At 67.1% G+C, this 109,931-nt stretch carries 108 protein-coding genes, 1 tRNA gene and 1 riboswitch (2 of these 110 cut by a window edge); of the genes, 71 read left to right on the forward strand and 38 right to left on the reverse strand.

Features of this window, described 5'->3' with window-relative positions:
- From ACSQ86_RS04670 to ACSQ86_RS04735, 14 genes are all read left to right on the forward strand, one after another.
- On the forward strand, nt 1-740 hold the 3' portion of the coding sequence (locus ACSQ86_RS04670; RefSeq protein ID WP_436302849.1) for an isovaleryl-CoA dehydrogenase. The gene continues 433 nt to the left of window position 1, outside the view; 740 of the gene's 1,173 nt are visible here — the last part of the coding sequence; its start codon lies off the left edge, out of view; its stop codon occupies nt 738-740.
- 11 nt (nt 741-751) lie between these two features.
- Nucleotides 752-2,419, forward strand: a complete 1,668-nt coding sequence (locus tag ACSQ86_RS04675) for an AMP-binding protein (RefSeq protein ID WP_436302850.1) — start codon at nt 752-754, stop codon at nt 2,417-2,419.
- Nucleotides 2,416-4,101: a carboxyl transferase domain-containing protein gene (locus tag ACSQ86_RS04680; RefSeq protein WP_436302851.1), complete on the forward strand. Its 1,686-nt coding sequence runs from the start codon at nt 2,416-2,418 to the stop codon at nt 4,099-4,101. The genes ACSQ86_RS04675 and ACSQ86_RS04680 overlap by 4 nt, the downstream gene beginning before the upstream one ends.
- Before the next feature lie 13 nt (nt 4,102-4,114).
- Nucleotides 4,115-4,624: a DinB family protein gene (locus tag ACSQ86_RS04685; RefSeq protein ID WP_436302852.1), complete on the forward strand. Its 510-nt coding sequence runs from the start codon at nt 4,115-4,117 to the stop codon at nt 4,622-4,624.
- Nucleotides 4,625-4,764: 140 nt separating this feature from the next.
- The gene (locus ACSQ86_RS04690) at nt 4,765-5,556 is read left to right on the forward strand and encodes an enoyl-CoA hydratase/isomerase family protein (protein WP_436302853.1); all 792 of its coding nucleotides are present in this window, start codon (nt 4,765-4,767) and stop codon (nt 5,554-5,556) included.
- Nucleotides 5,557-5,558: 2 nt separating this feature from the next.
- Nucleotides 5,559-6,230 carry a DUF4126 domain-containing protein gene (locus ACSQ86_RS04695; RefSeq protein ID WP_093109498.1) on the forward strand — a complete coding sequence of 224 codons (672 nt, stop codon included), beginning with the start codon at nt 5,559-5,561 and terminating at the stop codon, nt 6,228-6,230.
- Between the two features lie 110 nt (nt 6,231-6,340).
- Nucleotides 6,341-8,335 carry an acetyl/propionyl/methylcrotonyl-CoA carboxylase subunit alpha gene (locus tag ACSQ86_RS04700; RefSeq protein WP_436302854.1) on the forward strand — a complete coding sequence of 665 codons (1,995 nt, stop codon included), beginning with the start codon at nt 6,341-6,343 and terminating at the stop codon, nt 8,333-8,335.
- A 128-nt stretch (nt 8,336-8,463) separates the two neighbouring features.
- Nucleotides 8,464-9,393 carry a 2-hydroxyacid dehydrogenase gene (locus tag ACSQ86_RS04705; protein WP_436308547.1) on the forward strand — a complete coding sequence of 310 codons (930 nt, stop codon included), beginning with the start codon at nt 8,464-8,466 and terminating at the stop codon, nt 9,391-9,393.
- A 21-nt stretch (nt 9,394-9,414) separates the two neighbouring features.
- Complete coding sequence (locus tag ACSQ86_RS04710) at nt 9,415-10,335, forward strand: hydroxymethylglutaryl-CoA lyase (RefSeq protein WP_436308548.1); 921 nt, start codon at nt 9,415-9,417, stop codon at nt 10,333-10,335.
- Complete coding sequence (locus ACSQ86_RS04715; protein WP_093109502.1) at nt 10,335-10,823, forward strand: YbaK/EbsC family protein; 489 nt, start codon at nt 10,335-10,337, stop codon at nt 10,821-10,823. The genes ACSQ86_RS04710 and ACSQ86_RS04715 overlap by 1 nt, the downstream gene beginning before the upstream one ends.
- Nucleotides 10,824-10,828: 5 nt before the next feature.
- Nucleotides 10,829-11,026 carry a DUF1289 domain-containing protein gene (locus ACSQ86_RS04720; protein WP_436302855.1) on the forward strand — a complete coding sequence of 66 codons (198 nt, stop codon included), beginning with the start codon at nt 10,829-10,831 and terminating at the stop codon, nt 11,024-11,026.
- Nucleotides 11,023-11,664 carry a 2-hydroxychromene-2-carboxylate isomerase gene (locus ACSQ86_RS04725; protein WP_436302856.1) on the forward strand — a complete coding sequence of 214 codons (642 nt, stop codon included), beginning with the start codon at nt 11,023-11,025 and terminating at the stop codon, nt 11,662-11,664. Before ACSQ86_RS04720 ends, ACSQ86_RS04725 begins: the two co-directional genes overlap by 4 nt.
- Before the next feature lie 145 nt (nt 11,665-11,809).
- On the forward strand, nt 11,810-13,504 hold the full coding sequence (locus tag ACSQ86_RS04730) for an MFS transporter (RefSeq protein WP_093109503.1): 1,695 nt from the start codon (nt 11,810-11,812) through the stop codon (nt 13,502-13,504).
- A 91-nt stretch (nt 13,505-13,595) separates the two neighbouring features.
- Nucleotides 13,596-13,754, forward strand: a complete 159-nt coding sequence (locus tag ACSQ86_RS04735) for a hypothetical protein (RefSeq protein ID WP_170855687.1) — start codon at nt 13,596-13,598, stop codon at nt 13,752-13,754.
- 6 nt (nt 13,755-13,760) lie between these two features.
- Here the strand turns inward: ACSQ86_RS04735 and ACSQ86_RS04740 are convergent, their stop codons facing one another.
- Nucleotides 13,761-14,873, reverse strand: coding sequence for an ABC transporter substrate-binding protein (locus tag ACSQ86_RS04740; RefSeq protein ID WP_436302857.1), 1,113 nt, complete (start codon nt 14,871-14,873; stop codon nt 13,761-13,763).
- Nucleotides 14,874-15,043: 170 nt separating this feature from the next.
- On the opposite strand from ACSQ86_RS04740, the gene uvrA reads away from it, so the two are divergent.
- From uvrA to trxC, 4 genes are all read left to right on the forward strand, one after another.
- Complete coding sequence (uvrA, locus tag ACSQ86_RS04745; protein ID WP_436308549.1) at nt 15,044-20,950, forward strand: excinuclease ABC subunit UvrA; 5,907 nt, start codon at nt 15,044-15,046, stop codon at nt 20,948-20,950.
- A complete protein-coding gene (locus ACSQ86_RS04750; protein WP_436293787.1) occupies nt 20,950-21,996 on the forward strand; it encodes a histone deacetylase family protein in 1,047 nt (348 codons plus the stop codon). Before uvrA ends, ACSQ86_RS04750 begins: the two co-directional genes overlap by 1 nt.
- Nucleotides 21,997-22,100: 104 nt before the next feature.
- Entirely contained in the window at nt 22,101-23,057 is a 957-nt protein-coding gene (locus tag ACSQ86_RS04755; protein WP_436302859.1) for a tripartite tricarboxylate transporter substrate binding protein, read from the forward strand.
- Between the two features lie 7 nt (nt 23,058-23,064).
- A complete protein-coding gene (gene trxC, locus ACSQ86_RS04760; RefSeq protein ID WP_436302860.1) occupies nt 23,065-23,502 on the forward strand; it encodes a thioredoxin TrxC in 438 nt (145 codons plus the stop codon).
- Between the two features lie 6 nt (nt 23,503-23,508).
- Here trxC and ACSQ86_RS04765 read toward each other — a convergent pair whose 3' ends face one another.
- From ACSQ86_RS04765 to ACSQ86_RS04775, 3 genes are all read right to left on the reverse strand, one after another.
- A complete protein-coding gene (locus tag ACSQ86_RS04765; RefSeq protein ID WP_436293785.1) occupies nt 23,509-24,297 on the reverse strand; it encodes an HAD-IIB family hydrolase in 789 nt (262 codons plus the stop codon).
- Complete coding sequence (locus tag ACSQ86_RS04770) at nt 24,297-25,925, reverse strand: peptide chain release factor 3 (RefSeq protein WP_436302861.1); 1,629 nt, start codon at nt 25,923-25,925, stop codon at nt 24,297-24,299. The genes ACSQ86_RS04765 and ACSQ86_RS04770 overlap by 1 nt, the downstream gene beginning before the upstream one ends.
- Nucleotides 25,926-25,994: 69 nt before the next feature.
- Nucleotides 25,995-26,612, reverse strand: a complete 618-nt coding sequence (locus ACSQ86_RS04775) for a hypothetical protein (RefSeq protein WP_093109510.1) — start codon at nt 26,610-26,612, stop codon at nt 25,995-25,997.
- A gap of 100 nt (nt 26,613-26,712) precedes the next feature.
- Nucleotides 26,713-26,780, forward strand: a riboswitch (S-adenosyl-L-homocysteine riboswitch).
- A gap of 64 nt (nt 26,781-26,844) precedes the next feature.
- On the opposite strand from ACSQ86_RS04775, the gene ahcY reads away from it, so the two are divergent.
- The 4 genes from ahcY to ACSQ86_RS04795 are packed head-to-tail and all read left to right on the forward strand — an operon-like array spanning nt 26,845 to nt 30,564.
- A complete protein-coding gene (gene ahcY, locus ACSQ86_RS04780; protein ID WP_093109511.1) occupies nt 26,845-28,272 on the forward strand; it encodes an adenosylhomocysteinase in 1,428 nt (475 codons plus the stop codon).
- Between the two features lie 9 nt (nt 28,273-28,281).
- Nucleotides 28,282-29,079: a TlyA family RNA methyltransferase gene (locus tag ACSQ86_RS04785; protein WP_436302862.1), complete on the forward strand. Its 798-nt coding sequence runs from the start codon at nt 28,282-28,284 to the stop codon at nt 29,077-29,079.
- Nucleotides 29,057-29,890, forward strand: a complete 834-nt coding sequence (gene metF / locus ACSQ86_RS04790) for a methylenetetrahydrofolate reductase [NAD(P)H] (RefSeq protein WP_093109604.1) — start codon at nt 29,057-29,059, stop codon at nt 29,888-29,890. The genes ACSQ86_RS04785 and metF overlap by 23 nt, the downstream gene beginning before the upstream one ends.
- Nucleotides 29,887-30,564, forward strand: coding sequence for a septal ring lytic transglycosylase RlpA family protein (locus tag ACSQ86_RS04795; protein ID WP_436302863.1), 678 nt, complete (start codon nt 29,887-29,889; stop codon nt 30,562-30,564). The genes metF and ACSQ86_RS04795 overlap by 4 nt, the downstream gene beginning before the upstream one ends.
- Before the next feature lie 20 nt (nt 30,565-30,584).
- On the opposite strand, the gene ACSQ86_RS04800 is transcribed toward ACSQ86_RS04795, so the two are convergent.
- A complete protein-coding gene (locus tag ACSQ86_RS04800; protein WP_436293781.1) occupies nt 30,585-31,484 on the reverse strand; it encodes a 23S rRNA (adenine(2030)-N(6))-methyltransferase RlmJ in 900 nt (299 codons plus the stop codon).
- Nucleotides 31,485-31,598: 114 nt separating this feature from the next.
- Between ACSQ86_RS04800 and ACSQ86_RS04805 the strand changes: the two genes are divergently transcribed.
- The 5 genes from ACSQ86_RS04805 (at nt 31,599) to erpA (ending at nt 34,953) form a co-directional block, all read left to right on the forward strand.
- On the forward strand, nt 31,599-32,219 hold the full coding sequence (locus ACSQ86_RS04805) for a hypothetical protein (RefSeq protein WP_436308550.1): 621 nt from the start codon (nt 31,599-31,601) through the stop codon (nt 32,217-32,219).
- 8 nt (nt 32,220-32,227) lie between these two features.
- Nucleotides 32,228-33,460: a S1C family serine protease gene (locus ACSQ86_RS04810; RefSeq protein WP_436308551.1), complete on the forward strand. Its 1,233-nt coding sequence runs from the start codon at nt 32,228-32,230 to the stop codon at nt 33,458-33,460.
- Between the two features lie 172 nt (nt 33,461-33,632).
- A complete protein-coding gene (gene rplM, locus ACSQ86_RS04815; protein WP_028249522.1) occupies nt 33,633-34,064 on the forward strand; it encodes a 50S ribosomal protein L13 in 432 nt (143 codons plus the stop codon).
- A gap of 12 nt (nt 34,065-34,076) precedes the next feature.
- Nucleotides 34,077-34,469, forward strand: a complete 393-nt coding sequence (gene rpsI, locus ACSQ86_RS04820; RefSeq protein ID WP_093109516.1) for a 30S ribosomal protein S9 — start codon at nt 34,077-34,079, stop codon at nt 34,467-34,469.
- Between the two features lie 118 nt (nt 34,470-34,587).
- Nucleotides 34,588-34,953, forward strand: a complete 366-nt coding sequence (gene erpA / locus ACSQ86_RS04825) for an iron-sulfur cluster insertion protein ErpA (RefSeq protein WP_019656358.1) — start codon at nt 34,588-34,590, stop codon at nt 34,951-34,953.
- A gap of 66 nt (nt 34,954-35,019) precedes the next feature.
- Here erpA and ACSQ86_RS04830 read toward each other — a convergent pair whose 3' ends face one another.
- Entirely contained in the window at nt 35,020-36,135 is a 1,116-nt protein-coding gene (locus tag ACSQ86_RS04830) for an anhydro-N-acetylmuramic acid kinase (protein ID WP_436302867.1), read from the reverse strand.
- A 19-nt stretch (nt 36,136-36,154) separates the two neighbouring features.
- Complete coding sequence (locus tag ACSQ86_RS04835) at nt 36,155-37,504, reverse strand: peptidoglycan DD-metalloendopeptidase family protein (protein WP_436302868.1); 1,350 nt, start codon at nt 37,502-37,504, stop codon at nt 36,155-36,157.
- A 159-nt stretch (nt 37,505-37,663) separates the two neighbouring features.
- Here ACSQ86_RS04835 and tyrS point away from each other — a divergent pair, with 159 nt between their 5' ends.
- Complete coding sequence (gene tyrS / locus ACSQ86_RS04840; RefSeq protein ID WP_436302869.1) at nt 37,664-38,896, forward strand: tyrosine--tRNA ligase; 1,233 nt, start codon at nt 37,664-37,666, stop codon at nt 38,894-38,896.
- A gap of 45 nt (nt 38,897-38,941) precedes the next feature.
- Here the strand turns inward: tyrS and ACSQ86_RS04845 are convergent, their stop codons facing one another.
- Together ACSQ86_RS04845 and ACSQ86_RS04850 are read right to left on the reverse strand one after the other, a co-directional pair.
- Complete coding sequence (locus tag ACSQ86_RS04845; protein ID WP_212733689.1) at nt 38,942-39,250, reverse strand: hypothetical protein; 309 nt, start codon at nt 39,248-39,250, stop codon at nt 38,942-38,944.
- A complete protein-coding gene (locus ACSQ86_RS04850; RefSeq protein WP_436293776.1) occupies nt 39,247-39,711 on the reverse strand; it encodes a FecR family protein in 465 nt (154 codons plus the stop codon). The genes ACSQ86_RS04845 and ACSQ86_RS04850 overlap by 4 nt, the downstream gene beginning before the upstream one ends.
- 93 nt (nt 39,712-39,804) lie before the next feature.
- On the opposite strand from ACSQ86_RS04850, the gene ACSQ86_RS04855 reads away from it, so the two are divergent.
- Nucleotides 39,805-40,761 carry a cation diffusion facilitator family transporter gene (locus ACSQ86_RS04855; protein ID WP_093109521.1) on the forward strand — a complete coding sequence of 319 codons (957 nt, stop codon included), beginning with the start codon at nt 39,805-39,807 and terminating at the stop codon, nt 40,759-40,761.
- Entirely contained in the window at nt 40,758-41,201 is a 444-nt protein-coding gene (dtd, locus tag ACSQ86_RS04860) for a D-aminoacyl-tRNA deacylase (RefSeq protein WP_093109522.1), read from the forward strand. Before ACSQ86_RS04855 ends, dtd begins: the two co-directional genes overlap by 4 nt.
- A 3-nt stretch (nt 41,202-41,204) precedes the next feature.
- Here the strand turns inward: dtd and ybeY are convergent, their stop codons facing one another.
- Both ybeY and ACSQ86_RS04870 read right to left on the reverse strand, forming a co-directional pair.
- Nucleotides 41,205-41,657: an rRNA maturation RNase YbeY gene (gene ybeY / locus ACSQ86_RS04865; RefSeq protein ID WP_093109523.1), complete on the reverse strand. Its 453-nt coding sequence runs from the start codon at nt 41,655-41,657 to the stop codon at nt 41,205-41,207.
- A gap of 1 nt (nt 41,658) precedes the next feature.
- On the reverse strand, nt 41,659-42,606 hold the full coding sequence (locus tag ACSQ86_RS04870) for a PhoH family protein (protein WP_436302870.1): 948 nt from the start codon (nt 42,604-42,606) through the stop codon (nt 41,659-41,661).
- Nucleotides 42,607-42,638: 32 nt separating this feature from the next.
- On the opposite strand from ACSQ86_RS04870, the gene ruvA reads away from it, so the two are divergent.
- Nucleotides 42,639-43,214: a Holliday junction branch migration protein RuvA gene (gene ruvA, locus ACSQ86_RS04875; RefSeq protein ID WP_436302871.1), complete on the forward strand. Its 576-nt coding sequence runs from the start codon at nt 42,639-42,641 to the stop codon at nt 43,212-43,214.
- Between the two features lie 3 nt (nt 43,215-43,217).
- On the opposite strand, the gene ACSQ86_RS04880 is transcribed toward ruvA, so the two are convergent.
- From ACSQ86_RS04880 to ACSQ86_RS04910, 7 genes are read right to left on the reverse strand one after another with little or no spacing between them, the layout of a single operon-like run.
- The gene (locus ACSQ86_RS04880; RefSeq protein WP_093109526.1) at nt 43,218-43,796 is read right to left on the reverse strand and encodes a YdeI/OmpD-associated family protein; all 579 of its coding nucleotides are present in this window, start codon (nt 43,794-43,796) and stop codon (nt 43,218-43,220) included.
- Nucleotides 43,793-44,746 carry a phosphatidate cytidylyltransferase gene (locus tag ACSQ86_RS04885; protein ID WP_436302872.1) on the reverse strand — a complete coding sequence of 318 codons (954 nt, stop codon included), beginning with the start codon at nt 44,744-44,746 and terminating at the stop codon, nt 43,793-43,795. Before ACSQ86_RS04885 ends, ACSQ86_RS04880 begins: the two co-directional genes overlap by 4 nt.
- Nucleotides 44,743-45,432 carry a lysophospholipid acyltransferase family protein gene (locus ACSQ86_RS04890; RefSeq protein WP_436302873.1) on the reverse strand — a complete coding sequence of 230 codons (690 nt, stop codon included), beginning with the start codon at nt 45,430-45,432 and terminating at the stop codon, nt 44,743-44,745. Before ACSQ86_RS04890 ends, ACSQ86_RS04885 begins: the two co-directional genes overlap by 4 nt.
- A 28-nt stretch (nt 45,433-45,460) precedes the next feature.
- On the reverse strand, nt 45,461-45,898 hold the full coding sequence (locus ACSQ86_RS04895) for a hypothetical protein (RefSeq protein ID WP_093109529.1): 438 nt from the start codon (nt 45,896-45,898) through the stop codon (nt 45,461-45,463).
- Nucleotides 45,891-47,225, reverse strand: a complete 1,335-nt coding sequence (locus tag ACSQ86_RS04900) for a phosphatase PAP2/dual specificity phosphatase family protein (RefSeq protein ID WP_436293772.1) — start codon at nt 47,223-47,225, stop codon at nt 45,891-45,893. The genes ACSQ86_RS04895 and ACSQ86_RS04900 overlap by 8 nt, the downstream gene beginning before the upstream one ends.
- Nucleotides 47,222-48,982 (reverse strand): bifunctional alpha/beta hydrolase/class I SAM-dependent methyltransferase, encoded by a 1,761-nt coding sequence (locus tag ACSQ86_RS04905; RefSeq protein WP_436302874.1) that lies wholly within the window; start codon nt 48,980-48,982, stop codon nt 47,222-47,224. The genes ACSQ86_RS04900 and ACSQ86_RS04905 overlap by 4 nt, the downstream gene beginning before the upstream one ends.
- 14 nt (nt 48,983-48,996) lie before the next feature.
- Nucleotides 48,997-49,614, reverse strand: a complete 618-nt coding sequence (locus ACSQ86_RS04910; protein WP_436302875.1) for a CDP-alcohol phosphatidyltransferase family protein — start codon at nt 49,612-49,614, stop codon at nt 48,997-48,999.
- A 115-nt stretch (nt 49,615-49,729) separates the two neighbouring features.
- Here ACSQ86_RS04910 and ruvB point away from each other — a divergent pair, with 115 nt between their 5' ends.
- From ruvB to ACSQ86_RS04930, 4 genes are all read left to right on the forward strand, one after another.
- Nucleotides 49,730-50,785: a Holliday junction branch migration DNA helicase RuvB gene (gene ruvB, locus ACSQ86_RS04915; protein ID WP_093109533.1), complete on the forward strand. Its 1,056-nt coding sequence runs from the start codon at nt 49,730-49,732 to the stop codon at nt 50,783-50,785.
- A gap of 12 nt (nt 50,786-50,797) precedes the next feature.
- Nucleotides 50,798-51,739, forward strand: coding sequence for a CDF family Co(II)/Ni(II) efflux transporter DmeF (gene dmeF / locus ACSQ86_RS04920; protein WP_436302876.1), 942 nt, complete (start codon nt 50,798-50,800; stop codon nt 51,737-51,739).
- A gap of 88 nt (nt 51,740-51,827) precedes the next feature.
- Nucleotides 51,828-52,706, forward strand: coding sequence for a UDP-2,3-diacylglucosamine diphosphatase (locus ACSQ86_RS04925; protein ID WP_436293769.1), 879 nt, complete (start codon nt 51,828-51,830; stop codon nt 52,704-52,706).
- Nucleotides 52,703-53,914 carry a glycosyltransferase gene (locus tag ACSQ86_RS04930; protein ID WP_436308552.1) on the forward strand — a complete coding sequence of 404 codons (1,212 nt, stop codon included), beginning with the start codon at nt 52,703-52,705 and terminating at the stop codon, nt 53,912-53,914. The genes ACSQ86_RS04925 and ACSQ86_RS04930 overlap by 4 nt, the downstream gene beginning before the upstream one ends.
- Here ACSQ86_RS04930 and ACSQ86_RS04935 read toward each other — a convergent pair.
- Nucleotides 53,908-54,099 carry a hypothetical protein gene (locus ACSQ86_RS04935; protein ID WP_139191730.1) on the reverse strand — a complete coding sequence of 64 codons (192 nt, stop codon included), beginning with the start codon at nt 54,097-54,099 and terminating at the stop codon, nt 53,908-53,910. The genes ACSQ86_RS04930 and ACSQ86_RS04935 overlap by 7 nt on opposite strands.
- Before the next feature lie 163 nt (nt 54,100-54,262).
- Here ACSQ86_RS04935 and ACSQ86_RS04940 point away from each other — a divergent pair, with 163 nt between their 5' ends.
- Complete coding sequence (locus ACSQ86_RS04940; protein WP_436302880.1) at nt 54,263-54,478, forward strand: hypothetical protein; 216 nt, start codon at nt 54,263-54,265, stop codon at nt 54,476-54,478.
- An 8-nt stretch (nt 54,479-54,486) separates the two neighbouring features.
- Here ACSQ86_RS04940 and ACSQ86_RS04945 read toward each other — a convergent pair whose 3' ends face one another.
- The 3 genes from ACSQ86_RS04945 to ACSQ86_RS04955 form a co-directional block, all read right to left on the reverse strand.
- Nucleotides 54,487-54,669, reverse strand: a complete 183-nt coding sequence (locus tag ACSQ86_RS04945) for a DUF3606 domain-containing protein (protein WP_093109539.1) — start codon at nt 54,667-54,669, stop codon at nt 54,487-54,489.
- A 114-nt stretch (nt 54,670-54,783) separates the two neighbouring features.
- Nucleotides 54,784-54,860 (reverse strand) — tRNA-Met (locus ACSQ86_RS04950).
- 31 nt (nt 54,861-54,891) lie between these two features.
- A complete protein-coding gene (locus ACSQ86_RS04955; RefSeq protein ID WP_436308553.1) occupies nt 54,892-56,433 on the reverse strand; it encodes a VWA domain-containing protein in 1,542 nt (513 codons plus the stop codon).
- Nucleotides 56,434-56,569: 136 nt separating this feature from the next.
- Here ACSQ86_RS04955 and ACSQ86_RS04960 point away from each other — a divergent pair, with 136 nt between their 5' ends.
- Together ACSQ86_RS04960 and ACSQ86_RS04965 are read left to right on the forward strand one after the other, a co-directional pair.
- Nucleotides 56,570-57,238, forward strand: a complete 669-nt coding sequence (locus ACSQ86_RS04960) for a sigma-70 family RNA polymerase sigma factor (RefSeq protein WP_436302882.1) — start codon at nt 56,570-56,572, stop codon at nt 57,236-57,238.
- On the forward strand, nt 57,235-58,407 hold the full coding sequence (locus tag ACSQ86_RS04965) for a hypothetical protein (protein WP_436302883.1): 1,173 nt from the start codon (nt 57,235-57,237) through the stop codon (nt 58,405-58,407). Before ACSQ86_RS04960 ends, ACSQ86_RS04965 begins: the two co-directional genes overlap by 4 nt.
- A gap of 7 nt (nt 58,408-58,414) precedes the next feature.
- Here ACSQ86_RS04965 and ACSQ86_RS04970 read toward each other — a convergent pair whose 3' ends face one another.
- From ACSQ86_RS04970 to ACSQ86_RS04985, 4 genes are read right to left on the reverse strand one after another with little or no spacing between them, the layout of a single operon-like run.
- Nucleotides 58,415-59,194 (reverse strand): enoyl-CoA hydratase, encoded by a 780-nt coding sequence (locus tag ACSQ86_RS04970; protein WP_436302884.1) that lies wholly within the window; start codon nt 59,192-59,194, stop codon nt 58,415-58,417.
- A gap of 34 nt (nt 59,195-59,228) precedes the next feature.
- Nucleotides 59,229-61,022 (reverse strand): M61 family metallopeptidase, encoded by a 1,794-nt coding sequence (locus ACSQ86_RS04975; protein WP_436308554.1) that lies wholly within the window; start codon nt 61,020-61,022, stop codon nt 59,229-59,231.
- On the reverse strand, nt 61,022-61,732 hold the full coding sequence (locus ACSQ86_RS04980; RefSeq protein ID WP_436302886.1) for a DsbC family protein: 711 nt from the start codon (nt 61,730-61,732) through the stop codon (nt 61,022-61,024). The genes ACSQ86_RS04975 and ACSQ86_RS04980 overlap by 1 nt, the downstream gene beginning before the upstream one ends.
- Nucleotides 61,733-61,755: 23 nt before the next feature.
- The gene (locus ACSQ86_RS04985; RefSeq protein WP_436308555.1) at nt 61,756-62,865 is read right to left on the reverse strand and encodes an FAD-dependent monooxygenase; all 1,110 of its coding nucleotides are present in this window, start codon (nt 62,863-62,865) and stop codon (nt 61,756-61,758) included.
- 77 nt (nt 62,866-62,942) lie between these two features.
- Between ACSQ86_RS04985 and ACSQ86_RS04990 the strand changes: the two genes are divergently transcribed.
- Genes ACSQ86_RS04990 through ACSQ86_RS05000 form a run of 3 tightly spaced genes read left to right on the forward strand, consistent with a single transcriptional unit; the run spans nt 62,943 to nt 65,669 of the window.
- Nucleotides 62,943-63,824 carry an MOSC domain-containing protein gene (locus ACSQ86_RS04990; RefSeq protein WP_093109547.1) on the forward strand — a complete coding sequence of 294 codons (882 nt, stop codon included), beginning with the start codon at nt 62,943-62,945 and terminating at the stop codon, nt 63,822-63,824.
- 56 nt (nt 63,825-63,880) lie between these two features.
- Nucleotides 63,881-64,972 carry a redox-regulated ATPase YchF gene (gene ychF, locus ACSQ86_RS04995; protein ID WP_093109548.1) on the forward strand — a complete coding sequence of 364 codons (1,092 nt, stop codon included), beginning with the start codon at nt 63,881-63,883 and terminating at the stop codon, nt 64,970-64,972.
- A 22-nt stretch (nt 64,973-64,994) separates the two neighbouring features.
- Complete coding sequence (locus tag ACSQ86_RS05000) at nt 64,995-65,669, forward strand: glutathione S-transferase (protein ID WP_436302888.1); 675 nt, start codon at nt 64,995-64,997, stop codon at nt 65,667-65,669.
- 13 nt (nt 65,670-65,682) lie between these two features.
- On the opposite strand, the gene ACSQ86_RS05005 is transcribed toward ACSQ86_RS05000, so the two are convergent.
- Complete coding sequence (locus ACSQ86_RS05005) at nt 65,683-66,153, reverse strand: YqaA family protein (RefSeq protein ID WP_093109550.1); 471 nt, start codon at nt 66,151-66,153, stop codon at nt 65,683-65,685.
- Between the two features lie 168 nt (nt 66,154-66,321).
- Between ACSQ86_RS05005 and dusB the strand changes: the two genes are divergently transcribed.
- From dusB to ACSQ86_RS05025, 4 genes are all read left to right on the forward strand, one after another.
- Nucleotides 66,322-67,377, forward strand: a complete 1,056-nt coding sequence (gene dusB / locus ACSQ86_RS05010; RefSeq protein ID WP_436293759.1) for a tRNA dihydrouridine synthase DusB — start codon at nt 66,322-66,324, stop codon at nt 67,375-67,377.
- A 29-nt stretch (nt 67,378-67,406) separates the two neighbouring features.
- A complete protein-coding gene (locus ACSQ86_RS05015; RefSeq protein WP_028259705.1) occupies nt 67,407-67,643 on the forward strand; it encodes a Fis family transcriptional regulator in 237 nt (78 codons plus the stop codon).
- Between the two features lie 6 nt (nt 67,644-67,649).
- Entirely contained in the window at nt 67,650-69,221 is a 1,572-nt protein-coding gene (gene purH / locus ACSQ86_RS05020) for a bifunctional phosphoribosylaminoimidazolecarboxamide formyltransferase/IMP cyclohydrolase (RefSeq protein ID WP_093109551.1), read from the forward strand.
- A gap of 105 nt (nt 69,222-69,326) precedes the next feature.
- Nucleotides 69,327-70,424 carry an IS5 family transposase gene (locus tag ACSQ86_RS05025; RefSeq protein WP_436308556.1) on the forward strand — a complete coding sequence of 366 codons (1,098 nt, stop codon included), beginning with the start codon at nt 69,327-69,329 and terminating at the stop codon, nt 70,422-70,424.
- A gap of 136 nt (nt 70,425-70,560) precedes the next feature.
- Here the strand turns inward: ACSQ86_RS05025 and ACSQ86_RS05030 are convergent, their stop codons facing one another.
- The 3 genes from ACSQ86_RS05030 to thiD all read right to left on the reverse strand — a co-directional run bounded on the left by ACSQ86_RS05030 (nt 70,561) and on the right by thiD (nt 73,272).
- Nucleotides 70,561-70,776, reverse strand: coding sequence for a hypothetical protein (locus ACSQ86_RS05030; protein WP_436302890.1), 216 nt, complete (start codon nt 70,774-70,776; stop codon nt 70,561-70,563).
- A gap of 241 nt (nt 70,777-71,017) precedes the next feature.
- Nucleotides 71,018-72,313 carry a glutamate-1-semialdehyde 2,1-aminomutase gene (hemL, locus tag ACSQ86_RS05035; RefSeq protein WP_436302892.1) on the reverse strand — a complete coding sequence of 432 codons (1,296 nt, stop codon included), beginning with the start codon at nt 72,311-72,313 and terminating at the stop codon, nt 71,018-71,020.
- The gene (gene thiD / locus ACSQ86_RS05040) at nt 72,313-73,272 is read right to left on the reverse strand and encodes a bifunctional hydroxymethylpyrimidine kinase/phosphomethylpyrimidine kinase (RefSeq protein WP_093109553.1); all 960 of its coding nucleotides are present in this window, start codon (nt 73,270-73,272) and stop codon (nt 72,313-72,315) included. Before thiD ends, hemL begins: the two co-directional genes overlap by 1 nt.
- Before the next feature lie 109 nt (nt 73,273-73,381).
- On the opposite strand from thiD, the gene ACSQ86_RS05045 reads away from it, so the two are divergent.
- The 6 genes from ACSQ86_RS05045 (at nt 73,382) to ACSQ86_RS05070 (ending at nt 83,239) form a co-directional block, all read left to right on the forward strand.
- On the forward strand, nt 73,382-73,552 hold the full coding sequence (locus ACSQ86_RS05045) for a rubredoxin (protein WP_093109554.1): 171 nt from the start codon (nt 73,382-73,384) through the stop codon (nt 73,550-73,552).
- Nucleotides 73,553-73,629: 77 nt separating this feature from the next.
- A complete protein-coding gene (locus ACSQ86_RS05050) occupies nt 73,630-74,028 on the forward strand; it encodes a response regulator (RefSeq protein WP_093109555.1) in 399 nt (132 codons plus the stop codon).
- Nucleotides 74,028-74,393, forward strand: coding sequence for a response regulator (locus tag ACSQ86_RS05055; RefSeq protein WP_093109556.1), 366 nt, complete (start codon nt 74,028-74,030; stop codon nt 74,391-74,393). Before ACSQ86_RS05050 ends, ACSQ86_RS05055 begins: the two co-directional genes overlap by 1 nt.
- A gap of 18 nt (nt 74,394-74,411) precedes the next feature.
- On the forward strand, nt 74,412-74,945 hold the full coding sequence (locus ACSQ86_RS05060; RefSeq protein ID WP_093109557.1) for a chemotaxis protein CheW: 534 nt from the start codon (nt 74,412-74,414) through the stop codon (nt 74,943-74,945).
- Between the two features lie 223 nt (nt 74,946-75,168).
- Nucleotides 75,169-77,316 carry a methyl-accepting chemotaxis protein gene (locus ACSQ86_RS05065; protein WP_436306255.1) on the forward strand — a complete coding sequence of 716 codons (2,148 nt, stop codon included), beginning with the start codon at nt 75,169-75,171 and terminating at the stop codon, nt 77,314-77,316.
- 16 nt (nt 77,317-77,332) lie between these two features.
- The gene (locus ACSQ86_RS05070) at nt 77,333-83,239 is read left to right on the forward strand and encodes an Hpt domain-containing protein (protein WP_436302893.1); all 5,907 of its coding nucleotides are present in this window, start codon (nt 77,333-77,335) and stop codon (nt 83,237-83,239) included.
- Between the two features lie 19 nt (nt 83,240-83,258).
- Here the strand turns inward: ACSQ86_RS05070 and ACSQ86_RS05075 are convergent, their stop codons facing one another.
- On the reverse strand, nt 83,259-84,770 hold the full coding sequence (locus ACSQ86_RS05075) for a cryptochrome/photolyase family protein (RefSeq protein ID WP_436308557.1): 1,512 nt from the start codon (nt 84,768-84,770) through the stop codon (nt 83,259-83,261).
- On the opposite strand from ACSQ86_RS05075, the gene ACSQ86_RS05080 reads away from it, so the two are divergent.
- The 6 genes from ACSQ86_RS05080 to ACSQ86_RS05105 are packed head-to-tail and all read left to right on the forward strand — an operon-like array spanning nt 84,769 to nt 89,285.
- The gene (locus tag ACSQ86_RS05080; protein WP_093109560.1) at nt 84,769-85,368 is read left to right on the forward strand and encodes a YqgE/AlgH family protein; all 600 of its coding nucleotides are present in this window, start codon (nt 84,769-84,771) and stop codon (nt 85,366-85,368) included. The genes ACSQ86_RS05075 and ACSQ86_RS05080 overlap by 2 nt on opposite strands.
- A gap of 11 nt (nt 85,369-85,379) precedes the next feature.
- Nucleotides 85,380-85,802 (forward strand): Holliday junction resolvase RuvX, encoded by a 423-nt coding sequence (gene ruvX, locus ACSQ86_RS05085; protein WP_093109607.1) that lies wholly within the window; start codon nt 85,380-85,382, stop codon nt 85,800-85,802.
- The gene (pyrR, locus tag ACSQ86_RS05090; protein ID WP_093109561.1) at nt 85,799-86,293 is read left to right on the forward strand and encodes a bifunctional pyr operon transcriptional regulator/uracil phosphoribosyltransferase PyrR; all 495 of its coding nucleotides are present in this window, start codon (nt 85,799-85,801) and stop codon (nt 86,291-86,293) included. Before ruvX ends, pyrR begins: the two co-directional genes overlap by 4 nt.
- The gene (locus ACSQ86_RS05095; protein WP_093109562.1) at nt 86,293-87,255 is read left to right on the forward strand and encodes an aspartate carbamoyltransferase catalytic subunit; all 963 of its coding nucleotides are present in this window, start codon (nt 86,293-86,295) and stop codon (nt 87,253-87,255) included. Before pyrR ends, ACSQ86_RS05095 begins: the two co-directional genes overlap by 1 nt.
- A complete protein-coding gene (locus ACSQ86_RS05100; protein WP_436293752.1) occupies nt 87,252-88,523 on the forward strand; it encodes a dihydroorotase in 1,272 nt (423 codons plus the stop codon). Before ACSQ86_RS05095 ends, ACSQ86_RS05100 begins: the two co-directional genes overlap by 4 nt.
- An 18-nt stretch (nt 88,524-88,541) precedes the next feature.
- Nucleotides 88,542-89,285, forward strand: coding sequence for a lysophospholipid acyltransferase family protein (locus tag ACSQ86_RS05105; RefSeq protein WP_093109564.1), 744 nt, complete (start codon nt 88,542-88,544; stop codon nt 89,283-89,285).
- A 154-nt stretch (nt 89,286-89,439) separates the two neighbouring features.
- On the opposite strand, the gene ACSQ86_RS05110 is transcribed toward ACSQ86_RS05105, so the two are convergent.
- Nucleotides 89,440-90,831, reverse strand: a complete 1,392-nt coding sequence (locus tag ACSQ86_RS05110) for a PLP-dependent aminotransferase family protein (RefSeq protein WP_093109565.1) — start codon at nt 90,829-90,831, stop codon at nt 89,440-89,442.
- Nucleotides 90,832-91,177: 346 nt separating this feature from the next.
- Here ACSQ86_RS05110 and ACSQ86_RS05115 point away from each other — a divergent pair, with 346 nt between their 5' ends.
- The 8 genes from ACSQ86_RS05115 to ACSQ86_RS05150 are packed head-to-tail and all read left to right on the forward strand — an operon-like array spanning nt 91,178 to nt 98,103.
- Nucleotides 91,178-91,660, forward strand: coding sequence for an MSMEG_0572/Sll0783 family nitrogen starvation response protein (locus tag ACSQ86_RS05115; protein WP_436293751.1), 483 nt, complete (start codon nt 91,178-91,180; stop codon nt 91,658-91,660).
- A gap of 14 nt (nt 91,661-91,674) precedes the next feature.
- Complete coding sequence (locus ACSQ86_RS05120; protein ID WP_436308558.1) at nt 91,675-92,730, forward strand: Nit6803 family nitrilase; 1,056 nt, start codon at nt 91,675-91,677, stop codon at nt 92,728-92,730.
- Nucleotides 92,693-93,763, forward strand: a complete 1,071-nt coding sequence (locus tag ACSQ86_RS05125) for an MSMEG_0568 family radical SAM protein (RefSeq protein WP_436306256.1) — start codon at nt 92,693-92,695, stop codon at nt 93,761-93,763. The genes ACSQ86_RS05120 and ACSQ86_RS05125 overlap by 38 nt, the downstream gene beginning before the upstream one ends.
- Before the next feature lie 2 nt (nt 93,764-93,765).
- On the forward strand, nt 93,766-94,326 hold the full coding sequence (locus tag ACSQ86_RS05130) for an MSMEG_0567/Sll0786 family nitrogen starvation N-acetyltransferase (RefSeq protein WP_093109569.1): 561 nt from the start codon (nt 93,766-93,768) through the stop codon (nt 94,324-94,326).
- Nucleotides 94,323-95,324: a sll0787 family AIR synthase-like protein gene (locus tag ACSQ86_RS05135; protein ID WP_436302898.1), complete on the forward strand. Its 1,002-nt coding sequence runs from the start codon at nt 94,323-94,325 to the stop codon at nt 95,322-95,324. Before ACSQ86_RS05130 ends, ACSQ86_RS05135 begins: the two co-directional genes overlap by 4 nt.
- Nucleotides 95,317-96,489: an MSMEG_0565 family glycosyltransferase gene (locus tag ACSQ86_RS05140; RefSeq protein ID WP_436308559.1), complete on the forward strand. Its 1,173-nt coding sequence runs from the start codon at nt 95,317-95,319 to the stop codon at nt 96,487-96,489. The genes ACSQ86_RS05135 and ACSQ86_RS05140 overlap by 8 nt, the downstream gene beginning before the upstream one ends.
- A 13-nt stretch (nt 96,490-96,502) precedes the next feature.
- Nucleotides 96,503-96,787, forward strand: coding sequence for an MSMEG_0570 family nitrogen starvation response protein (locus tag ACSQ86_RS05145; RefSeq protein WP_436302900.1), 285 nt, complete (start codon nt 96,503-96,505; stop codon nt 96,785-96,787).
- A 32-nt stretch (nt 96,788-96,819) separates the two neighbouring features.
- Nucleotides 96,820-98,103, forward strand: coding sequence for an MSMEG_0569 family flavin-dependent oxidoreductase (locus tag ACSQ86_RS05150; RefSeq protein ID WP_436308560.1), 1,284 nt, complete (start codon nt 96,820-96,822; stop codon nt 98,101-98,103).
- Between the two features lie 12 nt (nt 98,104-98,115).
- On the opposite strand, the gene ACSQ86_RS05155 is transcribed toward ACSQ86_RS05150, so the two are convergent.
- Nucleotides 98,116-99,186 (reverse strand): NUDIX domain-containing protein, encoded by a 1,071-nt coding sequence (locus ACSQ86_RS05155; protein ID WP_436302902.1) that lies wholly within the window; start codon nt 99,184-99,186, stop codon nt 98,116-98,118.
- Between the two features lie 331 nt (nt 99,187-99,517).
- Here ACSQ86_RS05155 and ACSQ86_RS05160 point away from each other — a divergent pair, with 331 nt between their 5' ends.
- Nucleotides 99,518-99,661 (forward strand): hypothetical protein, encoded by a 144-nt coding sequence (locus tag ACSQ86_RS05160; RefSeq protein ID WP_436308561.1) that lies wholly within the window; start codon nt 99,518-99,520, stop codon nt 99,659-99,661.
- A 78-nt stretch (nt 99,662-99,739) separates the two neighbouring features.
- Here the strand turns inward: ACSQ86_RS05160 and ACSQ86_RS05165 are convergent, their stop codons facing one another.
- Nucleotides 99,740-101,476, reverse strand: coding sequence for an IS1634 family transposase (locus tag ACSQ86_RS05165; RefSeq protein WP_436308562.1), 1,737 nt, complete (start codon nt 101,474-101,476; stop codon nt 99,740-99,742).
- A gap of 1,477 nt (nt 101,477-102,953) precedes the next feature.
- Between ACSQ86_RS05165 and ACSQ86_RS05170 the strand changes: the two genes are divergently transcribed.
- From ACSQ86_RS05170 to ACSQ86_RS05185, 4 genes are all read left to right on the forward strand, one after another.
- Nucleotides 102,954-104,057, forward strand: coding sequence for a hypothetical protein (locus ACSQ86_RS05170; protein WP_436308563.1), 1,104 nt, complete (start codon nt 102,954-102,956; stop codon nt 104,055-104,057).
- Nucleotides 104,058-104,552: 495 nt separating this feature from the next.
- Nucleotides 104,553-105,104: a hypothetical protein gene (locus tag ACSQ86_RS05175; RefSeq protein WP_436308564.1), complete on the forward strand. Its 552-nt coding sequence runs from the start codon at nt 104,553-104,555 to the stop codon at nt 105,102-105,104.
- A gap of 109 nt (nt 105,105-105,213) precedes the next feature.
- Nucleotides 105,214-105,339: a hypothetical protein gene (locus tag ACSQ86_RS05180; RefSeq protein WP_436308565.1), complete on the forward strand. Its 126-nt coding sequence runs from the start codon at nt 105,214-105,216 to the stop codon at nt 105,337-105,339.
- Nucleotides 105,340-105,362: 23 nt separating this feature from the next.
- Nucleotides 105,363-105,608 (forward strand): hypothetical protein, encoded by a 246-nt coding sequence (locus ACSQ86_RS05185; protein ID WP_436308566.1) that lies wholly within the window; start codon nt 105,363-105,365, stop codon nt 105,606-105,608.
- A gap of 110 nt (nt 105,609-105,718) precedes the next feature.
- Here ACSQ86_RS05185 and ACSQ86_RS05190 read toward each other — a convergent pair whose 3' ends face one another.
- Both ACSQ86_RS05190 and ACSQ86_RS05195 read right to left on the reverse strand, forming a co-directional pair.
- Complete coding sequence (locus ACSQ86_RS05190) at nt 105,719-107,965, reverse strand: AAA family ATPase (protein ID WP_436308567.1); 2,247 nt, start codon at nt 107,963-107,965, stop codon at nt 105,719-105,721.
- A 130-nt stretch (nt 107,966-108,095) separates the two neighbouring features.
- Entirely contained in the window at nt 108,096-108,386 is a 291-nt protein-coding gene (locus ACSQ86_RS05195) for a thermonuclease family protein (protein WP_436308568.1), read from the reverse strand.
- A 310-nt stretch (nt 108,387-108,696) separates the two neighbouring features.
- Here ACSQ86_RS05195 and ACSQ86_RS05200 point away from each other — a divergent pair, with 310 nt between their 5' ends.
- Nucleotides 108,697-109,491, forward strand: coding sequence for a TIGR02391 family protein (locus ACSQ86_RS05200; RefSeq protein ID WP_436308569.1), 795 nt, complete (start codon nt 108,697-108,699; stop codon nt 109,489-109,491).
- A 117-nt stretch (nt 109,492-109,608) separates the two neighbouring features.
- Here the strand turns inward: ACSQ86_RS05200 and ACSQ86_RS05205 are convergent, their stop codons facing one another.
- Both ACSQ86_RS05205 and ACSQ86_RS05210 read right to left on the reverse strand, forming a co-directional pair.
- Entirely contained in the window at nt 109,609-109,764 is a 156-nt protein-coding gene (locus tag ACSQ86_RS05205; RefSeq protein ID WP_436308570.1) for a hypothetical protein, read from the reverse strand.
- A 2-nt stretch (nt 109,765-109,766) separates the two neighbouring features.
- On the reverse strand, nt 109,767-109,931 hold the final stretch of the coding sequence (locus tag ACSQ86_RS05210; protein WP_436308571.1) for a M48 family metallopeptidase. Its footprint extends 531 nt past the window's final position; the window shows 165 of its 696 coding nt (coding positions 532-696); the start codon falls outside the window, past its right edge; the stop codon is at nt 109,767-109,769.

Raw genomic sequence — 109,931 nt, forward strand, 5'->3', positions numbered from 1 at the left:
GCGCCGAGAAGAAGGGCGACCGCTACGTGCTCAACGGCGGCAAGATGTGGATCACCAATGGCGGCGACGCCGACGCGCTGGTGATCTACGCCAAGACGGAGCCCGAGATGGGCGCGCGCGGCATGACCGCCTTCATCGTCGAGAAGGGTTTCAAGGGCTTCTCGGCCGGCACCAAGCTCGACAAGCTCGGCATGCGCGGCTCCAACACCTACCCGCTCTACTTCGACAACTGCGAAGTGCCCGAAGAAAACGTGCTGGGCGGCGAGGGCGCCGGTGCCAAGGTGCTGATGAGCGGCCTCGACTACGAGCGCGCGGTGCTCTCCGGCGGCCCGCTCGGCATCATGGCCGCCTGCATGGACGCGGTGCTGCCTTTCGTGCACGAGCGCAAGCAGTTCGGCCAGAGCATCGGCGAGTTCCAGCTCATGCAGGGCAAACTGGCCGACATGTACTCGACCTGGCAGGCCACGCGGGCCTACGTGTATGCGGTGGGCAAGGCCTGCGACCGCAACGACCATGCGCGCACCTTCCGCAAGGACGCCGCGGGCGCGATCCTCTACTCGGCCGAAAAGGCCACCTGGATGGCCGGCGAGGCGATCCAGGCGCTGGGCGGCGTGGGCTACACCAACGAGTTCCCGGTGGGGCGGCTGTGGCGCGATGCCAAGCTCTACGAGATCGGCGCCGGCACCAGCGAAATCCGCCGCATGCTGATCGGCCGCGAACTGTTTGCCGAAACCGCTTGAAGGAGTTCTTCATGACCGTCACGCGCAGCCTGGCGAAGGGCGCCACCGACGTGCCGCTGATCGAGCAGACCATCGGCGATTTCTTCGACGACATGGCGGCGCGGCAGGGCAAGCGCGACGCGCTGGTCAGCGTGCACGAGAACAAGCGCCTGAGCTACCTCGAACTGCAGCGTGAGTCGAATCGCCTGGCCAGCGCGCTGCTCGGCCTGGGGCTCGCGCCCGGCGACCGCGTCGGCATCTGGTCGCACAACAACGCGCCCTGGGTGCTGATGCAGATCGCCACCGCCAAGGTCGGCATCATCCTGGTCAACATCAATCCGGCCTACCGCACCGCCGAGCTCGAGTACGCGCTCAACAAGGTGGCGTGCAGTGCGCTGGTCACGATGCCGCAGTTCAAGACCAGCGACTACCTCGGCATGCTGCGGGAACTGGGCCCGCAGCGCCTCCCGCTGCTGAAGCACATCGCGTGGATCGACAAGGAAGGCGCCGGCGACGAGGTGCCGGCTGCGCAACGCTTCTCCGCGCTGCTGGCGAGCGGCAACCCCGACGATCCGCGCATCGCGCAGATCGGCCGGACGCTCAAGGCCAGCGATCCGGTCAACATCCAGTTCACCAGCGGCACCACCGGCTTCCCCAAGGGCGCGACGCTGACCCACCGCAACATCCTCAACAACGGCTTCTTCATCGGCGAATGCATGAAGCTCACGCCGGAAGACCGGCTGTGCATCCCGGTGCCGCTCTACCACTGCTTCGGCATGGTGCTCGGCAACCTCGCCTGTCTGACGCACGGCTCGACCATCGTCTATCCGAACGACGGCTTCGACCCGCTCACCGTGATGCAGACGGTGCAGGCCGAGCGCTGCACCGGCCTGCACGGCGTGCCCACGATGTTCATCGCCGAACTCGACCATCCGCGCTTCAAGGAGTTCGACCTCAGCACGCTGCGCACCGGCATCATGGCCGGCTCGCCGTGCCCGACCGAGGTGATGAAGCGCGTGGTCGACCAGATGCATCTGCGCGAGATCACCATTGCCTACGGCATGACCGAGACCAGCCCGGTGAGCTGCCAGAGTTCGACCGACACACCGCTCGAGAAGCGCGTCTCGACCGTGGGCACGGTGCAGCCGCACATCGAGATCAAGATCATCGACCCGGAAACGGGCGAGATCGTCAAGCCCGGCGTCTCGGGCGAGTTCTGCACGCGCGGCTATTCCGTCATGCACGGCTACTGGGAAGACGAGGAGAAGACGCACGAAGCCATCGATGCCGAAGGCTGGATGCACACGGGCGACCTCGCCACCATGGATGCCGAGGGCTACGTCAACATCGTCGGCCGCATCAAGGACCTGGTGATCCGCGGCGGCGAGAACATCTACCCGCGCGAGATCGAGGAATTCCTCTACCGCCATCCGAAGGTGCAGGACGTGCAGGTGGTCGGCCTGCCCGACAAGAAGTACGGCGAAGAGCTCTGTGCCTGGATCATTCCCAAGCCGGGCCAGGCGCTGACGGCTGATGAAGTGCGCGACTTCTGCAAGGGCCAGATCGCGCACTACAAGGTGCCGAAGTACATCCAGTTCGTCACCGAGTTCCCGATGACGGTGACGGGCAAGATTCAGAAATTCAAGATCCGCGAAGCGATGAAACACCAGCTCGGCCTGGACGAAGAAAAAACCGCATGAGCAAACTCGAAACGAAATTGAACTCGCGCTCGGCCGATTTCCAGGCCAACGCCACCGCGATGCGCGCACTGGTCGACGACCTGCACGCGCAGTTCGCCAAGGTCCAGGCCGGCGGCGGCGAGGCCGCGCGCAGCAAGCACACGGCGCGCGGCAAGCTGCTGCCGCGCGATCGCGTCGCGCAGCTGCTCGACCCCGGCACGCCCTTTCTCGAAGTCGCGCCGCTCGCGGCCCATGCGATGTACCACGGCGCGGCGCCCGGCGCGGGGCTGATCGCCGGCATCGGCCGCGTGAGCAGCGTCGACTGCATGATCGTGTGCAACGACGCGACGGTGAAGGGCGGCACCTACTATCCCGTCACCGTCAAGAAGCACCTGCGCGCGCAGGAGATCGCCGAGCAGAACCGCCTGCCCTGCATCTACCTGGTCGATTCGGGCGGCGCCAACCTGCCGAACCAGGACGAGGTGTTCCCCGACCGCGATCACTTCGGCCGCATCTTCTACAACCAGGCCAACATGAGCGCGCAAGGCATCGCGCAGATCGCGGTGGTCATGGGCTCGTGCACGGCCGGCGGCGCCTACGTGCCGGCGATGAGCGATGAGTCGATCATCGTCAAGAACCAGGGCACCATCTTCCTGGGCGGCCCGCCGCTCGTGAAGGCGGCCACCGGCGAGGTGGTCACGGCCGAAGACCTGGGCGGCGGCGACGTGCACACGCGGCTGTCGGGCGTGGCCGACCATCTGGCGCAGAACGACCTGCATGCGCTGGCACTGGCTCGCTCGGCGGTGGCGAACTTGAATCGCTCCGTTCGCACTGAGCCTGTCGAAGTGCCGGTGCAGGCTTCGACCCTTCGTCAAGCTCAGGACAGGCCAGGCTCAGCCCGAACGGGTGGGGACTCAGCTCGAACGGGTTCAAGAGAACCCGCCTTCCCCCCCGACGAGCTCTACGGTGTGATCCCAACCGACACCCGCAAGCCCTTCGACGTGCGCGAGATCATCGCGCGCATCGTCGACGGCAGCGAGTTCCACGAGTTCAAGTCGCGCTTCGGCGCAACGCTGGTCTGCGGCTTCGCCGAGATCGAGGGCATGCCGGTGGGCATCGTCGCCAACAACGGCATCCTGTTCTCCGAATCGGCGCAGAAGGGCGCGCACTTCATCGAGCTGTGCTGCCAGCGCAAGATCCCGCTGGTGTTCCTGCAGAACATCACCGGCTTCATGGTCGGGCGCAAGTACGAGAACGAAGGCATCGCGCGCCACGGCGCCAAGATGGTGACGGCGGTGGCCACCGCCAACGTGCCCAAGTTCACCATCATCATCGGCGGCAGCTTCGGCGCCGGCAACTACGGCATGTGCGGCCGCGCCTACTCGCCGCGCTTCCTCTGGATGTGGCCCAACGCGCGCATCAGCGTGATGGGCGGCGAGCAGGCCGCGAGCGTGCTGGCCACCGTCAAGCGCGACGGCATCGAGGCCAAGGGCGGGCAGTGGAGCGCGGACGAGGAGGAGGCCTTCAAGTCGCCGATCCGCCAGCAGTACGAGGCGCAGGGCCATCCCTATTACGCGACGGCGCGGCTGTGGGACGACGGCATCATCGACCCTGCCGACACGCGCCGCGTGCTGGCGCTGGGCCTGGCGGCCGCGCGCAACGCGCCGATTCCCGAGCCGAAGTTCGGCATCTTCCGCATGTGAGGCAGAGGCCCCCATGTCGCTTCCGAACTACTTCGCGAGCCTGGGCCGCTACCACGTGTGGGCCACGCACACGCTGCTCGACGCCAATCTGAAAGGGCTGTCCGATGCCGACTGGCATCGCGACTGCGGCCTCTTCTTCCGCTCGGTCCATCGCACGGTCAACCACCTGCTGGTGGCCGACAACATCTGGTACGCGCGCTTCGCCGAAGGCCGTTCGCCGCGCATCCCGCTCGACACCGAGCTGCACGCCGAGCGCGCCGCGCTGTGCGAGGCGCTGGGTGCAGCGGTGACGCGCTGGAGCCCGTGGCTCGCGACGCTCGCGCCCGAGCGCTACGACGGCGAGCTGGTCTACACGCGCAACAACGGTGAAGAGGTGCACATTCCTTTTGCGCCGGCGCTCGGCCACGTGTTCAACCACGCGACCCATCACCGCGGCCAGCTGACGGCCGCGCTTACGGCCATGGTCCAGCCGGGCCCTGAGATCGACTGGGTCTATCTGCTGCAACAGGAAGCAAAAGGATGAACCCACCCCCAGGCTTCGCGCACTTCGTGTCGCTACGCCAACCCCCTTGCAGGGCAACACCAGCGGCCCGGCAAAGCCGGTTCCGCGGTGTTTCCCGAATGGGCTTCGGCCTGCTCGCCAAATGCGCCTGAGGAACTGACATGACCGACTTCACCACGCTCGAACTCGAGATCGAAGGCGCCGTCGCGCGCATCTGGCTCAACCGGCCGGAGCTGCGCAATGCCTTCGACGATGTCGTCATCCGCGAGCTCGGCGAAGCCTTCTCGCAGGCGAGCGCCGCGGCCGACGTGCGCGTGATCGTGCTCGGCGCCAACGGCCCGGCCTTCTGCGCCGGCGCGAACCTCAACTGGATGCGCCGCGCGGCCGACTTCACGCACGAGCAGAACATGGCCGATGCGGGCGGTCTGGCCGCGATGCTGCGCACCATCCATGAGAGCCCGAAGCCGGTGATCGCGCGCGTGCAGGGCGACGTCTACGCGGGCGGCATGGGGCTGGTCGCCGCCTGCGATGTCGCGGTGTCGGTCGACACGGCCTGGTACTGCCTGAGCGAAGTCAAGATCGGCCTGATTCCAGCGACCATCAGTCCCTATGTGCTCCGCGCGATGGGCACGCGCGCGGCGCAGCGTTACTTCCTCACGGCGGAGCGCTTCACCGCGGCCGAAGCGCATCGCATCGGCTTCGTGCATGAGGTGGTGGCAGCCGACGCGCTCGATGCCAAGGTGGCCGAGCTGGTGAAGGCCTTCACCGGCGCCAGTCCGGCGGCGGTGCGCGCCTGCAAGCAGTTGATCGCCGACGTGGCAGGCCGCGAGATCGACGACGCGTTGATCGCGAAGACCGTGCAAGGGATCGCCGACATCCGTGCCAGCGAGGAAGGCCGCGAGGGCGTGCAGGCCTTCCTGCAGAAGCGCAAGCCTTCCTGGCTCGACGGGTAAAAATGACTTCGCTCGACCTGCCGCAACTGCTCGCGCTGGCCGCCGCCATCGGCTGGGCCAGCGGCATTAGGCTCTACCTGGTCGTGCTGTTGACCGGACTGGCCGGCTACCTCGGCTGGGTGCCGCTGCCGGGCGGATTGCAGCTGCTCGCGCATCCGGTGGTCATTGCGGCCAGCGGCTTCATGGTCTTCGTCGAGTTCTTCGCCGACAAGATCCCGGGCCTCGATTCGCTGTGGGACATGGTGCACACGGCCATCCGCATTCCGGCCGGCGCGGCGCTCGCGGCCAGCGTCTTCGGCACCGACCATGCAGTGATGGCGATCGTGGCCGCGCTGCTGGGCGGCGGCTTCGCGGCGACGGCGCATGCGGCCAAGGCCACCACGCGCGCCGCCATCAACACCTCGCCCGAACCCTTCAGCAATGTCGGCGCCTCGCTGGTCGAAGACAGCATGGTGCCGGCCGGCCTTTGGCTGGCCGTGGCGCATCCGCTGGTGTTCGCGGTGCTCTTCATCGCCGTGCTCGTGCTCAGCGTGTGGCTGATCCGAAAGAGCTGGCGCTTCCTCAAGGCGCTGTTCGGACGCGTGGCGCGCATCTTCAGCGGACGGCCGGATCCTGGCGTCGTATCCGCATTCCAGTTCAAGAAAAATTCCCCGGAAGACACTCCTCATGTTTAAGAAGATTCTCATTGCCAACCGCGGGGACCAGCCGCGAAGCGGCGCAGCGGCGAAGCCAAATCGCATGGCACGCGTAGCGTGCGGAGGCGAATTCACCGCGGAGACGCAGCATGTTTAAGAAGATCCTCATTGCCAACCGCGGGGAAATCGCCTGCCGCGTGGCCGCGACGGCGCGCCGCATGGCGATCCGCACGGTCGCCGTGTACTCGGACGCCGACGCCCATGCCAATCACGTGCGCGCCTGCGACGAGGCCATCCATCTCGGCGGCAGCGCGCCGAAGGACAGCTACCTGCGCTGGGAAAAGATCCTCGAAGCCGCCAAGGCCAGCGGCGCGCAGGCGGTGCACCCGGGCTACGGCTTTCTGAGCGAGAACGAGGAGTTCGCGCAGGCCTGCGCCGATGCCGGTCTGGTCTTCATCGGCCCGCCGCCCTCGGCCATCAAGGCCATGGGCCTGAAGGCCGAGTCCAAGCAACTGATGGAAAAGGCCGGCGTGCCGCTGGTGCCCGGCTACCACGGCAGCGACCAGGATCCGGCGCTGCTGCAGCGCGAGGCCGACCGCATCGGCTACCCGGTGCTGATCAAGGCCAGCGCCGGCGGTGGCGGCAAGGGCATGCGCGTGGTCGAGAGGGCAGTCGACTTCGCGCCCGCACTGGCTTCGTGCCAGCGCGAGGCCATCAACAGCTTCGGCGACGACGCGGTGCTGATCGAGAAGTACGTGCAGCGGCCGCGCCACATCGAGATCCAGGTGTTCGGCGACACGCAGGGCAACTACGTCTACCTGTTCGAGCGCGATTGCTCGGTGCAGCGGCGGCACCAGAAGGTGCTGGAAGAGGCGCCGGCGCCGGGCATGACGGAGGCCATGCGCAAGCAGATGGGCGAGGCGGCGGTGGCGGCGGCGCGCGCGGTGAAGTACGTGGGCGCGGGCACCGTCGAGTTCATCGTCGAGCAGCGCGGCGATGGTGAGATGAACTTTTTCTTCATGGAGATGAACACGCGGCTGCAGGTGGAGCATCCGGTGACCGAAGCGATCACCGGGCTCGACCTGGTCGAATGGCAGTTGCGTGTGGCCTCCGGCGAAGCGCTGCCGCTGGCGCAGGATCAATTGCAGATCCACGGCCATGCGATCGAGGCGCGCATCTGCGCCGAGAACCCGGACAACAACTTCCTGCCCGCCACCGGCACGCTGCACGTCTACCGCAAGCCGCAGGCCACGGCCTTCCAGCGCAGCCGGGTTCGCATCGACGACGGCGTGCGCGAAGGCGGCCTGATCTCGCCTTTCTACGACTCGATGATCGCCAAGCTGATCGTGCATGGCGCCACGCGCGAGGAGGCGCTGGCCCGGCTGGACGCGGCGCTGGCGCAAACGCACATCGTCGGCGTGGCGACCAATGTGCAGTTCCTGCGCGGCATCCTCTGCACCGACTCCTTTGCCCACGCGAAGCTCGACACCGCGCTGATCGAGCGCGAACGCGCGGTACTGTTCGACCAGGAGGCGCTGGGCCTGCCGCTGGCGGCCGCGGCATCGATCGCGCACACCTTGCTCGAAGAGGGCGCGAGCGCCTCGACCGACCCTTTCAGCCGCCGCGACGGCTGGCAATCGCACGGCATCGCGCTGCGGCCCTTCGCCTTCGAGTTCCGCGGCGAACCGCAGACAGTCGAGCTGAGCTACCTGCACGATGGCGCGCTGATGCTGCGCGTCGGCGAGGTGTCGGGTCCGCTGGTGATCGGCCGCTTCCCCACGGGCGAGCTCGAGGTCCAGTTCAACGGCCAGCGCCACACCCTGGACGTCTACGAAGACCAGGACACGGCCTACATCTTCGCAGCGCACGGCGCCACGCGGATCGTCGCCATCGACCGCCTGGCCCATGCCGGCGACGTGCAGGCCGAGGGTGGCCGGCTCACCGCGCCGATGCCCGGCAAGGTCGTGTCCTTCGCGGTCAAGGCCGGCGACAAGGTCAGCCGCGGCCAGCCGCTGGCGGTGATGGAGGCGATGAAGATGGAGCACACGATCGCGGCGCCGGCGGACGGCACCGTGGAGGAGCTGCTCTATGCGCCGGGCGACCAGGTCACGGAAGGTGCCGAGCTGCTGCGGATCGCGGCTTGAGCCAATCCCTCTCCGTTCGGGTTGAGCCTGTCGAAGCCGGGGCCGGCACTTCGACCCTTCGACAAGCTCAGGACAGGCCAAGCTCAGTGCGAACGGGGATGGAATGCGGAACAGCGAAAATCCTCCAAATGCGAATCACCGTCTGCCTCACCGACAACCGCCCCGATGCATGGATCGAGGGCCTGCGCGCTGCACTGCCCGAAGCCGTTGTGGAGAACTGGCGCCCGGGCACGCCACAAGCCGACCACGCCGTGGTCTGGGCACCGCCGCAAGCCTTCATCGACGAGCAGCCGAAGCTGCGCGGCATCTTCAACATCGGCGCCGGCGTCGATGCGCTGCTCAAGCTGAAGCTGCCGCCCGAAGCCCAGGTGGTGCGGCTCGACGATGCCGGCATGTCGGTGCAGATGGCCGAGTACGTCTGCCATGCGCTGATCCGGCATTTCCGCGAGTTCGACATCTACGAGGCCGACGCGCGCGAAGGCCGCTGGAGTTTCCGCAAGCCGCGCGAGCGCGAGGACTTCGCGGTCGGCGTGATGGGGCTCGGCGTACTGGGCGAGCGCGTCGCGAAGGCTGTTGCGCAGTTCGAGTTCCCGGTCAACGGCTGGAGCCGTTCGCCCAAGGCCATCGAGGGCCTGCGCTGTTTTGCCGGCGAGGCGGAGTTCAACGCCTTCCTGGGCGCGAGCCGCGTGCTGGTCAACCTGCTGCCGCTGACGGAGGCGACGCGCGGCATCCTGAACCGCGAGAACCTGTCGCGCCTGAACGGCGGCGGGCCGGGCGGCTACTTGATCAACGTGGCGCGCGGCGCGCACCTGGTGGAGTCCGACCTGATACCGCTGCTCGACAGCGGCCAGCTGGCCGGCGCCACGCTCGACGTGTTCGAGGTCGAGCCGCTTCCCACCGAGCATCCCTTCTGGCGCCATCCGAAGATCACGGTGACGCCGCACGGTTCCGCGCGCACCGTGCGCGAGGCCTCGATCGCCCAGATCGCCGACAAGATCCGGGCGGTCGAGATGGGAGAGCCCATTGCGGGCGTGGTCGGGCGTGAGCGCGGATACTGATTCGCTCCACGAGAGGCAAGCATGAAACTTCCATCCAAAGTCAAGATCGTCGACGTCGGTCCGCGCGACGGCCTGCAGAACGAAAAGCAGCCGGTATCGGCCGAGATCAAGATCGGCCTGGTGCACCGCCTTCAGGACGCCGGCCTGAAGGAGATCGAGGTCACCAGCTTCGTGAGTCCCAAGTGGGTGCCGCAGATGGCCGACAACGCCAAAGTCATGCACGGCCTCCGCCGCAAGCCGGGCGTGCGCTACTCGGTGCTGACGCCGAACATGAAGGGCTTCGAGGCCGCGATCGCGGCGCCGCGCGAGGAATGGCCCGACGAGATCGTGGTCTTCGGCGCCGCCAGCGAAGCCTTCAGCCAGAAGAACATCAACTGCTCGATCGCCGAGAGCATCGAGCGCTTCCGGCCCGTCGTCGAGGCGGCGCGCGAGAAGGGCATCTACGTGCGCGGCGCGATGTCGTGCACGGTGGGCTGCCCCTACGAGGGCGAGATTGCGCCCTCGCGCGTCGACATGCTGGCCGGGCTCATGAAGAACATCGGCGTGCAGCACGTCGGCGTGGCCGACACCATCGGCGTCGGCACGCCGGTGAAGGTGCAGCGCGCGCTCGAGGCGACGCTGAAGCACTACGGCGTGGACGATGTCTCCGGCCACTACCACGACACCTACGGCCAGGCGCTCTCCAACACGCTCGCGAGCCTGGAGATGGGCGTGTGGCAGTTCGATACCTCGGTGGGCGGGCTCGGCGGCTGTCCTTTTGCCAAGGGCGCGACCGGCAATGTCGCGACCGAGGATGTGGTCTACATGCTGCACGGCATGGATATCGCGACCGGCATCGAACTCGATCTGCTGATCGATGCCGGCGTCTACATCAACGAGGCGCTGGGGCGCGAGCCGAACTCGCGGGTGTCGAAGGCCATCCGCATCAAGAGGGCCAATTGATGTGCGGCGCTGAACTGACTTCGCTTCCAGACGGCGTCCAGCGCGTCGCGCGCCTGCTGCAGGACAGGGGCCATCCCCACGCGCCGCAGATGCTCGACGATGCCTGCCGCACGGCGCAGCAGGCGGCCGATGCGCTGGGCATCGCAGTGGGGCAGATCGCCAAGAGCATCGTGTTCCGCCGCAAGAGCGACGACACGGCGGTGCTGGTCGTGACCTCGGGCGACAAGCGCGTGGACGAGAAGAAGGTGGAGGCACTGGTCGGCAAGCTGGGCCGTGCCGACGCCGATTTCGTCAAGAGCACAACAGGCTTCTCGATCGGCGGCGTCTCGCCCTTCGCGCATGCCATGCCGCCGGTCATGCTGATCGACCGCGAGCTGTTCCGCTTCGAGGACGTCTGGGCCGCGGCCGGCCATCCGCATGCGGTGGTGCGGCTGCGCCCGCACGATCTCGAAGGGTTGACCGGCGCACCGGTCGCGGACGTGGTGTGAGCTCGATGTCCGCGCAAGCCGTTCCATCGCCTTGCACCTCGGTGTGCCGCATGAATGCACAGAGCGGGCTGTGCGAGGGCTGCTTCCGTACGCTCGACGAGATCGCGGGCTGGAGCCGCATGGACGACGCGGCCAAAGAGGCCGTCTGGCTGCGCATCGAAGAGCGCAAGGCGGCCCACCCCGACGAAGCGGAATGCCCATGAAGCACATCACTTTCCATCTCGACTTCATCTCGCCCTACGCCTACCTGGCCTTCGAGCATCTGCCGCGGGCGCTCGAGGGGCTGAGCTACAGCGTGGCCTACCGGCCGGTGCTGCTCGGCGCGCTGCTCAAGCACCATGGCCAGCTCGGCCCGGCCGAGGTCCCCGCCAAGCGGGCCTGGACCTACCGCCATGTGCTGTGGCTGGGTCAAGCGAACGGCATCGCGATCGAGATGCCGGCTTCGCACCCCTACAACCCGCTGCCGCATCTGCGCCTCGCGCTGGCCACCACGCCGGACGGCGACATCAACCGCCATGTGGCCGAAACCATCTTCCGTGACGTCTGGCAGGGCGGCGGCGAAGCGAGCGATGCCACGCGTTTGGCCGCGCTCGCCGCGCGCTTGAAGCAGGTGCGCGACGGCGCAGGCGACGAAGTCAAGGCCCAGCTCAAGACCAACACCGACGAAGCCGTGGCAAGCGGCGTGTTCGGCGTGCCGGCTTACGCGGTCGACGGGCGCCTGTTCTGGGGCTTCGACGGCCTCGCGATGCTGCGCGCCTACCTCGCCGGCGATGCCTGGTTCGCAGGCCCGCAGTGGGACGGTGCCGACCAAAGGCCTTCGCTGCTGCGCCGCAATCGCTGAGTTTCTTACAAGCTGAAACGTACGCTTCGGGTTTCACCTTAAACCGTCAGCATCGATTCAGTTTGGCGAAAGCCCTGGGTCAGTCGCCGCCCCAAGAATCGCCCTAGGTCCCACGCCGTGGGCCGAATTCCTAGGAGACGACCAAATGGCAGCCACACTTGATTCACGGGGAAGGCCGATGCCCGTACCCCGGCCCATGTCCTCGGAGGAGAAGAAAGTCATCTTCGCCTCTTCGCTCGGCACCGTGTTCGAGTGGTACGACTTCTATCTCTACGGTTCGCTCGCGGCGATCATCGCCAAGCAGTTCTTCAGCGGCCTGGATGCGGGCGCGGCCTTCATCTTCGCGCTCTTGGCCTTCGCGGCGGGCTTCCTGGTGCGGCCCTTCGGCGCCATCGTGTTCGGCCGTCTCGGCGACATGATCGGGCGCAAGTACACCTTCCTGGTGACCATCCTGATCATGGGCTTGTCGACCTTCATCGTCGGCCTGCTGCCCAGCTACGCGACCATCGGCGTCGCGGCGCCGGTGATCCTGATTGCGCTGCGCATGCTGCAAGGCCTCGCGCTCGGCGGCGAGTACGGCGGTGCTGCCACCTACGTGGCCGAGCACTCGCCGCACGGCAAGCGCGGCGCCTACACCTCGTGGATCCAGACCACGGCCACGCTGGGCCTGTTCCTGAGCTTGCTGGTCATCCTCGGTGTGCGCACCTGGATCGGCGAACAGGCCTTCAGCGACTGGGGCTGGCGCATTCCGTTCCTGGTCTCGATCGCGCTGCTGGCCATCTCGGTGTGGATCCGGCTCTCGCTCTCCGAGTCGCCGGCCTTCCAGAAGATGAAGGCCGAGGGCAAGACCTCGAAGGCGCCGCTGACCGAATCCTTCGGGCAGTGGAAGAACCTCAAGATCGTGATCCTGGCACTCGTCGGCCTCACCGCCGGCCAGGCCGTGGTCTGGTACTCGGGCCAGTTCTATGCGCTCTTCTTCCTGACGCAGCAGCTCAAGGTGGACGGCATCACGGCCAACCTGATGATTGCCGCATCGCTCCTGATCGGCACGCCCTTCTTCGTGGTGTTCGGCACGCTGTCCGACAAGATCGGCCGCAAGCCCATCATCATGGCCGGCTGCCTGCTGGCCGTCGTCACCTACTTCCCGGTCTTCAAGATGCTGGCCGAAGCGGCCAACCCGGACCTGGCCAGGGCGCAGGCGACCGCTGCCGTGACGGTGACCGCCGATCCCGCGACCTGCTCCTTCCAGGGCAATCCGGTCGCGCGCGAAATCGACTTCAGAAGCTCGTGCGACATTGCCAAGCGCTACCTGGCGCAGAACTCGGTGAGCTACGAGAACGTCGCAGGTGCGCCGGGCTCGAAGGCGATCGTCAAGATCGGCGACAAGACCGTCGAAGCACCGACCGGCACCGTGGTGAGCTCGAAGTTCGACGAGGCCTCCACCAAGAGCATCGCAGCGTTCAAGAAGAGCATCGGCGATGACCTGAAGGCCGCGGGCTACCCGTCCAAGGCCGACCCCGCCAAGATGAACAAGGTGGTGATCGTCGCCATCCTGACCTACCTCGTGATCCTGGTCACGATGGTCTACGGCCCGATCGCCGCCATGCTGGTGGAACTGTTCCCGACACGCATTCGCTACACCTCGATGAGCCTGCCGTACCACATCGGCAACGGCTGGTTCGGCGGTCTGCTGCCGCCCATCTCCTTCGCGATCGTGGCCAGCACCGGCAACATGTTCAACGGCTTGTGGTATCCGATCGTGATTGCCGCCATGACCCTGGTCATCGGCACGCTCTTCATCCGCGAGACGAAAGACGTCGACATCTACGCCAACGACTGAAATCGGAGGGCTCCGGCCCTCTGTTCAACAAAGGGGCTTCGCGCCGGAACGGCACGAGGCCCTTTTCTTGAACATTCAGGAGACTCAACCCATGTGGAAACTCGCCGTCGGCTTCGTCATCTTCGCCGCCATTGCCCTGTTCGTGATCATGCAAGCGGGGGACAAGGTCGACATGTCGGGTGAGAAGCACGGCGGCGACACGATGCATGCGCCGGAGCCGGCCGCGCCGGCGGCCAGCGCGCCGAAGTAAGCGGCTTCAGCGTTTGAACTTTCCGTCGCTGATGATGGACAGATCGGCGAAATCGATCCCCGAGTGGTCCTGCGGCGAGTAGCTCACCTCGAGGCCGCCGCCCAGGTCGAGGTTGCGGATGCTCTCCAGCGCGGCGAGCACCTTGGCGCGGGTCGGCTTCGGGCCGGCGCGGCGCAGCGCCTCGACCAGCACCTTGGCCGAGGCGAAGCCTTCCAGGGCGGCCGGCGAAAGCTCGTTCTGCCCCTTGGCGCGCGCCAGCGCCAGCGCTTCCTTGACCATCGGATGGCCGATCGAGCGTTCGTTGGGGAACACCTGCGCCACGATCACGCCGCGGCTCGCTTCGCCAAGTTGCTTGATGAAGCCCGATGAGGCGTTGTTGGACAGCGTGACGACCTGGGCCGCCGAGCCCGCCGCGCGCAGCGCCTTGACGCCTTCGACCACCGCGGTGCCGGAGCCGATCCACACCACGGCCTGCGCATTGGCGGCCGTGATCTTCGGCACGATGGCCGCGTAGTCGGGCTTGTCGCGGTCGGCCGTCACCGTCGCGGCCGGCGTCGCCTTGGCCTTGTTGAAGCCGTTCATGGCACCTTCGAGCGCGTCCTGGCCGAAGGAGTCGGTCACATGCACCACCGCAATCCGGCTCACGCCGATGGTGAGCAGGTGCGCCACGGCCTTCTCTGCCTCGCGCTGGTAGGTCGAGCGCACGTTGAACACGTGCTTCTGCACCGGCTTGTGCAGCACCATGGCGCCGGTGGAGGGGCCGATCAGTGCCACGTCGTTCTTGTCGAGCCACGGGATGATGGCCTGCGAATGCGGCGTGCCGCGGCTCATGAACAGCGCCACCACCTTCTTTTCCTCGATCAGCACGCGTGCGTTCTCGCTCGCCCGCTTGACGTCGAAGCCGTCGTCCATGCGCAGCACCTCGATCTTTTCGCCGCCGATGCCGCCCTGAGCATTGGCCGCATCGATCACCAGCTGCGCGCCGGCGATCGTCTCGTTGACGCTGGCGGCGACCGAGCCCGTCATGCCGGCCGTCTGGCCGATCAGGATCTGCGCCGAAGCGCTCATGGTGCCGAGCGCCAGCACGACGGCTGTGCAAAGCACGCGCATCTTGTTCATGGAGGATCCTTAGAGAGGAGTGGGAGCGGAGAAAGGCAAGGGCACTATTTGTTACCAAATGTCGCTTAGCCCTTATTCGGGAAAACCCCTGCCTCTCGACCGGCCATGTGCAGCTTTGCACGAAGCCCGCGCCGGCTTCCTAGAATGTCTGCCCCACCCCCAAGGCACTCATGACACAGGGCTCCATCCGGATTCGCGGTGCACGCCAGCACAATCTCCAAAACCTCGACCTCGACATTCGCACCGGCGAGATGACGGTGGTCACCGGCCCGAGCGGTTCGGGCAAATCGAGCCTGGTGTTCGACACGCTCTATGCCGAGGGCCAGCGCCGCTATGTCGAGACCTTCTCGGCCTATGCACGGCAGTTTCTCGACCGCATGGACAAGCCGGCGGTCGACAAGGTGGAGGGCGTGCCGCCCGCCATCGCGATCGATCAGACGAACCCCGTGCGTTCTTCGCGCTCGACCGTCGGCACGATGACCGAGCTCAACGATCACCTCAAGCTGCTGTTCGCGCGCGCAGCCCAGCTGTTCGACCGCGAGACCGCGCTGCCGGTGCGCCACGACTCGCCTGACACCATCTATGCCGAGCTTGCTTCGCGCGCGGCCGCGGCCGGCGATCCGCGCGTGGTGCTGACCTTCCCGGTCGAACTGCCGGCCGGCACCACGGCCGATGAGGTCACGCAGTGGCTGTCGGCCAGCGGCTTCACGCGCGTGCAGAGCGAGCGCGAGATCGCCACGCCGACCGGGCCGCGCAAGGTGCTGGACGTGGTGGCCGATCGCTTCCGCATGGCCGGCGCGGAAAGAGCGCGGGTGATCGAGGCGATCGAGGTCGCGCTCAAGCGCGGCAGCGGGCGGCTCACGGTCTACGCGCTGTCCGCAGACGAAGGTGCGGCGCCGGAGATCTGGAAATTCTCGACCGGCCTGCACTGCCCCGAAAGCGACATCCGCTACGGCGACCCGATCCCGTCGATGTTCTCCTTCAACTCGGCCGTGGGCGCCTGCGAGATGTGCCGCGGCTTCGGCCGCGTGATCGGCGTCGACCTCGGCCTCGTGATTCCGAACGACAAGCTCACGCTGCGCGCCGGCGCCATCAAGACCATCCAGACGCCGGCCTGGAAGGAAGCGCAGGACGACCTGATGCGCCATGCCGAGGCGGCCGGCATTCCGCGCGACACGCCGTGGAACAAGCTCACGCCCGAGCAGCAGGCCTGGGTGATCGAGGGCTCGCCGAACTGGAAGGGCAAGTGGAACCAGCAGTGGTATGGCGTGCGCCGCTTCTTCGGCTACCTGGAGAGCAAGGCCTACAAGATGCACATCCGCGTGCTCTTGTCCAAGTACCGCAGCTATACGCCGTGCCCGACTTGCGCGGGCGCGCGTCTCAAGCTCGATAGCCTGTTGTGGCGTATCGGCACGAAGGAAGATGCCGACGCGGTGCTCGAACCCTCGAAGCGCTTCATGCCGGTCGGCGTGAAGTGGTCGCGCGAGCAGCTGGAGGCGCTGCCGGGGTTGTGCCTGCATGACCTGATGCTGCTGCCGATCGAGCGGCTGCGGCGCCTGTTCGACGGCATCGAGAGCCATGGCAACAGCAGCACCGTCAGCGACGGCGACGTGCAAGCGCTCAAGCTGCTCTTCGAAGAAATCACCACGCGGCTGCGCTACCTGCACGACGTCGGCATCGGCTACCTCACGCTCGACCGCCAGAGCCGCACGCTCAGCGGCGGCGAGGTGCAGCGCATCAACCTCACGACCGCGCTCGGCACCTCGCTGGTCAACACGCTGTTCGTGCTCGACGAGCCCAGCATCGGCCTGCATCCGCGCGACATGAACCGCATCACCGAGGCCATGCTGCGCCTGCGCGACGCCGGCAACACGCTGGTGGTGGTGGAGCACGACCCGGCCGTGATGCTGGCCGCCGACCGCGTGATCGACATGGGCCCCGGCCCCGGCGTGCGCGGCGGGCAGATCGTGTTCGACGGCAGCACCGACGCCCTGCGCGACGCCGAGACGCTGACCGGCCAGTACCTCGGCGGGCGCAAGCAGATCGGCATGGGCTTCCGCCGCATGGTGAGCGAGAACACGCCGCGCCTCATCCTCGAAGGCGTGCGCGAGCACAACCTGCAGAACATCACGGTCGAGCTGCCGCTCTCGCGGCTGGTCTGCATCACCGGCGTCAGCGGCTCGGGCAAGTCGACCCTGATCCAGGACGTGCTGGCGCCCGCGCTGATGCGCCACTTCGGCAAGGCGACCGAATCGCCCGGCGCGCACGACCGCATGCTCGGCGCCGATCATTTGAGCGACGTGGTCTTCGTCGACCAGTCGCCGATCGGCAAGACGGCGCGCTCCAATCCCGCGAGCTACGTCGGCGCCTGGGACGCGATCCGCGAGATCTTTGCCACCGCGGCGCTCTCGCGCCAGCGCGGCTACACCGCATCGAAGTTCAGCTTCAACAGCGGCGACGGGCGCTGCCCGACCTGCGGCGGCTCGGGCTTCGAGCACGTGGAGATGCAGTTCCTCTCCGACGTCTACCTGCGCTGCCCCGACTGCGACGGCAAGCGCTACCGGCCCGAGATCCTGGAGGTGAGGATCGAGCGCGCGGAGCGCAGCTTCAACGTGGCCGACGTGCTCGAGCTCACGGTGGCCGAGGCCGCCGCCATCTTCACGAACGACCGCGAGGTGCTGCGCGTGCTGCAGCCGATCGCCGACGTGGGCCTGGACTACGTCAAGCTCGGCCAGCCCGTGCCCACGCTCAGCGGCGGCGAAGCCCAGCGCCTCAAGCTCGCCGGCTTCCTCGCCGAGGCGGCCAAGAACGGCAGCGCCAGCAAGCAGCCGCTGGCGCGCAAGGGCACGCTGTTCCTGTTCGACGAGCCGACCACCGGCCTGCACTTCGACGACATCGCGCGCCTGATGCGCGCGCTGCGCAAGCTGCTCGACGCCGGCCATTCGCTGGTGGTGATTGAGCACAACCTCGACGTCATCCGCGCCAGCGACTGGCTGATCGACCTCGGCCCCGAGGGCGGCGAGGGCGGCGGCCAGGTGGTGGCAGTCGGCACGCCCGAGCAGGTGCGCGAGAACCGCGCCTCGTTCACCGGCGCCGCGCTGGTCGACTACGACCTGGCCGTCGGTCCCGGCGCCTACAAGGTGGCGGAGCGGGCGGCGCGCTCTTATGCGGCGCGCGCGAAGCCGGCGTCCGGCCGCGACGCGGTCCAGATCGTCAACGCGCGCGAGCACAACCTCAAGAACCTGTCGGTCGACATCCCGCGCGGCAAGTTCAGCGTGGTCACCGGCGTCAGCGGCTCGGGCAAGTCCACGTTGGCTTTCGACATCCTCTTCAACGAGGGCCAGCGCCGGTACCTCGAATCGCTCAACGCCTATGCGCGCAGCATCGTGCAGCCGGCCGGCCGGCCGGAGGTGGATGCGGTCTACGGCATTCCGCCGACGGTCGCGATCGAGCAGCGCCTCTCGCGCGGCGGCCGCAAGAGCACCGTGGGCACCACCACCGAGGTCTGGCACTTCCTGCGCCTGCTCTACGTCAAGCTCGGCATCCAGCACTGCATCCACGACGGCGCCGCGGTCCAGCCGCAGACGCCCGACAGCATAGCGGCGCAACTGCTCAAGAACTTCAAGGGCCAGCACATCGGCCTGCTGGCGCCGCTGGTGAGCAACCGCAAGGGCGTCTACACCGAGCTGGCCGACTGGGCGCGCCCGCGCGGCTACACGCACCTGCGGGTGGACGGCGAGTTCCTGCCCACCACCGGTTTTCCTCGCATCGACCGCTTCAAGGAGCACAGCATCGAGCTGCCGGTGGCCAGCCTCGATGTGCTGCCTTCGGAAGAGACCGCACTGCGCCAGGCGCTGGCCAAGGCGCTCGAACACGGCAAGGGCGTGGTGCAGGTGCTGAGCGATCTCACCGGCCTGCGCGGCGCCATGATGGCCAACGCGCCGACCGGCGGCATCGGCCGCACGCACGTGTTCTCCACGCTGCGCGCCTGTCCGGTCTGCAGCACCAGCTATGCGGAGCTCGATCCACGCCTCTTCTCCTACAACAGCAAGCACGGCTGGTGCCCCGACTGCGTGGGCACCGGCGTCAAGCTCACCAAGGAACAGCGCAAGGTCTACGACGACTCGGTGATGGCCGACGACCAGAAGGGGCGCGAGCAGACCTTTGCGGAGCCCGAGGCCGAGGACGTGGGCGACGTGGTGTGCCCGACTTGCGAGGGGACGCGGCTGAATGCGACGGCGCGGGCGGTATTGTTTGGCGGCGGGCGGGCCCCTCACCCCAACCCTCTCCCCAGCGGGGAGAGGGAGCCGAAGCCCGCACTGCGCCCTCTCCCGCTTGCGGGAGAGGGCTGGGGTGAGGGCGGTATCGGCATCACCCAGCTCGCGCGCATGAGCGTCACCGACATCCGCATCTGGTTCGAGCAACTGGCATTGACCGGTCGCCAGGCGGAAATCGCGCGCGACCTGGTGCCGGAGATCAAGAGCCGCCTCGAATTCCTCGAAGAGGTGGGCCTCGGCTACCTCACGCTCGACCGCGGCGCGCCGACGCTTTCCGGCGGCGAGGCGCAGCGCATCCGCCTCGCGGCGCAGCTCGGCAGCAATCTGCAGGGCGTGTGCTACGTGCTCGACGAGCCCACCATCGGCCTGCACGCGCGCGACAACCAGATCCTGCTGGACGCGCTGCACAAGCTGGGCGACAAGGGCAACACGCTGGTGGTGGTGGAGCACGACGAAGACACCATCCGCCGCGCCGACCACATCATCGACATCGGCCCCAGCGCCGGCAAGCGCGGCGGCCGGCTGGTCGCCGAGGGCTCGGTCGCCGACCTCGAGCGCGCGGGCGATTCGCAGACCGGGCGTTATCTGCGCGATGCGATCAAGCATCCGCTGCAGCCGCGCCGTCCGGTGCCGGCGCCCGAGCCCGGCGCGCCCGGCTGGCTCAGCGTGCGCGGCGCCGACCTGCACAACCTGCAGGAAGTCACGGTCTCGCTGCCGCTGCATCGGCTGGTCGCGGTGACGGGCGTCAGCGGCTCCGGCAAGTCGACGCTGGCGCGCGACGTGCTGCTGGCCAACGTGTACGCGGTCGTGGTCCAGCGCATGACCAAGGCCGGCCGCGATGCCGACTCCGCAGGCAAGCGCCCGGCCTGGGCGGGCTGCAAGGGCGTCGAGGGCTACGAGACCATCGACCGCGTGCTGGAGGTCGACCAGACGCCGATCGGCAAGACGCCGCGCAGCTGCCCGGCCACCTACATCGGCTTCTGGGACACCATCCGCAAGCTCTTCGCCGACACGCTGGAGGCCAAGGCGCGCGGCTACGGGCCGGCGCGCTTCAGCTTCAACACCGGAGAAGGCCGCTGCCCTGGCTGCGATGGCGCCGGCGTGCGCACCATCGAGATGAGCTTCCTGCCCGACGTCAAGGTGCCTTGCGAGGTCTGCCACGGCGCGCGTTTCAATCCCGAGACACTGGCCGTGAGCTGGCGCGGCAAGAGCATCGGCGATGTGCTGCAGATGGAGGTCGACGAGGCGGTCGAGTTCTTCGCCGCTATGCCCAACATCAGCCATCCGCTGCAGCTGCTCAAGGACGTGGGGCTCGGCTACCTCACGCTGGGCCAGCCTTCGCCGACGCTTTCCGGCGGCGAGGCCCAGCGCATCAAGCTCGTGACGGAGCTCAGCAAGGTGCGCGACGATGTCACGCGCCGCGGCAACAAGGCGCCGCACACGCTCTACGTGCTCGACGAGCCGACCGTCGGCCTGCACATGGCCGATGTCGAGAAGCTGATCCACGTGCTGCATCGGCTGGTGAACGGTGGCCACAGCGTGGTGGTGATCGAGCACGACCTCGACGTGATCGCCGAGGCCGACTGGCTGATCGACCTCGGCCCCGAAGGCGGCAACGGCGGCGGGCGCGTGGTCGCCGCGGCGCCGCCCGAGGAGGTGGTGAAGCTGCGTACGCACACCGGCGTGGCGCTGGCGCCGGTGCTGGCGCGCGGGGCCGGCGGGCATGAAGTGCTGAAGCTGCCTGTGCCACCTGTGCCGGTGCAGCCGGCCGTGCCGGTCCGGGCGCGCAAGGAAGCCTGATGCTCACCGTCTACAACGACCAGCACGTGCTGCACCACGGCAAGGTGGAGATGTTCCGCGGTGAGCTGGTGCCTTGCTTCGAGGTGCCGGCGCGTGCGGACTACGTGCTGCGGGAACTGAAGGAGCGTGGGCTCGGCCCGATCGAAGGCCCTGCCGAATTCGATGACGCGGCCATCGCGCGCGTCCATGCGCCTCGCTATCTCGAATTCCTTGCAGGCGCCTGGGACGAATGGGTCGCGCTAGATCCTGCCAATGCGGCCCGCGATGCGCTGCCGTCGTACTGGCCGATCCGTACCTTTCGCTCCGACGTGCTGCCGGCGAGCTTCCCGGCGCGCCTGGGCTTGTTCTCGTACGACTCGGGCTCGCCGCTCACTGCAGGCACCTGGACGGCGGCGCGGGCCGGTGCCGGCTGTGCGCTCTCCGCCGCGGCGCATGTGCTGCGCGGCGAGCGCGCCGCCTTCGCGCTCACGCGTCCGCCGGGCCATCACGCGGGCGCCGACTTCTTCGGCGGCTACTGCTTCCTCAACAACGCGGCGATCGCGGCGCAGGCGCTGCGCGACGCCGGCGTCGAACGGGTCGCGGTGCTGGACATCGACTACCACCACGGCAACGGCACGCAAGCCATCTTCTACGAGCGCGCCGACGTGCAGTTCACCAGCATCCACGGCGACCCGCACACCGAGTACCCCTACTACCTGGGCTATGCCGACGAAGAGGGCGTGGGCGCGGGGCTGGGTTTCAACCGCAACCTGCCGCTTGCGCGCGGCACCGGCTTCGCGCGCTGGCGCGAGGCGCTGCAGAGCGCGCTGCGCGGCATCGTGGACTTCCGGGCGGGCGCGCTGGTCGTGTCGCTCGGGCTCGATACCTTCGAGGGCGATCCGATCGCCGGCTTCAAGCTCGCCACGCCCGACTACCTGCGCATCGGCGAAGACTTGGCGCACGCCGGCCTGCCGACCGTGTTCGTGTTCGAGGGCGGCTATGCGGTCGCCGAGGTCGGTACCAACGCGGTCAATGTGCTCGACGGCTTCATGCAGCGCGCCGGCTGAACGGCGGCGCTGACGCCTGCGCGACGCGCCCCGGGGTGAAACCCGATTGCCCTCGCGAGGCGCGCGCTGCCAAATGGCTGCCCCTGCAATCCGGAGCCCGCCTCATGTTTCGTCGTTCTCTCTTGTGCCTCGCCCTGCTCGGCTTCGCGGCCACCGCCGCCCATGCGCAGGCCTTCCCGAGCAGGCCCATCAAGCTGGTGATTGCCTTCCCCGCGGGCGGCCCGACCGACATCACGATGCGGCAGCTGGCTGAGAACGCCTCGAAGATCATCGGCCAGCAGGTCGTGGTCGAGAACAAGCCCGGCGCCGGCGGCACGCTGCCCGCGCAGGCGCTGCAGACCTCGCCTGCCGACGGCTACACCATCGCCCAGATCCCGCTCGGCGTGTTCCGCCTGCCCTACACGACCAAGATCAACTGGGACCCGGTCAAGGACATCAGCTACGTCATCAACGTCACCGGCTACGCCTTCGGCATCGTCGTACCGGCCGACAGTCCGTTCAAGACATGGAAGGACTTCGTCGCCTATGCCAAGGCCAATCCCGGCAGGCTGACCTATGGCTCGACCGGCAACCTGACCAGCCCCCACCTCACGACCGAGCTGATCGCGCAGAAGGCCGGCATCGAGCTGCAGCACGTGCCCTACAAGGGCAGCGCCGACCTGATGCTCGCCGTGCTCAGCGGCCAGCTGATGGCTGCGGCCGACAGCACCGGCTTCGCGCCGCAGGTGGAGGCAGGCAAACTGCGCGTGCTCAACACCTGGGGCGAAAAGCGACTGGCCAAGTTCCCCGATGCGCCGACGCTGAAGGAGCTGGGCCTGGACATCGTGCAGAACTCGCCCTTCGGCATCGGTGCGCCCAAGAGTACGCCGCCCGAGGTGGTGAAGAAGCTGCACGACGCCTTCAAGCAGGCGATGGAAGAGCCCAGCTACGTCGCATCGCTGGGCCGCTACGACATGCTGCCCATCTACATGAGCTCGGCCGACTACACGAAGTTCGCCCAGACCACCTTCACGCGCGAGAAGGCGCTGATCGAGAAGCTGGGGCTCGCCAAGCCGCAGTGAGCGCCCCGTGACCGAATCGCTGCACGTCGTCTGCCCGCATTGCCACACGACCAACCGCGTGCGCAGTGCGCAGCTGGGGAGCGCGCCCGACTGCGGCAACTGCCACCGGCCGCTGTTCGTTGGCCACTCCACGGCGTTGGACGAAGCCGCCTTCGACCGCCATCTCGGCCGCAACGAGATCCCGGTGCTGGTCGATTTCTGGGCGCCGTGGTGCGGCCCCTGCATCCAGATGGCACCCGCCTTCGAGCAGGCCGCCGCCCGGCTCGAGCCGCAGTTCCGCCTGGCCAAGGTCGACACCGAAGCTGTGCCGGCGCTGGGCGCGCGCTTCGGCATCCGCAGCATTCCCACCTTGGCGCTGTTCAGCGGCGGGCGCGAGATTGCGCGGCAGGCGGGCGCGATGGGTAGCGCCGACATCGTCCGTTGGGCGCAGGCGCAGCGTCGCTAGGCCGCTTCAGCGGCTGTCGAGCAGCGCGGCCGCCACTTGCGCGAAACCGGCGCCGCGCTCGCCGGCGCTGATGTAGCGCGGCAGCGTCGTCAGCTGCGGCTCGAAGCGGCGGATGTTGGCCACGCCCACGCTGTGCGGGAAGCGCTCGAACATCAGCACGTCGTTGGTCGAGTCGCCCACGTAGACCCAGCGATCGAGCTCGGCCCCCAGGTCGCGGCCGAAGAGCTCGCGCACGATCCAGCAGGCGCCGACCCACTTGTTGTGGTCGCCGAACCAGCCGTTGATGTGGATCGAGCTCACCGTCGCGTTCATGCCTTCGGCGCGCATGATCTGCACTGCCTGCGCGATCTGCGCTTCGCCCAGGTGCGCGAATTCGCTGTGGTCGATTGCGATGTCGGTCTCGCGGCCCGGCGAGTCGGTGGCGCGCCTGGCGCCCGACACTTCGCGCTCGACGCGCGCCAGGGCCTGCTGCATGCGTGCGAAGTTGGCGCTGCGCGTCGCGGCATCCTGGCGGTAGCGTTTGTCGAGCGCACCCGACGGTGAAGCCGCGAGCGCCACCGCGCCGTTCTCTGCAACGATCGCATCGACCGGCCAGACCGGCGCGAAGGGCTCGCTCCAGCCCACGGAACGGCCGGTGATCGCGATCACCGGCAGGCCAGCCGCCTTCAGGTCGTGCAGCGCCTGCAGCGCATCGGACGTGATGGCGCCCTCGGTGGTCAGCGTGTCGTCGATGTCGGTAAGGACGCCTGCGATTTGCTGGCGATCTTCAGTGGGCCATGCGCTCAGTGGGAGCATCAACCGGCCGTTTGAAGTGCAAGCCCCGCATGCTCGCGCAGCGGATGGAAATGGATCTTCGGGAAGCGCTCCTGCGCCAGCCGCACGTCGTAGGGTGAGGTGCAGAGGTAAGCCAGCGTGTTCGCTGCGTCGAGTGCCATGCGCGCCGGGTAGGCGTCGGTGAAGGCTCGCAGCTCGGCCGGCGTGTCGGCCGTGATCCAGCGCGCGCCGGTGTATTGGCAGCCTTCCAGCCGCACGTCGGCGTCGTATTCGGTCTTCAGGCGATGCTGCACCACTTCGAACTGCAGCTGCCCCACGGCGCCCAGCAGCATCGGCCCGCCGACCTCGGGGCGGAACACCTGGATCGCGCCTTCCTCGCCGAGCTGGGCCAGGCCCTGCTGCAGCTGCTTGGTGCGCAGCGGGTTCTTGAGAATCACGGTCATGAAGAGCTCGGGCGCGAAGAAGGGCAGGCCGGTGAACTGCAGCGAGGCGCCGTCGGTGATGGTGTCGCCCAACTGCACGCCCCCGTGGGTGGTGAAGCCGACGATGTCGCCCGCATAGGCCTCTTCCACCGCCTCGCGGCGCTGGCTCATGAAGGTCACGACGCTGGTGGGGCGCAGCTCCTTCGCGGTGCGCTGCACCTTGAGCTTCATGCCCGGCGTGTACTTGCCCGAGGCCATGCGCACGAAGGCGATGCGGTCGCGGTGATTGGCGTCCATGTTGGCCTGCACCTTGAAAACGACGCCGGCGAAGTCCTTATCTTCTGGCTGGATCTCCTTGACCACCGGCTGCCGGTTGACCAGCGTGGTGCTGGTGCGCGGCTGCGGCGGCGGCGCGAGGTCGACCAGCGCGTCGAGCACTTCCATCACGCCGAAGTTGTTGACGCCGGAGCCGAAGAACACCGGCGTCTGCTTGCCGGCGAGGAAGGCCACGCGGTCCCAGGTGGGCGAGGCGCCGGTGGCGAGCTCCATGCTCTCCATGGCGGTGTCGAACTCGTGACCGAAGCGCTTCTGCAGCGCTTCGCGCTCGGCCAGCGGCATGGCTTCGAAGTCCTGCGGCAGCCGCTCGCTGCCCGACTCGAACACCGTCATCGCCTGCGTGCGCAGGTTCACGATGCCGCCGAAGCTCTTGCCCTGGCCCACCGGCCAGGTCATCGGCACGCAGGGCATGCCGAGTTCGCGCTCGATCTCGTCGAGCAGCTCCAGCGGCTCGCGCACCTCGCGGTCCATCTTGTTGACGAAGGTGATGATGGGCGTGTCGCGCTGGCGGCAGACCTCGATCAGGCGGCGCGTCTGCGCTTCGACGCCGTTGGCCGCGTCGATCACCATCAGGGCCGAGTCGACCGCGGTCAGCACGCGGTAGGTGTCTTCGGAGAAGTCCTTGTGGCCCGGCGTATCGAGCAGGTTGATCACGTGCTCGCGGTAGAGCATCTGCATCACCGAGCTGGCCACCGAGATGCCGCGCTGCTTCTCGATCTCCATCCAGTCGGAGGTGGCGTGGCGCGAGGCCTTGCGCGCCTTCACCGAACCGGCGATCTGGATCGCGCCGGAGAACAGCAGCAGCTTCTCGGTCAGCGTGGTCTTGCCGGCGTCGGGGTGGGAAATGATCGCGAAGGTGCGGCGGCGGCGGGTTTCGGAGGCGAAGGTCATGGGGGTGAACGCGGAGCGCGCTCACGGGCGCGGGCTGCTGGCGGCAAAGCCCGCAATTTTAACGAGCCGTCACATCGGCGGCGTGAAGCCATTGCGCCCGACCAGCATGCGCAGCGCGGTGGGCTTGCCTTCCTTCACCTGCGCGGTGATCACCACCTTGGCGCCCGGCACCACCAGGGCCGCCTGGTCCGCATTGCCCGGCTTGAAGGTCACGACCGGCGTGCCGCGCGGCACGATGACGGTCTGCTCGCCGTCCTTGTACTTGAGCAGCAGCTTGTGGCCGCCCGGCGCTGAGGACGGCGCCGCTTCGAGCTGCGCCACGGTGGCGTTGGTCATCGTGCTCTGGGGCATCAGGTCCCAGGGGCGAAAGCCTTCGCCGGTCCCGCGCGCGGCCTCCGGAAACACAAGCACTTCCACGGCGCGCTGCGTGCCGTCGGGTTGCGGCACGGCGCCGGCGCCGACGAAGCTGCCCGGCTTGATGTCGGCCAGCGTGAGCGGAATGACTTCTGAGACGTTCATGTCGGCAGGGCGCACCATCGTGACGGTTTCGCCGCTGCGGTCCTTCACGGTCAGCGAATTCGCATCGGCACGCGCGATGACGCCGCGCACGCGCACGGTTTCCTGCGCCGCCGCCGCGGCGGACAAGGCAATCACGAACGATGCAGCAAAGAGCTTGACTTTGAACATGATGGTGGGGCCGCGAGGGCGGCGGTTGGGGGGCGTTGCAGTCTAGGCCGATCCGCAAATCGCCGCTGGCGACGGAAAAGCGGCACGCGCTAAAATGCCGCTTCCGAGGAGCGTTGCAGCGCCGCCAGGCGTGAGGCTCGGACCCCTTCGCAACCACGCTCACCCGCTGTTCTCGCGGTGAGTCTCGTCCCCCGAACACAGCGGCATCATTCAAACTTGTTTTGGAGTCCACATGAGCGCCGTTCTCAAGTCCACCGCCGACCAGGCCATCGCCGATATCTCCCTTGCCGCCTGGGGCCGCAAGGAAATCCGCATCGCGGAAACCGAAATGCCCGGCCTGATGGCCATCCGCGAAGAATTCGCCAAGAGCCAGCCCCTGAAGGGCGCACGCATCACCGGCTCACTGCACATGACGATCCAGACCGCAGTGCTGATCGAAACCCTGCAGGCGCTGGGCGCCACCGTGCGCTGGGCCTCGTGCAACATCTTCTCGACGCAAGACCATGCCGCCGCCGCCATCGCGGCCACCAACACGCCGGTGTTCGCGATCAAGGGCGAGTCGCTCGAAGATTACTGGGACTACACCCACCGCATCTTCGACTTCGGTCCCAAGGGCTCGGCCGGCGAAGGCCCGAACATGATTCTTGACGACGGCGGCGACGCCACGCTCTTGATGCACCTGGGCCAGAAGGCCGAGAAGGACCAGAGCGTGCTGGCCAACCCGACCAGCGACGAGGAGCGCATCCTCTACGCGGCGATCAAGGCCAAGCTGGCCGTCGACGCGACCTGGTACACGCGCAAGTCGGCCGAGATCATCGGCGTAACCGAAGAGACCACCACCGGCGTGCACCGCCTGAACGAGATGAGCGCCAAGGGCACGCTGCTGTTCCGCGCCATCAACGTGAACGACTCGGTGACCAAGAGCAAGTTCGACAACCTCTACGGCTGCCGCGAATCGCTGGTGGACGGCATCAAGCGCGCCACCGACGTGATGATCGCCGGCAAGGTCGCCTGCGTGGCCGGCTACGGCGACGTGGGCAAGGGCTCGGCCCAGGCCCTGCGCGCGCTGAGCGCCCAGGTTTGGGTGACCGAGATCGACCCGATCAACGCGCTGCAGGCCGCGATGGAAGGCTACAAGGTCGTCACCATGGAGTACGCCGCCGACAAGGCCGACATCTTCGTGACCACCACCGGCAACCGCGACGTGATCCGCCACGAGCACATGGCCGCGATGAAGGACCAGGCGATCGTCTGCAACATCGGCCACTTCGACAACGAGATCGCCGTCGCCTCGCTCGAGAAGTACGAGTGGGAAGAGATCAAGCCGCAGGTCGACCACATCACCTTCCCGGACGGCAAGAAGATCATTCTGCTGGCCAAGGGCCGCCTCGTGAACCTGGGCTGCGGCACGGGCCATCCGAGCTTCGTGATGTCCTCGTCCTTCGCCAACCAGACCATCGCCCAGATCGAGCTCTTCACCAAGCCCGATGCCTACCAGGCCGGCAAGGTCTACGTGCTGCCCAAGCACCTCGACGAGAAGGTGGCGCGCCTGCACCTGAAGAAGGTCGGCGCGATGCTGACCGAGCTGACCGACGAACAGGCCGCCTACATCGGCGTGAACAAGAACGGCCCTTACAAGCCGGACACCTACCGCTATTGAGCGGAGCGCGTGCGCGCCGATCAGTTGCTCGTCGAACGCGGCCTGGCCGCCTCGCGCTCGCAGGCCGTGCGGCTGATCGCGGGCGGCCTGCGCTGGCGCGACGGCACGACCTGGCGCGTGGTCGGCAAGAACCGCGACGAGGTGCCGGAGACGGCCGAACTCGAGCTCGTCGATGCGGCCGAGGCGCGCTACGTCTCGCGCGGCGGGCTCAAGCTCGAGGGCGCGCTCGCTGCGAGCGGCATCGACGTGCAGGGCAAGCGCTGCCTCGACGTCGGCCAGTCGACCGGCGGCTTCACCGACTGCCTGCTGCAGCGCGGCGCCGCGCATGTGGTGGGTGTGGACGTGGGCCATGGCCAGCTGCATGCACGGATACGCGAGGATGCGCGCGTGACCGCCGTCGAAGGCGTCAATGCGCGCACGCTCGACGCGTCCGCCTGGGCCGATGCTTCGCCCGACTACACGCATTTCGATCTGATCGTCGGCGATCTCTCGTTCATCTCGCTCACGCTGGTGCTGCCCGCGCTGATACCGCTTCTCACACCGGCCGGTGAACTTCTGATGCTGGTCAAGCCTCAATTCGAGTTGCAGCCGGGACAGGTCGGCAAGGGCGGCATCGTGCGCGATGCGGCGCTTTTTGCAGTGGTCGAACAGCGCCTGCGCACGGCGTGCGCGGAGCTCGGCCTGCGCGTTGCAGCGTGGTTCGACAGCCCGATCACTGGCGGCGACGGCAACCGCGAATTCTTCATCCATGCCGTTCGTGCGAACGGCGAACCAGGAGCCGGCCGTGCGCCTTCCGTTGAGCTTTGAATTCTTTCCGCCGAAGACGCCCGAAGGCGCGGCCAAGCTGCGCACCGTGCGCCAGCAGCTCTACGTGCGGCAGCCCGAGTTCTGCTCGGTGACCTACGGCGCCGGCGGCTCGACGCACGAGGGCACCTTCGGCACGGTGCGCGAGATCCTCGGCGAAGGTGTCGATGCCGCCTGCCATTTCTCCTGCATCGGCGCCACCCGCAGCACGGTGCGCGAGCAGCTGGCGGAGCTCAAGGCCATGGGCGTCAAGCGCCTGGTCGCGCTGCGCGGCGACCTGCCGAGCGGCTACGGCATGGGCGGCGAGTTCCACTATGCGAGCGATCTCGTCGCCTTCATCCGCGAAGAGACCGGCCGCGATTTCCATATCGAGGTCGCCTGCTATCCCGAAGTGCATCCGCAGGCACGCTCGCCCGAAGCGGACCTGCAGGCCTTCGCGGCCAAGATGCATGCGGGCGCTGACTCGGCGATCACGCAGTACTTCTTCAGCCCCGAGGCCTACTTCCGCTTCGTCGACGAGGCACGCAAGCTGGGGCTCGCGGCGCCGATCGTGCCAGGCATCATGCCGATCACGAGCTCGACCCAGCTGATGCGCTTCTCGGATGCCTGCGGCGCCGAGATCCCGCGCTGGATCCGGCTGCGGCTGCAGGGCTTCGGCGACGACATGGCCTCGATCAAGGCCTTCGGTCTCGACGTGGTGACCGAGCTCTGCGCGCGCCTCGCCAGCGGCGGCGCGCCGGCGATGCACTTCTACACGATGAACCAGTCGGTGGCGACGCTCGCGTTGCTGGAGCGGCTGGGCTGGGACGAATGAGGTCGCGCCGCCTCGCCGGACGGCTGGCGCTCGTCGCCGCCGCCGTCTGGCTGGCGGGTTGCACCACGCCGCGCTCGTCCTCGCCCGGCGAGGGCGCGCAGGGATTGCGGCCGCTGGCGCGGCAGCCCGCGCTGCCGCCCGGCGCGCCGCCGCGTTCGCAGGTGCCTTCGGCGCGCTATGACCTCGCGGGGCCGGGTGCCGACGAATTGCCGGACGACGGCGCACCGGGCGACGCGGGCCCGCGCGAAATCTTCGAGCGCGGCGGCGCTTCCTGGTACGGCATCCAGTTCCACCAGCGCAAGACCGCGAACGGCGAGCGCTTCGACATGACGGAGCTGACGGCCGCGCACAAGACGCTGCCCTTCAACACCCGCGTCTGCGTGCGCAGCCTGGTGAACGGGCGCGAGGTGCTGGTCCGCATCAACGACCGCGGGCCGTATGCCTCGGGCCGCATCATCGACCTGAGCCGTGCCGCGGCCGAATCGATCGGCATGCTGGGGATGGGCATCAAGCAGGTTGCGTTGTCGATCATGGACAAGAACGGCGCGCGCTGTGCCGGCGCGGTGGTCGAGGCGAATGGGGCAGCGGACGTGGCGCCGGCTGCCGAAGCGCCTGCCAAGAAGCCTCCTGCGGCCAGACGAAGCCGCGAAGTGCCGCCGCGCCAGCGGCGCTGAAGCGCGCCGCGGCGGCCGGCTCAGCCGCCACTCTCGAGCGAGGAGGCGGCGTGGCGATCCTGGCCGAGGCGCTGCGCCATCTGCGGCAGCGCGGGCTCGAGCAGCGCCTTCAGCGTGTAGGGCGGATTGATCAGGAACATGCCGCTCGCGGGCAGGCCCGGCCGGTGCGTGGCACCCGACGCGTCGGTGACGATCTTGCTCGACTTGACCGTCAGCGTCGCATGCAGCCAGGACTTGCCGGCCTTGGTGGCCAGCGTCTTGAGCCGGCGCGGCAGGTCGTGCGCCTCGGGCCGCGGAATGATCGGATACCACACGGCATAGGTGCCGGTCGCGAAGCGCTTGAGCGCCGCGGTCACGAAATCGAGCACGCGCGCATAGTCGCTCTTGATCTCGTAGCTCGGGTCGCACAGCACCAGCGCGCGGCGCGAGGGCGGCGGCAGGAACTTGGTCGCGCTGCCGAAACCGTCGTCGCGCAGCACCGCGATCTGGCGCCCGGCCTCGAGCTGCGCGATGTTGGCGTCGAGGGTGCGCGCATCGGTCGGGTGCAGCTCGAAGAGCTTGAGCTTGTCGTGCTCGCGCAGCAGGTGGTGCGTGATGAAGGGCGAGCCGGGGTAGATGCGCGCGCCGCCCTTGGGGTTGAAGTCGCGGACCACTTCGAGGTAGCGCGCGAGCGCATCGGGCAGCGGTGCCGCGGCCGCGTCTTTCGCCTCCGAAAGGAGGCGCAGCACGCCCTCGGCGGCCTCGCCGCTGGTGCCCGCGTAGTCGCCGTCGAGCCGGTAGAGGCCGGCACCTGCGTGCGTGTCGACCACCGTCAGGGCCGCCTCTTTTTCGAGCAGGTGGTCGAGCGTGGCAATCAGCACCGTGTGCTTGAGCACGTCGGCGTGGTTGCCGGCATGGAAGGCGTGGCGGTAGCTGAACATGAGAAATAGTGCCTGGAAGATGAACGGGGGAACGCTAGACTCACGCGCCGTAACATTGAATTACAAGAGGGGTCGAGGATGCGAGGAGCAAGCTGGCGATTCTGGGGCCTGTGCGTGGGCGCAGCCGTTCTGTCTATTTTGACGGGCTGCGCCTCGGTCACGCACGGCACCACGCAGACCGTGAAGATCGAGACGCTCACCCCGGGCGGACAGACGGTCGAAGGCGCGGAATGCAGGCTTTCCAACGACAAGGGGGAGGCCCTCGGGCTGTCCGGACAGAGCGTGCCCGTGCGGCGCTCGGGCGGCAATCTTTCGATCCACTGCACGCAGGCGGGACAGGCGCCAGCCGTCGGATCGGCCGTTTCACGCGTGAATGCGGGCATGGTGGGCAACGTCCTCATCGGCGGTGCAATCGGCGCCGCGATCGATGTGGGGACCGGCTCGGGTTTCAACTATCCGAGCTGGATGCAACTCGTCTTCGGCGAGGAGCGCACCTTCGACCGCAGCACGCAGCAGGGCGACCAGCCCGTGGCGGGGGTGACCGTGGGCACGACGACCCCGCTTGCCGCTGTCAAGCCCCCCGTGACCGGCACTGTGGTGGCAAAGAAGGATCCCGGCGGCAGCAGCGCCCAAGGCGCTCGCCCGGCGGCGCCCGAGCCGGCTGGTGCGGTTCCCGCATCCGCTGCACGGGTCTCGATGGACGACCTCAACGCCTTGCTGCCGGCCAAGCCATGACGATGGCAATGAAGAATTCGTTGCGCTGGACCTCGCTGCTCATCGCAGGCGGCTTGGCCACCGGCGGCGCGCAGGCGCTGGAACCCGACGCGCTGTTCGAAAAAGTCTCGCCCGGCGTCTGGACCGTGCGCACCTTCGATGCCCAGGAGCGCCCGCTGCGCGGCGGCAGCGCTGTGGTGGTCGCGCCCGGCCGCCTGGTCACCAATTGCCACGTACTGGCCAAGGCGAGCAGCTTCGTGATTCGGCAAGACAACGTCACCTACGGCGCGACGCTCGAATATCCGGACGTCGAGCGGGACTTGTGCCAGATCAAGGTGGCCAACTTCCGCGTGGCGCCGCTGCAGATCGCACCGGCCGGCGCGGCGCGCGTGGGACAGCGGGTGTATGCCATCGGCAGCCCGCGCGGCTTCGAGAACACCCTCGGCGAGGGGATCCTGTCGGGCCTGCGCGGCGGCGATGCTGCCGACGCCCGCTTGCTGCAGACCACAGCGCCGGTCTCTCCCGGCTCGAGCGGCGGTGGGTTGTTCGACAGCGAGGGGCGCCTGGTCGGCGTCACGACTTTCGGCGTGCGCGAAGCCGGCAGCCTCAACTTCGCGGTGCCGGCCGACTTCGTCGCGGAAATCCCCGCCCGGGCGCAGGCTGCGATGGCGCGCCGCGCCGAGGGCGGCGACGGCGCGATGGGCCCGCGCGGGTTGACCGATCCCCTTCGTCCCGGCAATGCGCTCGAATATGTACGCACGGACCGACTGACCGGAAACCGTGCTTCGGTCGTCTACCGGCTGGATCGCATCACGGGCGACGAACTGTTCTTCAACATGGGCGGCCGGATCGAGAAGGCGGACGGACGGGTTGTGACAGTCGCTTCTCCGGCCGGCGGGTACTTCGATTCGTCTTCGCCGCCGGGCGGATGGGGTCGCAAGGACATCAAGCCAGGCATGCGCTGGCACCTAGACTATGTCGCGACCACGGGCGAGAAGTGGCGGCACGAACTGGATGCCGTCGTCGTCGGCGAACGATCGATGCGCGTGGACGGAACGGAAGTCCGGGCCGTCCAGATCGCGTACACGGGATGGATCTATGCCTCGTACGGCACCGGCGCCTCCCTGGTCGGGACGCCGTTCGAGGCCACGGCCTGGTACGCCCGCGAGCTGGGCCGCGTCGTGCGCTTCGAGGCTCAGCATCGGCGCGGCAATTCGAGCAGCACGAGCGAATCGATCGAACTCGTTCGCGTGATTCGCTAGGGCGCCGGGGCCCCGGATTTGCCCGGCTGGCTCGATTCTTCGTATAATTGCAGGCTTCGCAGCGCTTTTGTGGCCCCGCGGCGAAGCTTCAAAACCCCACCTAAGAGATTCCCGCCAGAGGAACGCCGACCGTGGAAAAGGGCCCGCCAAACCTTCCTTTGCAGGAAAACTCATGACCAAAACGTTCAGCGCCAAGCCCGCTGACGTGACGCACGAGTGGTTTGTGATTGACGCGACCGACAAGGTCCTCGGACGAGTAGCCAGCGAAGTTGCTCTCCGTTTGCGCGGCAAACACAAGGCCATTTACACGCCTCACGTCGATACCGGTGACTTCATTGTCATCATCAACGCAGCCCAGCTGCGCGTCACCGGCGCCAAGCCGCTTGACAAGGTGTACTACCGCCACTCGGGCTACCCGGGCGGCATCACGGCCACCAACTTCCGCGACATGCAAGCCAAGCATCCGGGCCGCGCCCTGGAAAAGGCCGTCAAGGGCATGCTGCCCAAGGGCCCGCTCGGCTACGCAATGATCAAGAAACTCAAGGTGTACGGCGGCGCAGAGCACCCGCATACCGCCCAACAGCCCAAAGTGCTGGAACTGTAAGGAGCCTTGAGAATGATTGGTGAATGGAACAATGGCACCGGCCGTCGCAAATCGAGCGTCGCCCGCGTGTTTCTGAAAAAAGGCACCGGCAAGATCACGGTCAACGGCAAAGACATCCAGGATTTCTTTGGCCGCGAAACCTCGATCATGATCGCCAAGCAACCGCTCTTCTTGACCAACAACGTCGAAACCTTCGACATCATGGTCAACGTGGCGGGCGGCGGCGAATCGGGCCAGGCCGGCGCGACGCGCCACGGCATCACCCGTGCGCTGATCGACTACGACGCGACGCTCAAGCCGGTGTTGAGCCAGGCCGGCTTCGTGACGCGCGATGCGCGTGAAGTCGAGCGCAAGAAGGTCGGTCTGCATTCCGCACGCCGCCGCAAGCAGTTCTCGAAGCGCTGATCGCCTTTTGGGCTTATCGCTCGCACTGTCAAAGAGCCGCCTTCGGGCGGCTTTTTGCTGATTGCAGTAGCATCACTCTCATTGGCCGCACGTTCGGCCTCCACAGGAGTTCTCCCACATGAGTGCCGTTGCCGAAAACATCCAGACCCAGATGCCCGAGCCGATCATCTTCACGGACAGTGCGGCCGCCAAGGTGGCTGACCTGATCGCAGAAGAGGGCAACCCCGACCTCAAGCTGCGCGTGTTCGTGCAGGGCGGCGGCTGCTCCGGCTTCCAGTACGGTTTCACCTTCGATGAAATCACCAACGAGGACGACACGACCATGACCAAGAACGGCGTGTCGCTCCTGATCGACGCCATGAGCTACCAGTACCTGGTCGGTGCCGAGATCGACTACAAGGAAGATCTGCAGGGCGCCCAGTTCGTGATCAAGAACCCGAACGCCACCAGCACCTGCGGCTGCGGATCGAGCTTCTCGGCCTGATGCAGTAACCCTCCGCCAAAGAGCCGCCTTCGGGCGGCTTTTTGCTGCCCGAGGTTTTCCAGGCCTTCAGGCCGGGTAGATGGCGCCGAGCACGCGTGCGCCGCGGGCGCCGGTCACGCTGGCGAGGTTGCCCGATTCGCCGCGCATCGTGCTGCGCGCCAGCCAGGCAAAGGCCGCAGCCTCGACCTGCTGGGGCGGCAGGCCGCGGTCGGCCGAGGAGACCACCTTCACGGTGGGCAGCAGCGCCTGCAGGCGGGCCAGGAGGTGGTGATTGAGCGCGCCCCCACCGCAGACGATCAGCAGCTCGCTGCCGGCGCCATGGCGCTGCAGATCCGCGGCGCAGACCGTAGCGGTCAGCTCGGCCAGGGTCGCCTGCACGTCGGCCGGCACGGCCGCCGAGGTGCCCAGATGCGAGGCCAGCCAGGTCGGGTTGAACAGGTCCCGCCCGGTACTCTTGGGCGGCGCCTTGGCGAAGTAGGCGTCGGACCGAAGACGCGAGAGCAGGTCGGGCAGCACCCGGCCGCTGGCAGCCCACTGGCCGGCATGATCGAAGGGCTGGCCGTTGTGGCTCTGGCACCAGTGGTCGAGCAGCGCGTTGCCCGGCCCGCAATCGAAGCCGAGCACCGTGCCGCTGCCGGCCGGCAGCAGGCTCAGATTGGAGATTCCGCCGATGTTCAGCACGGCGACGGCCTGGTCGTCGCGCGCGAACAGCGCCCGATGAAAAGCGGGCACCAGCGGCGCGCCCTGGCCACCGGCTGCGAGGTCGCGGCTGCGGAAATCGGCCACCACCCGGATGCCCGTGAGCTCCGCGATCAGCGAGGGATTGTTGATCTGCAACGTGTAGCCGACGTCGTCGAACTCGCCCGGCCGGTGGCGCACCGTCTGGCCGTGCGCACCGATGGCCGTCACGGCCTCGGCGGTGGTGCCGGTATCGGCCAGCAGCTGCTGCACCACGCTCGCGTAAATCCTTGCGAGCTCATTGCCGGCCAGTGCGGCTCGGTGCAATTCGTTGTCGCCGCCCAGCGCATTGAGCGCCTCCAGCTCGGCGCGCAGAGAAACGGGAAAGCTGGCGGTGGCGTGTGCCCGCACTGCGATGCGTCCTTCCGAAAAGTCGGCCAGGACGCCGTCGACACCGTCGAGCGAAGTGCCGGACATCAGGCCGATGAAGAGCTCTTCAGCCATCGCCGGGAGCGAAAAACGCCTAGTCTGCGCTGGCCTGGACGACCGAGAAGGCGGCAGCCAGTTCCGTGCGCGTAGCGCCGGCAAGGCGCTCGAAGGCCGGCCGCGCCGCCGCGCTGATCGGCACGCCGCCATCCTGCTGGGCGATGGTGGCCGGATCCTGGTATTCGCCATTCACCCGGAACTCGAAGTGCAGGTGCGGACCGGTGGCCCAGCCGGTGGAGCCGACCGCGCCAACGGTCTGGCCCTGGCTCAGGCTCTGGCCGACCTTGACGTCGATGCGGCTCAGATGCGCATAGGCCGTCTGCTGGTGGTTGCGGTGATTCACGATCACGATGTTGCCGTAGCCGCTCTGCGTGCCTGCGAATTCCACCGTGCCGTCGCCCACGCTGCGCACGGTCGTCCCGGTGGGCGCGGCATAGTCGATGCCGTTGTGCTGGCGCCAGCTGTTGAGGATGGGGTGCATGCGCATCGCGAAGCCGCTCGACACGCGAGAGAACTCGACCGGCGAGTTCAGGTACGCGCGACGCAGGCTCTCGCCGTTGGGACGGTAGTAACCGCCCTTTTGCCCGGGCTCCTGGAACCACAATGCCTGGTGCAGCTTGCCGTTGCTCTCGAACTCGGCCGACAGCACACGGCCGCTGCGCAGCGTCTGCCCGTCGGCATCGAAGGTTTCGTAGACGACGGCAAAGCGGTCGCCCTTGCGCAGCGAGCGGAAATCGACGTCGCCCGAGAAGATGTCGGCCAGCTGGCTCGCCACGGAATCGGGGATGCGTGCATCGTCGGTGGCCGCAAAGAGCGAGCTGCGAACGATGCCGCTGGCCAGCCGGCTGCCTGGGGTCAGGGCGTCGGTTTCGGTGCGCACGCGGTAGCCGGCGCCGATCTTTTCGACCACCAGGCGCTTGAAGCCGCCGTCGCCGTCGGGAATCCAGCGGGCGCTGAGTTTTTGCAAGGTGTTTTCTTGCGTGGCCTCGGCGGTCACGGTGCGGCCGACGCGGCTGAACAGGGCCATGCGAGCCTCGGCATTGCCGCGCACGAAGGCGGCTGCTGCGGCGTCGTCGATGCCCAGTCGGCGCAGCAGCGCTTCGGCCGTGTCGCTCGAACGGGTGATTTCGGTACGGAACAGCGTGAAACCGTGGGTATCGAGCGCTTCCACCTGGTCGGCGAAGGAGCGTGGGGTGACGGCTTCGAACACTTGCTTGACGGGTAGCTCGGACGCATCGGGGCCGAGCGAGGCAACGGCGAAGGCACCGCCGCCGGCGGACAGCAGCAGCGCGGCGATGGCCGCCGTGATCTGCCTCGGGTACGTCCGGAATGTATAGGCCACGCGGGAAGCAAGCGCCTCCTCGGCGGCAAGAATGCCGTTGATCAAACTTCGAATTCCAGCTCAGGTTCAGCAAATCCGCGCTGCAAAGACCGTGTCGGACGGGCGGCAGGACGGTGCGGAAAAAAAAGCGCCGCTTAGAATCCGGCGCTTGAAAAGTCGGGCTGAGTATAGCTTCGGCCATAGTCAAATCAGCCAAAAAGCGCCATGAACCCCGATTTTGTTACAACCGCAAGCCTGTCCGATGGTGTAGGACGCGCCCTTGAAGTTTCACTTCGTGGGGTCGACGAATTGCTGCCCCAGGATGAGTGGGTGAAGAAGCTCCAGCGCGCCGAGGCGACCGGCAAGCCGTTGCGGATCAAGCTGGGCCTGGACCCGACGGCGCCCGACATCCATATTGGCCACACGGTGGTGCTCAACAAGATGCGCCAGCTGCAGGACCTCGGCCACACCGTGATCTTCCTGATCGGCGACTTCACCACCACCATCGGCGACCCCTCCGGCCGCAACAGCACCCGGCCGCCGCTCACGCGCGAGCAGATCGAGGCCAACGCCCAGACCTACTACCGGCAGGCCAGCCTGGTGCTGGACCCCTCGAAGACCGAAATTCGTTACAACTCCGAGTGGAGCGACCCGCTGGGTGCGCGCGGGATGATCCAGCTGGCGGCCAAGTACACCGTGGCGCGGATGATGGAGCGCGACGACTTCAGCAAGCGCTTCAAGGCCGGCCAGTCGATCTCGGTGCATGAGTTCCTCTATCCGCTGATGCAGGGCTACGACTCGGTGGCGCTCAAGTCCGACCTCGAACTGGGCGGCACCGACCAGAAGTTCAATCTACTGGTCGGCAGACATCTCCAACAAGAATACGGCCAAGAGCCGCAGTGCATACTCACTATGCCGCTGCTGGAGGGGCTCGATGGCGTCGAGAAGATGTCGAAGAGCAAGAACAACTACATCGGCATCAGCGAGGACGCCAACACCATGTTCGCCAAGGTGCTGTCGATCTCGGACACGCTGATGTGGCGCTGGTACACCTTGCTGAGCTTCCGCTCGCTGGCCGAGATCGCGGCGCTCAAGGCCGAGGTCGAGGGCGGCCGCAATCCGAAGGATGCCAAGGTCGCGCTCGCCAAGGAGATCACGGCGCGCTTCCACAGCCAGGCGGCGGCCGAGGCGGCCGAGCAGGATTTCATCAACCGCAGCAAGGGCGGCGTGCCGGACGAGATTCCGGAGGTGGCGCTCTCGGGCGCGCCGCTGGGCATCGCCCAGGTGCTCAAGCAGGCGGGGCTGGCGGCCTCGACCTCCGAAGGCAACCGGCTCATCGATGGCGGCGGCGTGCGGGTCGATTCGAGCGTGGTGAGCGACAAAGGGCTCAAGCTGGCGGCGGGCAGCTATGTCGTGCAGGTCGGCAAGCGCAAATTCGCGCGCGTCAGCTTGAGCTGAGCCGGAGCCTGTTCTTCAGCGCACTGGGGACCTGAAATACGCCGTTTAGTGCGGGACCGGGGGTGGCAGCAGCTCGAAGAGCAACTTGTGTTCGGCTTGCACCCGGGCCGGATCGGCCTGATCGACCACCGGCGCGCCACGCGTGGCGGTCGTGGCGCGCTGATAAGGTTTCGAGAGCGTCTCTTCGAAGTCATTGTTGCTGCGCACGACCAGGGCCGACGAGCTGCCGTCGGCTTGCGGCAACAACACAACCCGCGTGGACGAGGACGAGGGTGATGTGCTGGAGCAGGCCGCCAGCAGCGTAGCCGACAGGACGGCAACGACAAGCCCGGAGAAAAGGCGAGACGTGTTCACTGCTGCGCGTCCGCCTGCACGATGAAGTCCGTGCCGCGGATGCCGATGGTGGCGGTCTGCGTCTCGATCCGCACGGCGTCGGGCTGGGTCTTGCCGATCAGGCCGGTCACCATGCGCAGCGATCCGCGGAGCAGCGAAACCAGCAAGCCGCCGTCGCGCGTGGCCGGATCGAAATGGAACTGCTTGAGGTCGAGCCGCGATGAGGGCCCCACCACCATCGTCGTGCCGTCGCGCAGCACCAGGCTGGCGGCCGAGTCGGCCTCGGTGACGATGCGGTCGATCGGTGCGATAGCGTCGCCGGCGTGCGCCGGACGCGCGGTGCCGTCGGTGTTGAGAAGCTGAACGCTGCCGCGCACCGACTTCAGGATGCCGGCATGCTCCGCGGCCGGCGCCTGGGCCAGAGCGCCGGCGCTGGCGAGCAGAAGCAGACCGCACAAGCTCATGGCCAAGCGTTTCTTCATGAGCACTCCTGTCCGGGTTTCTTGTTCCTGCACATGGTAAGCGAGGGCGAGCACCGCGGCCGTGCCACGATAATTCGCCACCTTTCTGCGGCGATGTCTCGTTTTCCCTTGTCCACCACCGACCGTTCTTCGTCTCCGGCCGCGTTGAGCCCGCAGTTGCTGCTGCGCGCCTCGATCGCCGTCGCGCTGATCACGATCGTGCTCAAGGGTGCGGCCGGCTGGCTGACGAACTCCATGGGCCTGATCTCGGACGCCATGGAGTCCTTCGTGAACCTGGCCAGCGCGATGTTCGCGCTCGCGATGGTCACGATCGCCGCGCGGCCGGCCGACGAAGACCATCCCTATGGCCATCACAAGGCCGAATATTTCTCGTCGGGCTTCGAAGGCATCCTGATCATCGGCGCGGCCATCGCCATCCTCTGGGCGGCGGTGCTGCGGCTGCTCTCGCCCGAGCCGCTGGACAAGCTGGGCTGGGGCCTGGCGCTGTCGATCCTCAGTTCGGGCTTCAATGCCGCATTGGCTTTCGCGCTGTTTCGCGCGGCGCGCGTGCACCGCTCCATCGCACTGGAGGCCGATGGGAGGCACCTGCTGGCCGATGTCTGGACCTCGGCCGCGGTCGTGATCGGCATCGCCGCGGTCGGCCTCACGGGCTGGCTCTGGCTCGATCCGCTGCTCGCGATCGGCGTGGCGCTGAACATCGCGCGCGAAGGGGTGAAACTGGTGTGGCGTTCGTCGCAGGGGCTGATGGACGAGGCGCTCGACCCCGCGTCGCAGGCGCTGCTGCACGCCACGCTGGAAAGCTTTGCCGCCAGCGTGCCCGAGGGCGCGCAGCTTCGCTTCGACGACATCGCGACGCGCCGTGCCGGCCAGCGCCGCTTTGCCGACCTGCACATGCACGTGCCCGGCGACTGGTCGCTCGAGCGCGCAGCGGCCTTGCGCGATGCGCTCGAGCAGGCGCTGATGGACGCGGTGCCCGGCCTGCGCGTGACCATCCAGCTGCTGCCGCTGGGCATGGAAGCGCGCGCCACGCAGATCGAGGACGACGCATGAAGGCGCTGCTCCAGCGCGTGGCCGAAGCGCGCGTCGACATCGGCGGCCGCACCGTCGGCGCCATCGATGCCGGCCTGCTCGTGCTGCTCTGCGCGGAGCGCGGCGACGGCGATGCCTTGGCCGATCGCCTGCTCGCGAAGATCCTGAAGCTGCGCATCTTCTCGGACGAGGCCGGCAAGATGAACCGCAGCGTGCAGGACATCGGCGGCGGCCTGCTGGTGGTGAGCCAGTTCACGCTGGCGGCCGATGTGAGCGGCGGCAACCGCCCGAGCTTCACGCAGGCGGCGCCGCCCGACGAGGGGCGCCGGCTCTACGAGTACTTCGTGGCTCGGGCGCGCGACGCGCATCCGGTGGTGGCCACCGGCGAGTTCGGCGCCGACATGCAGGTGCGGCTGGTGAACGACGGGCCGGTCACGATTCCGCTGCAGATATCGCCGTGAGCTTCAGTAGGGGTTCTTGATGCCGAGCCGCGCGAGGATCTCGATCTCTCGCGCCTCCATCGCCTCGGCGTCGGCCTCGCCAGTCTCGTGGTCCCAGCCCTGCGCATGCAGCGTGCCGTGCACCAGCAGGTGCGCATAGTGCGCGGCCAGTGTCTTGCGCTGTTCCTTCGCTTCACGCGCAACCACCGGCGCGCAGAGCACCAGGTCCGCCATCACGACCGGGCTTTGCGCATAGTCGAAGGTCAGCACGTTGGTCGCGTAGTCCTTGCCGCGGAATTCGCGGTTGAGCTGCTGGCCTTCCTCGGCATCGACGATGCGCACGGTGATCTCGCCGTCGGCATCGAGCGCATGGCGGATCCAGCGCGCGACCTGGTGGCGCGGCAGCGCGGCGCGGTGGCGCGCCGCGTCGCGAAAGCGCGCGAACTGCAGCGACAGCGACAAGGCGGCGAGCGCCATCTCAGCGGCTCGCAGCGCGCTTGCGCGCACCGTCGTAGGCATCGACGATCCGCGCCACCAGCGGATGCCGCACCACGTCGGCGCTGGTGAAGTGCGTGATGGCGATGCCGTTGACGCGCCTGAGCACGCGTTCGGCATCGATCAGGCCACTCAGTTGCTCCTTGGGCAGGTCGATCTGGCTCACGTCACCGGTCACCACCGCCTTGGCGCCGAAGCCGATGCGCGTCAGGAACATCTTCATCTGCTCGGGCGTGGTGTTCTGCGCCTCGTCGAGGATCACGAAGGCATTGTTGAGCGTGCGGCCGCGCATGAAGGCAAGCGGCGCGATCTCCAGCGTGTTGCGCTCGAAGGCCTTCTGCACGCGATCGAAACCCATCAGGTCGTAGAGCGCGTCGTACAAGGGCCGCAGGTAGGGGTCGACCTTCTGCGTGAGGTCGCCGGGCAAAAAGCCGAGCCGTTCGCCGGCCTCCACCGCCGGCCGCGTGAGCACGATGCGCTGCACCGCGCTGCGCTCCAGCGCATCGACCGCGCAAGCCACGGCGAGGTAGGTCTTGCCGGTGCCGGCGGGGCCGATGCCGATCGTGATGTCGTGGTTGGCGATGTTGTCGAGGTAGACGCTCTGGTTGGGCGTGCGCGCACGCAGGTCGGCGCGGCGCGTGGCCAGCGTCACCGCGCCGTCGTCGGCCTCGGTCATCGAGCTGTCGCCCGCCACCGTGAGCTGCACCACCGCCGCATCGATCGGGCGCTGGGCGATCTCGTAGAGCGCCTGCAGCACGTCCATCGCGCGCTGTGCGTTGAGCTTGGGCCCCTCGATCTTGAACTGCTCGTGCCGGTGCGCGATCTTGACATTGAGCGCCTCCTCGATACGCCGCAGGTGCGCGTCGAGCGGCCCGCAGAGGTGCCCCAGGCGCGTGTTGTTGGGCGGGGCGAAGGTGTGTCGCAGAATCACGCGGATTTCATTTCAAAGCGAGAAGGGCACCCATGATAGGCAAACTCACCGGCATCCTGGCCGAACGCAATCCGCCGCAGGTGGTGGTGGACTGCAACGGCGTCGGCTACGAGGTCGACGTGCCGATGAGCACCTTCTACAACCTGCCTTCCACCGGCGAACGCGTTTCGCTGCTCACGCATTTCGTGGTGCGCGAGGATGCGCAGGTGCTCTACGGCTTCGGCAGCGCCGACGAGCGCGCCACTTTTCGCCAGCTCATCAAGATCTCGGGTGTCGGACCGCGCATGGCGCTGGGCGTGCTGTCCGGCCTCAGCGTCGCCGAGCTCGCGCAGGCCATCACCCTGCAGGACGCGGGGCGGCTGGTGAAGATTCCCGGCATCGGCAAGAAGACCGCCGAGCGGCTCTTGCTCGAACTCAAGGGCAAGCTGGGCGCCGACATCGGCGCGCCTGCGCATGCGGCGAGGACCGATGCGCAGGCCGACATCCTGCAAGCGCTGGTCGCGCTGGGCTACAGCGACAAGGAGGCCGCCGCCTCGCTCAAGGCCTTGCCGAAGGATGTGGCGGTGGGCGAAGGAATCAAGCTGGCGCTGAAGGCGCTGGCGAAGTAGCGTTCAGGCGTGGATCTTCTCGTGGCGCGCCAGCATCGCCACGAACTGCGCGAGTCGGCGTTCGCGCGTCTCTGCTTTCTTGGCAGTCTGTAGGCGCCACAGAATTGCATAGCGGTTGGCGGCATCCAGCGTCTCGAAGAAGGCGGCCGCGTGGCGATCGGCGTCGAGCGCGGCCTTCAGATCGGGCGGGATGGCGGACGTGCGTGCGCCGTCGTAGGCCGCTTCCCAGCGACCGTCCTTCTTCGCCCGATCGATCTGCGCCTTGCCGGCCGGCCGCATGCGCTTCTCCTTCACCAGCGTCATGGCCTTGTCGCGATTGATCTTCGACCAGACGCTCCTGGCCGACCTCGGCGTGAAGCGCTGCAGCCAGAAGCTGTCGTCATCGGCCTTCTTCCGGCCATCGATCCAACCCTGGCAAAGCGCTTCCTCGACCGCTTCGGCATAGCTCACCGAGCGCTCGCTGCTGTCCTTCTTCGCGAGGCGCAGCCACACGCCCGCCGATGTGGCGTGATGGGTGGCGAGCCACTTCTTCCATTGCGCCGCAGTCTCGAAAAATAGTGACGCCTCTTCGGATGCCGTCATGGAACCCACCAGTAGCGCAGTGCGTGGAAGTAGATCGGCGCCGCGAAGATCACCGAGTCGAGCCGGTCGAGCATGCCGCCGTGCCCTTCGATCATCGTGCCCCAGTCCTTCACGCCGCGGTCGCGCTTGATGGCCGACATCACCAGGCCGCCGAAGAAGCCCATCACGCAGATGGTCAGCGCCATCAGCGCCGCCTGCCAGGCATTGAAGGGCGTGGCCCAGTAGAGCGCGGCGCCGAGCGCGGTGGCGCTGGCCACGCCGCCGATCAGGCCTTCCCAGGTTTTCGAGGGCGAGAGCTCAGGCGCCACCTTGCGCCGGCCGAAAAGCTTGCCCCAGACGTACTGCAGAACGTCGCTGCCCTGCACCACGATCACGAGGAAGGCGATCAACAGCAGGTTGCGGCCTTCGAAGCCGGGGATCTGCAAGGTCAGCAGCGCCGGCACGTGGCTGATGCAGAACACGCAGACCATCAGCCCCCACTGCACCTTGGACGTGCGCTCGAGGAAGCGCTTGGTGTCGCCGCCGACCGCGGCGAGGATCGGCAGCACCAGGAAGGCGTAGACCGGGATGAAGATCGAGTAGAGCCCGTACCACTCGATCCAGATCAGGAAGTACTGCACCGGCAGCGCGACGAAGAAGGCGAGCGCGATCGCATGGTGGTCGCCGCGCCGCGTATAGGCCAGGCTCATGAATTCGCGCAGCGCGTAGAACGAGATCAGGTAGAACAGCAGGATCACGCCGCCCTTGCCGAACGCGAAAGCGATGCCGATCACCGCGACCATCACCCACCATGCGTTGACGCGCGAGTTCAGGTTGTCGATCACCGAATGGGGCTGGCCCTGCGCCACGCGCCACTTGAGCAGCGCGCCGATGGCCGAGGCGAGGATCAGCACGCCGGCGACGCCGCCGAAGAGCGTGAGCGTGGTCCCGGTGGAGGCAGAGATGTTCATGATGGCGAGATCTCTTCCGCGCGGTCGTACTCGGGCCGCAGATCGAGCATTGCCGCGCGCGCCCGCGCGATGAACGCGTTCTTGTCTTCGTCTTCGGCCAGGCTGATCGGCGTGCCGTAGCGCACGCTACAGGCGAGCGGAATCGGCACCAGCGTGCCCTTGGGCAGCACGCGCTTGAGGTTTTCGATCCAAACCGGCACCAGCCGCACCTGAGGACAGGCGCGGGCCAGGTGGTAGAGCCCGCTCTTGAGCGGCAGCAGCACCTCCTCGCCGATGTTGCGCGTGCCTTCGGGAAACATGATCAGCGAGTCGCCCGAGCGCAGCGCCTCAGTCATCTGGTCGACCGGGTTGGCCGCTTCGCTGCCGGCGGCGCTGCCGTCGCGGCGGATCATCAGTGCGTTGAACACGTCGCGGCCGATGAAGCGGCGCAGCGGCGAGGCGTCCCAGTAATCCTGCCCGGCCACCGGCCGTGTGAGCGCGCGCAGGTCCGGCGGCAGCGTGGCCCACAGCAGCACGAAGTCGCCATGGCTGGTGTGGTTGGCGAAGTAGAGCGTCTGCTCGGCCTTCGGGCTGGTGCCGGCCCAGATGGCGCGCACGCCGGTCAGGAGCTTGGCGAAGACGACGATCAGCCAGGCCGAGACGACGGCCGCCGCCTTGCGCAGCCCGCCCGATTCGGAAGAACTCATGACAACTCCTCGGGATTCATGCGTGGCCTCAGCGCCAGTCCTGCATCGCGAGCGCCATCGCGAAGACGATGGTCTGCGCGATGACCGCGATGCCGTGGCGCTGCACCAGTTGGCGAGTGCCGAGCACGCGATCGGTCAGCGGGCGCGAGCCGTCGCCACCGCGCCGCAGGCCGAGCTGTTCGAGCGCGCGGTCCATCGAGGGCAGCGACGCGATCGTCGCTGTCGCGAGCCCGTCGAACAGGGTTGCGTCGAACCGCAGGCGCAGCGCGAGGTAGCGCTCCGGCAGTCCGATCAACGCGACGGCCGCGTAGGCGATCCAGGCGGCCGAGCCCAGCGAGCGCCCCGTCAGAGCCAGCACCAGACCAGAGATGAAGGAAAGGGCAAGGCCCCAAAAGGCGAGCGCGTCGCTGGCGCGCAGCAATCCGGCCGTGGCCGTGCACAGTGCGCGGTCGTTGTCGTCATTCATCGCGTGTCTTTCCCGAGGTGGCCAGTTGATCGAGCGCGGCGAGCCAGGCCGGGCGCAGCACGATCTGCGGGCGCGCGCGGCGCACCGCATCGTGCGCGAGCGCCATGGTGCCGGCGGCGCCGTGAACGCCGAGCCAGCCGATCACCGAGGCCGCGCTGCGCGAGAAGCCGAGCGCGCAGCAGACCCACACCGCCTGACCGCTGCGGCGCTGGCCCTCGATGACGGCGACGGCGCGTTGCAGCCGCAGTGCCGTCGGTACCGTGAGATCGAGCATCGGCACGCAGCGCGCGCCGGGCACCGGCAGCGTCTGCAGTTCGGCACAGAGGCTCAGAAGCCGCGGCCGTCCCGCGGCCTCCCACTCGGCGCGTGTCGGCAGGCGGCCGAGGCGCAGGCCCGGCGCCACTTCGACCGAGGCAGGCAGCCGCCGTGTCCAGAGCCACGCGTTGACGACGGCGCCCAGGCGGTAGGGCGCGAACAGCCAGCGCGCGGCCCAGTGCATGCGGCCGTGGTGGTCCATCTGGAAGCCGCGCGCGTCCAGGCCTGCGTAGTTCAGCGCCACCAGCGCGAGCGACAAGGCCGGCCACATCAGCCAGAGCGCGGCACCGCGCAGGCCGAGCGCCGCGGCGAAGAAGAGCAGCGCACCCGCGGCATAGAAGCCGGCCAGCTTCCAGCGTTGCGGGCCGCGCGCGAGCCGCCAGGCGCGCGGCATCGCCAGCACGCGTTCGAGGGGCCAGAGCCAGACGCAGACCAGGCCCAGCAGCGCACCGGTCGGAATGTCGATGAAGTGGTGCTGCCAGGTGGTGAGCACCGAGGCGCAGATCGCAAAGGCCCAGACATGCAGCAGCGCGCGTGCCCAGCGCGCATGGATCAGGCGCCGGTACCAGTCCCACAGGATCACCGCCAGCGCGATGTGCAAGGAGGGCGCCTGGTTGAAGGGCTGGTCGAAGCCGCGCAGCGCGTCGAACAGGAAGGCCGGCGCGCCCTCGACCGCCGGCTGGCCGAAGCTGAAGCGCAGCGGCCAGAGGATGAAGCAGCTGACCGCAAGAACCTGCGCTGTCAGCAGCCGCGCTGCATGTCGATCCAGCGTATGGCGGTCGCTCGCGAGAAAGAGCGACAGCGCATAGAAGGCATTGATGGTCCAGTACGGAAAGATGGTCCAGGGCCAGAAGGGCACGCCCCGCTCCCACTCGAACACCAGCACCGGCACATGCGCGCGTGTTGCGGCCCACCAGTTGGCGAAGCCGTAGGTGGCATAGAACAGCGGACCGAGCAGCGCCAGCCAGGCGGCGGCGCGCTTCCAGGGCCGTGGTCCGCGCGAGGGTTTCATGGACCGGTGCGTACGGCCAGCGAGACCGTGAAGATGCCCCATTCGTCGATGCGCTGGTCGATCTTGCGAAAGCCTGCCGCTTCGACCAGCTGGTCCATCTCGGCCTGCGTGCGGCGTCGCATGACCCAAGCATCGCCCTGGCGGTGGCTGGTGAGGGCGCGCGCGATCATCTCCAGTTGGGGGTGCCATGGCTGGCCTGTGTAGACCAGGTAGCCGCCGTCTTCCACCGCGTCGCCGACGCCGGCCAGCGAGCGGCTCACCATCTCGTTGTCGGGGAAGAGTTCGTAGAGGCCCGAGACCACCGCCAGCGTGGGCCGCGGCACCACGCTCGCGAGACTCAGGCGGTCGAAGGCATCGGCCTGGACGAACTGCGCGACATCTTCCAGGCCCTTCTCGGCGATCAGCGCGCGGCCGTCGTGCACGTTGATGTCGCTGTAGTCGCGCAAGAGGATCGAGCCGGCCTTGACCGGACTGGCCTGCACCGCGTCGAGCACGTAGCGGCCGTGGCCGGCGGCAATGTCCATCAGGCGCACTTCGCGGTGCTGCTCGGCCAGTCGTTCCATCGCTTCGCGGAGCAGCTCTTCGACATGGACCTTGCGCTGCCGGATGCCGCGCCAGCCGATGGAATTCAAGTAGGTTCTGTCGATGGAGCGACCGATCGGCCCGGCGCCTCGGGGCTCGTTGAGGTAGACATAGTCGAGCGTGCTGCCCGAATCGAAACCCGTCTCGTGCCCCAGCTTCACGCCGCGCGACAGCAGGCCGCCGAAGCGCAGGCTTCCACGGGTGATCGCCCAGTAGGCTCCGCGCGGCGACAGGGCGGGCAGCGGCTCGGCGAGCGCGCGCGATTCATCGGCGGTCTCGCCGCTCAGGTGGGCCGAGCGCAGGTCGACGGGTTGCGGCGCCTCGTCAAACAGGCGCAGGATGAATTCGCGGATCGCCTGCACCGCGGGCGCGCGGTCTTTCTCGCCCAGCGTGTCGTGGAAGAAGCCGGGCAATTCCAACTTGGTCTTGATCGCGCTACCGAGCCGATCGAAGAACAGGTGCTGCGGCTTGTGATGCACCACCCAGTCGGCGCCGGAGATCAGCAGATGCACGGGCAGCGTGATCGCATTGGCATCCGCCACCACGCGATCGGCCGCCTCGTAAAGGCCCAGCAGGATGTTGACCGCGATCGGCCGCGAGATCAGCGGATCGCTTTCGTAGCTCGCGATGCGTTCGGGGTCGTGCGTGAGGAACTTCGCCTTCACGTAGCTGTTGACGAAGAACAGCCCGCGCAGCTTGTGCATGAGCCCGAGGCCGGCCCGCGCGAGGGGGACGTAAAGCTTGACCTTGAAGGCCGGCGAAGCCAGCGTGAGCCCGCGCACCCGGGGCGCATAGTCGTGCGCCCAGGTCGCGACCAGCACCGCGCCCACGCTCTGCGCGATCACGTGGATGTCCTCGGGCGGCACGCCATGCGCGCTGGCGATGTGCTGGACGAAGGTCTGCACGTCGCGCACCGAGGTCGCGAAGCTCGGGCTGTAGCCGCGCTGGCCCGGGGACTTGCCGTGGCCGCGCGCATCCCAGGCGAAGAAATCGAAGTCGGGCAGATCGAGCTCGTCGACCAAATGCGCCATGCGTGCGCCGTGCTCGTGGCCGCGGTGGAACAGCACGATGGCGCCGCGCCGCGCGCTGCCCGTCGCCGGCCAGTGCCGATAGAACAGCGACACGTCGTCGTGGGTGCTGAAGTGGTGTTCGTGTGGCACGCGGGCGTCGGTCATTCGGATTTCTCGTCTCAGGTGCGGGTTGCGGCGCCGGCTTCGGCCAGCGCGCGGCGGATGCGGTTGACGATGGTCCAGGCCACCAGCACCGCGACGATCGGCATGAGCCATGCACTCCATACCGGCAGCGGGCCGCCGAGCGCGATGTAGAGGCCGAGCGCACCGAACACGAAGGCCCGGTCGCTCTTGCCGAGCGGACCGTCGTAGCGGCGCGAGGCGCCCACCGTCGGGCCCAGCGCGCCGGTGAACTCGCTCAAGCCCGCCAGCACGATCACGACGCCGACCCAGAAGGGGCTGAACGGTGCGACCAGCGCGAAGGGCAGGTAGAGCGCCGCATCGGAGAGCACGTCGGTCAGCTCGTTGAGAAAGGCGCCGAGCGCGCTCTGCTGGTTGTGCTCGCGCGCCAGCATGCCGTCGATCGCGTTGAAGGCCATGCGCAGGAACATCCAGAGCGGGATCAGCGCGAAAGAGGCCGGAGAGGGCGCGGCGAAGAAGAGCCAGAGGCCGAGCGCGACCGAGATCGCGCAGGCCGCCACGGTGACCTGGTTGGCCGTGACGCCCATGGCGTGCAGGCGCACGACCAGCGGCCGCAGCAGGGCCTGGAATCGCGGCTTCAGTTCGTAGATCGACACGCTTCTCGTACCCTCCTCGGTCGCGCATTCTGCACGAGGCATCCGTCTCGGAGGCCCCGGTGCTGCACTCGGATGGCCGTTCGGCCGACTAAACTGTTCCTTCAGCCTACCGCCCATGACCATCCAGACCGACGATTTCGCTCCGGCCCCGCAACGCGTGGTCTCCGCCGCGCCCGCCTCGCCCAACGAAGAGGCGATCGAGCGCGCCCTGCGGCCCAAGTTGCTCGACGAGTACGTCGGCCAGGCCAAGGTGCGCGAGCAGCTCGAGATCTTCATCGGCGCCGCCCGCCACCGCGCCGAGGCGCTCGACCACGTGCTGCTCTTCGGCCCGCCGGGCCTCGGCAAGACCACGCTCTCTCACATCATCGCGGCCGAGCTCGGCGTGAACCTGCGCCAGACCTCGGGCCCGGTGCTCGAGAAGCCCAAGGATCTGGCGGCGCTCCTCACCAACCTCGAGCGCAACGACGTGCTCTTCATCGACGAGATTCACCGCCTCTCGCCGGTGGTCGAGGAAATCCTCTACCCGGCGCTGGAGGACTACCAGATCGACATCATGATCGGCGAGGGCCCGGCGGCGCGCAGCATCAAGCTCGACCTGCAGCCCTTCACTCTGGTCGGCGCCACCACGCGCGCCGGCATGCTGACCAATCCGCTGCGCGATCGCTTCGGCATCGTCGCGCGGCTGGAGTTCTACACGGCCGAGGAACTGGCGCGCATCGTGCGCCGCAGCGCCGGTTTGCTGGCCGTGCCGATGGACGAGGCCGGCGGCCTCGAGATCGCACGCCGCTCGCGCGGCACGCCGCGCATCGCCAACCGCCTGCTGCGCCGCGTGCGCGATTATGCGCAGGTCAAGGGCGACGGGCGCATCACCGAAGACCTGGCCCACAAGGCGCTGGCCATGCTCGATGTCGACCCGCAGGGCTTCGACCTGATGGACCGCAAGCTGCTGGAGGCGGTCATCCACCGCTTCGACGGCGGCCCGGTCGGGCTGGACAACATCGCGGCCAGCATCGGCGAGGAGGCCGGCACCATCGAGGACGTGATCGAGCCCTACCTGATCCAGCAGGGCTACCTGCAGCGCACGCCGCGCGGGCGCATCGCCACGCTGGCCGCGTACCGGCATCTGGGCGTCGCGGCGCCGCAGCGCGACGGCGACATGTTCGGCAACTGAGGGTCTTTTTTCATGCATACGCACGATCTCAGCGGGTGGCAGCACGAACACCGATTCCAGGGCGACAGCCATGCCGCCGAACGCAGCACGCGGCTCGTGATGTGGATCACGGCCGCCGCCATGCTGCTGGAAATCGGCGCCGGCTGGTGGTTCAACTCGATGGCGCTCTTGGCCGACGGCTGGCACATGAGTTCGCACGCCGTGGCCATCGGGCTCAGCGCCTTCGCCTATGCGGCGGCGCGGCGCTATGCCGGCGACCGGCGCTTCGCCTTCGGTACCTGGAAGATCGAAGTGCTGGGTGGCTTTGCGAGCGCGCTGTTCCTGCTCGGCGTCGCGGTGCTGATGGTGGTGGGTTCGCTCGAGCGGCTGTGGTCGCCCGTTGCGATCCACTACAAGGAAGCGATCGTCGTGGCCGTGCTGGGGCTGCTGGTCAACCTGCTTTGCGCGCGGCTGCTCGGTGGTGCGCATCACCACCACGACCACGCCCATCACGACCACGCGCACGATCACGGCCATGACCTGAACCTGCGCTCCGCCTACCTGCACGTCGTGGCCGACGCCGCGACCTCGGTGCTCGCCATCGTCGCGCTCGCCGGCGGCTGGCTCTACGGCTGGGCCTGGCTCGATCCGCTGATGGGCATCGTCGGTGCCGTGCTGGTCGCGAGCTGGGCGCGGGGATTGCTTGTCGAAACCGGCAAGGTGCTGCTCGACCGCGAGATGGACCATCCGGTGGTCGATGAGATCCGCGAGGGCGTGGAGCAGGGCTTGGCGGATTCGGAAACGCGCGTGGCCGATCTGCACGTGTGGCGCGTCGGCCAGGGCGCCTATGCGTGCGCATTGAGCGTTGTCACGCATTCGTCAACACTGACGCCCGATGACGTTCGTGCGACCTTTTCGATGCACGAAGAAATCAGGCACTCGACCATCGAGATTCACCGCTGCGCGGCCGGATGACAGCGCCGCCGTGGCGCATTTGCACTGTCATTGAAGCTTCACCGCGCCGCCACGGCGCCGTCATCCGCGCTGGCGACGATGACGACCCATGCAACGCGATGACGCTTTTCTTAGTGCATGGCGCAACACGGCCGACCTGTCCTCCTCCGCGGAAGACGAGGAAGTCACGCGTCCTCCCCAACGCTATCGCACCCTCTGGATTTCCGACCTGCACCTGGGCACGCCCGGCTGCCAGGCGAAGGCGCTGCTCGACTTCCTGAAGCACACCGAGTGCGAGACCCTGTTCCTGGTCGGCGACATCATCGACGGCTGGCAGCTGCGCCGCCACTGGTACTGGCCGCAGCCGCACAACGATGTGATCCAGAAGCTGCTGCGCAAGGCGCGCAAGGGCACGCGCGTGATCTTCATTCCGGGCAACCACGACGAGTTCGCGCGCAAGTACCTGCATCACAACTTCGGCGGCATCGACGTGGCCGACGAATGGATCCACGAGACGGCTGACGGCCGCAAGCTCTGGATCATGCACGGCGACCTGTTCGATGGCGTGATCCAGTGCGCGAAGTGGCTGGCCCACGTGGGAGACTCGCTCTACGAGTTCACGCTCAAGCTGAACCGGTATCTCAACTCGCTGCGTGCGCGCCTGGGGTTGCCTTACTGGTCGCTGTCCAAGTACCTGAAGCAGAAGGTCAAGCGCGCGGTCAGCTATGTCGGCGATTTCGAGAACGCGGTGGCGCGCGAGGCCCGCAAGCGCGGCGTGCAGGGCGTGGTCTGCGGGCACATCCACCATGCCGAGCTGCGCGACATCGATGGCATCCTCTACGCCAACGACGGCGACTGGGTCGAGAGCCTCACGGCGCTGGCCGAGCATGCCGACGGCAGGCTCGAAATCCTGCACTGGGCAGAGCACATGCCGGTCGCGACCCGGGCCGGGCGGGCCGCTTCCCGGCGCGAGCCGGCGCACGCATGACGCGCGCGCCATCGACTTCCTCGCGCCACCCGGCCCAGCGAACCGTCGACCTCGTCTACTTCGACGCCGGCGGCGGGCACCGTGCCTCCGCGTTGGCGCTCGAGGCGGCCATCCAGCGCGAGGGCTTGCCCTGGGCCGTGCGCCTGGTCAATCTGCGCGAAGTGCTGGATCCGAAGGACAGCTTTCGCAAGCTAACCGGCATGGACCCGGAGGACGTCTACAACAAGCGGCTCGCGCGCGGCTGGACGATCGGGCTGGCGCACGAGCTCAAGGTGCTGCAGGCCGTGATTCGCTGGGCCAAGCCGAAGCTGGTGCGCCCGCTGCAGCAGCACTGGCTGGCGACCGAGCCGGACATGGTGGTGTCGTTGATTCCGAACTTCAACCGGCCGCTCTACGAGTCGGTCGCCTCGGCGCTGCCGGGCGTGCCCTACGTGACGGTGCTGACCGATCTGGCCGATCACCCGCCGCACTTCTGGATCGAGAAAGGGCAGGACCAGCATTTCGTCTGCGGCTCGGAACGCGCCGTGCAGCAGGCACGTGAAGCGGGCTACCCGGATGATCGCATCCATGCGACCTCGGGAATGATGATCCGTTCGGCCTTCTACGAGACAGAGTCCGTCGATCGGGCTGCCGAGCGCCGCCGCCTGGGGCTGGACCCCGATCGCCCAACCGGCCTGGTGCTCTTCGGCGGGCAAGGCTCCAAGGCCATGCTCGGCATCGCGAAGCGCCTGCCCGATACCCAGCTCATCCTGGCATGCGGCCACAACGAAGCGCTCGCCAAAGCCTTGCGCGCACAACCGGCGCGCGCGCCGCGGCTGGTGCTGGGTTTCACGCCCGACGTCGCCCGCTACATGCAACTGGCCGACTTCTTCATCGGCAAGCCCGGCCCGGGCAGTGTCAGCGAGGCGGTGCAACTGCATCTGCCGGTGATCGTGGTGTGCAACAGCTGGACCTTGCCGCAGGAGCGCTACAACGCCCAATGGGTGCGCGAGCATGGGGTAGGCCTGGTATGCGCGAGCTATGCCAAGGTGCCCGGCGCGGTGGACGAACTGGTCCCCGATCTGGAGAACTACCGCACCGCGACCCACAAGATGCACAACCGCGCAGTGTTCGAGCTGCCGGGAATCCTGCAGGGCATCCTGACACGCGCCGAAGCACCCGCCGGCGGTGAAGAATCGATCTCGGGGCTGGCGCTCGGCGCTCAGTGACCGAGCAGGCGCCGGAGCGCCTCGACCACCGCCGCACCCAATGCCACGGCGCACGCGAAGCCGGCCCACGTCGGCACGCGGCGAACCGGCTCGTGCGTCAGATGCGCCCGGTTGAGCGGCGCAAGGGAGGAGTAGTCGGACTCGTCCTCTGGCTCGTCTGGAGCATCATTGCCACGGAGTTTCATGTAGCACATTATGGCTACAGGCGAGTGCGATGTACGTGAGAAAAGTAGTACTTGTCGCTGACTTTTTGTGCTGAACACTAGAGCTTTGGTTTTCAAAAACAGTTAGGCTCACGGTCGTCGAAGCCAGCCATCAGGCTGGACGGCGAAACCGAGGGAATTGACTGTGAAGACATCGTGGGTTGCGGTCGCCGGCCTGGCGACGCTGGTGCTGTGCATGACGGGCTGCAAGGGCAGCGGTGCGCCCGCTGCGCAGCCTCAGGACAGCAATGGCAATGCTTCCGCCTCGCCGTCCTCGTCCGCCTCGGCTGATGCTGGCGCGACGCGGCGGCAGAACGACAAGACCTCCGAATTCCTCAGCGCTTGGCGCCCCAAGAACTAGGGGCGCCTCTACTCGCGCGATGCCAGCCGATCGCGCACCGCGGTCACGTGGTCGCCCACCTTGGACAGCGCGTCCTGCAGCTCGGTCTCGCTGCAGCGAAGCTGCTGGCACCAGTACTGCAGCTCGACGGGGTCGAGGGCATTGACCCGGCCGGGGTCCAGCGGCTTGAAATGACTCAGATCGTCGGGCATGGCGACTCCTCGTAGGCGATGTGCGGCCTGACTTTTTAGGCTCGCGCGCGGCGCTTGGCAAGGCAATGAAAAAAGCCCGCTACCGATGCGATAGCGGGCTTTTCGTGGCAGGTTTGGTGGCTCTTCACGGACTCGAACCGCGGACCTGTGGATTATGATTCCATCGCTCTAACCGACTGAGCTAAAGAGCCGAGCCCGAGATTATAGCCGGCTCTACGGCCTTCAGCCGGCCTTCGGGAGTTTCGCCAGTTCCTCCGTCACCAGCCGCACGATCAGCCGGTCCAGCGTCTGCACCGAATAGTTGCTCACGTCGTGCACCGTCTCGCGGCCGGGCCCGCTGGCGGGGTTGCTTGCCTCCCTGTAGGTCAGGAATACGAAGCGGCCACCGGTGTACTGCGCGATCTGGCGCTGCACGTACTCCCCCTGCTTGTCGAGCCCGCTCGCGCCCACGCTGAACACCTTGATGCCCTTGCCGAGCGCGGCCATCATGTCGTCGTCGTATTGCGGACCGCCGTAGTCGAGGTGCGGCGGCGCGTCGGCCAGCAGCACCACCAGGCGGGTCGCGCCGGTGCCGCGCCAGCTCAGCCGGTGCACGGTCTCGTGCAGCGCCTCGTTCATCGCCTCGGGGTAGTCGCCCCCGGCGGCGGCCTGCAGCGCATCGAGCACCGTCTGGAAAGCGCCCAGGTCGTTGGTGAAGTCGTGCCGGCGCACGAGGAAGGCGTCGCCGCGGTCGCGGTAGGCCACCAGCCCGAAGCAGGTGTCGGGCCGGCTCGGCAGTTGCGCCACCTCGTTGGCGATGGTGCGCAGCGTGCTCTTGAGCTTGCCGATCTCGTCGCCCATCGAACCGGTGGCATCGATCAGGAAGACCAGGTCCAGGGGCGCGCGCTGCGGGACAGCGGCCGTATTCAGCACCAGATCGACCGCGCTTTTCTGCCCGCGGCGCAGGAAGGTCGTGCCCTGCTGGCCGTACTTGCGCACAGCCACTTCGTACACCTGGCTGCCCGAGGGATCGAAGGCGTTGGGATGCAGCCAGGCGCGGCCGGCCGCGTCGGTGCGGGCCCACATGGCGGCGCCGTTCGCGGCCTGCACCGCGACCTCGGCATCGGGCACGGCCATGCCGCGTGCGTTGCGCACCTGTAGCAGGTAGCGCTCGCTCACATCGCGCTCGCGATGCGCCACCTGGGTGCGCTGGCGGAACTGAAGGTAGGCCGAGAAGTCGGCGTTGTCGTCGACCATGCCGGCGCTGACCACCTGCTGTTGCGGCCGGGGGCGTTGAATGGGTTGCGCGCTGGGCGCCGGCGGTGCAAAGCGCGGCGCCTCGGCTTCGGCGACCAGTGCCTCCCTGGCTGCGCCGGCAGCGGGAGCCGCAGGCGCCGGCATGGCGACCGCGGCATCGGATGCCGCCTCGCCCGGCGCGCTACGCTTCGACTTGGCTTCGCGACTCAGAGATGGGCGGGCCTCGCCGTAAACGGCGGGCGCCTCATCGCGCCGTGCGTCCTGCCCCGTGCGGCCCGGCGTCTCGTAGGTCTGCACCGGCCTCGCGCAATGGGTGGCCGAGGGCGCCTCGAAATTCGGTACCGTGCGCGTGACCACGTTCCCCGGCCACTGCGGCGAAGGGAAGTTCGCGGGTTCGGGCTGCGGCGCCGGCGTGGGCCAGCGCGCGGCGCCGGGCGCGAGTTCGGTGGCGCTGCAGGCGCTCAAGAGAAGCTGGGCGCACAGCAGTGCGACGAGCGGGCGTCGAAGGAGGGAAAGGCGGGTGGTCATCAGCAGCTCCGGGTTGTGGATGCAGGCTGATACGGCGGGGCGGCGTCGGTCGGGTTAAGTCCCGACGATATTTTTTGAGGGGGTGCTAACCCCGAACGGCGGCGCAGTCCGTAGAACGTGAGGTGAAAATCTGCCGATGCTTGCCCCCTCTGTTGCGAACGCCGCCCTCCACGACGCCATGCCGGACGATCAGCTGATGCTCGCCTACGCAGGCGGCGACGCAAGCGCCTTCGACACGCTCTATGCCCGCCACGAAAGCGCGCTGTTCCGCTTCGTCCGGCGCCTGCTCGGCGTGCGGCTCGCGGCCGAAGTCGACGAGGTGTTCCAGGACACCTGGATGCGCATCATCGCGGCGCGTGAGAGCTTCTCGCCGCAGGGCGCGACTTGGCGCACCTGGGCCTTCACGATCGCGCACAACCTGGCGATGGACCGGCTGCGCCTGAGCGGCCGCGAGGTGTCCTTCTATGCCCACGACGAAGACGGCGACGGGCTCGAGGCCGCGCAGCTGTTCAGCCGCGGCCTGCTGAGCGATGGCGGCACGGCTTCCGCTGCCGCGCACCCATCGGCCGAAGAGCTCGCGTTCTGGCGCGCCGCTGGCCGCCGCCTGCTGGCCTGCCTCGACGAGTTGCCGGACGACCAGCGCGCCGCCTTCCTGCTGCACCACGAAGACGGCTTCACGGTGGAAGCGCTGGCCGACACGCTCGGCGTCGGCTTCGAGACCGTTCGCAGCCGGCTGCGCTATGGCTTGAAGAAGCTGCGCGGGTGCATGGAGCGCTATCTGTCGGTGCTGGAGCTTCGGGCATGAGCACGGACAACGATCTTCAAGACGACGCCCTGCGGCGCGCGTTGGCGCATGCACCGGACCACACTTCGGTGCCCCATTGGCGGCTGCGCAAGGCGATCCTGGAGCGGGCGCACGACGCCGTAGCGCCGGCTTCCATCACGCACGCGCGGGAGCCGCAGGCGCGGCCGTGGTGGCAACGCCTGGTGGGCTTGGGCGGCGGCTCGCGCATGCCATGGAACGCGGCTTTCGCCACCGTGCTGGTCGCGACGCTGGTGACCGTGCTCTGGCAGCGCGAGCCGGTGCCGGGCGCGCGGCCCGACGGGGAGGCGAGGGTCGCTGCGCAGGCGCCGCGCGTCGAGGCACCTGCCGCGCCTGCTGTGCCCGCTCCGCCGGCTTCGACCGAGCCTGCGCCGCCGACCGAATCGGCTTCCGTTCCGTCATCGGCACCGCCTGCACCTGTGCTGGAGGCACCGGCAGCACCCGCGCCGCCGCCGGCACTGGCGCGCCCTCAGGCCGATGAAGCCGAGTCCAAGAAGAAGGAAACACCCCAAGCACCTGCTGCGCAGTCCGCACCGCCTGCCCCGGCCGCGCCCGTCGTGCCGGCCGAACCTTCGGCTGACGCGGCGGCACGTCCCGCGCCGCGGGATTCCCTCGCCGCCCGAGCCCGTCGCGAAGAAGAAGCCGCGGCCAAACAGGCCTTTGCGCCTCCGGCGAGCCCGCCGGCCGGGCTCGTCGCACCGGGCGATGCGGCCGGTGCCGCACGCGCGGCACGCCCTGCGTCTCCGACTGTGCGAACCGAGGCGACGGAGCCGCCCACCTTCGCGGCGCTTTCGCAATGGAATCGCATCACGATCGCACAGCGCGGCGGCGCAAGCCGCAGCCTGTCGCGCGCCGAAGCGCTCGATCTCAATGCGCTGCTGGGATCGGCCGCCATCACGGCGGTCGGCGGACAGCCGTTGGTGTCCACGCCTGAATGGCGCATCTCGCTCGAACGCAACGGCGAGGTGCTGGCGGTGTTCGAAGTCGCGCGCGGCCAGGTGCGCTGGCGCGAAGGCCGTGCGCTGCCGGCCACCGGCGCGCCGTCGGCGCCGGCGCTGGCCGCCTTGAACGAGGCCCTGCGCAACGCGGTGCAGGCGCCGGAGGCCGCAGCGCAACCCGAGGCCGGGCCGCCGCCGGCAGCGCCGCGCTAAGGCCGCCTTACTGGTGCTTGAACGCGGCCTTGCGCTTGTTCACGAAGGCGTCCATGCCTTCCTTCTGGTCGGCAGTGGCGAAGAGCGCGTGGAACAGGCGGCGCTCGAACATCACGCCGTCCGCGAGGCTGCTCTCGAAGGCGCGGTTGACCGACTCCTTGGCCGCCATCACCGCGACCTGCGAGAAGTCGGCGATCACCAGCGCGGCGCCCAGCGCCTCGTCCATGAGCTTGTCGTAGGGCACGACGCGGCTCACCAGCCCGGAGCGCTCGGCCTCGGCGGCGTCCATCATGCGGCCGGTCAGGGCCATGTCCATCGCCTTGGCCTTGCCCACAGCGCGCGGCAGGCGCTGCGTGCCGCCGGCGCCCGGGATCACGCCGAGCTTGATCTCGGGCTGGCCGAACTTCGCGTTGTCGGCCGCGATGATGAAGTCGCACATCATCGCGAGCTCGCAGCCGCCGCCGAGCGCGAAGCCGCTCACGGCCGCGATCACCGGCTTGCGCACGCTGCGGATGGTTTCCCAGTTGCGCGTGATGTAGTCGCCCTTGTAGACGTCGGTGAAGCTGTAAGTGGCCATGGCGCCGATGTCGGCGCCCGCGGCGAAGGCACGCTCGCTGCCGGTGACGATGATGCAGCCGATCGCCTCGTCGGCGTCGAAGGCCTTGAGCGCATTGCCGAGCTCGGTCATCAGCGCATCGTTGAGCGCGTTCAGCGCCTTGGGGCGGTTCAGCGTCACGATGCCGACCTTGCCGGCCTCGGTGCGGACTTCGATGTTCTCGTAGCTCATGCGGGTCTCCTTGAAACGAACAGAGGGGAAGGTCTTACTGCGGATCGAGCCAGCGCGTCAATTTGGCCGGGTCCTGCGCGGCGAGGCGCCAGGTCGTCACGTCGCCAGGCAGCGTGAGCGGCAGGCGCAGCAGCCGCCGGTCGCGCGCGACGAGTGCCGTGATCTTCTTCAGCGGCCCGAGATAAAGCGCCAAGTCATCGAGCTTGCCGAGCCGCCAGCCCTGCGCCTTGTGGCCCTTGGAGGCGCCGAGCTCGATGCCGATCCATTCGTCGTTGGCCGAGAAGCCGGCCTGCTCGGCCGCGCCGCCGCGCAGCACCATCTTGACTTGCACGCTGCCGTTCGCCTCGGCCACGCGCAGGCCGAGTTCCTGCGCCCGCTGCGCAGGGTCTTCGAGCGCGACGACGCCGTGGCTGCGCAGCAGATCGGCCAGGGGCAGTTCCTCGGTCGAGTGGACCCAGCTCGCGATCTCCTCGACGAAGGAGCGCCCACCAACGGCTTCGAGCGCGGCGGCGAAGGCGGCTTCGTCGATCGGTCCGCCGCTGCTTTTCTTCCACAAGAGCCGCATCACCTCGTCGAGCGAGCCCTTGCCTTCGGCGCGCAGCGTGAGGTCGAAGCACAGCGCCACCAGCGCGCCCTTGGTGTAGTAGCTGATCGTGGTGTTGGCCGTCTGCTCGTCTTGCCGGTAGTACTTGATCCAGGCATCGAAGCTCGCGTCGGCCACCGACTGCACCAGCCGGCCCGGCGCCTGCAGCACTTGGTTGATGGTCTTGTTGACGAGGCGCAGGTAGCCGGTGTCGTCGATGCGGCCGGCGCGGCGCAGCAGCAGGTCGTCGTAGTAGCTGGTGAAGCCCTCGAACAGCCACAGCAGGTGGGTGTAGTTCTCCTGTCCGTAGTCGTAGCGCGCGAACTCGGCGGGTCGCAGGCGCTTCACGTTCCAGGTGTGGAAGTACTCGTGGCTGATCAGCCCGAGCAGCGTGGTGTAGCCCTCGGGCTGTTTCTTGACGGCGAGCTGGGGCAGGTCGCGGCGGGTGCAGATCAGCGCCGTCGAGTGCCGGTGCTCGAGGCCGCCGTAGCCGTCATCCACCGCGTTGAGCATGAAGACGTAGCGGTCATGCGGCGGCTTGGACCCGCCGCGCTTGCCGACCTTGTCGCCGTGCCAGAAGCGCATCTGCGTCTCGCAGATGGCACGCGTGTCGGCGATCAGCCGTTCGCCGTCGAAAGAAGCGGGCGCGCCTGCGATCACGAAGCGATGCGGCACGCCGCAGGCCTCGAACTCGGCGCTCCAGAACATGCCCATCTCGACCGGGCTGTCGGCCAGCTCGTCATAGTCGGCGGCGAGGTAGCTGCCGAAGCCCCGGCGGTCGACCTTGGCGGGCTTCAGCGCCGTCGCGCACGACCAGCGCTCGCCCGGCGCCAAGAGCGGCGGCGCCAGCACCTCGATCGCGTGCGGCCCATCGGTCTGGCCTTCGACGCGAAGGCACAGGCTGGTTCCGTTGAAGAAGCCGCGGTCGCGATCGAGCCACGCGGTGCGCACCGAGTTGTCGTAGGCGCAGACCTGGTAGCGCAGCACCAGGGGCTTGCCCGGCGCGCAATCGATCTGCCAGCTGTGCTTGTCGAGTTGCTGCGGGGCCCGCTTGCGCCGACCCTGCGATGCCTGCAACTGCTGCAGGTTCTTCGCGAATTCGCGCACCAGGTAGCTGCCCGGAATCCAGACCGGCAATGCGACGCGCTGCTGCGCGGCAGGCCGCTCGATGGTCAGCGTGACGGCGAACAGGTGCGCGTTGCGGTCCGCGCATTCGACGCGGTAGTGGATGGCCGGCGCCGCCATCAGTTGGCAGCGGCGAGTTGTTTTTCGACCTGTTCGGCCGGGATCGCGCCCGGCGCGCGCGTGCCGTTGCTAAAGATCAGCGTGGGCGTGCCGGTGATGTTGTATTTCTGGCCGAACTCGCGGTTGCGGTTGAGCGCGCTGGTGTCGCATTCGGCGGTCTCGGGCGCGACGCCGCGCACCATCCAGTCGGTCCAGGCACGGGCCTTGTCCTTGGCGCACCAGATGTTGCGCGACTTCACGACCGAGTCCGGCCCCAGCACCGGATAGAGAAAGAGATGGATGGTCACGTTGTCGACCTTGGTCAGGTCGCGCTCGAACTGCTTGCAGTAGCCGCAGTTCGGATCCTCGAACACCGCCAGCTTGCGCTTGCCGTTGCCGCGCACGATCTTGAAGGCATCCTTCACGGGCAGTTTGTCGAAAGCGACCTCGCTGAGTTTCTCGACCCGCTCTTCGGTGAGGTTGCGGCGCGCCTTCACGTCGATCAGGTTGCCCTGCAACAGGTAGTTGCCCTGCTCGTCGGTGTAGTAGATCTCGAAGCCGTTGATGCGCACCTCGTAGAGGCCGGGCATCGGCGACTTGGTGATCTCGTCGATCTTCGCGAACTGCGGAATGCGCGCAGCGAGGTTCTGGCGGATCTCGGCCTCGCCGGCGCTGGCGCTCAGGGTGCTGACCAGAGTCAGCGCGGCAAAAAGGGCAGGAGCGAATTTCATGGTGTTGTTTCTTCCGGCGGAATTCAGTGCAGGCCCATGGCCTGCTTCGCGATCCAGTTCTTGACGAGCCGCGTGCGGTCGAAGCCGCGCATGCCCCAGTTGCGAAGCGCCGGCAACGGATCGGCGCTGTGCGCGAAGAGTTGCTGCAGGCCGTCGGTGGCCAGGCTCATGGAGAGCACGTCGGTGCGGCGGGCCCGCTCGTAGCGGCGCAGCAGCCGGGCATCGCCCACGCTGCGCCAGTAGTCGCGGTCCTTGATCACGTTGGCCAACGCTGCGGCATCGGCCAGACCCAGGTTCAAGCCCTGGCCTGCAAGCGGATGCACCGTATGCGCGGCATCGCCCGCGAGCGCCCAGGAACTGCCGTCGGTGAACTGGCCGGTCCAGCGGTCGGCGATGGCGCGCTGCAGCGGCCAGGCCGCGCGCTCGCTGGTGAGCCGCAGCGCACCGAGCGCACCGTGGCTGGCGTCGTGCAGCGCGGTGTTGAACTCGTCGGCCGTCTGTGCCAGCAGGGCCGGCGCGCGCAGCTGGTCGACCGACCACACCAGCGCGAGCTGCCTGTCGCCGAGCGGCAGCAGCGCGAACACTTCGCCCTTGTCGTTGAACCATTGGCGCGCGGCGCCGTCGTGCGGCTCTTCGGCCTGGAGCCGCGCCGCGATCGCGTGTTGCGGATAGCGCGTCACTTCGTAGCGCACGCCCAATGTTTCGCGCGTGGCGCTGATGCGGCCTTCGCAGACCACCGTCAGCGGCGCCGGCACGGGCTCGGCGACGATCTCGATGCGCGGCTGGAAGCGCACCGCGTCGCTCAACTGCTGCTCGAGCGCGGGGACATCGACGATCCAGGCCAGCGCCTCGACCTTCTGCCGCGCGGCATGGAACTGCACGCGGCCGCCTTCGTCGCCGTAGACCAGCATCTCGCGCACCGGCGTGGCATGCGCCGCATCGGGCCAGCCACGCAGCGATTCGAGCAGCGCCTTCGAGGCCGCATTGAGCGCGTAGGCGCGCACATCCTGCCCCGCGGGGGCCGCGGCCGGCGCCACCAGCGCCACGCGAACGCGTTCGCGCGCCAAAAGCAGCGCGAGCGTGCGGCCGACGATGCCGGCGCCGCGAATGCAAACCTCGGGTGGAAGAGCCATCGGGGCATTGTAGGAGCCTGCCTTTCCCGGCGGGCGTCGTGCGGGACAATCACCGGCTTCAGCCCAAGGACCTTCACGTGACTGCCTCCGACTTCGACCTCCAAGCCACCATCGCCCGCCTGTTCGTCTACCCGATCAAGTCCTGCGCCGGCGTCGAGCTCCCCGAGGCGCTGCTGATCGAGACCGGCCTGGAGTTCGACCGCGCCTGGATGGTGGTCGACGAGAACGGCGAGTTCGTCACCCAGCGCCAGCTGCCGCGCATGGCGCTGATCCGGCCGCAGATGAAGCATTCCGAGATGGTGCTGCGCGCACCCGGCATGCTGGCGCTGCACATCGCCTTCGACCGCGTCGAAGCGCCGGTGCGCGTGCGCGTGTGGAAGGACGAGGTGCCGGCCTACGACATGGGCGACATCGCGGCCCAATGGTTCAGCGACTTCCTCTCGCAGCCGGGCCGGCCGCAGAAGCTGCGCTTGGTGCGCTTCGATCCCGAGCACCAGCGGCTGTCGAGCCTCCAATGGACCGGCGATATCGAGGCACCCAACCAGTTCGCCGACGGCTATCCGCTGCTGGTGGTCAGCGAGGGCTCGCTGGCCGAGCTCAACGCGCGGCTGGCCGCGGCCGGCCACGGCGCCGTCGGGATCGAGCGCTTCCGCCCCAACGTCGTGCTCGCCGGCATCGAGGCGCACGACGAGGACCGCGTCGACACGCTGTACATCGCGACCGCCGAGGGCGAGGCGCAACTTCGGCCGGTGAAGCCCTGCTCGCGCTGCTCGATCCCCGACATCGACCCGGCCACGGCCGAAAGCAGCCCCGAAGTGGGCGACATGCTGCGGACCTACCGCGCCGACGCCCGCGTCGACGGCGCCATCACCTTCGGCATGAATGCGATCGTGCTGCAGGGCGTGGAGCACATGCTGAAGCGCGGCCAGACGGTAGTCGCAAACCTGCGCTTCGACTGAAGCGAGGCCGGGCGCCTAAAATCCCCGGTTCCCCAAAGCATTCTGAAAGCCCCGCCATGAGTCTCCAGTGCGGCATCGTCGGCCTGCCCAACGTCGGCAAGTCCACCCTTTTCAACGCGCTGACCAAGGCAGGCATCGCGGCCGAGAACTATCCTTTCTGCACCATCGAGCCGAACGTCGGCGTGGTCGAAGTGCCCGATCCGCGGCTCGCCCAGTTGAGCGAGATCGTGAAGCCCGAGCGCATCGTGCCGGCCATCGTCGAGTTCGTCGACATCGCGGGCTTGGTGGCCGGCGCCAGCAAGGGCGAAGGCCTGGGCAACCAGTTCCTCGCGCACATCCGCGAAACCGACGCCATCGTCAATGTGGTGCGCTGCTTCGAGGACGACAACGTGATCCACGTTGCGGGCAAGGTCGACCCCATCTCCGACATCGAGGTGATCCAGACCGAGCTGTGCCTGGCCGACCTGGCCACGGTCGAGAAGGCGCTGCACCGCCACACCAAGACCGCGCGCTCGGGCGACAAGGAGGCGATCAAGCTGGTCGCGCTGCTGGAGAAATGCCAGGCCGCGCTGAACGAGAACAAGCCGGTGCGCGCGATCGAGTTCAGCAAGGAAGACAAGCCCTTGATCAAGCAGTTCTCGCTGATCACCGCCAAGCCCGCGATGTTCGTCGGCAACGTGGCCGAGGACGGCTTCGAGAACAACCCCTTCCTCGACCGGCTGCGCGAATACGCCGCCGCGCAGAACGCGCCCGTGGTCGCCATCTGCGCCAAGATCGAAGCCGAGCTGGCCGACATGGACGAGGAAGACAAGAAGATGTTCCTTGCCGAGATCGGCCAGGAAGAGCCGGGCCTCAATCGCCTGATCCGCGCGGCTTACACGCTGCTGGGCCTGCAGACCTACTTCACCGCCGGCGTGAAGGAAGTGCGCGCGTGGACCATCCACGTCGGCGACACCGGCCCGCAGGCGGCCGGCGTGATCCACACCGATTTCGAGAAGGGCTACATCCGCGCCCAGACCATCGCCTTCAACGACTTCATCGCCTTCAAGGGCGAGCAGGGGTCGAAGGATGCCGGGAAGATGCGGGCGGAAGGCAAGGAGTACGTGGTCAAGGACGGGGATGTGATGAACTTCCTGTTCAGCTCCTGACCCGTTCGCACTTCAGCTCGCCATGATCACAGTCCACCACCTCAACAACTCCCGTTCGCAACGCGTACTCTGGCTGCTCGAAGAACTCGAGCTCCCCTACGAGATCGTTCACTATCAGCGCGATCCCAAGACCATGCTCGCGCCGCCCACCTTGCGCGCGGTGCATCCGCTGGGCAAGTCGCCGGTGGTGACGACCGACGAAGGCCTCACGCTCGCGGAGTCGGGTGCGGTCGTCGAGACGCTGATTGAGCGCTACGGCAATGGCCGCCTCGCGCCGGCGGCGGGCACGACCGAAGCGCTGCGCTACCGCTACTGGCTGCACTACGCCGAAGGCTCGGCGATGCCGCCGCTCCTGCTGAAGCTGATGTTCGACCAGATCGAGAAGGCGAAGATGCCCTTCTTCGCCAAGCCGATCGCGAAGGCGATCGCGGGCAAGGCCAAGGCCGCCTTCATCATGCCGAACATCAAGAGCCATCTGGATTTCATGGAAGGCGAACTCGGCAAGAGCAAATGGTTTGCCGGCAATGCGTTTTCGGGCGCCGACATCCAGATGAGTTTTCCGGTGGAAGCCGCGTTGGCGCGCGGCGGGCTCGATGCGTCGCGGCCCAAGCTCATGGCTTATCTGGAGCGCATCCATACGCGGCCGGCCTACATGCGCGCGCTCGAGCGTGGCGGGCCGTACGGGCTCTTGACCTGATGGCGTGGCCGCCTCAATTTGGCCAGATGTAGAGAAGGGCAATCGTCATCGTGACATAGCGCGCGAACTTGCCGATCGCCATGTAGATCACGCAAGGCCAGAACGAGAGCCGGAGCCAGCCCGCGACCGCGCAGAGCGGATCGCCGACGATCGGCAGCCAGGCCAGCAGACAAGCCTTGGGCCCCAGGTGTTCCAGCCAGCCGAGCACACGCAGATGGTGCTTGGAGTGCGAATACTTGTCGGCCACCTTGTGTGCGCCGTAGCCGATCCACCAGTCCACGATGCCGCCCAAGGTGTTGCCGATCGTCGCGACGCCGACCGCGGACCAGAACATTTCGGGATTGAGCTTGAGCAGTCCGAACAGCACCGGCTCGGAGCCGACCGGCAACAGGGTCGCCGACACGAAGGCAGCAACGAAGAGGGTGCTGAGCCCGAATTGCGGCAGCGCAAGAAGCGCAAAGAGTGAGTCGAGCCAGGCTTGCATGTGCGCCGGAGTATAGAAAGGCGCGGTGTTATGCAGCGTCGGCGTATACGCTGTCCGCGTGCGCGATGAAACTCGATGAAATCGCAAATCGTTTCAGCGCCTCTCGCTTCGCGCCGCTACAATCGTGCCTCATTTTTCAGCAGCCAGGCGCGTGCCAACTTTCCCTCCATGACCCTGCAGATCGGCAACATCGCGCTGGAAAACCGGCTGTTCGTTGCGCCCATGGCGGGCGTCACCGACCGGCCCTTCCGCATGCTGTGCCGCGAACTCGGTGCGGGCTACGCGGTGAGCGAGATGGTCACTTCGCGCAAGGAGCTGTGGGGTTCGCTCAAGACCTCGCGCCGCGCGAACCACGATGGCGAACCGGGCCCCATTGCGGTGCAGATCGCCGGCACCGATGCAGCCATGATGGCCGAGGCGGCGCAATACAACATCGAGCGCGGCGCCCAGATCATCGACATCAATATGGGCTGCCCGGCCAAGAAGGTCTGCAACAAGTGGGCCGGGTCGGCGCTGATGCGCGACGAGCCGCTGGCGCTCGAGATCGTCGAGGCGGTGGTCCGTGCTGCGATGCCGCACAAGGTCCCGGTCACGCTCAAGATGCGCACCGGCTGGAGCGAAGACCATCGCAACGCGGTGGCGCTGGCGCGCCGCTTCGAAGCGGCCGGCGTGCAGATGCTCACGGTGCACGGCCGCACGCGCGAGCAGGGCTACAAGGGCCAGGCCGAATACGACACCATTGCGGCCGTCAAGGCGGCCGTGCGCGTGCCGGTGGTCGCCAACGGCGACGTCGACTCGCCCGAGAAAGCGCGTGAAGTGTTCGCACTCACTGGCGCCGACGCCGTGATGGTGGGCCGTGCCGCGCAGGGACGGCCGTGGATCTTTCGCGAGATCGCGCACTTCCTCGCGACCGGAACGCAGCTCGCGCCGCCGCTCGTGGCCGAGGTGCGCCGCCTCATGCTCGACCATCTGCAGCAGCACTACGCGCTCTATGGCGACTACAGCGGTGTTCGCACCGCGCGCAAACACATCGGCTGGTACGTCCGCACGCTGCCCGGCGGCGAGGAATTCAGGGGCCGGATGAACACCATCGAGGACTGCGACGCGCAACTCGCCGCGGTGGCCGATTTTTTCGACACGCTGGCCGCACGGATGGATCGCATTCCGGTCGCCGATGACGCGCAAGCGCAAAGGGATGAGCAGGCAGCCGAAGTGCCTGCATGAATTGAAGAACAGAAGAAGAGAAGAGGGCCATGAGCAAGAAACATATCGAAGACTGCGTGCGCAACAGTCTGGACAGTTATTTCCGTGACCTGCGCGGCACCGAACCCGACGGCATGTACGAGATGCTGGTGCGCGTGGTGGAGAAACCCTTGCTCGACGTCGTGATGACGCGGGCCGAAGGCAACCAGTCCAAGGCCGCGCAGTGGTTGGGCCTGAATCGCAATACGCTTCGAAAAAAGCTGGTCGAACACAAACTCCTGAAGTAGTCCTTGATGAATGCACTGATTTCCGTTTCCGACAAGACCGGCATCCTCGAATTCGCGCAGGCGCTCCACGCGCTGGACATCCGCCTGTTCTCGACCGGCGGCACCGCCAAGCTGCTGGCCGATGCCGGCCTGCCGGTGACCGAAGTGGCCGAGCTCACCGGCTTTCCCGAGATGCTCGACGGCCGCGTGAAGACGCTGCATCCCAAGGTGCATGGCGGCCTGCTGGCGCGGCGCGACGTGCCGGCGCACATGGCGGCGCTGAAGGCGCACGGCATCGACACCATCGACCTGCTGGTGGTCAACCTCTATCCCTTCGAAGCCACGGTGGCCAAGCCCGGCTGCACCTTGGAGGACGCGATCGAGAACATCGACATCGGCGGCCCGGCCATGGTGCGCAGCGCGGCGAAGAACTGGAAGGACGTCGGCGTGCTGACCGACGCGGCGCAATACCCGCAGGCACTGGCCGAGCTCAAGGCCGACGGCAAGCTCAGCGACAAGACCAGGTTCGCCTTCTCCGTCGCCGCCTTCAACCGCATCAGTCAGTACGACGGCGCGATCAGCGACTACCTCTCGGGCATTCAGGGCGACGGCAGCCATGCGCTCTTCCCTGCGCAGAGCAACGGCCGCTTCATCAAGCTGCAGGACCTGCGCTACGGCGAGAACCCGCACCAGCAGGCCGCGTTCTACCGCGACCTGTACCCCGCGCCCGGTTCGCTGGTCACGGCCAAGCAGCTGCAGGGCAAGGAGCTCAGCTACAACAACATCGCCGATGCCGATGCCGCCTGGGAGTGCGTGAAGAGCTTCGACACGCCGGCATGCGTGATCGTCAAGCATGCCAACCCGTGCGGCGTTGCCGTGGGCAAGGATGCACACGAGGCTTACGCCAAGGCCTTCAAGACGGATCCGACCTCGGCCTTCGGCGGCATCATCGCCTTCAACCGGCCGGTGGACCGTGCCGCGGCCGAAGCTGTGAGCAAGCAGTTCGTCGAAGTGCTGATGGCGCCGGGCTATGCGCCGGAGGCGCTCGAGGTGTTCAAGAGCAAGGTCAATGTGCGCATCCTGGAGATCGCGCTGCCGCCGGGCGGCACCAGCGACTGGGACAACGGCCGCAACGCGGTGGACGTGAAGCGCATCGGTTCTGGCCTCCTGATGCAGACCGCCGACAACCGCGAGCTCTCGATCGACGAGCTCAAGGTGGTGAGCAAGAAGCAACCCACGCCGCAGCAGCTGCAGGATCTTCTGTTCGCATGGAAGGTCGCGAAGTTCGTCAAGAGCAACGCGATCGTGTTCTGCGCCGACGGCATGACCATGGGTGTCGGCGCCGGCCAGATGAGCCGGCTCGATTCGGCGCGCATCGCGAGCATCAAGGCGCAGCACGCGGGCTTGTCGCTGCAAGGCACGGCGGTCGCGAGCGACGCCTTCTTTCCGTTCCGAGACGGGCTCGACGTGGTGGTCGATGCCGGCGCGAGTTGCGTGATCCAGCCCGGCGGCTCGATGCGCGATCAGGAGGTGATCGATGCCGCGGACGAACGCGGCGTGGTCATGGTGCTGTCAGGCGTGCGCCATTTCAGGCACTAGAGGGCCTGTTAGCAGGCCCTAGCAGGCTGCTGAAATACCTCATTCGAAAGTCCCCCGTCAGTGAGCCTGGGGCGTTGTCTTTGCAGACCCACGAAACCCCCTGCGATGCGCGGCCCTGACACATTCACCGAAGGTTTGTTCACCATGAGACGGCTGGACGACTTCGTTCCCGCCGACCATCCGCTGCGCCGCATCCGGGTGATGGTCAATGAGGCGCTGTCCAAGATGGACGAGTTGTTCTCTCGGATGTACGAGGCCGACATCAAGGGCGGCCGCCCGAGCATCGCGCCGGAGAAGCTGCTGCGGGCGATGCTGTTGCAGATCCTGTTCAGCATCCGCTCGGAGCGCCAGCTCATGGAGCAGACGCAATACAACATGCTGTTTCGTTGGTTCATCGGCTTGGCGATGGACGACGCGGTGTGGGTGCCGACGGTGTTCAGCAAGAACCGCCAGCGCCTGATCGAGCACGATGCGGTGGTCGCCTTCTTCAACGAAGTGCTGGAGACGGCCGAGAACAAGGATTGGTTGTCGGGTGAGCACTTCAGCGTCGATGGCACGCTGATCCAGGCCTGGGCCGGACACAAGAGCTTCGTTCGCAAGGACGGTGACGACGATGGCGGCAGTGGCGGGGACTTCAAGGGGCAGCGACGCAGCAACGAAACGCACGAGTCGAAGAGCGATCCCGATTCGAGGCTGTACCGCAAGGGCAAGACTGCCAGCGAGTTGCGCTACATGGGGCACACACTCACCGACAACCGTCACGGCCTGGTCGTCAACGCCATGGTCACGCAGGCCGACGGCTTTGCCGAACGTGAAGCGGCCAAGGCCATGATCAGGGACGCACGCCAAGCCACCGCGAGTCCGGATACCGAGGTCACGCTGGGCGCCGACAAGGGCTATGACGCGGCCGAGTTCATCGAGGCGCTGCATCGCATGAAGGTCACGCCGCATGTGGCACAGAACAAATCGGGGCGTCGCTCGGCGGTGGCCGACGAGATCGCCCAGAGCGAGGGCTATGCGATCTCGCAGCGCAAGCGAAAGCTCATCGAGCAGGGCTTCGGCTGGGCCAAGTTCGTCGGCCCCATCCGGCAGGTGATGGTTCGCGGCATCAAGAAGGTCGACCAGTTGTTCGTGCTGACGATGGCCGCCTACAACCTCGTGCGCATGCGGACCTTGGCACAAGTCCGTCCGTTGGCCTCGTAGCGGGTCAACGAGAGCCGAAAACGGGCCCTCGAAGCGGGAAAACGGCGACGGCAGCGAGCCTGGAGCGTCGAAATCACCCAATCGCCTTCTTCAGTGCGCAGGATGCCTTGGGCGCGCTTGGTACTTCAGCAGCCTGCTAGGCTCCGAAGCGGTACTTGAGCTGGAAGCTCATCGCGCCGTAGAGGCGGTTCCTGATGTTGGGAACGATGGCGATGTTGAGCCCCCAGTTCTTGCCTTCGATGGCCGCGGGCGGGATCAGCGCCGGAAACCAACCGCCGTTGTTGGACCGCGGGTAGCCGTCGAAGGCGCCGACCACGGCGCCGAACTTCACGCCATGGAACTCGAAGGGCATGACGTATAGCCCGACGTAACGCGAGCGCTCGCGGTCGCTGTTGCGGAACAGGCCGGCGGTGAGCGAGTAGGTCTCGTCGAGCGGCCATTCGATGCCGAGGCCGGGTTGCCGTCCGCCGGCCCCTTGTCGCGGTCGAAGTGATGGGAGTAGAAGCCGGCGTTGAATCAGGCCTTGCCGATATCGGCCTGCGCGAAGGCCAGGCCGGGCGCGAGGACCAGCCAGGGCAGCAAGCTGCGGAGTCTCATGCGCGCAGCGTCTTGAAGATTTGGCGCGCCGCCTCGACGGTTGCGGCAATGTCTTCGTCGCTGTGGGCCGCGCTCACGAAGCCGGCCTCGTACAGCGCCGGCGCTATGTAGACGCCGCGTTCGAGCAGGCCGTGGAACAGGGCATTGAATTTCGTGTTGTCGGTGGTCATGACCGTGCCGTAGTTCTGCGGCAGCGCATCAAGCAGGAAGAAGCCGAACATGCCGCCTTCGCTGTCGGCGCTGAAGGCGATGCCTTCCGCCGCGGCGGCCGACTTCAGCCCGTCGACCAGCGTACGGGTCTTGTGTGACAGCGCGTCGAAGAAGCCGGGCCTGGCCACTTCCTTCAATGTCGCGAGGCCGCAGGCCGTGGCCACCGGGTTGCCGGAGAGCGTGCCGGCCTGGTACACGGGCCCGAGCGGCGCGAGCTGCTCCATGATCGCGCGCGGCCCGCCGAAGGCCGCGAGCGGCATGCCGCCGCCGATCACCTTGCCCAGCACCGTGAGGTCGGGCGTGATGCCCAGCACGCCCTGGGCGCCCTGCAGGCCGACGCGGAAGCCGGTCATGACCTCGTCGAACACCAGCAGCGCGCCGTGCTTCGTGCAGAGCTCGCGGCAGCGCTGGGCGAAGGCGGCGCTCGCGCGCACGAAGTTCATGTTGCCGGCGATCGCCTCGATCATCAGGCAGGCGATCTCGTGGCCATGCAGCGTGAAGGCTTCCTCGAGCTGCGCGAGGTTGTTGTATTCGAGGACCAGCGTGTGCTGCACCACCTCGGGCGGCACGCCGGCCGAGGTCGGGTTGCCGAAGGTCGCGAGGCCCGAGCCGGCCTTGACCAGCAGCGCATCGGCGTGACCGTGGTAGCAGCCTTCGAACTTGATGATGTACTTGCGCCCGGTCGCGCCGCGCGCCAGGCGCAGCGCGCTCATCGCGGCTTCGGTGCCGGAGCTCACGAGGCGCACCATCTCCATCGACGGCACGAGTGCCAGGATGGCTTCGGCGAGTTCGATCTCGCGCTCGGTCGGTGCGCCGAAGGAGAAGCCCTCTGTCACGGCGCGCTGTACCGCATCGACCACTGCGGGATGGCCGTGGCCCAGGATCATCGGTCCCCAGGAGCCGATGTAGTCGATGTAGCGCTGGTCCGCGGCATCCCAGAAGTAGGCGCCCTGCGCGCGCTTGACAAAGCGCGGCGTACCGCCGACGGCCCTGAAGGCGCGCACGGGCGAGTTGACCCCGCCTGGAATCACGGCGCGGGCGCGCTCGAAGAGGATGTCGTTCTTGTCGGTGGCGTGTGGCATCAGTGGCGAGTGTCGTGTGGAGGCAGGGCAAAGTCAGTGGGAGAGGCGGGATCGTCGTCGTTGTCTTCGTCGTCCTCGGGCTGGGCCCAGAACAGGCGGTCGGGCAGCACGTGGCCCATGCCGGGGCGGAAGCCGGCATCGAGACAGCGGTCCATGTAGCTCAGCGCTTCGGTGGTGGCCGCGACCAGGTCGGTGCCGCTGGCGAGCAGCGCGGCCAGCGCGGCGGAGAGCGTGTCGCCCGCGCCGGCGAACACGGCATCGAGGCGCTCGTACTTCTCGCTCGCTAGCACCGACTGCGGCGATGCCAGCACGTTGTCGATGAACTGATCGGGTAGGACCAGCCCGGTCACCAGCGTGTAGGGCACGCCGACTTCGCCGGCCGCCTTGGCGATGTCGCGCGCGGTGGGCGGGCGCTCGCCGGCCCAGTCCGGCAGCAGCCATCGCCACAACGTGCTGTGGTTGCCGACCAGCACGGTCGTCTGCGGCAGCACGAGCTCGCGAAACGCATCGAGATAGGCCTCGATCTGCGTGTCTTCCCACCAGGAGAGGTTGGGCATGTAGGCGACCACCGGCACTTCGGGATAGTCGGTCGCGGTCTCGGCCACGGTGCTGAGGTTCTCGGGCGAGCCGACGAAGCCCACCTTGATGAGCTGGACCTCCACGTCTTCGAGAATGGCACGCGCCTGTTCGGCGACGGCCTCCTCATCGAAGGTGAAGTGATCGAAAATTTCAGCGGTGTCGCGCGCGTAGGCGCCGGTCACGACCGGCAGCATGTGGGCGCCGACTGATGCCATGGCCAGGGCATCGCAGCCCAGGCCGCCGGCTCCGCTCGGATCGCTCGCGTTGAAGACCAGCACGCACGGCGGATTCAACTCGCTTTCGGCGGTTTCATCGTTCGGGGGGTCGGTAAGATCGCTCACTTTGCGGTCGTGCTCTGGTGGTAGTAGGAAAGTTGTCATACGCCACAGGGCTCACCAGATGGTGGCATATCTGAGACGCTTGTCACGGGTTTTGGTGATACGTTTAGATACGATCGTTGCATTCTATGAACAGGGACTTTAAGCTGCGATGAATACGAAAACCTGGATGTGCCTGATTTGCGGGTGGATCTACGACGAAGCGGTGGGAGTGCCAGAAGATGGTATTGCGCCCGGCACGGCATGGGCAGATGTTCCGATGAACTGGACCTGTCCCGAATGCGGGGCGCGCAAGGAAGACTTCGAAATGGTTGAAATCTGAAGCATGGCATAGGGCGTGCTTCTTTGCGTCCCTCGTCGAGGGCGTTGCGGTCATCGGGGTATTAAAGGAGCGTGCGAATGAGCGCGAACGGATCGGGTTACAAGGTGCTCGTCATCGACGACAGCAACACCATTCGGCGCAGCGCCGAGATCTTCCTCAAGCAGGGAGGCCACGAGGTCCTGCTGGCCGAAGACGGGTTCGACGCATTGTCGAAAGTCAATGATCACAAGCCGCACCTCATCTTCTGCGACATCCTCATGCCGCGCCTCGACGGTTATCAGACCTGCGCCATCATCAAGCGCAACGCCCATTTTTCCAATGTCCCGGTCGTGATGCTCTCCTCCAAGGATGGCGTGTTCGACAAGGCGCGCGGCCGCATGGTCGGCTCGCAGGACTATCTCACCAAACCCTTCACCAAAGACCAACTGCTCCAGGCTGTGCAGCAGTTCGGCATCGTTTCGCAGGAAGTGCAGTAATGGCTATTCGCAAGGTACTCGTGGTCGACGATTCCAAGACGGAATTGATCTTTCTCACCGAACTTCTTCAAAAGAACGGCTTTTCGGTGAAAACCGCCGAGAATGCCGAGGACGCGATGCGCCGGCTCGAGGAAGAGCAGCCCGACCTGATCCTCATGGACATTGTGATGCCGGGCCAGAACGGCTTCCAGCTCACGCGCGCGATCGCCCGCAATCCGCAATACGCATCGGTGCCGATCATCATGTGCACGAGCAAGAACCAGGAAACCGATCGCCTCTGGGGCATGCGCCAGGGTGCCCGCGACTACATCGTGAAGCCGGTCAATGCCGCCGAGCTGATGGCAAAGATCAGCGCGCTCGCCTGATCCGACAGTTCTCCGTACATGGCCAACCGCGACGCTCTCCGCGCATTCCAGTCCCGGCTTGCCAGCCGCCTGCAGGCGGCGCGCACCTCGGGCGTTTCCGCTTCGTGGCTCGCCGTGGAGGCGGGCGAGTCGAAGTACCTGTTTCCTCTCGGCCACGCCGGCGAGATTTTTCCGTGGACGCCCCCGCAGGCCGTGCCGTACACCGAGCCTTGGTTCCTGGGCGTTGCCAACCTGCGCGGCGGGCTGTACGGCATCGTGCAGCTTTCCACTTTCGCCTCGGGCTCGGCCGCTGCACCCGTGCAGAGCGAAGCGGCGCGCGCCCAATCACGCCTCGTTGCACTCAACGAGATGCTTGAAGTCAATTGCGCCTTGCTGATCGACCGGCTGGTCGGTCTGCGCGGCGTCGAAGCCTTCACCGAATCGCAGGCCCCGGATGGCGACGCCCCGGCCTGGCTGGGACATTCGTACACCGACGCCGCCGGCGGGCGCTGGCAGGAAATCAACCTGCAGGCGCTATCCCAGCAACCTCAATTTTTGAGCATCGGCGCCTGAGCGGAACGCTTGGCACCGATCACTACCTGAAGGACCGACCGTGAGCTCGATCGCCGACAAGTTCAAGAAATTCCTGCCTGCGGGCGACAACGGCACGCTGCGCGTCGACAGCGCTTCGACACTGTCGCTCGACAGCGTCGAAACGCTGCAGCCGCCCGAAGAAAAGACGGTGCGCATCCGACGCGATTCGGCGCCCGAGCCGAAGCCGGACGCGGTCCTCGCCATGGACGCCGCCAACGACCAGGCGCCGGCCGGCAGCCTCGATGAACCGGTGCAGGCCGAAACACAGGGTGCGGTTCCGCCGGGACCCGCGGGCGCGGTGCGCTCTCTGCGCTCGAACCCGGCGCGCCAGCAGCGCGTGCTCGCGATCGTGCTCGCGACCGTGGTGCTGTTGCTGCTGCTCGTCGCCGGCTCCGCCATCCTGCGCGCCGAACGGCTGGCGCAACAGGTCGCGGCCACCGGCCAGTCGCTGATGCAGTCGCAGCGTCTCGCCAAGTCGGTCTCGCAGGCGCTGGTGGGCAACGTTCCCGCCTTCGCGGAAGTCAAGGACAGCTCGGATGACCTCACGCGGCGCGTGCAGGGCCTGGCGAACGGCGACGATTCGCTCAAGCTGGAGCGCGTGGGCGGCCAGTACGACGCCGAGCTCGGCAAGATCACGCCGCTGGTCGAGCGCGCGGACAAGAGCGCCAAGGCCGTGCTGGCCCAGCAGCAGATCCTGACGCAGGTCGGTAACGCGCTGCGCGACATCAATCGCCAGTCTTCGGATCTGCTCGAAATGACCGAGACCGTGGCCTCGCTCAAGATGCAGCAGAACGCCAGCCTGCCGGAGATCTCGGCCGCCGGCCAGCTGGTGATGCTGACACAGCGCATCGGCAAGTCGGCCAACGAGTTCCTCACGGTCGAAGGCGTGAGCCCCGACGCCGTGTTCCTGCTCGGCAAGGACCTGAATACCTTCCAGGAAGTCACGCGCGGCCTGCTCGAGGGCAATGCCCAGCAGCGCCTGCCCGGCTCGCGCGATCCGCAGACGCGCCAGCAGCTCGAGGCCATCCTCAAGACCTACGAACAGACGCGCACGCAAGCCGGCGCCATTCTGGGCAACCTCCAGGGCCTGGTCGCCGCGCGCGAAGCGCAGGCCGCCATCCTGGCCGACAGCGAACCGCTGCGCACCTCGCTCGGCGACCTGCAGGACAAGCTCTCTGCCCGCACCGGCCTCGGCGCCGGCACGGTGGTGATGCTGTTCGTGCTGTCGCTGGCCGCGCTGGCGCTGGCCGGTGCGATCGGTTTCGTGCAGGTGCGCGAAGGCCGCGAACGTGCGCTGGCTGCCGAGCGCGAACGCCTCGCTGCCGAGCGCGCGAGCGAAGACGCGGGCCGCGTCAATGCCGCCAACCAGGCGGCCATTTTGCGGCTCATGAACGAACTGCAAACGGTGGCCGAAGGCGATCTGACGCAGGAAGCCACGGTGACCGAAGACATCACGGGCGCCATCGCCGACTCGGTGAACTACACGGTGGAAGAACTTCGCCTGCTGGTGGGCAACGTGCAGAACACGGCCACGCGTGTGGCGCAGACGACGTCGCAGGTGGAAAGCACCTCGACCGAGCTGCTCGCTGCCTCGACCGAACAGCTGCGCGAGATTCGCGAAACCGGCCAGTCGGTGCTGACGATGGCCGAGCGAATCAACGGCGTGTCCTCGCAAGCGCAAGAGTCGGCCACGGTGGCGCGCCAGTCGCTGGAAGCCGCTTCCTCCGGCCTGCAGGCCGTGCAGAACGCGATCGGCGGCATGAACTCGATCCGCGACCAGATCCAGGAAACCTCCAAGCGCATCAAGCGCCTCGGCGAATCCTCGCAGGAGATTGGTGAAATCACCGAGCTGATCTCGGACATTACCGAACAGACCAACGTGCTGGCGCTCAACGCCGCCATCCAGGCCGCGTCGGCCGGCGAGGCCGGCCGCGGCTTCTCGGTGGTGGCGGAAGAAGTGCAGCGACTGGCCGAACGCTCGGCGGACGCCACGCGTCAGATCTCGGCGCTGGTGAAGGCCATTCAGACCGACACGCAGGATGCGGTCGGCGCCATGGAGCGCTCCACGCAGGGTGTGGTGGAAGGGGCCAAGCTCTCCGACAACGCCGGTACCGCGCTGTCCGAGATCGACCGCGTGTCGCGCCGCCTCGCCGAGCTGATCGAGCAGATCTCGCAGTCCGCGTCCCGCGAGGCCGATTCGGCCAACGTCGTGGCAGCCAACATCCAGCACATTTTCGCCGTGACGGAGCAGACCGGCGAAGGTACGCGCACCACCGCGCAGCAGGTCCGCGAGCTCTCGCACATGGCCGAGGAACTGCGCCAGTCGGTGTCACGTTTCAAGATTGTCTGAACGCCGAGCGCAGAACGTGTCGATTCAAAGCCCTGCCACCGCCCCAGTAGCTGGCAACGCGCCAGCCACCGAAGATCTCGGGCCGCTGGCCTGGGTGCTCGGAGAAATCCAGAAGTCGCTCGACAACGTCAGTAAGACGCTGCGGCGCTTTGCCCGCGAGGCCGGCAGCGCCCCGGAGACCGACACCACGCCGCTGCGCTTGGCGCGGCAGCAGCTGCACCAAGCCGTCGGTGCGCTGCAGATGGTGGGCCATACGGCGCCGGCGCTGGTGCTGGGCGCGATGGAGTTCGCGGTCCAGAGCTTCATCACGGAGCCGGCGCGCTGCACCGAAGCCGCCGTCCACAAGATCGACCGCGCGGGCTTCGCCGCCACCGATTTCCTCAATGCGCTGCTGGCGGGCAAGACCGTGTCCTCGGTCGCGCTGTTCCCCCAGTACCGCGACGTGCTGGAACTGGTCGGCAACGAACGCGTCCACCCGGCCGACCTGTGGAGCATGAGCTGGCGCTGGGTCGAGATCAAGCCGGCGCCGACGCAGACCGCGCTGGTGTACGACCCGGCGGTCCGCTCCAAGCTCGACCGTGAAGTGCTCAAGATCGTCAAGAGCGGCGACGACCATGCCGCGCGGCGCCTTCAGGCCTTGTGCCTGGGCCTGGGGCGCGGCGCCTCGGTGCCGCGCGTCGCCAGTTTCTGGACCCTCGCGGCCGGCTTCTTCGAAGCCCTGGCGCTGTCGCTGATTCCGACCGATGCCCATGTGAAGCGCGCGGCCTCGCGCGTGCTGCTGCAGTACGCCACCCTGGCGCGCGGCGACAACACGGTGTCGGACCGCCTCGGCCAGGACCTGCTGTTCTTCTGCGCGCAAGCCGTGCCCGGCCCGCGCGACGAAGCCGCCACGCTGCGCGCGGTGCGCGTCGCCTGGGGCGTGGCCAACGAGCAGAAGGTCGACTACGCGATCGAACAATTCGGCCGCTTCGACCCGCTGGTACTCGCGCAGGCACGCAAGCGCATCGAGGCCGCCAAGGAAATGTGGTCGGCGCTCTCGGGCGGCGACGTTTCGCGCACGCGGCAGGTGGCCGACACCTTCGCCCAGCTCGGCGAATCGCTGCAGAAGCTGCATCCGCCGAGCCTGCCGATGGTGCAGGCCCTGAACAATGCAGTCGACGCCTCGCTGCGTTCGGGCAAGCCGCCGGCCACCGAGCTGGCGATGGAAGTCGCGACCTCGGTCCTCTATCTCGAAGCCGCCTTCGAAGATCTCGATCCGCACGACCGGCAATTGACGGCCCGCACGGTGCAACTGGCCGGCCGCATCGAACGCGTACGCGAAGGCGGCCGTTCGGAACCGCTCGAGCCGTGGATGGAGGAGCTCTATCGCCGCGTGAGCGACCGCCAGACCATGGGCACGGTGGTCGGCGAACTGCGCGCCCACCTGAGCGAACTCGAGAAGTCGCTCGACCAGTTCTTCCGCCGCCCGGCCGACAAGAGCGTGCTGCGTGCGGTACCGACCCAGCTGCTGCAGATGCGCGGCGTGTTCTCGGTGCTCGGCCTCGACCAGGCCGCGCAGACCGTGCAGCGTATGCGCGAGAACGTCGACCAACTGCTGGCCGAGGAAGCCGCCGCCACCGAAGCCAGCGATTTCGATGCGCTCGGCAACAACCTCGGCGCGCTGGGCTTCCTGATCGACATGCTCGGCTACCAGCCGGCGCTGGCCAAGCGCCTGTTCGTGTTCGACAGCGAAGCCGGCGAACTCAAGCCGCTGATGGGCCGCCAGGCCAACGACACCGCCGAGCCCGAAGCGACGGCGCCGGTTTCCTTTGCCTCCGCATCGGGACCCGTCTCGGTCACCGACACCGTGCTGAGCGTCGAGGAAGTCGATGCGCAGATCGCTGCCAAGCTCGCCGCGCTGGCCGGCCCGACCCGCAAGGCGCCTTCGCCGATCGAGGAATTCAGCAAGGCCACCGCGAGCTGGACCGCCAAGATCACCGGCCCCGCACCGCTGGAGGCCCTGCCCGACACCGAAGTGACGGAGCTCGAGGAAGACGATCTCCAGAACATCTTCCTCGACGAGGCCCGCGAGGTGTTGCATAACGGCCTGGCTGCCGTGTCAGCGCTCGGCGCGCAGCCGGACGACAACGGCGAGCTGACCGTGCTGCGGCGCGCCTTCCACACCCTCAAGGGCAGCTCGCGCATGGTCGGGCTGATGGATTTCGGCGAGGCTGCCTGGTCCTTTGAGCAGGTGCTCAACACCTGGCTGGCCGACCAGCGTCCGGCTACGCCCGAATTGCTTGCCGGCACCAAGCGCGCACTGACGGACTTCGCCAAGTGGGTCGAAGCCATCGCTGCCAACGAGCCGCACGGCTGGCAATCCGCACCCTTCCGCGGCGTGGCGGAAGCCTTGCGCACGGGTGAGCCGATCGCGCCGCCGGCGCGCGTGGCCGATGCCGAAGCCCTGGTGGCAGCGGCGCGCCACATCGCGGCCGAAGAAACGATGGCCGAGGCCAAGGCTGCGCCCGACGCGCAGCCCGAACCGCTGCCCCTGCCGGAACTGCCCGAGCTCGAACTCGACATGGCGCCGATGGCTTTCGAGGCGCCGAGCGAGGCCGTGCCGGAGCCGGTGCCTCCTTCCGCCACCACCTCCGCCGACGACTTCGCCTCGACCGATTTCCTCGATTTCGAAGTCAAGCCGGCCCCTGCGCTGGAAGAGCCCGTGCCGCCGGCCGAGCTCGAAGAAATCGACTTCCTCGAAACCGCGCACGTCTCGATCGAGCCGGCGCTGGCGCTGCCGGCCGAGCCCGTCTTCGAGGCTCCTGCCTCGATCCCGGCCCCAGTGGCGGAATCCGAGCCGACGCCGGAGCCGGCACAGGCGCTGCACGTCGAGCCTGAAGCCATGCCGGAGCCCGAAGCCCCGGCGGTCGCCGAGGAGGCGCTGGAAGAACTGCCGCAAGCGCTGCAAGCAGAACCCGAGGCGGTTGCGGCAAGCGCGGAGCCCGAAGCCGAGCCCGAGCGTCCGGCCGCACCGAGCGCCGACGACCAGGTCAAGGTGATCGGCCCGCTTCGCATCGGCATCGCGCTCTACAACGTCTATCTCAACGAAGCCGACGAATGGTCGCGCCAGCTGGCCATCGAGGTCGGCGAGTGGGCGCTCGAATCGCACGAACGCGTGTCGGACTCGACCATCGGGCTCGCCCATTCGCTCGCCGGCAGTTCCGCGACCGTGGGCTTCCAGGGCCTGTCGGACATGGCGCGCTCGATCGAGGCGGCGCTGCAGCATCTGCACATGCAGGGCCGCGGCACGCCGGCGCAGGGCGCCGTGCTGGTGACGGCGGCCGAAGAGTTGCGGCGCCTGCTGCACCAGTTCGCCGCCGGCTTCCTGCACGAGCCCGCCCAAGAAACCATGCGCGCGCTGCGCGATGTCGCCGCCTCGCCGATGCCGCTCGACATGGGCGAAGCGGCGATCGGGTCCGCAGCCTCGTTGCGCTTCGCCGTGGCCGATGTGGCGCTCGACGATTCCGAGGACGCGATCGACGTCACCGACGTGATCGACGTCGACCTGTTCCCGATCTTCGAGGAAGAGGCGGCCGAACTGCTGCCTCAGCTCGGCACGGCATTGCGCGAGTGGTCGCAGCATCTCGACGATCCGGCGCCCCGCGCCTCCACGCTGCGCACCTTGCACACGCTCAAGGGCAGTGCCCGGCTGGCCGGCGCCATGCGACTGGGCGAACGTGCCCACCGCATGGAATCCGAGATCGAGGCGATCAGCGCCGAGGGTGCGGACCGCCAGGCGATCGAGCACTTGCTGACCCGCTTCGACACGCTGCAGGTCACCTTCGACGGGCTGCGTGCCGCCGACGACGCCATCCAGACCGAGCTGGTGCAGCGGGTGGTCGCTGCCGCTCCGGCAGCGCCCGCCGTATCGGCCGCAGCAGAAGCGCGAGCCGACACGGCCGAGCCGAAGGCAGGCACGCCCGAGCCGGCACCCGTCGCCGAGGCCGATACAGCGCGCCGCGCGGTGGCGCTGCCCTCGCCGTCCGCGCTCACGCCGCTGCGCACCATCTCGAGCCAGGCAGTGCGCATTCGCACCCACCTGCTCGACCGCCTGGTGGCACAGGCCGGCGAGGTCATCATCACGCGCTCGCGGCTCGAGGCCGAACTGGGCCAGTTGCGCAGCTCGCTGGGCGACCTCACCGGCAACCTGGACCGCCTGCGCCAGCAGCTGCGCGACATCGAGGTCCAGGCCGAAAGCCAGATGCAATCGCGCCTGGCGCAGGCCAAGGACTCGCAGCAGGGCTTCGACCCGCTCGAGTTCGACCGCTTCACGCGCGTGCAGGAACTCACGCGCATGATGGCCGAGTCGGTCAACGACGTGGCGACCGTCCAGCGCACGCTCCAGAAGACCGTGCAGGCGACCGAAGACGACCTCAGCGCGCAGGCGCGCCAGACGCGCGAACTCCAGCGCGGGCTGCTGCGCACGCGCATGGTCGAGTTCGAAGGCATTTCCGAGCGTCTCTATCGCGTGGTGCGGCAGGCCTCCAAGGACACCGGCAAGCAGGTGCGCCTGGACATCGTCGGCGGCTCGATCGAGATGGACCGGGGCGTGCTGGACCGCATGACGCCCGCCTTCGAGCATCTGCTGCGCAACTGCGTCGCGCACGGCATCGAGGACGTGGCGGCGCGCGAGAAGGCCGGCAAGGATGCCAGCGGCCTGATCGTCATCGACCTGCACCACGAGGGCAACGACGTCTCGGTGAGCTTCCGCGACGACGGCGCGGGCCTCAACCACAAGCGCATCGTCGAGCGCGCGCAGTCCCTGGGTCTGATCGCCCAAGGCCAGAAGCTCAGCGAAGACGAGGCCGCCGAACTGATCTTCCAGCCCGGCTTCTCGACAGCCGAGCAGGTGTCGGAGCTGGCCGGCCGTGGTATCGGCATGGACGTGGTGCGCGCGCAGATCGCGGCGCTCGGCGGCCGCATCGAAACCCAGAGCAAGCCGGGCGAGGGCACCAGCTTCAAGCTCGTGCTGCCGCTGACCACCGCCGTGACCCACGTGGTCATGCTGCGCACCGGCGCCACCTCGATCGGCGTGCCGTCCAACCTGGTGGAACTGGTTCAGCGCGCCAGCGGCTCCGAACTCGAAACCGCGTACCTCAACCAGCGCTATGCCTTCGCCGGCGAGCAGGTGCCTTTCTTCTGGGCCGGCGCATTGCTGCAGTCCTCGGCGCGCAGCGACCGCGCAATCGGCAAGACCAACACCATCGTCATGGTGCGCAGCGCGCAGCAGCGCGTGGCGCTGCACGTGGACGAAGTGCTGGGCAACCAGGAAGTCGTGGTCAAGAACCTCGGGCCGCAGCTCTCGCGGCTGCCGGGCATGGCTGGCATCTCGGTGCTGGCTTCCGGTGCGGTGGCGATGATCTACAACCCCGTCGCGCTGGCCGCGGTGCATGGCGAGAAAGCGCGCCAGCTTCAGGCCAAGGGCGCAGCGGCGGCGTCGTCGTCGCAGGGCGTGCGCAGCGCAGAACCCGCGCTGCCCCAGCCGGCGCCGCAGATTCCGCTGGTGCTGGTGGTCGACGACTCGATCACGGTGCGGCGCGTCACGCAGCGCTTGCTGCAGCGCGAAGGCTACCGCGTGTCGCTGGCGGCCGACGGCCTGCAGGCGCTCGAACGCCTGCAGCAGGAACGGCCGGCCGTGGTGCTGTCCGACATCGAGATGCCGCGCATGGACGGCTTCGACCTCGCGCGCAACATCCGCGCCGACGAGTCGCTGGCCGGCCTGCCGATCATCATGATCACCTCGCGCATCGCCGAGAAGCACCGCGATCACGCGCGTGCGCTGGGCGTCAACCACTACCTCGGCAAGCCCTACTCCGAAGAAGAGCTGCTGCGGCTGGTGCGCAGCTACACCAGCGCCGAGGTGCCGGTGGCGATGGCGGCTTGAGCCGGATGGGGCAGGGCCCTCAGGCGCTGCCCTTTCTCTTGTCGAGCGCCTGGCGCACCACCCCATAGCGCAGCAGCGTCCGCTCCCGCGCTTCGGCGTGGTCGACGATCGGCTTCGGATAGTTCTCGCCCAGCTTCACCCCGGCCGCTTCCAGCTCCAGCGGCTTGGCGGTCCATGGCGCGTGGATCGCCGCGTTGGGCAGCTTCGCGAGCTGCGGCAGGTAGCGGCGGATGAACTTGCCTTCGGGGTCGAAGCGCTCGCTTTGCGTCACGGGATTGAAGATCCGGAAGTAGGGCTGCGCATCGCAGCCGCTGGAGCTCGCCCACTGCCAGCCGCCGTTGTTCGACGACAGCTCGAAGTCGTTGAGGTGCAGCGCGAAGTAGCGCTCGCCGCGCCGCCAGTCCAGCCCGAGGTCCTTGCACAGAAAGCTGGCCGCCACCATGCGCAGCCGGTTGTGCATGTAGCCGCTCTGGTTGATCTGCGCCATCGCGGCGTCGACCAGCGGGTAGCCGGTCTGGCCCTGGCACCAGGCGTCGAACAGCAGGTCGGCGTGCTTGCCGTGATGCCACTGGATCTTGTCGTACTCCGGCCTGAAGCTGCGCGACTCGCCGCCCTCGGCCACATGCGGATGGTGGGCCAGGATCTGGAAATAGAAGTCGCGCCAGATCAGCTCGCCGAGCCAGGTCGCGGCGCCCGCGCCGCCCTGCTGCGAGAGCTGGTGCGCCATGCCCGCGAGCTGCCGGATCGAGACCGTGCCGAAGCGCAGGTGGACGCCCAGGTAGCTGGGGCCGCGCACCGCGGGGTAGTCGCGCGCCGTGTCGTAGCGGTCGATGCGCTGGAAGAAGTCGCCCACCAGTGCGGCGGCGCCCTGGCTGCCGGTCGGGATGTCGAGCTCGGCCAGATTGCTGGGCTCGAAGCCGATCTCCGCCAGTGTCGGCACCGGCGCGCCGAATTTCTCCGGCGCGGGCGCGAGCGCATCGGCGTAGCCGCGCGCGGGGTAGGGCTTCAGATAGAAGGCATCGACCTTGGCCAGCCAGGCGCGCCTGTAGGGCGTGAATACCGTGTAAGGCTGGCCGGTCTGGGTCAGCAGCTCGTCGCGTTCGAAGACGGCCTGGTCCTTGTGGGTGTGGAAGGCGATGCCGGCATTGGCGAGCGCGCCGAAAACCTTGGCGTCGCGCGCGAGGGCGTTGGGCTCGTCGTCGCGGTTCGCGAACACGGCCTGCACATCCAGCGCGCGCGCCAGCGGCGCGATTTCGTCCTCGGCCACCGCGTGGCGCACGATCAGCCCGCCGCCCAGCGCGCGCAGCTCGGCATCGAGCTCGACCAGCGATTCGCGGATGAATTCCACGCGCCGGTCCACGCGCGGCAGCGCATCGAGGATCGCGCGGTCGAAGACAAACACGCAGACCACTTGCCGGCAATTGCGCAGCGCGTGGTAGAGCGCCGCGTTGTCGTCCACCCGGAGGTCGCGGCGGAACCACATCAGGCCCTTGGGATAGCTTTTGTCGACGGCCAGTAAAATCGGCGGCATGGCCTCCGATTCTGCCCCGATGAACCTCACGCATCACTTCCTGATTGCGATGCCGGGGCTGGAAGACAAGGCCTTCAGCCGCAGCGTGGTCTACCTCTGCGAACACAGCGAGCGCGGCGCGCTCGGCCTGGTGATCAACAAGCCCAGCGACATCAATCTCAAGGTGCTGTTCGAGAAGATCGAGCTTCACCTCTCGCGCCCCGAGCTCGGCAGCGCGCCCGTGTTCCAGGGCGGCCCGGTGCAGACCGAGCGCGGCTTCGTGCTGCATGAGCCGGTGTTCTCCGATGCCGAGAGGCCCAACGAATCCGTCTACGCCTCGACCATGACCATTCCCGGCGGGCTGGAGATGACCACTTCCAAGGACGTGCTGGAGGCCCTGGCCACCGGCGCCGGCCCGCGCAAGGTGCTGGTCTCGCTCGGCTACGCGGCCTGGGGCGAGGGCCAGCTCGAATCCGAACTGGCCGAGAACAGCTGGCTCACGGTGGTTGCCGACCCGGCGGTGATCTTCGACACGCCGATCGAGCAGCGCTACGACCGGGCCCTGTCGCTGCTGGGCCTCGAGGCCTGGACGCTGTCGCCCGACGCGGGGCATGCGTGAGGGTTTTGGCGATGCCTGACAGCGCTGCCCCTCCTGCTTCCGTTCCCTCCCATTTCCAAAGCTTCCTGGCCTTCGACTTCGGGCAGAAGCGCACCGGTGTCGCGAGCGGCAACCGGCTGTTGAAGAGCGCCACGCCGCAAGCCACCATCAAGGCCGAGGGCGACGCACGCTTTGCCCAGGTCGAAGCCCGCATCCGCGAGTGGCAGCCCGACGCTCTGGTGGTCGGCGTTCCCTACCACCCCGACGGCGCGCCGCACGACAACACCCGGGCCGCCCAGCGCTTCGCCCGCCAGCTGAGAGGCCGCTTCGGGCTGCCCGTCTACGAGGTCGACGAGCGCTACAGCACAACCGAGGCGCTGGCCTCGGGTGCGCGCGATGCCGATGCCGCGTCGGCCTGCATCATTCTTGAACAGTTCCTGAGGAGCCTTCCGTGAACTCCATTCCCGACGCCGAAGCGCTCTACCTCGAGCTGCTGCGCGGCGTGAAATCCCTGATGCGGCCCGACACCCGCCCGGTCGGCATCACCTCCGGCGGTGCCTGGCTGGTCGAGCGGCTGCAGAAGGACTTGGGGCTGCCGGGCGCGCCCGGCACCATCTCCTCGGCCATGCACCGCGACGACTTCGCGCGCAGGGGCCTGGCCGCGAGCGCGCAGACCCATCTGCCCTTCGACGTCAATGGCGCCGACGTGCTGCTGCTCGACGACGTGCTCTACACCGGCCGCACCCTGCGCGCGGTGCTCAACGAGCTGTTCGACTTCGGCCGGCCAGCCTGCGTGCGGCTGGCGGTGCTGGTCGACCGCGGCGGGCGCGAGCTGCCGGTGGCGGCCGACTTCGCCGCGGCCAAGCTCGAGCTACCCGCCGAGCAATCGCTCGCCCTCGCGCATGACGACAAAGGCGTATTCAGCTTCAAAGTGGAAAAAGCCTGATGCTCTATAAACGCAACCCCCAACTCAACAAGAACGGCGAGCTGATCCACCTGCTCTCGATCGAGGGTCTGCCGAAGGACATCGTCACCCACATCCTCGACACCGCCGCCAACTTCACCAGCGTGAGCGACCGCGAGGTGAAGAAGGTGCCGCTACTGCGCGGCAAGAGCGTGTTCAACCTCTTCTTCGAGAACTCGACGCGCACCCGCACCACCTTCGAGATCGCGGCCAAGCGGCTGTCGGCCGACGTCATCAACCTCGACATCGCGCGCTCGTCGGCGACCAAAGGCGAATCGCTGCTCGACACCATCGCCAACCTGAGCGCGATGGCGGCCGACCTGTTCGTGGTGCGCCACAGCGAATCGGGTGCGCCCTACCTGATCGCGCAACATGTCGCCCCGCACGTGCACGTGGTGAATGCCGGCGACGGCCGCCACGCGCACCCGACGCAGGGGCTGCTCGACATGTACACGATCCGCCACTACAAGAAGGACTTTTCCAACCTCACGGTGGCGATCGTCGGCGACGTGCTGCACTCGCGCGTGGCGCGCTCCGACATCCACGGCCTCACCACGCTGGGCTGCGCCGAGGTGCGCGTGGTCGGCCCCAAGACGCTGGTGCCGGGCGATATGGCGCAGATGGGCGTGCGCGTGTGCCACACGCTCGAGGAAGGCATCAAGGACTGCGACGTGATCATCATGCTGCGGCTGCAGAACGAGCGCATGAGCGGCGCGCTGCTGCCTTCGTCGCAGGAATTCTTCAAGACCTACGGCCTCACGCCCGAGAAGCTGCAGCTCGCCAAGCCCGATGCGATCGTGATGCATCCGGGGCCGATCAACCGCGGCGTCGAGATCGACTCGGCCGTGGTCGACGGCCGGCAGAGCGTGATCCTGCCGCAGGTCACATTCGGCATCGCGGTGCGCATGGCCGTGATGAGCATCGTCGCCGGAAACGAAGCATGAAAATCCTGATCACCAATGGGCGCGTCATCGATCCTGCGTCGGGCATCGACCGCCAGGCCGACGTGGCCATCGCCGACGGCAAGGTGCTCGCCATCGGCAGCACACCCGCCGACTTCCGCGCCGACCGCACGCTCGATGCCCAGGGCTGCCTCGTCGTGCCCGGCCTGGTCGACCTGGCCGCGCGGCTGCGCGAACCCGGCTACGAGCACGAAGGCATGCTCGAAAGCGAGATGGCCGCGGCGGTGGCCGGCGGCGTCACCAGCCTGGTCTGCCCGCCCGACACCGACCCCGTGCTCGACGAGCCCGGCCTGGTCGAGATGCTCAAGTTCCGCGCCGAGAAGATGCAGAGCGCGCGCCTGTTCCCGCTCGGCGCGCTCACGCGCGGCCTCGCCGGTGAAGTGCTCACCGAAATGGCCGAGCTCACCGAGGCCGGTTGCATCGGCTTCGGCCAGGCCGACATCCCGCTGGGTAACACGCAGGTGCTGCAGCGCGCGTTGCTCTACGCCAGCACCTTCGGCTACACCGTGTGGCTGCGCCCGCAGGACCGCGACCTGGGCAAGGGCGTGGCCGCCAGCGGCCCGCTCGCCACGCGGCTCGGCTTGGCCGGCGTGCCGGTCGCGGCCGAAACGATCGCGATCTTCACCATCGTCGAACTCATGCGCAGCACCGGCGCGCGTGTGCACCTGTGCCGCCTGTCGAGCGCGGCCGGCGTGGCCCTGGTGCGCGCCGCCAAGGCCGAAGGCCTGCCGCTCAGCTGCGACGTCAGCATCAACTCGCTGCACCTGGCCGACACCGACATCGGCTACTTCGACAGCCGCGCGCGGCTCAACCCGCCGCTGCGCCAGCAGCGCGACCGCGATGCGCTTTCCGCCGGGCTGGCCGACGGCACCATCGACGCGCTGGTGTCCGACCACACGCCGGTGGAGGCCGATGCCAAGACCCTGCCTTTCGCCGAAAGCGAGCCGGGCGCGACGGGGCTCGAACTGCTGCTGCCGCTGGCCTTGCAATGGGGCGAGCAGAGCGGCGCCGGACTGGCGCGCGCGATCGAGGTCGTGAGCGCGGCGCCGGCAAAGCTGATCGGCGTCGAGGAAGCGGGCCGGCTGTCGCCGGGCCTGGCCGCCGACCTCTGCGTCGTCGATCCCGCGCTCGAATGGCAGGTACGGCCCGAGGCGCTGCGCAGCCAGGGCAAGCACACGCCCTTCGGCGGCTACGCGCTGCGCGGGCAGGCGCGCTTCACGCTGGTGGGCGGACGGCTGGTCCACGGCTGACCGGGGGAACACCGCGCGATGCAGGCCCTGTCCGCCTTCCTGAAGCTGGTGCGCGCCCTGGCTCACGCGCATGTCGGCTGGTGGACCATCCGCAGCCAATTCCACAAGCTCTCGCCCGCGGAGCGCGAGCAGCGCGTGCAGCAGTGGGCCGAGCGCATGCTGACCCTGATGGGCATCCGCCTCGTGGTGCAGGGCACGCCGCCGACCCACGGGCCGGTGCTGATGGTGAGCAACCACCTCTCGTGGCTCGACATCCTCGCCATCCACGCGGCGCGCCACGTGCGTTTCGTCTCCAAGGCGAACGTGCAGTACTGGCCGCTGATCGGCACGCTGTCGAACGGTGCCGGCTCTCTGTATATCGAGCGCGAACGCCGCCGCGATGCGCTGCGCGTGGTGCACCACATGACCGAGGCGCTGAAGAACGGCGACCTGATCGCGGTGTTCCCCGAGGGCACCACCAGCGACGGCAGCAGCGTGCTGCCCTTCCACGCCAACCTGCTGCAGGCCGCCATCTCCTCGGGCGCGCCGGTGCAGCCCATCGCGCTGCGTTTTGCCGATGCCGCCACCGGCGAAACCAGCCAGGCGCCGCGCTACATCGACGACGACAACCTGGCCAGCTCGCTGTGGCAGGTGCTGAAGGCGCCGCCGCTGCTGGCGATCGTGCGCTTCGGCGAGCCCCAGCCTGCCTGGGGCCGCGATCGCCGCGCCTGGGCGCTTTCGCTGCATGCCGACGTGCAGGCGCTGCGCCGCCAGACGCACTGAGCAGCCAGCAAAAAAACAGCGCCCCGTTGGGCGCTGTGCAACGGCGCCGTAGCGCCGGGAGGAGGAACTGAATGTGCAAGCAGGTTAGCCGTCGCCTCCCTCCCGCCCTGCCGGAGAAGGCAATGCGCGCACGTGGGCGTTGGCCTACAGGGCGCTACATCACCGTGGCGTGCGGATGCAGCGGATGGGCCAGCGTGTCGGCGATCAGGCGCAGCGCGTGGTCGCACGCCTCCCGCGACATCGGCCCGCCGAGGCAGATGCGCACCGCCTCCGGCGGGGTGCCGTCGGTGGAGAAGGCCGCGCTGGCGACCACGCCGACGTTCTGCGTGCGCAGGTAGGAAGCGAACTCGACCGGGCTCCAGGCGGAGGAAAGCGGCAGCCACAGATGGAAGCCCTCGCTCTGCGCGGCGATGCCGTGCGCGCCCAGGTGCCGGCTGGCCAGGGCCTGCCGGACGGTGGACTCGGCGCGGATGGCCTGCAGCATGGCGTCGGCCGTGCCGTCTTCCACCCACAGCGTGGTCAGCGCGTTCGTGATGGGCGATGACATCACGGTGGTCGCGCGCATCGCGCCGGCCAGCCGCTGCGACTGCCGCGCGCCGGGGGAGCGCACGTAGGCGCTGCGCAGGCCCGCGCCCAGGGTCTTCGAGAAGCCGGTGATGTAGTAGGTCAGTTCCGGCGCCAGGGTGGCGATGGCGGGCGGCACCTGCCGCGGCAGCATCGCGTAGGCGTCGTCCTCGATGATCGGAATGGCGTAGCGCAGCGCGATGTCGGCCAGCGCCTCGCGGCGTGCGCGCGACATGGTGGCCGTGGTCGGGTTGTTGAGCGTGGGGTTGCAGTACAGCGCCTTCGGTCGCAGCGTCTTGCAGGCATGCTCGAAGGACTCGCCCATCGGCCCCTCCTCGTCGAGCGGCAGGGCATGCAGCTGGATGCCGAGCTGGGTCGCGATCGCCTTCACGCCGGGGTAGGTCAGCGCTTCCACGCAGATCAGCTCGCCCGGTCGCGCGAGCTGCGAGAACAGCGCGGTGAGCACGCTGTGGATGCCGGGGCACACGAGGATCTGGTCCAGCCGGCAATCGGGAACGCGGGGCCGGATCCACTGCATGCCGGCTTCGCGGTCGCGCGCCGTGCCGCCGAAGTCCTGATAGCGCAGCAGTTCGTACATGCCGGCTTCGGCCATGACGCGGCCGGCGCTCTCGCTCATTCGTTCCAGCAGCGCCGCATCCTGCGGCTCGGGCGGCAGGTTCATCGTCATTTCGGCGCCGCCACCGCCGCGCAGTGGAAGGCTCGGGCTGCCGCCGCGGATGAAGGTGCCGGTGCCCGAGCGCGAATCGATCAGCCCGCGCTTGCGCGCCTCTGCATAGCCGCGTGCAACGGTCGTGTAGTTGAGATGCAGATCGGCCGCCAGGTCGCGCAGCGTGGGCAGCTTGTCGCGCGCGATCAGGCGGCCGGTGCGGATGTCGTCGGCGATCAGGTCGGCCAGCAGCAGGTAGGCCGGCTTGTTGCTGCTCTCCAGGCGCTTTTGCCATTGCTGGGTGGTCTTGCTCATGGGGTGGTTGATCGCATGGGTTGATTGCATGGGCGCAGCACATTCGACGCATGAAGCGTGCCGGGCTTCTCTGGCCCGGATGCATTGATCGCGTGCATGCAGGTCCATTGATCGGGTGCATTGATTGCATGGCGGGTGCCTCAATCGAGTGCAAAAGCGGCCACCTGAACCTCGTCCGGCGGCCCTTTGGCGGGCCTAGGAATTTTTTTGCCGGGCCCCAGGCCGCACCGCTTCTCGTTGATCGCGACTTGATCGCAAACAGGCCGCCGGCCAGTGGCACAGAGCGTGCGAAATCGAAGGGCGCGCAACCCACCGATCAACGTCTTTTCCTCTACCGGAGTACCTCATGCCCAAAGTCCTCAAACCCGCGAACGCCGCCGGCGAACACCTCGTCGACTACGAAGAAAAAGTCTTCGAAGACGTGAAGGCCGAAGCGGGCGAGAAAGCGCTCGTCACCTTCCACACGGTCGCCTTCGAAGGCTCGATCGGCTTCGTCAACCTGCTGCAGGCCACGCGCCTCAAGCGCAAGGGCTTCGAGACTTCCATCCTGCTGTACGGCCCCGGCGTCACGCTGGGCGTGCAGCGCGGCTTTCCGACGCTCGGCGACGAAGCTTTTCCGGGCCACCAGAACTTCAACAAGCAGATCACCAAGTTCATGGAAGAGGGCGGCAAGGTCTACGCCTGCCGCTTCGCGCTGCAGGCGCTGTACGGCCATGGCGAAGGCGCGCTGATCCCGGGCATCACGCCGATCAATCCGCTCGACGTGCTCGACATCATCCTGCTGCATCGCAAGGCCAACGCCTTTATTTTGGACACCTGGACGCTGTGAACCGGGGCGCTGCCATGTCGACACCACGCATCGTCCGGGCCGCTGCGATTCAGATCGCGCCCGATTTCGAGAACCCCGACGGCACAGTCAACAAGGTCTGCGAGGCCATCGACGAAGCCGCGGCCAAAGGCGCGCAGCTCGCGGTCTTCCCCGAGACCTTCGTGCCCTACTACCCGTACTTCTCCTTCGTGCAGCCGCCGGTACAGCAGGGCCCGGCCCATCTGCGGCTGATGGAGCGGGCGGTCGTGGTGCCGGGCCCGGTGACGGACGCGGTGGCCGAACGGGCCAGGGCGCGCGGCGTGGTCGTGGTGCTGGGCGTGAACGAGCGCGACCACGGCAGCCTCTACAACACGCAGCTCGTCTTCGACGCCGACGGCCGCCTTGCGCTCAAGCGCCGCAAGATCACGCCGACATACCACGAACGCATGATCTGGGGCCAGGGCGACGGCGCCGGGCTCAAGGTGGTCGACACGCGGGTCGGCCGCGTCGGCGCGCTGGCCTGCTGGGAGCACTACAACCCGCTGGCGCGCTACAGCCTGATGGCGCAGCACGAAGAGATCCACTGCGCGCAGTTCCCCGGCTCGCTGGTCGGGCCGATCTTCGCGGAGCAGATGGAGGTCACGATCCGCCATCACGCCCTGGAGTCGGGCTGCTTCGTGGTCAATGCCACGGGCTGGTTGGCCGACGAACAGATCCGCGCCGTCACGCCCGACGAAGGCCTGCAGAAGGCGCTGCGCGGCGGCTGCCACACGGCCATTGTCTCGCCCGAAGGCAAGCACCTGGCGCCGCCGCTCACCGAGGGCGAGGGCATGGTGATCGCCGATCTCGACATGGCCTTGATTGCCAAGCGCAAGCGAATGATGGATTCGGTCGGCCACTACGCGCGGCCCGAGCTCCTTAGCCTGGCGCTGAACGACCGCCCCGCCACGACCACGCAGCCCATGCACGGCACGCCCGCATCGGGCACTTCATTCAACGACACCGGGAGCACCCGCCATGACCACGAGCGAAACCCCATCGAGCCGGCAACTGATGACCGAGCTGCAGTCCTTCGGCTTGCGGCTGGCTGATCCGGGCGCCGGCGCGGCCAGCCGCCGCGGCGGCGCGGGGCCGTCGGACCACAAGGCCGTCACAGTCGACGGCCACACGATCATGGTGCCGGTCCACACCTCGAGCGCGTGGAACTCGCCGTTCACGGCGCAGGCGCCGGATGCGGAAGGCCGCAGCACCCTCACGCGCGGCAGCATCCCGATCGCGCGCATCAGCTTTCCGAAGCAGCCGCGCTTCTATGCCATGCAGACCTTCGACGGCGTGCCGTACTCGCACATCGCGACGCTGCACGGCTCGGACGTGCTGGCCACCACCGTGCTGCAGACCTGCATCCGCTACGAGAGCCGCAAGAAGAGCTGCAAGTTCTGTGCGATCGGCCAGTCGCTCGCGGCGGGTCGGACCATCGCGCGCAAGACGCCCGAACAGCTGGCCGAGGTCGCGCGCGCCGCGGTGCTGCTCGATGGCGTCAAGCACATGGTGCTGACCACCGGAACGCCGAACGCCACCGACCGCGGCGCGCAGATCCTCTGCGAGAGCGCCTTCGCGATCAAGGCGGCGGTGGACATTCCGATCCAGGGCCAGTGCGAGCCGCCCGACGACGACCAGTGGTTCCATCGCATGAAGGCCGCGGGCATCGACTCGCTGGGCATGCACCTCGAAGTGGTGACGCCCGAAGTGCGCGAGCGCGTGATGCCTGGCAAGGCCAGCGTGCCGGTCGCGCGCTACATGAGCGCCTTCGAGGCGGCGGTCGGCGTGTTCGGCCGGGGGCAGGTCAGCACCTACATCCTGGCCGGGCTGGGCGACACGCGCGAAGCGATCCTGGAGATCTGCGACCGCCTGCTGGTGCTCGGCGTCTATCCCTTCGTGGTGCCCTTCGTGCCGATCAGCGGGACGCCGCTGGAAGACCATCCTGCGCCCTCGCCGGAGTTCATGAAATCGATCCTGCAATCGCTCGGCCGCAGCTTGGGCGAAGCCAATCTCCGGTCCAGCGACATCAAGGCCGGCTGCGGCAAGTGCGGCGCCTGCTCGTCGCTGTCGGTCTACGAAAGCTGAACATGCCCTGCATCCTCGATGACGTCGTCGAACCGGCCTTGCAGTACGCGCCGGTCGAGTTCCTCGTGCGCGAGGCCGCGCAGGCCTGGGAGCGCGACGAGGCGCATGCCTTGCGCCGCGCCGTCTTCTGCATCGAGCAAGGCATCTTCGCCGGCGACGACCGCGATGCGATCGATGCGCAGGCCCAGCTGCTGGTGGCCATGTCCTGCCTCGGCGGCATGCCCGACCAGGTGGTGGGCACGGTGCGCATCCACGAAGCGGCGCCGGGCCTCTGGTGGGGCTCGCGGCTGGCGGTGCATCCCTCGTTCCGCAGCCAGGGGCACCTGGGCGCGACGCTGATCCGGCTGGCCGTGTCGCGCGCGCATGCGCAGGGCTGCGAGACTTTTCTTGCGCATGTGCAGTCGCAGAACGTGGCGCTCTTCCACAAGCTGCACTGGCGCTCGCTCGGCGAACTGGCCATCCACGGTCGGCCGCACACCGAGATGCAGGCGGAGCTGGATTTCTATCCGCCTTGCCACGATGCCGTGAGCGGTTTCGTGTCGCGTCGCAAGGGCACCGCATGACAAGCCTGGCCGAGATCGTTGCCGAGCTGCGCGCGAGCCGCGGCTTCGCGCACAAGCGCGATATCTCCGATATCGTGTCGGCGCTCGGCCAGGCGCTGCCGGGCGGCGCTGCCGACCTGTCGCAGGTGGTGCCGCTGGGCGACGACTGCGCGGCCATTCCCGACGGCCAGGGCGGCTATCTGCTCTTCGCCATCGAAGGCCTGGTCGAGGACTTCATCGAACGCATGCCCTGGTTCGCGGGCTACTGCGCGGTGATGGTCAACGTGAGCGACATCTACGCGATGGGCGGCCGGCCGACGGCTGTCGTCGATGCGCTTTGGAGCGCCGGCATGGACCCGGCGGACCAGATGCTCAAGGGCATGGCCGAGGCCTCGGCGAAATACGCGGCGCCGATCGTCGGCGGCCACAGCAACAATCGCAGCACGCGCCCGCAATTGGCGGTGGCGATCCTGGGCCGCGCGCGGAAGCTGCTGACCAGCTTCTCCGCGCGCCCCGGCGACCAGCTCGTGATGGCCGTCGATCTGCGCGGCGCCTACGAGGAGCCCTTCCCCTACTGGAACGCATCGACCCGCGCTCCGGCCGCGCGGCTGCGCGGCGATCTGGAGCTGCTGCCGCAGCTGGCGGAAGCGGGCCTTTGCGATGCCGCCAAGGACATCAGCATGGCCGGTGCCGTGGGCACGGCGCTGATGCTGCTCGAATGCTCGCAGGCCGGCGCAGTGATCGACCTGGACGCTATGCCGCGTCCCGCCGGCGTGCCCCTGCTGCGCTGGCTGAGCTCCTTCCCCAGCTACGGCTTCATCCTCAGCGTGCGCCCCGAGAAGCTTGCCGGCGTGCTGGCCCGCTTTGCCGCGCGCGACCTCGCCTGTGCCGTGGTGGGCGACGTCAACGACACGCGCACGCTGGTGCTCAAGCAGGGCGCCGAGCGCGAACTGTTCTGGGACCTGAACCGCGACGCCTTCATCTGCGAGGCTGCCGATGCGCAGGTGCTCCATGCGTGACGAAGGTCGCACGCAGGCGCCGCTGAAGATCGGCCTGCTCACGCATTCGGTCAACCCGCGCGGCGGCGTGGTGCACACGATCGAGCTCGCGCACGCCCTGCACGACGCCGGCCACGAAGTCACCGTGATGGCGCCCGCCGCGGCGGGCCAGGATTTCTTTCGGCCGGTGCGCTGCGCCACCGAACTGGTGCCGGTCGCCGGCGCGTCGCGCAACATGGTGGAGATGGTCGGCCAGCGCATCGAGGCCTATGTCTCGCACCTCTCGGCCTTGCTGCAGCACACCCGCTTCGACGTGCTTCACTGCCACGACGGCATCGGCGGCAACGCGCTGGCCACCCTGCGCGAACGCGGACTGATCGACGGCTTCGTGCGCACCGTGCACCATCTCGACGATTTCGCTGACGCGCAGCTGATGCGCTGGCAGCAGCGCTCGGTCACCGAAGCCAGCCAGGTGTTCTGCCTGAGCCGCCAGTGGCACGAGGTGCTGGCGAAGCAGCACGGCATCGACGCATCGGAGGTATGGAACGGCATCGACACCCGGCGCTTCACGCCCGTGCCCGAAGCGGGCGATGCGGCGCTGGCGCGCAGGCTCGGCATTCGCACGGATGCGCCGGTGCTGCTCGCCGTGGGCGGCGTCGAGGAACGCAAGAACACGCTGCGCCTGCTGCAGGCCTTCATCCGGCTGCGCGCCACGCGGCCCGATCTCCAGCTCGTGGTGGCCGGCGGCGCGAGCCTGCTGGACCACGCGAAGTACGCGCACGACTTCGCCGCGCTGGTGCGGGCCGCCGAGCTGCCGACCGGCCCTCTTCAGCCGCTCCTGATCACCGGCCCGCTGGCCGATGCCGGGATGCCCGGCCTCTATCGGCTGGCCGACGCGGTGGCGATGCCCTCGGTGCGCGAAGGCTTCGGCCTGGTCGTGCTCGAGGCGCTGGCCAGCGGCGTGCCGGTCGTGGTCTCGCGCATCGCGCCCTTCACCGAGTATCTGGACGCGGAGGACTGCAGCTGGGCCGATCCCCTCGACCCGGAATCCATCGCCCGCGCGATCGCGGCCGCATTGGACAGTGCATCACCCGATCGGATTGCCCGGTCCTCTGAACGTCTTGCCCGCCGTTTCAGTTGGGCCACGAGCGCAGAGCGCCATGTCGCGCTCTACCGACGCCGTTGAAGGGAGAAACACCATGCCCGTCATGCATTTCAACGTGCGCTGGCCCGACCAGAGCGAGACGCGCTGCTATTCGCCTTCGCTCGTGGTGCAGGACTACCTGATCCCCGGCCAGCGCTACGCGCTCGGCGATTTCGTGGCCCGCGTGCGCGAGGCGCTGGTCATCGCTTCCGAGCGGGTGCGCGCCAAGTACGGCTTCGCCTGTTCGCAGGCGATGGACCAGCTCGCCGAGATCGAGGCCATCGCCCTGCGCTTCGGCGACGAGCCCGATGCGCAGGTCACCGTGATCGCCTTCGATTGACTTCTCTTCGCCTCCTTTTCGAGATGCCCCACATGCCCACCACTTCAAGCACCCACTACAGCGTCATCATCGTCGGCGGCGGCCAGGCCGGCCTCGCGATGAGTCACTGCCTGCAGCAGCGCGCCATCGAACACCTGGTGATCGAGAAGCGCAGCCTGGTCCACACCTGGCGCACGCAGCGCTGGGATTCCTTCTGCCTGGTCACGCCCAACTGGCAGTGCAATCTGCCCGGCTGGTCCTACACCGGCAGCGATCCGCACGGCTTCATGGTCAAGGACGAGCTCAATGCCTGGCTGGCCGGCTTCGTCGAGCAGGTGCAGGCGCCCGCGCTCGAAGGCGTGAGCGTCGACAAGGTCTCGCGCGCCGGCGAGGCGGATCGCTTCACGGTCGAGACCAGCGCCGGCCGCTTCACCGCCGACCAGGTGGTGGTGGCCTCCGGCGGCTACCACAAGCCGGTGGTGCCGCGCATGGCCGAGCGCCTGCCCTCGTCGGTGGTGCAGTACCACTCGGCGCAGTACCGCAATCCGGCGCAGCTGCCCGAGGGCGCGGTGCTGGTGGTGGGTTGCGGGCAGTCGGGCGCGCAGATCGCCGAAGACCTGCACCTCGCCGGCCGCAAGGTGTTCCTGGCCACCGGCAATGCGCCGCGCTGCGCGCGCTTCTACCGCGGCAAGGACGTGGTCGACTGGCTGGCCGACATGAACTACTACGACATGCCGGTCACCGAGCATCCGCTGCGCGAAGGCGTGCGCGACAACACCAACCACTACGTGACCGGCCGCGACGGCGGGCGCGACATCGACCTGCGCCGCTTCGCGCTGGAGGGCATGGAGCTCTACGGCCTGTTGACCGGGCTCGACGGCGACCTGCTGCAGTTCCAGCCCAACCTGCGCGAGCACCTGGATCATGCGGACCAGGTCTTCAACAGCATCAATGCGTCGATCGACAAGTTCATCGCCGGCAACGGCATCGATGCGCCGCCGGGCGTTCCTTACGTGCCGGTGTGGGAGCCCGCCGAGGAACGGACCACGCTGGGTCTGCGCGCGTCGGGCATCACGAGCGTGCTGTGGTGCATCGGCTTCCTGCCCGACTTCGCCTGGGTCGATGCGCCGGTGTTCAACGGGCGCGGCGAGCCGATGCACCTGCGCGGCGTGACGCAGCAGGCCGGGCTCTATTTCCTCGGACTGCCGTGGCTGCACACCTGGGGCTCGGGTCGTTTCTCCGGCGTGGCGCGCGATGTGCTCTACCTGGCCGAGCAGATCGAAGCCCTGCAGCGCGGGCGCGCGAGCACGCCGCTCGCGGCCGAAGCGCTCGCCTGAAGCGAAGAAGGCTCAGGCCAGCGCGGCCGGCCGGGGCAGCAGCCCGAGGAAGTGATCGAGCATCTGGAAGTGGTCGTCCAGGAACTGCTCTTCGCGCGCGCACAGTTCGCCGATCGGCACCCACTCGACGGCCTCGGCGTCGTCGTCCGCGCGCACCGCCGGCAGCTCGCGATCGCCCAGATCGAAGAAATGCCCGTGGGTGATGGTGCGGCCGCGCTGGCTGCGATCGGGGCGGTCGAAGACCTCGGTGCTGGCCAGGCAGGCGAGCAGCGTGGCGGCCGGAAGATCGAGGTGCGTTTCTTCCTCGAGTTCGCGCAGCGCGGACTGCAGCGTGGTCTCGCGCTGTTCGAGAAAGCCGCCCGGCACCGCGGCCAGGCCCTTGCCCGGCGCATGGCCGCGGCGGATCAGCAGCGCGTGGTCGCGGCATTTCACGACGCAATCGACCGTGACCAGCACCACCGGGTAAGGCGATGCGGCCCATGACTCGTCGTGCTGTCGGAGGATCTCCCACTCCTGCGCAAGCTGGCCGAACAGCGGCGCGGCCATCCATGCGTGCAGGAAGGCGAGAGTGCTCGCCGGCACGGCGCGGGCCAGCGTTTGCGGCGCGTCCTTCGCGTTGCCGAAGATCGCGGCGCGCACCGCGTTCGCACTCGCGGTGTGAACGCGCTCCACCGCTTGCAGCGTCCAGCCTTCGAAGCCGTGGAGGTAGTCGCGCGTGGCGTCCTTGACGTGGCCGATCAGCACGGTCGACGAGGGCAGGGATGCACCTTGCGCGGAGAGCGCCGCATCGATCTCCTGCCGCACCTCGGCGAACCAGCGCTCGTCGTCGAAGTGGTCACGCATCGGCACGAAGAGCACGCGCTCGCGGTCGGCCCCCGGCAGTGCAAGGCGGAGCATCTCCGCGCGCTCCTGCCAGCTGAAGGGGTTCTTCGGCGAACGCGCCTGGAAGGCGGAGCCGATCACCACCGCCACGCGCGGCGCCGCTTCGAGCGCCTTCTTCAGCAGGGCCTGGTGGGCGTTGTGGAAGGGCTGGAAGCGGCCGATGAGGACGGCGAGGTCGTGTGCTGCGGGGTGGGCGGTCATGAGCGAATTCTGGCAGCCGCTGCTGTCGCCTCCGCGGTGCCCCGGTGCATTGCAGCCATGTGTGTCATGACAAAGCGCCTATGGAGTCATGAATACTTAAGGCGTACTCTCAGATGCAATAGCCAGCGCGCCCTTGTCGGATGAGGCGATACGGCCGAACTGGGGTTGGAAAGGACAAAGCGACATGGGGTCACCAGCAGAGATGTGCAAGAGACTTCAACGGTTGTTTGCCTGGATGTTCCTGCTGGCGACGATCTCGCTGTCCAGCTTGGTCGGGGTTGAGATTGTCTTTCCACCTCCGCCCATAGCCCCTCCGCCAGAGCGTTCACTCTTGGATCTCCTCGAGTTCGATCTGCCCGACCCGCAGCTGCTGGCTGTCGTTGTGGCGCTGGTCGTGGAAGTTGCGTCATTCGCCGGCCTGACCATCACGACGCTGCTGGATTGGCTGGACATTCGCCACCACCGCTCTGCCTAGTCCGAAGTTCCCCGAAGCGGCGGACGAGATTCCCTTGTGACTCAAGCACTTGCTTGAGTTGGCGAGGAAGTTTTCTGTCTACGGTTTGATGTTTTGCACGAGCGCGAGGGCGCGCAGGTGCAGCGGCTGCGCGTTGGTGAGGAGCTCGAAGGTGGGCGCCTCGGGGCCGGCCTGAGGGGTTCGGCAGGTATTGCGCGCGATGGTGGCGAGCTCGGCCATCAGGGTGGAGAAGCTGTGCACGGGGGTGCCGTCGTCCAAGGCGTGGCGCGCCGCCTTGGCCAGCGCCGCCTTGGAGCGCGTAGCCGGTGCCACGGGGTCACGCGTGGCCTTGGCGAGCTGCTCGGTGTCGGCGAACATCAACTCGCGCCAGGCCTCGCGCATGTGCCACTCGACGTAGTAGGCCAGCATGCACAGGAAGATGTGCGCGCGCACCCGATCGGCGGTGCGATGGTGGATCGGACGCACCTTCAGGTCGATGGTCTTGAGCGAGCGGAACGCGCGCTCGACGTTGGCCAGCGACTTGTAGTGGCGCACGCAGTCGGGCGCATCCATCTGTGCGGCGCTCACCGAGGTGCGGATGATGTAGAGGCCGTCCAGCGCCGCCTCGGCGGCGATGGCGTCTGTCTTGCGCGCGAAGGTGAAGGCGTTCTCGCCGATGGCCAGCTCGAAGTGCTTGGCCATCTTGTACTGGTTGATGACCTTGCCCACGCGCAAGCCGATCTCATCCTTGCCGGCGAGCTTGAGCGCGTCCACGCGGGCCTTGATCTTCTGGAGGTTGGCCTCGGTGGCCGCGAGCAGTTCCTGGCGCTTGTGCGCGCGCAGCTTGGCGAGTTCCGGATTGCGGCACGCCACCAGGCGCTCGCCCGGATAGTCCGGCGAGCTCAGTTCGAGCAGGTTGCGCTCGTCGAACAAGCCCAGTTGCAGATGGCCCTGCTCGACCAGCGCGCGGATCGAGACGCTCTTCAGCGCGCTGATCCAGCCCACGCCTTCGGTCTCGCGCAGCTCCTGGATCGCCTTGTTGGAGATCATGCCGCGGTCGCCCACCATCACGAGTTGTTCGACGCCGAAGTCTTCGCGCAGCCGCTGGACCTCGGGCAGCAAGGTCTGGCTGTCGGCGACGTTGCCCTCGTGCACCGACACCGCCAGCGGGCAGCCGCGCGCATCGGTGAGCAAGCCGTAGTTGACCTGCAGCAGGCCCTTCTTGCCGTCGCGGCTGTAGCCGAGCTTGGCCAGCGGACAGCAGCTGCCCTCGAAGTAGCTGGAGGACTGGTCGTACAGCACCAGGCCACCGGGGCTCAGATGGCGCGAGGCGAGCTTCTTCTGGATGCGATCCTGGCGCTCGAGCAGCCAGTCCATCGCCGCATACAGGTCGTCCTCGTCGGCGTCGGCGACGCCGAAGTCCTCGGCCAGTGTCGTGGTGTGCCACCAGCGCGTGGTGGCGAGCTTCGTGTGCGGGGCGACGATGCGCGCGGCCACCATCGCCAGCACCAGGTCGCGCTCGCGGCAGGGCCTGGAGGCGAGCAGCGAGGCCATCTCCAGGCTGGCCATCGTGGCGCCTGCCGCCTGCACATGGCCGTGGGGACGCGAGCGCGTGATCTGGAACGCGGAAGCCACGGGCACGAAGGTCTCGCCCTGCAGCGAGCGCCGGATGATCTCGATGAGCTCATCGGGCAGGTGCGAGAGATTGCCCAGGGTCTCGTTCTTGACCTTGCCGTCCTCGCGGTAGCTGCGGCGCAGCAGATGGGTGCGATAGACCTGGTCCTTGTAGGTGCGCGTCGTAGTGACGACGTGAGCGGTACCTGTGCGGGCTGCCATGGGCAGAAATCTAGCCCAAGCACCATCAGTTGTCAAGTATATTTAGTGACTACATGTAGCATCCAAAAAAATCCTCCCAGAAGGAGGATTCATCAGCAGCGACAAGCACTTGTCGCCGTTGGAGTGACTACAGAGGTGGGGAACTTCGGCCTAGTCGGCAAGTGCCCCTCGACAGGCTTCGGGCCGGTTAGAGACCCGCTCGGATTCGCTTAGCCGATGACGGAATCGGTTCACTCGCCTCGCGGTCAATGTCACTGCAAAGCGCCTCGTCAAGGACGGGCGCCTCCCCGTGGAGCAGTCGTGTTCGGGCCGCAAGCACTACAGCCTTGTGCACGGCCTCCGGCAAGGTGCGTCCGTTCAGATAGTCGGCGATCAAGGCTTCGGCGGCTGCAAAGAAAAGGGACATGGCATATCTCCCCCAGCCCCTGTGGGCGCAGCACTGAGTAGACCTCAGCGGCGAGCGCCTCGCCGATCCGGCGCGCCAGTCTCCCCCCGGCCGTCAGGACCGCTCAAGGCCGTCCTGAAGCTTGGTGAAGGCGCCCCACAGCCTCTTACAGACGAGGGTCGCTACTCAAGAAAGCTGGCCCGTATCTGGTCCCCTGCGGTCCCATCTTCGGTGCCATAGCCATCGCCGAGCGCAGCGCACTCGGTGACTACACATTCAGCAAAGGTCCGCACAGCGGGCGGGACCGGTTCACCAGCCTTCAGGAGGCCAGCCATCACAGCCAGCTCTTCGAAAACCTCGGAGGGGTCTCGATTTGGTTCCATGATCGAATATTAGGTCGCAGCCGCGATGGCTTCCACAGGTGAATGACCTTAAAAAGTAAGTTCACGTGCTCCCCAGTGGCTCGACGCGCCCTTGGAGAATTAGGCGGCTTCCTAAGCCCGGCTTAAGTTTGCCGCCCTACGCTTGGAACTGACAGTCAGTCGGCGCTGGTAGAGGTTGCTTCGGCGCCCGCCCTTTACGGGCGGTTCCTCGATGCCGGCGGCTGTCGCGAATTCCAACGCGCGGGCATAAAAAAGCCCGCCTGTCGGCCACCCGAATGCGCACGCTTCGTAGGCTTGCGTGGCCCCGAACTGCGAGGGCATCAGACCAAGCGACTCAGCTTCACTTGCACGCGGGGCGTCGCCCCGCGCTTGTCCCGGCCGTCAAACGATATCAATCAAATCAACAACTTACTGGTGCCTCGACAGGAATCGAAAATCAGGCTGCAGACCGCATGAACGCTAGATTTTTGTCTTCTACGTCGGAAAGATACCGACAAAAGTACCGACAAAAATCGAAGTGTCCCTATTTTGTTGCGTCTTTGATACAGCAGTGGGTGCCTTCGATTCTGCCCGTGATCCGCCCGCGCGTATGTAGTACGCCGACGTGCTCTGCAGCACTGGGCGCGACTGATGCCTCCGATGCCCCAGCATGCTCGCAGATCGACGCACTGATAATCACAGCGTCTTACAAAATCACACGAGGAGACATATGAACTGCGAAGATGCAGCGCGGATCTTCCGCGACTGGGCGCAAGTCGAAGGACTGCTGGCGCCCGCTGCGCCGCCTTTGACACTTAGCGCAAGTCCCGAGGAACTGGCGCTCGTGGTTACGACGGAAGCGGCCAAGCAAGTGTTGCGGTCAAAGCAGGTGCAGTTTGTTGGGTTCAACCCGGCGGCGGCGCAGATCGTCGTGTTCATGAGGTTGCAGCCACCGGCGCCCAAGGCGGTAGCGCGATTGCCACAAGCAATTGGCGAATTCGCCATCAAGTATCGGCAGGGCGTCCCGAATCCAATCGGCAGTGTGCCGGCTGCCGCTCATGGCGCCCCGCCTTACACGATCCGCGCGTCGTCAACGGGCCAGCAGCGGTACACCTGCGGAAGCTCTATTTCTCTCGGCAACTTCGCCAGTGCTGGCACCTTGGGTTGTCTGGTGCGCGACTCAGCGGGCGTCATGTTCGGCCTGAGCAACAACCATGTTTCTGGGGGCTGCAGCTTCGCAGGTGTTGGGATGCCCGTAGTGGCGCCGGGCATCTGCGACGTTCATCCGGGGTCAATTGACGTGCTGACTCTTGGCCGCCACGCCCGGTCGCTCCCGATGGTCCTGGGCTGGCCCGACGTAGTCGATATATCTGCGAACCGAGACGCCGCCATGTTCACGGTCCGCAACACTGAGTCGCTCACGTCCTTTCAGGGCGGCTTCTATGACACCCCAACTGAAGCGGTGCCGCTCATTGCCGGCATCCAAGTCGAAAAGGTAGGGCGGACCACAGGCCACACGGCCGGCTCGGTCGTGACTGAGATTTTCGGCCCCGTTAACATCATGTACCGGGCGCCCCAGTATGAGTTTTCTGGCTTCGTCTTCTTCGAGCACATGTTCTCGGTGGCTGGGACTACTTCCGTCTTTGCCGATGAGGGGGATTCCGGGTCGCTGGTCACATCAGTGGGCCCCGATGGCGTTCGACGGGCGGTCGGCATCGTGGTCGGGGTCACTACAGATGGTTCATCGCCGGGAGGCAAAAGTGCGCTAATCCTCCCCATAATGCCTATACTGGGTCAACTTGGAGTGAGCCTCGTTTCCGGCCACAACGTATGACACCTGACGTACACGTCGCTGCACGCGAATTGCTCGGTGAAATCCGTGCTCCACGCGGTGCGGTCAACACCATGGTCGGGCGCACGCCCTCCGGCCCGGTGATTCGTGTGCTTGTCGATCCTTCGTTGCGCGGGTCGTTGTCCGATCTGCCTTCAAGCTTTCACGGCCATCCTGTGGTCGTTGAAATCAGGCAACCTTCTACTGCGGGCCGGTCGTTCCACTAGCGCGCTCTGGGGTCGTTCGGCGGGGCCTGGCATCCTCTGCGCCTGGATGGGTGCCTGTCGTTCCCTGGTGGTGTGTACGTCGCGCTGGTCCGAGCCGCCTGCGGCTGGTCGCGCGCCTGGGAAAGCGTCTTCAAAACTATCTTTGACCGGCCGCAAAGGGTGCGCACGCACAACCCCGCCCATGACGAAGTCGATCATCTAGTCCGAAACCCCAAAGGAGAAGAAGCTCGAAGATCTAGACTGCTGTTCGGCCGTTCAAAGGTGATCGCACATGTCGCAAGAGCCCATTCGTCCGTGGCCCGGCCAGGAGACGACATCCTCCAGGCTGTTATGGATGAGCAACTCGTATGCGGAAGCAGCCGACGTGCTGAGCAAGGCGCTTGTGGAGGACGACTTTTCTCAGGACTACCTGAGCACGCGCGTCATTCTTCATCTGTGCCGGCACTCGTTGGAGTTGTTTCTGAAGGGCGCTTTGACCGCTAAGACTGGGAAAGCCGCCCCGAATACGCATCGGCTTGACAAGCTATACGAAACGTACAGGGCGCTCTATCCAGCGGAACACTTCCACTTCGATACGCCTTTCGGCCAGGAGATCTTTGACTCGGGCGGCGGTCTCTTCCCGGAGACGCTGCAACCTGTTCAATCGAATCATGACCAACGATACCGGTATCCAACCGACACGGGCGGAAAGCCGTTCATCGAGGTGGAGGTCTTTGACGCGCAGAAATATGCGACGGTTATCTCCGATTTTCGATCGTCGATCAACATTCGTGTCGCATCAATCCACTTCAAGTGGGGGGATGACTTTCGGCACCCGTTTTAGATTTCGGTTCCAGACGGATTCGGCATTCGTTCACGCTCATCGTCCCTGTGCCGCCGCGCGTGACCTGTAGCGCGTCGCCAATGCCTTGAGCGAATACTAGTCATCCCAGATGATCCGTCAGGGCTGCCATCCCGAGGGCGAGGGGTACTTCGACATCTTCTATCGCAATGCGGTGCCGCTCGACGCTGCGCCCGAACGATCGCCAGGGCCGGGCTACGTCCGCTACAGCGGCTGATTCTCGCAACGAAAGGACCAACCATGACCGAGAGAAAGAACGTGCCGCGCGCAGACATCGACGCCTGGATGACGCAGGCGCTGCAGAAGGTTGATGACTGCGAGGGGTCGACACTCAAGGTACGGTACCTCCTCCAACAGTCAGACGAGGGCTGCAATTGGTCGGAGGGCCTGTTGAGCGTGGGTCGGGGTATCACCGTCGAACAGGCATGGCCTATCGCGCACAAGATCGTCGAGGAGGCGCGCCTGCGCTTCAACGTCGCGCAATAGCCCGACTCACGACCGCGAGCGGCGCGCGTGATGGATGTGCATTGCCGCGGCAATCTCGCGCGCTTGCCAATCCCGCTCTTGCTCGTCGCGCCCGGGCACGCCTCCGTCCGCTACAAGGCGGCTTTCAACGCGGCGAAGTGCAGCTCGTCTTCCTTCAACAATTCAATGAGATCGCTCACGCCCTTTTCGATGTTGCAGATCATGTCGTTGTTCGACGCCATCCGCTCCATGTTCTGCCCATGGCTAAAGTAGTGGAACACTTTCAGGACGCCGCTCGCTCGGTCTCCCCAAATGCGTTCGGCACGCTGGTCGATGGTGTTGTGTTCCTTTTCACCAGGGTATTTTGAGTATGTGTAGAGCTCAAAGAATCGCCTAACTGCGTTCGGCAGCGACAAGAGAACTTCAACATCGTCCTTTTTCGGTGCGATGTAAAAGCCATGGATGACGCTGAACAGGTAGTGGTACTCGGACGCATACCTATCGATGGACCGTGGCAGATCGCCGAAGGTTGACGCAGAGGGCGTCAATCGCTTGACCATGAAGTGGCTCCGCTTCTTCCCATTGAGTTTCAGTTCGCGGAGCAGAGAAAAGAACTCGAAGTTGTGCGTCGAGATGAAGAGCTGTTTGCACTTCATCTTCCACTCGCCGGTAAAGGGCGGATCTTGAGTCAGGAATTTTGACTTAACCAGCCCGGCGAACTGGTAGATGTGGTTGCTGTCGAGGCTCGAAATGGGGTCGTCTATATAGACGATCGCGTCTTCGAGTTTGATCTCATCTAACTTGGTCATGAAGAAGGCAAAGGCAACGGCGGTCCTTTCACCTTCGCTCAGGTGCATGGCCTTGGCGCCGCCCTTCCGCGTCAGTTGGAAGCGGTCAACGTCCCCGACCTTCAGTACCTCTATCTGAATAATATCGCTGCCTAAGAGTTGCTCGATGAGCTGGTTGATCGCCTCACGCCCCTTCTGGGCCAGATTGATCTTGGCTCGCAAGATCTTGATTTCGGTTTCGAGCTCGCCCACCTTGGTCCTAAACCACTGCTGGTGCTTTTCAAGCAGCTTGAGGCGTGCCTCTTTTTCAAGCAGTTCGCTCTCTCGTTCGAACAAGACAGCGTGATGCTGTTTCAGCCGCTCTATCGCCGCGTTTTTTTCGCCGAGGAAGTTGATACTGACGGTGTTGTGCTGCTTGATGAGGTCGTCTAGGGCGGCGACAGAATCGCGCAGCGACAGCTCTACGGTCGCATCCAGAATCGGCGCTTCGGGTGTATCGAACGCCGATTGAATTTTCCTCTGCAGCGCGATGGCGATCTTGTCCAGCTCAGCGTTATAGGCTTTGAGCTGCGGGGGCAGCCGTTCATAGACATCGGCCACCTGTTTACGGAACCGGTTGAAGAAGTCCACAGGGCGCAGCGACTGGTGTGCAATCCTGCTCGCTTGCACCGTGCCCAGGAGATCCTGCAGGGCTTCTTTTTGCGTGGCCATATCCTTAGAAAAGTGGGCCCTCAGCTGGTCAAGCCGGCCAGGGGGCATAGCACTCCCGCAGAACTCGCAGTTCGCCTTGTGCTCGTGCAGAGGCAAGCCCTGCTCTACCCAATTCGATACATCTGGGTTGTTCTTCAAGTACTCGATGACGTTGGAGAACGCAGGCTGCTGCGAAAGCAACCCACCTGTCTTCCCATGCAATTGGTCAAGCTTCAGATCGTAAGAAAGCGCTGGTAGTTCAGGAAGCCTATCGCCGTCTGGCATCTGTGCCAGTTTCAGATCGCTCTCATACGCCTCAGGCGTCAGCTCACACTGCTCTCGGCCCTGCGCGCGAACGGTCGTGAGTACGTTTTCAAGATGAGTCGAGTAGAACGCCTTTACAAGCGACAGAGCAGTCTTGATCGCTGCGGCCCCATCCGTCAGCGACTTATTCTTCGCCCTGTCGAGGTCCACGAACGCCTTCCGCTTCCTCGCCTCCCCCTCGGTGCATCGCTTGTGCAGAGTCAGTCGTCCCTCAATCGTCTTCTCTGCCTCAATCGCCTCCTTGCCGACGATCAAGATTGGGTTGAACGGATCACCGACCCAACTCAGGTTCTCTTGAACGAAGTCACTGTTGAATACGCGGACCAATTCGGTATTCGCTTGGAAGCTTTGTTCGGTGATCGTTCCCGCTTCATCGCCAAACGCAAACTTGGCGGCTGGAAAGTCAGAGTTCGGCTTCTTGCTCTCCAGCAGGCCGAACAGCCTCGATATGGTCGTCTTTCCTGAGTAGTTCCACCCGTAGATGATGTTCAGCTCCCTGAACTCAGTCATCTGTGGATCGCGCGTGTAGTTGCCAAACACGCCCATATTCTTGATGTGCTGGAGTTGACGGAGCATCCCGGCCCTCTCAATGTTGCATCCCGGTCAATCGTATCCTTATGCGTCTGAGGCGGCCAGCGGGCTAGGCCGGGTGCGGACGTAGGGGTCGTGGGTTCAATTTCCCTAGTGTTGCCTGCTCGTCTGGCATCTATGACCCGCCGCTCCGCTCTCTCCGCCACTCCCAAGGCGCCACCGGCTCTGCATCGGCCCACAGGCCCAGCCGCTGCCAGCGAGCGCCATACTGCATCTTGAATAGTGCGCCGTCGTCTCTGGTCGCGTACCTCTTGTAGACCCAAGCCCTTCCGCCGGCCACCTGGTGCCGGCCGACATCCTCACCACGGCACTTCACGTCGGCGACCGTTCTGCCATACACGAACTGGTAATGGCAGCCGCCAGAGGTGGTCAACCCGGACCAGCAACGTATGTCGCTCGAGCGCACGCCCGATCCTGCCCGAGGCCCAGTACGAAGAATGGCTCGACGCGCCCGCGGAGCGCTCGATGGGCTTCATGAAATCAGTACCCCGGCCGATCGTCTGGTCATGACGCCCAAAGCCCAAGCCTGTGCGGGCCCAACCGAAGGAACCGCCCGAGCAGGGCAGCCTGCCAAGCAAGCCGCAGTGGAGCCTCTACGTGGTTCAGAAGCCATCGGCGCAACACGCGCAACCTGCGCCTTGCAATTGGGCTAAGGCATGATTGTGGCTCGTTGACGAAACCGCTACGAGCACTCTGAGCCAACTCGAGGAGGAACGATGGCAACACGAAAGTCTGCCCCCGCGCAGCCGCAATCGGCGAACCTAACGTCAGAGCAGATGCGGGCCGCAGTGCCCAAGCTTGAGCGACGGATTAGGGACCTTGAGGAATTCGATCCGAACTCGCTTCAGCAGCGCAACGATCCGCGGCTCGAATCGTTGGAGAACAAGCTTACCGATACCATCGCTGAGGTGTTCGGACATGGGACCGTCGAGTACCACAGGTTCGCTCCTAGTTCGCTAGACCAGGCGGGCATTAGCATGATGTATGAAATTCCCCTAGGCCGAGTGATTCAGAGTGTGGCAGAGAGCAAGGCCAGGGAGATTGCCAATCTGCGCACCATCATCGAGTTGTTCCAGGAGAAGCTTGCCGACGGAGGCGATACGCCTGCAACAAGAGCCAGACGAGCCTTTGGGGATCTCAATCTTCACCCTGAGATCGCGCGCGCGTGCGCCAAGCTCTTCGAGGATGGCCACTATACGGAAGCGGTCGAGAACGGGTGCAAAGTGCTGGACATGCTGGTAAAGATGCGCAGCATGAAGATGGATCCGAGTGGGACAGAGTTGATGCAGTTGGTCTTCAGTCCGAAGGCTCCGATTCTCAAATACAACGACCAGAGCAATGACAGTGAACGCAGTGAACAGCAGGGAATGATGTTCCTGTTCTCGGGTGCGATGCTGGCACTTAGGAATCCAAGAGCGCACGGACTCGTGCAGGATCATCCAGAGAACGCTGTTGAGTACCTGTCATTCCTCAGTATGTTGGCGAAGTCGCTGGATAGAACAAAGACGTGAGTCGGGCGGCCACTGCCTCGGGCGGTATCCGCGTGCCGGCGCTTCATGGCCGTGGTTCTGGATGTTCCCGCAGGCCGCGCACTCGACTAAGCCGCGAAGTGGCGAAATCCGTCGCAATTACATGTTCGACCAGACGCTGCCGACCCAGTTGACCAGGGCCGAGGGGCCGGCGGCGGCCTTGTCGCCGTCGCTGATGCCGACCACCAGGCAGATTCGGAGCTGAGCTTGTGCGACGAGGAGAAGAGCGAGACGCAGGCAGGCGATGGACGCCACTGCTAAACACCCTCAACCTCGATGCCGTGATTCGCAAGCCAGGATCTATGCCGCTCAAAGTCAGGCATTGCACGCTCGACGCGCCGCCAGTATTCCGGCGTGTGGTGTGGCTCGTGCAAATGCGCCATCTCATGCACCACCACGTACTCCGCGACGCGCGCCGGCAG

This window comes from Variovorax sp. LjRoot130, from assembly GCF_964253755.1.
Taxonomy (GTDB): domain Bacteria; phylum Pseudomonadota; class Gammaproteobacteria; order Burkholderiales; family Burkholderiaceae_C; genus Variovorax.

Bases quoted from the DNA above. Each gene is read 5' to 3' on its own strand.
- ACSQ86_RS04690 (WP_436302853.1), top strand. From the start codon at position 4,765: ATGACCGACTTCACCACGCTCGAACTCGAGATCGAAGGCGCCGTCGCG.
- ACSQ86_RS05125 (WP_436306256.1), top strand. From the start codon at position 92,693: ATGACCGAGCTGCAGTCCTTCGGCTTGCGGCTGGCTGATCCGGGCGCC.
- ACSQ86_RS04765 (WP_436293785.1), bottom strand. From the start codon at position 24,297: ATGCTCCCACTGAGCGCATGGCCCACTGAAGATCGCCAGCAAATCGCA.
- ACSQ86_RS04720 (WP_436302855.1), top strand. From the start codon at position 10,829: ATGTCCGCGCAAGCCGTTCCATCGCCTTGCACCTCGGTGTGCCGCATG.
- ACSQ86_RS05065 (WP_436306255.1), top strand. From the start codon at position 75,169: ATGGACGCCGCCAACGACCAGGCGCCGGCCGGCAGCCTCGATGAACCG.
- rpsI (WP_093109516.1), top strand. From the start codon at position 34,077: ATGATTGGTGAATGGAACAATGGCACCGGCCGTCGCAAATCGAGCGTC.
- ACSQ86_RS04770 (WP_436302861.1), bottom strand. From the start codon at position 25,925: ATGACCTTCGCCTCCGAAACCCGCCGCCGCCGCACCTTCGCGATCATT.
- ACSQ86_RS04880 (WP_093109526.1), bottom strand. From the start codon at position 43,796: ATGACGGCATCCGAAGAGGCGTCACTATTTTTCGAGACTGCGGCGCAA.
- ACSQ86_RS04900 (WP_436293772.1), bottom strand. From the start codon at position 47,225: ATGAAACCCTCGCGCGGACCACGGCCCTGGAAGCGCGCCGCCGCCTGG.
- ychF (WP_093109548.1), top strand. From the start codon at position 63,881: ATGAGTCTCCAGTGCGGCATCGTCGGCCTGCCCAACGTCGGCAAGTCC.
- ACSQ86_RS05110 (WP_093109565.1), bottom strand. From the start codon at position 90,831: ATGAGCAAGACCACCCAGCAATGGCAAAAGCGCCTGGAGAGCAGCAAC.
- ACSQ86_RS05190 (WP_436308567.1), bottom strand. From the start codon at position 107,965: ATGCTCCGTCAACTCCAGCACATCAAGAATATGGGCGTGTTTGGCAAC.
- ACSQ86_RS04850 (WP_436293776.1), bottom strand. From the start codon at position 39,711: ATGAAGAAACGCTTGGCCATGAGCTTGTGCGGTCTGCTTCTGCTCGCC.
- ACSQ86_RS05175 (WP_436308564.1), top strand. From the start codon at position 104,553: ATGTCGCAAGAGCCCATTCGTCCGTGGCCCGGCCAGGAGACGACATCC.
- ACSQ86_RS04895 (WP_093109529.1), bottom strand. From the start codon at position 45,898: ATGAATGACGACAACGACCGCGCACTGTGCACGGCCACGGCCGGATTG.
- ACSQ86_RS05030 (WP_436302890.1), bottom strand. From the start codon at position 70,776: ATGCCCTTCGAGTTCCATGGCGTGAAGTTCGGCGCCGTGGTCGGCGCC.
- ACSQ86_RS04725 (WP_436302856.1), top strand. From the start codon at position 11,023: ATGAAGCACATCACTTTCCATCTCGACTTCATCTCGCCCTACGCCTAC.
- thiD (WP_093109553.1), bottom strand. From the start codon at position 73,272: ATGACAACTTTCCTACTACCACCAGAGCACGACCGCAAAGTGAGCGAT.
- ACSQ86_RS04700 (WP_436302854.1), top strand. From the start codon at position 6,341: ATGTTTAAGAAGATCCTCATTGCCAACCGCGGGGAAATCGCCTGCCGC.
- ACSQ86_RS05055 (WP_093109556.1), top strand. From the start codon at position 74,028: ATGGCTATTCGCAAGGTACTCGTGGTCGACGATTCCAAGACGGAATTG.
- ACSQ86_RS04890 (WP_436302873.1), bottom strand. From the start codon at position 45,432: ATGAGTTCTTCCGAATCGGGCGGGCTGCGCAAGGCGGCGGCCGTCGTC.
- ACSQ86_RS04695 (WP_093109498.1), top strand. From the start codon at position 5,559: ATGACTTCGCTCGACCTGCCGCAACTGCTCGCGCTGGCCGCCGCCATC.
- ACSQ86_RS04960 (WP_436302882.1), top strand. From the start codon at position 56,570: ATGCTTGCCCCCTCTGTTGCGAACGCCGCCCTCCACGACGCCATGCCG.
- ruvX (WP_093109607.1), top strand. From the start codon at position 85,380: ATGCCTGACAGCGCTGCCCCTCCTGCTTCCGTTCCCTCCCATTTCCAA.
- ACSQ86_RS04985 (WP_436308555.1), bottom strand. From the start codon at position 62,865: ATGGCTCTTCCACCCGAGGTTTGCATTCGCGGCGCCGGCATCGTCGGC.
- ACSQ86_RS04885 (WP_436302872.1), bottom strand. From the start codon at position 44,746: ATGAACATCTCTGCCTCCACCGGGACCACGCTCACGCTCTTCGGCGGC.
- ACSQ86_RS04795 (WP_436302863.1), top strand. From the start codon at position 29,887: ATGAGGTCGCGCCGCCTCGCCGGACGGCTGGCGCTCGTCGCCGCCGCC.
- ACSQ86_RS04730 (WP_093109503.1), top strand. From the start codon at position 11,810: ATGGCAGCCACACTTGATTCACGGGGAAGGCCGATGCCCGTACCCCGG.
- ACSQ86_RS05115 (WP_436293751.1), top strand. From the start codon at position 91,178: ATGCCCAAAGTCCTCAAACCCGCGAACGCCGCCGGCGAACACCTCGTC.
- ACSQ86_RS04705 (WP_436308547.1), top strand. From the start codon at position 8,464: ATGCGAATCACCGTCTGCCTCACCGACAACCGCCCCGATGCATGGATC.
- ACSQ86_RS05135 (WP_436302898.1), top strand. From the start codon at position 94,323: ATGACAAGCCTGGCCGAGATCGTTGCCGAGCTGCGCGCGAGCCGCGGC.
- ACSQ86_RS05170 (WP_436308563.1), top strand. From the start codon at position 102,954: ATGAACTGCGAAGATGCAGCGCGGATCTTCCGCGACTGGGCGCAAGTC.
- ACSQ86_RS04675 (WP_436302850.1), top strand. From the start codon at position 752: ATGACCGTCACGCGCAGCCTGGCGAAGGGCGCCACCGACGTGCCGCTG.
- ACSQ86_RS05150 (WP_436308560.1), top strand. From the start codon at position 96,820: ATGCCCACCACTTCAAGCACCCACTACAGCGTCATCATCGTCGGCGGC.
- ACSQ86_RS05000 (WP_436302888.1), top strand. From the start codon at position 64,995: ATGATCACAGTCCACCACCTCAACAACTCCCGTTCGCAACGCGTACTC.
- ACSQ86_RS05080 (WP_093109560.1), top strand. From the start codon at position 84,769: ATGGCCTCCGATTCTGCCCCGATGAACCTCACGCATCACTTCCTGATT.
- ACSQ86_RS04945 (WP_093109539.1), bottom strand. From the start codon at position 54,669: ATGCCCGACGATCTGAGTCATTTCAAGCCGCTGGACCCCGGCCGGGTC.
- ACSQ86_RS05100 (WP_436293752.1), top strand. From the start codon at position 87,252: ATGAAAATCCTGATCACCAATGGGCGCGTCATCGATCCTGCGTCGGGC.
- ACSQ86_RS04750 (WP_436293787.1), top strand. From the start codon at position 20,950: ATGCTCACCGTCTACAACGACCAGCACGTGCTGCACCACGGCAAGGTG.
- dusB (WP_436293759.1), top strand. From the start codon at position 66,322: ATGACCCTGCAGATCGGCAACATCGCGCTGGAAAACCGGCTGTTCGTT.
- ACSQ86_RS05015 (WP_028259705.1), top strand. From the start codon at position 67,407: ATGAGCAAGAAACATATCGAAGACTGCGTGCGCAACAGTCTGGACAGT.
- ACSQ86_RS04965 (WP_436302883.1), top strand. From the start codon at position 57,235: ATGAGCACGGACAACGATCTTCAAGACGACGCCCTGCGGCGCGCGTTG.
- ACSQ86_RS04715 (WP_093109502.1), top strand. From the start codon at position 10,335: ATGTGCGGCGCTGAACTGACTTCGCTTCCAGACGGCGTCCAGCGCGTC.
- ACSQ86_RS05045 (WP_093109554.1), top strand. From the start codon at position 73,382: ATGAATACGAAAACCTGGATGTGCCTGATTTGCGGGTGGATCTACGAC.
- ACSQ86_RS04685 (WP_436302852.1), top strand. From the start codon at position 4,115: ATGTCGCTTCCGAACTACTTCGCGAGCCTGGGCCGCTACCACGTGTGG.
- rplM (WP_028249522.1), top strand. From the start codon at position 33,633: ATGACCAAAACGTTCAGCGCCAAGCCCGCTGACGTGACGCACGAGTGG.
- ACSQ86_RS05145 (WP_436302900.1), top strand. From the start codon at position 96,503: ATGCCCGTCATGCATTTCAACGTGCGCTGGCCCGACCAGAGCGAGACG.
- ACSQ86_RS05200 (WP_436308569.1), top strand. From the start codon at position 108,697: ATGGCAACACGAAAGTCTGCCCCCGCGCAGCCGCAATCGGCGAACCTA.
- ACSQ86_RS04710 (WP_436308548.1), top strand. From the start codon at position 9,415: ATGAAACTTCCATCCAAAGTCAAGATCGTCGACGTCGGTCCGCGCGAC.
- ACSQ86_RS04930 (WP_436308552.1), top strand. From the start codon at position 52,703: ATGACGCGCGCGCCATCGACTTCCTCGCGCCACCCGGCCCAGCGAACC.
- ACSQ86_RS04775 (WP_093109510.1), bottom strand. From the start codon at position 26,612: ATGTTCAAAGTCAAGCTCTTTGCTGCATCGTTCGTGATTGCCTTGTCC.
- ACSQ86_RS05185 (WP_436308566.1), top strand. From the start codon at position 105,363: ATGACCGAGAGAAAGAACGTGCCGCGCGCAGACATCGACGCCTGGATG.
- ybeY (WP_093109523.1), bottom strand. From the start codon at position 41,657: ATGGCGCTCGCCGCCTTGTCGCTGTCGCTGCAGTTCGCGCGCTTTCGC.
- ACSQ86_RS04955 (WP_436308553.1), bottom strand. From the start codon at position 56,433: ATGACCACCCGCCTTTCCCTCCTTCGACGCCCGCTCGTCGCACTGCTG.
- ACSQ86_RS05025 (WP_436308556.1), top strand. From the start codon at position 69,327: ATGCGCGGCCCTGACACATTCACCGAAGGTTTGTTCACCATGAGACGG.
- erpA (WP_019656358.1), top strand. From the start codon at position 34,588: ATGAGTGCCGTTGCCGAAAACATCCAGACCCAGATGCCCGAGCCGATC.
- ACSQ86_RS04975 (WP_436308554.1), bottom strand. From the start codon at position 61,022: ATGGCGGCGCCGGCCATCCACTACCGCGTCGAATGCGCGGACCGCAAC.
- ACSQ86_RS04935 (WP_139191730.1), bottom strand. From the start codon at position 54,099: ATGAAACTCCGTGGCAATGATGCTCCAGACGAGCCAGAGGACGAGTCC.
- purH (WP_093109551.1), top strand. From the start codon at position 67,650: ATGAATGCACTGATTTCCGTTTCCGACAAGACCGGCATCCTCGAATTC.
- hemL (WP_436302892.1), bottom strand. From the start codon at position 72,313: ATGCCACACGCCACCGACAAGAACGACATCCTCTTCGAGCGCGCCCGC.
- ACSQ86_RS05180 (WP_436308565.1), top strand. From the start codon at position 105,214: ATGATCCGTCAGGGCTGCCATCCCGAGGGCGAGGGGTACTTCGACATC.
- ACSQ86_RS04755 (WP_436302859.1), top strand. From the start codon at position 22,101: ATGTTTCGTCGTTCTCTCTTGTGCCTCGCCCTGCTCGGCTTCGCGGCC.
- ACSQ86_RS04970 (WP_436302884.1), bottom strand. From the start codon at position 59,194: ATGAGCTACGAGAACATCGAAGTCCGCACCGAGGCCGGCAAGGTCGGC.
- ACSQ86_RS04735 (WP_170855687.1), top strand. From the start codon at position 13,596: ATGTGGAAACTCGCCGTCGGCTTCGTCATCTTCGCCGCCATTGCCCTG.
- ACSQ86_RS04810 (WP_436308551.1), top strand. From the start codon at position 32,228: ATGAAGAATTCGTTGCGCTGGACCTCGCTGCTCATCGCAGGCGGCTTG.
- ACSQ86_RS04800 (WP_436293781.1), bottom strand. From the start codon at position 31,484: ATGTTCAGCTACCGCCACGCCTTCCATGCCGGCAACCACGCCGACGTG.
- ACSQ86_RS04980 (WP_436302886.1), bottom strand. From the start codon at position 61,732: ATGAAATTCGCTCCTGCCCTTTTTGCCGCGCTGACTCTGGTCAGCACC.
- ACSQ86_RS05095 (WP_093109562.1), top strand. From the start codon at position 86,293: ATGCTCTATAAACGCAACCCCCAACTCAACAAGAACGGCGAGCTGATC.
- ruvB (WP_093109533.1), top strand. From the start codon at position 49,730: ATGACCATCCAGACCGACGATTTCGCTCCGGCCCCGCAACGCGTGGTC.
- ACSQ86_RS04855 (WP_093109521.1), top strand. From the start codon at position 39,805: ATGTCTCGTTTTCCCTTGTCCACCACCGACCGTTCTTCGTCTCCGGCC.
- ACSQ86_RS05140 (WP_436308559.1), top strand. From the start codon at position 95,317: ATGCGTGACGAAGGTCGCACGCAGGCGCCGCTGAAGATCGGCCTGCTC.
- tyrS (WP_436302869.1), top strand. From the start codon at position 37,664: ATGAACCCCGATTTTGTTACAACCGCAAGCCTGTCCGATGGTGTAGGA.
- ACSQ86_RS04925 (WP_436293769.1), top strand. From the start codon at position 51,828: ATGCAACGCGATGACGCTTTTCTTAGTGCATGGCGCAACACGGCCGAC.
- ACSQ86_RS04905 (WP_436302874.1), bottom strand. From the start codon at position 48,982: ATGACCGACGCCCGCGTGCCACACGAACACCACTTCAGCACCCACGAC.
- ACSQ86_RS05165 (WP_436308562.1), bottom strand. From the start codon at position 101,476: ATGGCAGCCCGCACAGGTACCGCTCACGTCGTCACTACGACGCGCACC.
- ACSQ86_RS04830 (WP_436302867.1), bottom strand. From the start codon at position 36,135: ATGGCTGAAGAGCTCTTCATCGGCCTGATGTCCGGCACTTCGCTCGAC.
- ACSQ86_RS05120 (WP_436308558.1), top strand. From the start codon at position 91,675: ATGTCGACACCACGCATCGTCCGGGCCGCTGCGATTCAGATCGCGCCC.
- uvrA (WP_436308549.1), top strand. From the start codon at position 15,044: ATGACACAGGGCTCCATCCGGATTCGCGGTGCACGCCAGCACAATCTC.
- ahcY (WP_093109511.1), top strand. From the start codon at position 26,845: ATGAGCGCCGTTCTCAAGTCCACCGCCGACCAGGCCATCGCCGATATC.
- ACSQ86_RS05130 (WP_093109569.1), top strand. From the start codon at position 93,766: ATGCCCTGCATCCTCGATGACGTCGTCGAACCGGCCTTGCAGTACGCG.
- ACSQ86_RS05105 (WP_093109564.1), top strand. From the start codon at position 88,542: ATGCAGGCCCTGTCCGCCTTCCTGAAGCTGGTGCGCGCCCTGGCTCAC.
- ACSQ86_RS05060 (WP_093109557.1), top strand. From the start codon at position 74,412: ATGGCCAACCGCGACGCTCTCCGCGCATTCCAGTCCCGGCTTGCCAGC.
- ACSQ86_RS05005 (WP_093109550.1), bottom strand. From the start codon at position 66,153: ATGCAAGCCTGGCTCGACTCACTCTTTGCGCTTCTTGCGCTGCCGCAA.
- ACSQ86_RS05050 (WP_093109555.1), top strand. From the start codon at position 73,630: ATGAGCGCGAACGGATCGGGTTACAAGGTGCTCGTCATCGACGACAGC.
- dmeF (WP_436302876.1), top strand. From the start codon at position 50,798: ATGCATACGCACGATCTCAGCGGGTGGCAGCACGAACACCGATTCCAG.
- ACSQ86_RS04680 (WP_436302851.1), top strand. From the start codon at position 2,416: ATGAGCAAACTCGAAACGAAATTGAACTCGCGCTCGGCCGATTTCCAG.
- ACSQ86_RS04740 (WP_436302857.1), bottom strand. From the start codon at position 14,873: ATGAACAAGATGCGCGTGCTTTGCACAGCCGTCGTGCTGGCGCTCGGC.
- ruvA (WP_436302871.1), top strand. From the start codon at position 42,639: ATGATAGGCAAACTCACCGGCATCCTGGCCGAACGCAATCCGCCGCAG.
- dtd (WP_093109522.1), top strand. From the start codon at position 40,758: ATGAAGGCGCTGCTCCAGCGCGTGGCCGAAGCGCGCGTCGACATCGGC.
- ACSQ86_RS05155 (WP_436302902.1), bottom strand. From the start codon at position 99,186: ATGACCGCCCACCCCGCAGCACACGACCTCGCCGTCCTCATCGGCCGC.
- ACSQ86_RS05075 (WP_436308557.1), bottom strand. From the start codon at position 84,770: ATGCCGCCGATTTTACTGGCCGTCGACAAAAGCTATCCCAAGGGCCTG.